The sequence below is a fragment of the Pseudomonas sp. URIL14HWK12:I6 genome (genome assembly GCF_000514195.1).
GTDB lineage: Bacteria > Pseudomonadota > Gammaproteobacteria > Pseudomonadales > Pseudomonadaceae > Aquipseudomonas > Aquipseudomonas putida_A.
In genome coordinates this window covers 27,501-142,843 of record NZ_KI911360.1, presented here as the reverse complement: position 1 = coordinate 142,843, position 115,343 = coordinate 27,501, and the positions used below count along the sequence as shown (strand labels likewise).

Sequence of the window (115,343 nt, the reverse complement as noted above, 5' to 3'; positions counted from 1 at the left end):
GGCATCGCGACGGCACAGCTCAAGAATCGCCGGAGCGACCAAGCGGTCGTACAGCACCACGTCGGCTTGCTGCATCAGGCGCAAGGCACGGAAGGTCAGCAGATCCGGATCACCCGGCCCTGCCCCCACCAGATACACCTCGCCGGTGGTAACGGTCGCTTCACCATCGATCTTGGCCTGCAACAGACGTTCGGCCTCAGTGCCCTGCCCGGCCAGTTGCCGATCGGCAATCGGGCCCTGAAACACGTCTTCCCAGAAACCACGGCGCTGCTGCACATCCGGAAACAGGTTTTTCACCTGATTGCGAAAACGCGCGGCAAGACCGGCCAACTGGCCGTAGGTCGAAGGAATCCAGGTTTCGATCTTGGCGCGAATCAGCCGCGCCAGCACTGGCGCATCGCCGCCGCTGGACACCGCGATGATCAGCGGCGAGCGGTCAACGATTGCCGGGAAGATCACGCTGCATAGCTGCGGCGCATCGACCACGTTGACCGGCACGCAACGCCGATGGGCATCGCTGGAGACCTGCGCATTCAGCGTTTCATCGTCGGTGGCGGCAATGATCAGCCCGCAACCGTCCAGATCCGCTTCCACGTAACCACGCAGCAGACATTCGCCACCGCTGGCGCTGACCAGTTCGCGCAGTTGCGCTTCGATTTCAGGTGCGACCACCCGCAGCAGCGCACCGGCATCGGCCAGCAGGCGGGATTTGCGCAAGGCAATTTCCCCCCCACCGACCACCAACACACGACTGCCGCGCAGGTTGTGAAACAGCGGCAGATATTTCATTTAACCGATGACCTCAAGGCCACCCATGTACGGCTTCAGTACGTCCGGCACACGGATCGAACCGTCGGCCTGCTGGTAGTTTTCCAGCACCGCCACCAACGTACGACCGACCGCCAGGCCGGAACCATTCAGGGTGTGTACCAGCTCAGGCTTGCCGGTTTCCGGGTTGCGGAAACGCGCTTGCATGCGGCGGGCCTGGAAGTCGCCGCAGTTGGAGCACGACGAAATTTCGCGGTACTTGTCCTGGCTCGGAATCCACACTTCGAGATCGTAGGTTTTCACGGCGCTGAAGCCCATGTCGCCGGTGCACAGCGCCAGGGTGCGGTAAGGCAGACCCAGCAGTTGCAGGACTTTTTCGGCGTTGGCGGTCAGGCCTTCCAGCGCTTCCATCGAAGTCGACGGCTCGACGATCTGGACCATTTCAACCTTGTCGAACTGGTGCTGACGGATCATCCCGCGAGTGTCACGGCCCGACGCACCGGCCTCGCTGCGGAAGCATGGGGTGTGCGCGACGAACTTGATCGGCAGCAGTTTCGAGTCGACGATTTCACCGGCCACAATGTTGGTCAGGGACACTTCGGCGGTCGGGATCAGGTACAGATCGGCTTCGCCTTCGCGAGCGATCTTGAACAGGTCTTCTTCGAACTTCGGCAGCTGACCGGTGCCTTGCAGCGCCGGGGCCTGGACCAGATAAGGCGTGTAGGCCTCTTCGTAGCCGTGCTCGTTGACGTGCAGGTTGATCATGAACTGCGCCAGGGCACGGTGCAGACGGGCGATCGGGCCGCGCAGCAGAGCGAAACGGGCGCCGGACAGCTTGGCCGCGGTTTCAAAGTCCAGCCAGCCGAACTTCTCGCCCAGTGCAACGTGGTCTTTCACTTCGAAATCGAACTGCGTCGGCGTGCCCCAGCGGCGCACTTCAACGTTATCGTCTTCGTCTTTGCCAACCGGTACCGATTCGTGCGGCAGGTTGGGGATACCCAGCAGAATCGAGTCCAGCTCGGTCTGGATCGCGTCCAGCTCGACTTTACCGGCACTCAGCTCGCCCGCCATGCGCTCGACGTCCGCCATCAGCGGCGCGATGTCTTCGCCGCGCTGCTTGGCCTGACCGATGGATTTGGAACGCGCGTTACGCTCAGCCTGCAGTGCTTCGGTGCGGGTCTGGACGGTCTTGCGCTGTTCTTCCAGCGCTTCGATGCGCGCGGTATCCAGGGCAAAGCCACGGGAAGCCAGGCGGTCCGCTACGTCCTGAAGGTTGCTACGTAACAGTTTGGAATCGAGCATGTCGGTTTCTCGTTATCAAAGTTTGGTCAGGGACAGGCCGGCCCACGTCGCGAGCAGCCCGCCGAATACGCTGATCGCCGCATAGCCCAGGGCCAGCGGCACTTGCCCGCTTTCCAGCAGGCGCACCGTATCCAGTGAAAAGGATGAAAAAGTCGTCAGCCCCCCGAGGAAGCCGACCATCAACCCGGCACGCACCTCGATCGGCACCTCCGGGCGTATCAAAAACAGGCCGTACAACACGCCAATCAGCAGACAGCCCACGATATTAACGGCCAGCGTCGCGGTATAGAAGTGCCGCGGCCAATTGGCGTTGACCCAATTGCCGGTGGCGAAGCGCAACAGGGTGCCGGCAATCCCGCCGACGGAGACTGCAACGATCAATGGAAGCACTATTTTCTCCGCTGTCTTGGGCTTAAACGGTCGAGTTGGGCAAGGTGGTTGAGCTTCTCGCCGATCTTCAATTCCAGGCCACGGGGCACCGGTTGATAGAACGGGATCGGTTCGAGCTCTTCCGGGAAATAATCTTCGCCGGCGGCATAGGCGTCCGGTTCGTCGTGGGCGTAGCGGTATTCGTCACCATAGCCCAATTGCTTCATCAGCTTGGTCGGTGCATTGCGCAAGTGCAGCGGCACTTCCAGCGAACCGTATTCGGCAGCGGCGCGCAGTGCAGTCTTGAAACCCATGTACACCGCGTTGCTTTTCGGCGCGCAGGCCAGATAGGTGATGGCCTGAGCCACCGCCAATTCGCCTTCCGGGCTGCCGAGGCGCTCCTGCACCTCCCACGCCGCCAGGCACAGGCTCAGAGCACGCGGGTCGGCGTTGCCGATATCTTCGCTGGCCATGCGCACCACGCGCCGGGCCAGGTACAGCGGATCGCAGCCGCCGTCGATCATCCGCGCGAACCAGTACAGCGCGCCATCGGGGTTGGAGCCGCGTACCGATTTGTGCAGCGCGGAGATCTGGTCGTAGAACGCTTCGCCGCCCTTGTCGAAGCGCCGTCGGGTATCGCCGAGCAGGCTTTGCAGCAGCTCGGTGCCCATCTCGCTGTTGTCTTCAGCCAGATCCGAGGCGTTCTCCAGCAGATTGAGCAGGCGCCGGCCATCACCATCGGCGGCCGACAGCAGCATCTGGAAGCCTTCATCGCTGAGGGTCAGGTTGCGTTTGCCCAGCCCGCGCTCTTCGGTGAGCGCGCGATGTACCAGTTTGCGCAGCGCGGTCTCGTCGAGGCTTTTCAGCACATAGACGCGGGCCCGCGACAACAGCGCGTTGTTCAATTCAAACGAAGGGTTTTCGGTAGTGGCGCCGATGAAAATCAGCGTGCCGTCTTCGACGTACGGCAGGAACGCATCCTGCTGCGATTTGTTGAAGCGGTGCACTTCATCGACGAACAGGATCGTGCGCTTGCCGTACTGCCCGGCCTGCTGTTTAGCGATTTCAACGGCCTGACGGATCTCCTTGACCCCGGCAAGCACCGCCGAGACCGTTTCGAAGTGCGCATCCGAGACTTCCGCGAGCAATCGCGCCAGGGTGGTCTTACCCACGCCCGGCGGCCCCCAGAAGATCATCGAATGCAGGGCACCCTGCTCCAGCGCCTCACGCAGAGGCTTGCCGCGAGCGAGCACGTGCTCCTGACCGACATACTCATCCAGATTGGTCGCACGCAAACGCGCGGCCAGTGGCTGGGCAATCGGTGCACTGCGAAACAGATCCATCACGTAGCGTTGAAACCTCTATCAGATCTTGAGACCGATCATTTACCCCTGTGGGAGCGGGCTTGCTCGCGAAAGCGGTGTGCCATTCGACATCGATGGCGACTGATCCACCGCCTTCGGGAGCAAGCCCCCTCCCACAAGGTTATGCGTTTATTCCTGAATTACATCGGCACCCTTCGGGATGTCGAACTTGAACTTCGACGCCGACACCGCTTCGTTGGCCTTGACCCCGGTGAACAGGATGTTGGTGCGCTGACCAACGCTGTCGATCAGTTGCATGTCATTGACCAGGCCGTTGCGGAACGACAGGCGCAGGCTGTCAAACAGGGTGTCCTTGGTCTTCGGCTTGAGGGTGAAGTCGATCACGCCGCCCGCCTCTTTCGCGCTGATCTCGAAGCTCTGGCTGATCTTCGACACGTCACCGGACAGCAGCAGCGCCGGGGTCTGGGTCAGGCGCTCGTCGAGCTTCTTGATGGTGGCTTGTTCCAGGTCCGGGTCCCACAGGGTGACCTTCTTGCCGTCGGAGACCATGGTCTGCTCGTTTGGCGCTTCGGTGTGCCAGTAGAACAGGCCCGGACGCTGCAGAACCATATCACCGCGAGTTTCCTGCAACTGCGTGCCGCTGCCGTCGAGGGTCAGCTGCGAGAAGTTCGCGGTCAGGGTTTTCGATGTTTCCAGCAATTGGGTCAGACGCGCCACGTCCTTGTCGTCGGCGTGGGCCGTGAACGTGGTCAGCGCCAGTACTGGCAACAGCATGCGGATAAGACGCATGGGAGTCCTCTTGAATACTCGTTGGGAGAGCGGCGGCACATCATTGTCCCGCCTTTTGCTTTTGCAGTCAGTCGCGAACCGGGCCCGGGGCCAGAACTTCACGCGAACCGTTGGTGTTCATTGAGGTGACGACCCCGGCCATTTCCATGGCTTCGATCATGCGCGCAGCGCGGTTGTAACCGATCTTCAGCTTGCGCTGTACCGCGGAAATCGACGCCCGGCGGCTTTCCAGGACGAACTGTACGGCTTCGTCATACAGCGCGTCGGCTTCCGGATCATCACCGTCACCACCACCGCTGCTGCCTTCGAAACCGCTGCCCGCCTCTTCAACACCGTTGAGGATGTCATCGTTGTATTCCGGTGCGCCACGTAGTTTCCAGGCTTCGACCACGCGGTGCACTTCATCGTCGGAAACGAACGCGCCGTGCACCCGGATCGGCAGGCTGGTGCCCGGTGGCATGTAGAGCATGTCACCGTGACCGAGTAGTTGTTCGGCGCCACCCTGGTCGATGATGGTCCGCGAGTCGATCTTGCTCGACACCTGGAACGCCATACGCGTCGGAATGTTGGCCTTGATCAGACCGGTGATCACGTCCACCGAAGGTCGCTGGGTCGCGAGGATCAGGTGAATACCGGCGGCACGCGCTTTCTGTGCGATACGCGCAATCAGTTCTTCAACCTTCTTGCCGACGATCATCATCATGTCGGCGAATTCGTCGACCACCACGACGATGGTCGGCAGTTTCTGCAGTAGCGGCGCTTCGTCGTGAATGCTTTCGCGCTTGTACAGCGGATCGCTCAACGGCTCGCCAGCGTCCTGGGCTTCCTTGACCTTGGCGTTGAAGCCGGACAGGTTACGTACACCCATCTTCGCCATCAGCTTGTAGCGACGTTCCATCTCGGCAACGCTCCAGCGCAGGGCGTTGGCGGCGTCCTTCATGTCGGTCACGACCGGGCACAGCAGGTGCGGAATGCCTTCGTAGATCGACAGTTCAAGCATTTTCGGGTCGATCATGATCAGTTTGGCGTCGTCCGGGCCGGATTTGAACAGGATCGACAGGATCATCGCGTTCACGCCCACCGACTTACCGGAACCAGTGGTACCGGCGACCAGCAGGTGCGGCATCTTCGCCAGGTCGGTGATGACCGGTTTGCCGCCGATGTCGTGGCCCAGGGCCAGGGTGACCGGCGATTTGAAGTTGTCGTACTCGGGAGTCGACAGCACTTCGGAGAAACGCACGATCTGCCGGTCTTCGTTGGGGATCTCGATACCGACCGTGGTCTTGCCCGGAATCACCTCGACCACCCGCACACTGGTCACGGCCAGCGAACGTGCAAGGTCTTTCGCCAGGTTGGCGATGCGGCTGACTTTGACGCCGGCTGCTGGCTGGATTTCGTAACGGGTAATCACCGGGCCCGGGTGGATCGAGTCCACGGTGACTTCGACACCGAATTCCTTGAGCTTGATCTCCAGCAAGTGGCCGACCGCTGCCAGGGATTCCGGCGAATAATTGAGTTGTTTCTTTTCCGCAGGATCGAGGATCGAGATCGGCGGCAAGGTGCCTTCCACGGCGCTGTCGACGAACAACGGCACCTGTTTCTCTTTCTGCACACGCTTGCTTGGCTCCGGCGCCTTGGCCGGGGCCGGGGCGATGACCGGCGGTACCTGCTTCTCGCGATCGGACATGTGCTTGCTCAGGGCCTGCTCGCGCTCGATCAGACGTTCCTTGACCTTGGCCTGTTCACGCTTGTCGGTGACAGTCGGGGCGACCACATCGTGAACGCGATCATCGACTTCACGCAGTTGCGCAACCAGTTGCTTACGCTCGGTTCGGGCCGACCACCAGCGGTTGACCGCGCCCTGAAACAGTTCGAACAGGTCGAGAGTGATCTTGCCGGTGACGTCCATCACCTTGAACCACGACAGGTCGGTGAACACCGTGAGGCCAAACAGGAACAGCGCAATGAACAACAGCGTGCTGCCCTGAATATTCAGGGCATTGCGCGCCAGATCACCGAGACTTTCGCCCAGCGCCCCGCCCGCGCCCGCCGGCAGGCCGGTGGCCGCATGAAAATGGATATGCGCCAGCGCGGCGCCGGACAGCACCAGAAACACCAGACCGATCAGGCGCCAGGAGAACAGCCAGCCGCTCCACTGCCACGGCTCGTGACGTTGACGGAAGATCTGATACGCCTTGACCGCCAGCAGCAGCGGGAAGATGTACGCGAAGTAACCCAGCACCATGAACAGGATGTCGGCGCTGTAAGAACCGGCGGGGCCGCCGAAATTCTGCACGTCGTCAATCTTGCTGTTGTGGCTCCAGCCCGGATCATCCTTGCCGTAGGTCAGCAAGGCCATCATCAGGAACAGGCACAAGGCACCGATGGCGATCAATGCACCTTCCTTGAGCCGGTAGTGCAATTGCTGGCGCCAGAGCGGAACGACTGTTTTTGGTGCTGCGGTGGATTTCTTCAAAACGCTTCTTTTCCTGCGCCTGGGGCGCGTCCATCTATTGAATGTCGATAAAAAACTGCCCAATCCAGGCAGGTAAAAAAGTGAACCGGCGCATCTGAGACTACTTTTAACACTGTGCCGCAGCTTTTATAAACACAGCCATAAACACAGCGCTCTACAAATATTCTGTAACAGCCCGGCATTGTACGGGTTTGTGCGGCTGATGCCATGCTTCAAACCCCATAGCTGAGCATAGCCAAGCGCACAAATCCTGCGGTTCAATTTGAGCATGCATTGCCTTTTGTGACAAAGGCTTATGAGGTGTATTTGATGAACGCAGCGAAGCATTCACGCCTGATCATTCTCGGTTCCGGCCCCGCCGGTTACAGCGCCGCCGTGTACGCCGCCCGCGCCAACCTCAAACCGGTGGTAATTACCGGGCTGCAGGCCGGTGGTCAGCTCACCACCACCGTCGAAGTCGACAACTGGCCTGGCGACGTCGAAGGACTGACCGGTCCGGCGCTGATGGAGCGCATGCAAAAACACGCCGAGCGCTTTGCCACAGAGATCGTTTACGACCACATCCACACCGCCAAGTTGCAGCAGCGCCCGTTCGAGCTCATCGGCGACAGTGGCACTTACACCTGCGACGCCCTGATCATCGCCACCGGCGCTTCGGCGCAGTATCTGGGCCTGCCTTCGGAAGAAGCCTTCGCCGGCAAAGGGGTTTCGGCTTGCGCGACCTGTGACGGCTTCTTCTATCGCAATCAGGTGGTCGCCGTGGTGGGCGGTGGCAACACCGCTGTCGAGGAGGCGCTGTATCTGTCGAACATCGCCAAAGAGGTGCACTTGATCCACCGCCGCGACAAATTGCGCTCGGAGAAAATCCTCCAGGACAAACTGTTCGAAAAAGCCGCCAATGGCAACGTTCGCCTGCACTGGAACCAGAATCTGGACGAAGTGCTGGGCGATGCCAGCGGTGTGACCGGCGCGCGCCTGCGTGACAGCCATACCGGGCAGACCCACGAACTGACACTGGCCGGCGTGTTCATCGCCATCGGCCACAAACCCAACACCGACCTGTTTCAGGGCCAATTACCAATGCGCGACGGCTACCTGCTGGTCAAGGGCGGCAGCGACGGCGACGCCACCTCCACGGAGATCCCCGGCGTCTTCGCTGCCGGCGATGTGGCCGACCACGTCTACCGCCAGGCCGTGACCTCGGCCGGCGCCGGCTGCATGGCGGCACTGGACGCGGAGAAGTATCTGGACGACATTCCTGTCATTTAACGGCACACTTTATCGCGGGCCTGATGCCCGCACTGCCCTCCCCTTCTGCAAGCCTGGACGCCATGCTGACTTGGTTACAACGCAATTCCCTGACCTTCCCGCCCCTGGAAAAGGCCATGCGCGATCCCAATGGATTGCTGGCTGCCGGTGGCGATCTGTCCGCCGATCGGCTGGTGCAGGCTTACCGGCACGGCTGTTTTCCGTGGTTCTCCGAAGGCCAGCCGATCCTCTGGTGGTCGCCGGACCCACGCACCGTGCTGTTTCCCGACGAACTGCATGTCTCGCGCAGCCTCGGCAAATTGCTGCGCAAGCAACGCTACCAGGTGACTTTCGATCAGGATTTCGACGCCGTGATCCGTGCCTGCGCCGCCCCCAGGGATTACGCCGACGGCACCTGGATCACCGAAGCCATGCAGGACGCCTACCTCGAACTGCACCGCCGCGGCTTCGCCCACTCGGTAGAGGTCTGGGATCATGGCCAACTGGTCGGCGGCCTGTATGGCCTGGCGATGGGTCAGCTGTTTTTCGGCGAATCGATGTTCAGCCGCGCCGACAACGCCTCCAAATTCGGCTTTGCCACGCTGGTGCAGCATCTGAAGGAAGCGGGATTCGTTCTGATTGACTGCCAGATGCCGACCGATCATCTGCACAGCCTCGGCGCCCGCGCGATCCCCCGCCAGGAATTCGCCGACTATCTGGCTCGCCATCTGGATCAACCCAGTCGTGCCACTTGGGTTTGCTGAGCGACTTTTGCGCGCGTGGCTTACACTTAATTCACCAGCTTATCCCGAGGGTTGATCATGACCGAGTTGGCGCGCTTGAAGTTCTATGCCACTCAGCCTCATTCCTGCAGTTATCTGCCCGAGGAGCAGGCGACGACGCTGTTTCTCGACCCGAGTCAGCCCATGGATGTGCATGTCTACGCAGACCTGTCGGAAATGGGTTTTCGTCGCAGCGGCGATCATCTGTATCGGCCCCATTGCCAGAATTGCAATGCGTGCGTGCCTGCACGCATCCCGGTGGCGCAGTTCCTGCCCAACCGCCAGCAGAAACGCATTTTCAAACGCAATGCCGATCTGCAGGTACGCCCGGTAAAACCGCACTTCAGCGAAGAATATTTCGATCTGTACCAGCGCTACATCGAGCAGCGCCATGCCGACGGCGACATGTACCCGCCAAGTCGTGACCAGTTCTCGACCTTTCTGGTGCGCGATCTGCCCTTCTCGCGCTTTTATGAATTTCGTCTCGACGGACGGTTACTCGCCGTCGCGGTGACCGATCTGCTGCCCAATGGCTTGTCAGCGGTCTATACCTTCTACGAACCTGACGAAGAGCGCCGCAGCCTGGGTCGTTTCGCAATCCTGTGGCAAATCACCGAAAGCCAGCGCCTGGGGCTAGAGGCGGTGTATCTCGGTTACTGGATCAAGAACTGCAAAAAGATGAACTACAAGACCCAGTATCGCCCCATCGAATTGCTGATTAATCAGCGCTGGGTGATCCTGAACTAATCGCAAGCCGTAAACCCCTTGGCTTGAACCCCCTTTTTCGGGCACAATGCACGCCGCTTTTGCCTGGCGCAGTTGCACCGGGCCATTCATTGGACACCGAGGGCTTTACTGCATGTCGAAAGAAGACAGCTTCGAAATGGAAGGCACTGTCGTCGACACCCTGCCCAACACCATGTTTCGTGTGGAGTTGGAAAATGGGCACGTCGTAACCGCGCATATTTCCGGCAAGATGCGCAAGAACTACATTCGTATTCTTACCGGTGACAAAGTGCGCGTCGAGCTGACGCCCTATGACTTGAGCAAAGGGCGCATTACTTACCGCGCTCGCTAATCAAGTCAATACAAGACGCCCGGCTTTGCCGGGCGTTTTTGTTTGTCTGCGATTTGGGTTTGGGTTTGGGTTTGTGAGCATATCCGTTGCTGCGGGGGTTGCTGATTACGGTTCCGCCCTTACGGCGGGTCACTTTTTCCAAACGCCGAAAAAGTAACCAAAAAGGCTTCCCCCGGCGTACGGCACTTCGCTGAGGCTCAGTGTTCCCTCGCTACGGTGCCCATCAGGGGGCATCGCCTCCGGTTTGCTTCGCTGCACCTCCTCTCGATGGATGCGGCTTCGCCGCATGGCGCTGCGCGCCTACCCCCTGATGGACACCTTCGCTCGGCCTGCCGAAGGGGCTGAAGATCAAAAGCTACATCAAAAGCCAAAGCCAAAGCAGATCAAAAAATCACAGCCTTCGGCAGTTCCTGCATGGCACTGGATGCATTCAGTTAGAAATTGGTCGGCTGGCAGGCCGCCTTCGCGAGCAAGCCCGCTCCCACAGTGGATTGGGGGCATCAGCAAGAGATTGGTCGGCTGTCAGGCCGCCATCGCCAGCAGGCTGGCTCCTACAATTCAGAGAGCGTGCAACCCTGCGGCGAAGCCGCCCCACTCAACACAATGAGCGTTAGCTCGAGTACCGCTTTTGATCTGAGGGCCCGTCGGCAGGCTGAGTGGAGGGATTTATCCGGGGGTGGGAGCGCAGCGACCGTTTGGCGCAGCCAAACACAGCGAGAGGAGGTGCAGCGAAGCAAACCGTAGGCGCTGCCCCCGGATGAATTCCGCAGCGAAGGAACCCGAGCCTAAGCGAGGGCCGAACGTCAGGGCACAGACCTTTTGGTTACTTTTGGGGCGTTTGCCAAAAGTGACCCGCCGTAAGGGCGGAACCCTAAGTGGCCGTTACCGCAGCAACGGATATACACCCAAAAACATCCGCCAACAAAAAGGCGCCCGAAGGCGCCCTCTAAACCAACAACCAAGCAGTCAGGCCATCTCCGCCGTAGTCTCAAAGTCAAACGTCAACTCACCATCCTTGATGTCGATGTGCACCACACCGCCATGCTCGGCCAGCTCGCCAAACAGAATCTCCTCCGCCAGCGGACGCTTGATCTTGTCCTGGATCAGACGCGCCATCGGACGTGCGCCCATCGCCGAATCGTAACCACCGGCCGCCAGCCAACTGCGCGCCGCATCGGTAACCTCCAGCAACACACGCTTGTCTTCCAGCTGCGCCTGCAGTTCGGTAAGGAACTTGTCCACCACACTTTTGATGACCTCATGGCTGAGGCGACCAAACTGGATAATGGTGTCCAGACGGTTACGGAACTCCGGCGTGAAGCTCTTCTTGATCACTTCCATCGCATCAGACGAGTGGTCCTGATGGGTGAAACCGATCGAAGCACGCGCCGCGGTTTCGGCGCCGGCGTTGGTGGTCATGATCACGATCACGTTGCGGAAATCCGCCTTGCGCCCGTTGTTGTCGGTGAGCGTGCCGTGGTCCATCACCTGCAGCAGCAGGTTGAAGACTTCCGGATGCGCCTTCTCGATTTCATCGAGCAGCAATACACAGTGCGGCTGCTTGGTGATCGCTTCGGTCAACAGACCGCCCTGATCAAAGCCGACATAGCCCGGAGGCGCACCGATCAGACGCGATACGGTGTGGCGCTCCATGTACTCGGACATGTCGAAGCGCACCAGTTCGATACCCAACGCCTTGGCCAGTTGCCGCGCGGCCTCGGTTTTACCGACACCGGTAGGACCTGCGAACAGGAACGAACCGACTGGCTTGTCAGGCGACTTGAGGCCGGCACGGGACAGTTTGATCGCGGTCGACAGCGAATCGATCGCCGCATCCTGACCAAACACCGTCAGCTTCAGGTCGCGCTCCAGGTTACGCAGCAATTCCTTGTCGGAGCTGGTGACGTGTTTTGGTGGAATCCGCGCGATCTTCGCCACAATGTCTTCAACCTGCGGCACTTCGATGCGCTTGACGCGCATCTCGACCGGCTGCAGGCGCTGATAGGCACCCGCCTCGTCGATCACGTCGATGGCCTTGTCCGGCATATGCCGGTCATTGATGTAGCGCGATGCCAGCTCGGCAGCGGCGCGCAACGACTCATCGCTGTATTCGATGTTGTGGTGCTGTTCGAAACGCCCTTTCAGGCCGCGCAGGATACCAATGGTGTCTTCCACCGACGGTTCGACGACATCGACCTTCTGGAAGCGTCGTGCCAGCGCACGATCCTTCTCGAAGATGCCGCGAAATTCCTGGAACGTGGTCGAGCCGATGCAGCGAATGTCGCCAGACGACAGCAGCGGCTTGAGCAGGTTCGAGGCATCCATTACGCCACCGGACGCAGCGCCCGCACCGATGATGGTGTGGATCTCGTCGATGAACAGGATCGCCTGCGGACGTTTTTTCAGTTCATTGAGCAGCGCCTTGAAGCGCTTCTCGAAATCACCGCGATACTTGGTGCCTGCGAGCAGAGCGCCGAGGTCGAGCGAATAGACGACGCTATTGGCCAGCAGATCCGGCACCTGGTTGTCGACAATCCGCTTGGCCAGGCCTTCGGCAATCGCGGTTTTACCCACGCCTGCCTCGCCGACCAGCAACGGGTTGTTCTTGCGCCGACGCGCGAGAATCTGCGCGACACGCTCGACTTCCGATTCGCGGCCGACCAGCGGATCGATCCGACCCTGGCGCGCGAGTTCGTTGAGATTGCTGGCATAAGCATCCAGCGGATTGCCTGAAGAAGAAGACTCACCGCCCTCGTCGTCCTGCATATCTTGTTCACCTTCAGAGTGATCGCCGTGCCCTGGCACTTTGGAAATGCCGTGAGCGATGTAATTGACGACATCAATGCGCGCAACGCTCTGCTGTTTCAGCAGGAATACGGCCTGACTCTCTTGCTCACTGAAGATTGCAACCAGCACGTTGGCGCCGGTTACTTCGCGTTTGCCCGAGCTCTGCACATGGAAGACAGCACGTTGCAGTACACGCTGGAAGCCCAGGGTTGGCTGGGTTTCGCGATCTTCGTCATGGACGGGGATCAGTGGCGTGGTGGAGTCGATGAACTCCTGCAGGTCGTGCTTGAGTTTGTCGAGGTTTGCGCCGCAGGCACGCAATACGGTGGCGGCAGCCTCATTGTCCAATAGGGCCAGCAGCAGGTGTTCGACGGTCATGAATTCATGACGCTTCGAACGAGCCTCCTTGAAGGCAAGATTGAGGGTGACTTCGAGCTCGCGGTTTAACATAGCTTCACCTCATACCCAAGTGGTCGGCGATTAACCGTCCTTCTCGATTTCACAGAGTAGCGGATGCTGGCTTTCCCTGGCGTACTGGTTGACCTGCATGGCCTTTGTCTCGGCGATGTCGCGGGTAAACACTCCACATACTGCCCGTCCTTCTGTGTGAACGGCCAGCATGACCTTGGTCGCCAGCTCGCGATTCAGGTTAAAAAACACCTCGAGCACTTCGACGACGAAATCCATCGGTGTGTAGTCATCATTGAACAAAACCACCTTGTACATCGGCGGCGCCTGTAACGCAGGCTTTGCTTCCTGAACAGCAACGCCTGCCGAATCGTCGTCGTGCTCCTCTGGATGATCCTTTTGGAGAAGCGGGCGATCCTGATTGAATGTTAGTCGAATCTGGCTGATTGCATGCATGGAAAGAAAGGTTCGTCAGTTGTGCAAATACAGTGGTGGGGGCGGCTGTACACCTTTTCAACTCCGACTGCCCGGTCACCTTGACTATCGGGAAAACGGTGTTACAACCAATAGAGCCCACAGTGGGTAAAAAAGATCCGCGGAGTCAATCCTTTTAACGGATTAGATTGCGGATGTCCTGGATGATACTCCAGCGATGGAGTCTGTTGCAGAGGGATTTGAGCATGGCTGTCGGCAAGGTCAAGTGGTTCAACAATGCCAAGGGATTCGGCTTCATCAATACCGATGCCCGCGAGGGGAAGGACGAGGATGGCAAGGACATCGATTTCTTTGCTCACTACTCCGCCATTGAAATGGACGGGTACAAAACCCTCAAAGCAGGGCAAATAGTTAAATTCGAGATCGTGCAAGGGCCAAAAGGCCTGCACGCGACAAAAATTCAGAATGTCGAGACCGCAAAAGATAGTGCCTCGACAGCCGCTCAGCACCAATCAGTGACCAGCTGAAGCAACCCGAACACCTGCCAGAAAACAAACCGCCCGGCTCGATCACTCGAGCCGGGCGGTTTCGTTGCGACTGCCACTCTTACATGTGCTTGATGATCGCCTCACCGAAGCCCGAAGAAGACACAAGCGTGGCACCTTCCATCAGACGTTCGAAGTCATAGGTCACGGTCTTGGCCTTGATGGCGCCGTTGGTGCCCTTGATGATCAGGTCAGCCGCTTCGGTCCAGCCCAGGTGACGCAACATCATCTCGGCCGACAGAATTACCGAACCCGGGTTGACCTGGTCTTTGCCGGCGTACTTCGGCGCGGTACCGTGGGTCGCCTCGAACATGGCCACGGTGTCGGACAGATTGGCGCCCGGCGCGATACCGATACCGCCCACTTCCGCCGCCAGGGCGTCGGAGAGGTAGTCACCGTTGAGGTTCAGCGTGGCGATCACGTCGTACTCGGCCGGACGCAGCAGGATCTGCTGGAGCATGGCGTCGGCGATGGCATCCTTGACGATGACTTCACGGCCGGTTTTCGGGTTCTTGAATTTCATCCATGGGCCGCCATCGAGCAGCTCGGCGCCGAATTCTTCCTTCGCCACCTCGTAACCCCAGTCCTTGAAGGCACCTTCGGTGAATTTCATGATGTTGCCCTTGTGCACGATGGTCAGCGACTTGCGGTCGTTGTCCACCACGTATTGCAGGGCCTTGCGCACCAGACGTTTGGTGCCTTCCTTGGAAACAGGCTTGATGCCGATACCGCAATCTTGGTCGAAACGGATCTTGGTGACGCCCATTTCTTCTTTCAGAAACTTGATGACCTTGGTGGCCTCAGGGGAGCCGGCCTTCCATTCGATACCGGCATAAATGTCTTCGGAGTTCTCGCGGAAAATCACCATGTCGACGTCGCCAGGCTTTTTCACCGGGCTTGGCACACCTTCGAACCACACCACGGGACGCAGGCACACATACAGATCGAGTTGCTGGCGCAGGGCTACGTTGAGGGAGCGGATGCCACCACCGACCGGGGTGGTCAGCGGGCCCTTGATGGAGACCACGTAATCCTTGACGGCGTCCAGGGTTTCCTGGGGCAGCCAAGTGTCCTGGTCGTAGACCTGGGTCGCTTTTTCGCCAGCATAAACCTCCATCCAGGAAATCTTGCGCTTGCCCCCATAGGCCTTGGCCACGGCAGCATCAACCACTTTGATCATCACCGGGCTGACGTCGACGCCAATGCCGTCACCTTCAATGAAGGGGATGATCGGGTTATCAGGAACATTGAGAGAATGGTCTGCATTGACGGTGATTTTGTCGCCGACGGCTGGAACCTGAATCTTCTTGTAACCCATGCTGAACTCCATTGTTTGGATTGAACATCTGGCTTGGTTCGAGCGTAACCCAGTTAAATCAACACGCAAACCCTCTGTTCACGGCGCGGCCACATCTGGTCTCGTACAAGCCTGAAAGCAAAGGGAAAAGCGCCAAACTCAAGCATTCGCAGCGACTCTACGCCCCACCCGCCCCTGCGACCTTTAGACCAATGGACGAGAATCGTTGCATATGAACCATCGGCAGATTGCCAGCTACCTATGTATAATGCCGCCCGCTGACCAAAGGGTCACGACGGCTGGCCTCTCTAGCACGAGACTTTCCGCCTGATTGGTCGGGTTGTTACCGCAGTCCGACTGCTTGACGCTCTACTGATGCACCCAACATCACCGCGAAGAATCTCGACATTCGGTTCATGGATGACTTTGAACGAACGCGCTTACCCGGCGCCCCTCGAGTTTCTGCGCACGCTTTAGCAAAGAAGAGAGAGTTAATCCGAATATGCCCACCCGCTCGAAGATCATCTATACCTTCACCGACGAAGCTCCAGCCCTCGCCACCTATTCCCTGCTGCCGATCATCGAGGCTTACACCGCCTCGGCCGATATCGCCGTGGAAACCCGCGATATCTCTCTTGCAGCACGCATCCTGGCCAGCTTCCCCGAGCAACTGGGCGACAAAGCCGTAGCCGACCACCTCGCCGAACTGGGCGACCTGGCCGTTACGCCTGAAGCCAACATCATCAAGCTGCCGAACATCAGTGCTTCGGTGCCTCAGCTGCAAGCGGCGATCAAAGAGCTGCAAGCCCAGGGTTACAACCTGCCGGACTACCCGGAAACCGTGACCAACGACGCCGAAAAAGAAGCCAAGGCGCGTTACGACAAGGTCAAGGGCAGCGCCGTGAACCCGGTTCTGCGTGAAGGCAACTCCGACCGCCGCGCTCCGCTGTCGGTAAAAAACTACGCTCGCAAGCACCCGCACAAAATGGGCGCCTGGGCCAAAGACTCCAAGTCCCACGTCGCTCACATGAGCACCGGCGATTTCTACGGCAGCGAAAAAGCTGCCCTGATCGACGCCGCTGACGCTGTGAAAATCGAGCTGATCGCCAAAGACGGCACCGCGACCGTCCTGAAAGAAAAAACCAGCGTTCAGGCTGGCGAGATCCTCGACTGCGCCGTGATGAGCAAAAACGCCCTGCGCGCGTTCATCGCCGCTGAAATCGAAAGCGCCAAGGCCCAGGGCGTGCTGCTCTCGGTTCACCTGAAAGCGACCATGATGAAGGTCTCCGACCCGATCATGTTCGGCCAGATCGTTGCCGAGTTCTATAAAGACGCCCTAACCAAGCACGCTGACGTGCTGGCCCAGATCGGCTTCAACCTGAACAACGGCATTGGCGATCTGTACGCGCGCATCAAGGCCCTGCCGGCCGAGCAGCAAGCACAGATCGAAGCTGACATCGCAGCGGTCTACGCTGCTCGCCCATCGCTGGCGATGGTCAACTCCGACAAGGGCATCACCAACCTGCACGTGCCGAGCGACGTCATCGTCGACGCCTCGATGCCAGCGATGATCCGTGACTCCGGCAAGATGTGGGGCACCGATGGTCAGCTGCACGACACCAAGGCTGTGATCCCGGATCGTTGCTACGCAACCATCTACCAGGCTGTGATCGAAGATTGCAAAGCCAATGGCGCGTTCGATCCGACCACCATGGGCAGCGTGCCAAACGTTGGCCTGATGGCGAAGAAAGCCGAAGAGTACGGCTCGCACGACAAGACCTTCCAGATCAAGGCTGACGGCGTGGTTCGCGTTACCGACAGCAAGGGCAAGCTGCTGATGGAGCAGGCTGTTGAAGCCGGCGACATCTTCCGCATGTGCCAGACCAAAGATGCGCCGATCCAGGACTGGGTCAAACTGGCCGTCAACCGTGCTCGCGCCAGCAGCACCCCGGCGATCTTCTGGCTGGACCCGATGCGCGCCCACGACGGCGTAGTGATCGAGAAGGTTCAGGCTTACCTGAAGGATCACGACACCAGCGGTCTGGACATCCAGATCATGGCGCCGGTCGATGCCATGAAGTACACCCTGCAGCGCACCCGCGAAGGCAAGGACACCATTTCGGTGACCGGCAACGTACTGCGCGACTACCTGACCGACCTGTTCCCGATCATGGAACTGGGCACCAGCGCCAAGATGCTGTCGATCGTGCCGCTGATGAACGGCGGTGGCCTGTTCGAAACCGGCGCCGGTGGTTCGGCGCCGAAGCACGTGCAGCAATTGGTTGAAGAGAACTTCCTGCGCTGGGATTCGCTGGGCGAATTCCTGGCTCTGGCAGCCTCCCTCGAGCATTTGGGTGTGAACTACAACAACCCGAAAGCGCTGGTTCTGTCGAAAACCCTGGATCAGGCCACCGGCCAGTTCCTCGACAACAACAAGTCGCCATCGCGCAAGGTCGGCAACATCGACAACCGCGGCAGCCACTTCTACCTGGCGCTGTACTGGGCTCAGGCCCTGGCCGCCCAGACCGAAGACGCTGCACTGCAAGCGCAGTTCGCGGCCCTGGCCAAAACCCTGACCGAGAACGAGGCGACCATCGTTGCCGAGCTCAACGCCGTGCAGGGCAAGCCAGTGGACATCGGCGGTTACTACCACGCCGACGCCGAACTGATCAGCAAGGCCATGCGCCCAAGCGCAACCTTCAACGCGGCGATTGCTGCGCTGGTTTAAGGTTGTAAAGGGAACATCACAAACCCCGGCCGTGTGCCGGGGTTTGTGTTTTCAGAATTCACAAAAATCCCTGTGGGAGCGAGCCTGCTCGCGAATGCGGTTTATCATTCACCACCTTCGTTGACTGACCCAACGCTTTCGCGAGCAGGCTCGCTCCCACAGTTGACCGCGCTACCATCGAGGAAACCCTATGGAATGGCTCCCCCACATCACCGTTGCCACCATCGTCGAAGACAACGGCCGCTTCCTGATGGTCGAAGAGCACAAGGCCGGGCGTAATGTGCTCAACCAGCCGGCCGGTCATCTGGACCCGAACGAGACCCTGATCGACGCCGCCATCCGCGAAACCCTTGAGGAAACCGGCTGGGACGTCGAACCCACCGGCGTGATCGGCATTTATCTGTATACCGCGCCGAGCAACGGCGTGACGTATCAACGCGTGTGCTTCAGCGCCAAAGCGGTGAAACACCACCCGGACTATCAACTCGACGACGGCATCGTCGGCGCCAAGTGGTTGACCCGTAGCGAATTAATCGCTCAACGCGACAACTGGCGCAGCGAGCTGATCATCCGCTGCATCGACGACTATCTGGCCGGTCATCACTTCAGTCTCGAACTGATCCGCCCTTCTCTTTAGCCTTGAGGCCGTGAGCCTGCTAGAATCGCGTCCTTTTTCAAGACACTCATTGAATCCCTATGCGTGATCCAGCCCCTTCTGACACATCCAAGAAGCGCGTCATTGTCGGCATGTCCGGCGGCGTGGACTCTTCCGTTTCCGCTCTCCTGCTGATCGAGCAGGGTTACGAGGTGGAAGGCCTGTTCATGAAGAACTGGGAAGAAGACGACGGAACGGAATACTGCACCGCCATGGACGACCTGGCGGATGCCCAGGCCGTGTGCGACAAGATCGGCATCAAGCTGCACACCGCCAACTTCGCCGCCGAGTACTGGGACAACGTGTTCGAGCACTTCCTCGCCGAATACAAGGCCGGCCGCACGCCGAACCCGGACATCCTGTGCAACCGCGAGATCAAGTTCAAGGCGTTCCTCGACTACGCCATGATGCTTGGCGCCGACCTGATCGCCACCGGTCACTATGTGCGCCGTCGTGACATCGATGGCCGCACTGAACTGCTCAAGGGCCTCGATCCGAACAAGGACCAGAGCTACTTCCTGCACGCTGTCGGCGGCGAACAGATCGCCAAGACCCTGTTCCCGGTCGGTGAACTGGAAAAGCCCGAAGTTCGCGCCATTGCCGAGAAATACGAGCTGGCGACCGCCAAGAAGAAGGATTCCACCGGGATCTGCTTCATCGGCGAGCGACGTTTCAGCGACTTCCTCAAGCAATACCTGCCAGCGCAACCGGGCGAGATCAAGACCACCGAAGGCGAAGTCATCGGCCGTCACCACGGCTTGATGTACCACACCATCGGTCAGCGTCAGGGCCTGGGTATCGGCGGCCTGAAAGATGCCGGCGACGAGCCGTGGTACGTGTTGCGCAAGGATCTGGACACCAACGAGCTGATCGTCGGTCAGGGCAACAACCATCCGTGGCTGTTCTCCAGCGCCCTGCTCGCTTCGGAAATCTACTGGGTCAATCCGATCGACCTGAGCCAGCCACTGCGCCTGACCGCCAAAGTGCGTTATCGCCAGAGCGATCAGGCTTGCACCCTGGAAAAAACCGAAAACGGCTACCGCGCCGTGTTCGACGAACCGCAACGCGCGGTAACCCCGGGTCAGTCCGTGGTGTTCTATGACGGTGAAATCTGCCTCGGTGGCGGCGTGATCGAAGTGGCCGAGCCGTGGAGCGGCCAGGCATGAGCCCGACTCAGGAGCAACTGACGGCGCTGGGCGGGGTGTTTCTCGCCGCGGTGCTGGTCGACCGCATCGCCAAGACCGGCCAGACCAGCGAGGCCGGCCTGAGCTGCATGCTCGGCAGCCTGCTGGTACGCGACCCGAAGGACACACTGGACGTGTACGGCGGCGACGACCTCAATCTGCGCGAGGGTTATCGGGCATTGATCGGCGCCCTCGAGCGCGACCCGAGCACCCTGCAGCGCGAACCGCTGCGCTACGCCCTGTCGATGCTCGGCCTCGAACGCCAACTGGCCAAACGTGACGACATGCTCGACACCATTGGCAAGCGCTTGCCGCAGATCCAGTCACAGGTCGAACATTTCGGCCCGGCCCACGAAAACGTGATCGCCGCTTGCGGTGCGCTGTATCAGGACACCTTGAGCACCCTGCGCCAGCGGATTCAGGTGCATGGCGACATGCGCAACCTGCAACAACCGAGCAATGCCTCGAAGATCCGCGCCCTGCTGCTGGCCGGCATCCGTTCGGCACGCCTGTGGCGACAGCTCGGCGGCCACCGCTGGCAGTTGGTGATCAGCCGGCGCAAGCTGCTCAAAGAGCTGTATCCGTTGATGCGCAGCGAGTAAATCGTCGCGCAATAAAAGTTTTGTAGTCTGTAGCGCGTAATACGCCGGTCAGTTGGCAACGGACCGGCGGATTTTTTCATGTATGATACGCGCCCCATTTCGTTGCCCGACTGTCCGAGAACACCCCATGCAGCTCTCTTCGCTCACTGCGGTTTCCCCTGTTGACGGCCGCTACGCCGGCAAAACCCAGGCCCTGCGCCCGATTTTCAGCGAGTACGGCCTGATCCGTGCCCGCGTCCTGGTTGAAGTGCGCTGGCTCCAGCGCCTGGCCGCCCACGCCGGTATCCCGGAAGTGCCAGCCTTCTCCGCCGAGGCCAACGCCGTTCTCAATGAACTGGCTGAAAACTTCTCGCTGGAGCACGCTGAGCGCGTCAAAGAGATCGAGCGCACCACCAACCACGACGTCAAGGCGATCGAATACCTGCTCAAGGAGCAGGCGGCCAAGCTGCCGGAGCTGGCCAAGGTCAGCGAGTTCATCCACTTTGCCTGCACCAGTGAAGACATCAACAACCTGTCCCACGCCCTGATGCTGCGCGAAGGCCGTGACGACGTGATGCTGCCGCTGATGCGCCAGACTGCCAACGCCATCCGCGAACTGGCGATCCGTTTCGCCGACGTGCCGATGCTGTCGCGCACCCACGGCCAACCGGCCTCCCCGACTACTCTGGGTAAAGAGCTGGCGAACGTGGTTTACCGTCTCGAGCGTCAGATCGCTCAAGTCGCTGCCGTGCCGCTGCTGGGCAAGATCAATGGCGCCGTAGGCAACTACAACGCGCACCTGTCGGCCTACCCGCAGATCGACTGGGAAGCCAACGCCCGCGCCTTCATCGAAGACGAACTGGGCCTGGGCTTCAACCCGTACACCACGCAGATCGAACCGCATGACTACATCGCCGAGCTGTTCGACGCGATCGCGCGCTTCAACACCATCCTGATCGACTTCGACCGTGACATCTGGGGCTACATTTCCCTGGGTTATTTCAAGCAGCGCACCATCGCTGGCGAAATCGGTTCGTCGACCATGCCGCACAAGGTCAACCCGATCGACTTCGAAAACTCCGAAGGCAACCTGGGCATCGCCAATGCACTGTTCCAGCACCTGGCGAGCAAACTGCCGATCTCCCGCTGGCAGCGCGACCTGACCGACTCCACCGTACTGCGCAACCTCGGTGTGGGCTTTGCTCACAGCGTGATCGCCTACGAAGCCAGCCTCAAAGGCATCAGCAAGCTTGAGCTGAACGCTGACAAGATCGCTGCCGATCTGGACGCTTGCTGGGAAGTATTGGCCGAGCCGATCCAGACCGTGATGCGCCGCTACAACATCGAAAACCCTTACGAAAAGCTCAAAGAACTGACCCGCGGTAAGGGCATCAGCCCGGAAGCGCTGCAGACTTTCATCGACGGCCTGGACATGCCAGCCGAAGCGAAAGCCGAGCTGAAACAGCTGACCCCGGCCAACTACATCGGCAACGCTGTGGCGCAAGCCAAACGCATCTGATTCACCGCTTGACCCGTTTGAGACGCCCGGCCGCGCCGGGCGTTTTTATTCCCGTCTGAAAAATGCTTTTTTTCAATAGGTTACACATGAATCCTGATACTCCTCTTCAACTTCTGGGCGGTCTCACGGCGCGCGAATTCATGCGCGATTACTGGCAGAAAAAGCCGCTGCTGATCCGTCAGGCCATCCCTGACTTCGAAAGCCCGATCGACGCCGACGAGCTGGCCGGCCTGGCCCTGGAAGAAGAGGTCGAGTCGCGCCTGGTGATCGAGCACGGCGAGCGCCCGTGGGAGCTGCGTCGCGGCCCGTTCGCCGAAGACGAATTCAGCAAGCTGCCGGAAAAAGAGTGGACCCTGCTCGTTCAGGCCGTTGATCAATTCGTCCCGGAAGTCAGCGAGCTGCTGGAAAACTTCCGCTTCCTGCCGAGCTGGCGCGTCGATGACGTGATGATCAGCTTCGCCGCCCCGGGTGGCAGCGTTGGCCCGCACTTCGACAACTACGACGTGTTCCTGCTGCAAGGTCATGGCCAGCGCAACTGGAAGATCGGCCAGATGTGCGACTCCGAAAGCCCGCTGCTACAACACGCGGATCTGCGCATCCTCGCCGAATTCCACGAGACCGAAGAGTGGGTGCTGGAACCGGGCGACATGCTCTACCTGCCGCCGCGCCTGGCCCACTGCGGTGTCGCCGTGGACAACTGCATGACCTACTCGGTTGGCTTCCGCGCCCCGAGCGCCTCGGAGGTACTGACCCACTTCACCGACTTCCTCAGCCAGTTCCTGACTGACGAAGAACGCTACACCGACGCCGATGCGAAACCGGTCAGCGATGATCCGCATCAAATCCAGCACGACGCACTCGGCCGCCTGAAAAGCCTGCTCGCCGAGCACATGAGCGACGAGCGCCTGCTGCTGACCTGGTTCGGCCAGTACATGACCGAGCCGCGCTACCCGGAACTGGTGGTTGGCCCGGAAGACGTTGAAGAAGATGACTTTCTCAACGCGCTGCAGGACGGCGCCGTGCTGATCCGCAACCCGAGTGCGCGCCTGGCCTGGTCGGAAGTCGATGACGACCTGCTGCTGTTCGCCAGCGGCCAGAGCCGTTACCTGCCGGGCAAGCTGCGCGAGCTGCTGAAGATGATCTGCGCCGCCGATGCGCTGCATGTCGACAACCTCGGCGAGTGGCTCAACGACGAAGACGGTCGCGGCCTGCTGTGCGAACTGGTCAAACAAGGCAGCCTGGGATTTGCCGATGAATAAGATTCGCGTACGTGTCGCAGACTGGCAAAAGGACAACGCCGAGATCCGGCGCATTCGTGAAACGGTGTTCATCGCCGAACAATCGGTGCCACCCGAGCTGGAATGGGACGCCGATGACGCGACCGCCGTGCATTTTCTGGCGTTCGAAGGCGACTTTCCGATCGGCACCGCCCGCCTGCTGCCCGACGGGCACATTGGTCGGGTTTCGGTACTGAAGGACTGGCGCGGGATGAAGGTGGGCGATGCGCTGATGCAAGCGGTCATCGCCGAAGCCGAAGCCCGCGGCCTGAAAGAGCAGATGCTAAGTGCGCAGGTACAGGCCACGGCATTCTATGAGCGCCTGGGCTTCAGCCTGGTCAGCGAGGAATTTCTCGAAGCCGGGATTCCGCATGTCGATATGGTTCGCCATTCGGCCTGACCTGAAGTGATCCTGTAATTTCTGGAGATTTTGTGATCTCTGGAGATCCTGTGGTGAGGGGATTTATCCCCGATGGGTCGCGGAGCGGCCCCAAAATTTCAGGTCTGCTTCGCAGCCCATCGGGGATAAATCCCCTCACCACAAAGGCTCTTGAGCCCCCCTCAAAACGCCCCGCCATTTTCCGATGCCGGGGCGTTTTGCTGTCTACGATTCAACTTGCCCCATCCCGGGCCGACAAACTGGCAATATCAAGCCTTTCGAAGCGGAGATAACGGACATGTCCCTACGCACCCTGCTCACCACCCTGCTGCTCGGTTGCAGTTTTTCGGTGATGGCAGCCACAGAAATCGTGCCCCTCAACTACCGCACCAGCGCCGACATGCTGCCGATGGCGCAAGACTTTATCGGCAAGGACGGTCAGGTCAGCGCCTATGGCAACCAACTGATCATCAAGGCCGAGCCGGACAAGATTCAGGAACTCAAAGCGCTGATTACCCAGCTCGATACTGCGCCCAAACGCCTGTTGATCACGGTTGATACCAATGAAAACAACGGTCGCGGCGATGAAGGCTACTCGGTCAACGGCGCGCAGCCGAATCAGACCCGCATTATCAGCCGCAGCACCTCCAGCCGTGACGGCGGCGTGCAGCAAGTACAGGCCACCGACGGCATGCCGGCGCTGATCCAGGTTGGCCAGAGCGTGCCGATCACCAGCAGTCAGACCAACTCCTACGGCGACTACAGTAGCCAGACCCAATACCGCAACGTCACTCAAGGCTTCTACGTCACCGCCAGCGTCACCGGCGACATCGTTCACCTGGCAATCAGTACCAACCGTGACCGCATGAGCCAGGAACGTCCCGATGTAGTGAACGTGCAAAGTACCGACACAACAGTCAGCGGACGCCTGGGCGAATGGATCACCCTCGCCGGCGTAAATCGCCAGACTCAGGCCGACAAACAGGGCCTGACCCGCAGCTACTCGACTCAAGGCCGGGATGACATGACCTTACGGGTCAAAGTCGACGCCCTGGACTAAAGCACCGAAAACTGACTGATTAGTCGTATTAGACGAAAGATGTAGTGCTTGAAAAAAAGCACTACAAAACGTTTGACGAGCCAAAAAAGCGAAGGCATGATGGCCTCGCTCCCGCTAATCAGAGGCCCTGGCAAGGGCCTTCGAAGCGACGTTCGCACCTACCCCGCGAACCGCTTCGTGTCTGTACCGCCCACAAGGTGTGTTTGACGAGGTTGCCGACTGGAACGAAGTTGTCCCGAGGGACGGAAGCGTAATTAGGTAACCCGGCTTCACGCTGTAGTCCGTATAAAGGCCCACGACGCCCGAATGCGCCCGCAGTCCGCCACTACCTGCTCACTTCCCCTCGAGCCCATCGTTCATCCCGTCGCCTACCCCGCCGAACCCGACTTGACCACCTAAGCTTCTGGTCAGCGAGCGCAGGAATTTTCCACCGCAGAACAACTTTTCATAAAGACGCGACGAGGTTTATCTCCATGGCACTGACACGCGAACAGCAAATTGCAGCCCTTGAAAAAGACTGGGCTGAAAACCCGCGCTGGAAAGGCGTGACTCGCACTTACTCCGCTGCTGACGTCGTCCGTCTGCGTGGCTCGGTTCAGCCTGAGCACACCTTTGCGAAAATGGGCGCCGAGAAGCTGTGGAACCTGGTGACCCAGGGTGCCAAGCCGTCCTTCCGCCCAGAGAAAGATTTCGTCAACTGCATGGGCGCCCTGACCGGTGGCCAGGCTGTTCAGCAGGTCAAGGCCGGTATCCAGGCGATCTACCTGTCGGGCTGGCAAGTGGCTGCGGACAACAACTCCGCAGAATCCATGTACCCGGACCAGTCGCTGTACCCGGTGGACTCGGTGCCAACCGTGGTCAAGCGCATCAACAACTCGTTCCGTCGTGCTGACCAGATCCAGTGGAAAGCCGGCAAGAACCCGGGCGACGAAGGCTACATCGACTACTTCGCGCCAATCGTGGCTGACGCTGAAGCCGGTTTCGGCGGCGTACTGAACGCCTACGAACTGATGAAGAGCATGATCGAAGCAGGCGCCGCCGGCGTTCACTTCGAAGACCAACTGGCTTCCGTGAAGAAATGCGGTCACATGGGCGGCAAGGTACTGGTTCCGACTCAGGAAGCGGTACAGAAGCTGACCGCTGCACGTCTGGCGGCTGACGTTGCCGGTACGCCGACCATCATCCTGGCGCGTACCGACGCCAACGCGGCTGACCTGCTGACTTCGGACTGCGATCCGTACGACCAGCCGTTCGTGACTGGCGAGCGTACTCAGGAAGGTTTCTACAAGGTTCGTGCCGGCCTGGATCAAGCCATCGCCCGTGGCCTGGCCTACGCACCGTACGCCGACCTGATCTGGTGCGAAACCGCCAAACCGGATCTGGAAGAAGCCCGTCGCTTCGCTGAAGCGATCAAGAAGGAATACCCGGACCAACTGCTGTCGTACAACTGCTCGCCTTCCTTCAACTGGAAGAAAAACCTGGACGACGCTACCATCGCCAAGTTCCAGCGCGAACTGTCCGCCATGGGTTACAAGCACCAGTTCATCACCCTGGCCGGCATTCACAACATGTGGCACAGCATGTTCAACCTGGCGCACGACTACGCCCGCAACGACATGACTGCCTACGTGAAGCTGCAGGAGCAGGAATTCGCTGACGCCGCCAAGGGTTACACCTTCGTGGCTCACCAGCAGGAAGTGGGCACCGGCTACTTCGACGACATGACCACCGTGATTCAGGGCGGCTCGTCCTCGGTGACCGCGCTGACCGGTTCGACCGAAGAAGAACAGTTCCACTGATTCGACTTCGCTGAGCAAACGGCCTTTGCGGATCGTATAGAAAACTAACCGCAAAGCCGCAAAACTGACGCCCCGACTGGTTCGGGGCGTTTTTTTTTGCGCGCCGATTCCCTAAACACCACCCCCCCCCTGTGGGAGCGGGCTTGCTCGCGAAAGCGTAGTGTCAGCTTGCACATGCGCGACTGACCCACCGCCTTCGCGAGCAAGCCCGCTCCCACAGGTTTAGCGCCCGCCGCGCGACAAAACATTGATCCAGACCAGTACTCAGGTCAGAAAAATCAGCTAAAACGGGCGCCACCGCTACTTGCAGTAACGGGCATATAAGACAACTTTCTGTTTACTGCACCGCTAAACAGTTACAAAACCACTCCAAACGATATCAATTATCATTTAGCTGCAACTATGTTCGTTACATTCCCTACAAAACATTATTTGCATAAACCCGGCTAATGCCCGCAACGCATGGGCTGCAGGGCATTGGAGGTACGCTATGTCCTTATTCCAATAAATAATTTCGCTATAGGAATTTTACTTGCCGGGTGTTTAGCCATAAAATCAGCGCGATTGATTGCTGCGACATATCGTCACTGCCTATTTCTTTATCAAGCTCAGAGACCTTTGCTCTCTGTTAAGGATTACCAGCATGCCCGAAGCGACAGGACTCATGGCCCACAACTGGGGCTTTGCCATTTTCCTTCTGGGTGTCGTCGGCCTGTGTGCCTTCATGCTTGGCGTCTCCAGCCTCCTCGGGTCAAAAGCCTGGGGCCGCAGCAAAAACGAACCGTTCGAGTCCGGCATGCTACCTACAGGTGGCGCCCGCTTGCGGCTCTCAGCCAAATTCTATCTGGTCGCGATGCTGTTCGTGATCTTCGATATCGAAGCCCTCTTTCTCTTTGCATGGTCTGTGTCCGTCCGCGAAAGCGGCTGGACCGGATTCGTCGAAGCTCTCGTTTTCATAGCAATTCTGTTGGCAGGTCTTGTCTACCTGTTCCGAGTGGGCGCCCTTGACTGGGCTCCGGAAGCTCGTCGCAAGCGGCAGGCGAAGCTGAAACAATGAGGCTTTGGCAATGCAATACAATCTCACCAGAATCGACCCCGATGCTCCTAACGAGCAATATCCGATCGGCGAACGGGAAACCGTTTCCGATCCGTTAGAGGATCAAGTCCACAAAAACATTTTCATGGGCAAGCTCGAAGACGTGCTGAGTGGCGCGGTCAACTGGGGGCGTAAAAACTCCCTGTGGCCGTACAACTTCGGCCTTTCGTGCTGCTACGTGGAAATGACCACCGCCTTCACGGCGCCCCACGACATCGCGCGCTTTGGCGCCGAAGTTATCCGGGCATCACCGCGTCAGGCCGACTTCATGGTTATCGCCGGTACCTGCTTCATCAAGATGGCGCCGATCATTCAGCGTCTCTACGAGCAGATGCTCGAGCCTAAGTGGGTTATCTCCATGGGTTCGTGCGCCAACTCCGGTGGCATGTACGACATCTACTCCGTGGTTCAAGGGGTGGACAAGTTCCTGCCCGTGGACGTCTACGTACCTGGCTGCCCGCCTCGTCCAGAAGCATTCCTGCAAGGCTTGATGCTGTTGCAGGAATCGATTGGACAGGAGCGTCGTCCGCTTTCCTGGGTCGTTGGCGACCAAGGCGTTTATCGCGCCGACATGCCTTCGCAAAAGGAACAGCGCCGCGAACAGCGAATCGCAGTCACCAATCTGCGCAGCCCTGACGAAGTCTGATCCAGTCTGTTTCAAAGAAACGAGAAGCTGGCTTCATTCTTTACGTTGACCGAAAGCGAAAAAATAACCATGACTACAGGCAGCGCTCTGTACATCCCGCCTTATAAGGCAGACGACCAGGATGTGGTCGTCGAATTGAACAACCGTTTTGGCGCCGAAGCGTTCACCGCTCAGTCGACCCGCACCGGCATGCCGGTGCTGTGGGTGGCGCGCGCCAGACTCGTCGAAGTCCTGACCTTCCTGCGTAACCTGCCCAAGCCGTACGTCATGCTCTATGACCTGCACGGCGTGGACGAGCGCCTGCGCACCAAGCGTCAAGGGCTGCCATCGGGCGCCGACTTCACCGTGTTCTATCACCTCATGTCGCTTGAGCGTAATAGTGACGTGATGATCAAAGTCGCCTTGTCCGAAAGCGACCTGAGCTTGCCGACCGTCACCAGCATCTGGCCGAACGCCAACTGGTACGAGCGTGAAGTCTGGGACATGTACGGCATCGACTTCAAAGGCCACCCGCACCTGTCGCGCATCATGATGCCGCCGACCTGGGAAGGTCACCCGCTGCGCAAGGACTTCCCGGCGCGCGCCACCGAATTCGATCCGTTCAGCCTCAACCTCGCCAAGCAGCAGCTTGAGGAAGAAGCTGCGCGCTTCCGTCCTGAAGACTGGGGCATGAAGCGTTCCGGGGCCAACGAGGACTACATGTTCCTCAACCTGGGCCCGAACCACCCTTCGGCTCACGGTGCGTTCCGCATCATTCTGCAACTCGATGGCGAAGAGATCGTCGACTGCGTACCAGACATCGGTTACCACCACCGTGGTGCCGAGAAGATGGCCGAGCGTCAGTCCTGGCACAGTTTCATCCCGTACACCGACCGTATCGACTACCTCGGCGGCGTGATGAACAACCTGCCGTACGTGCTCTCGGTCGAGAAGCTGGCCGGCATCAAGGTGCCGGAGAAGGTCGACGTCATCCGCATCATGATGGCCGAGTTCTTCCGGATCACCAGCCACCTGCTGTTCCTGGGCACCTACATCCAGGACGTCGGCGCCATGACCCCGGTGTTCTTCACCTTCACCGACCGCCAGAAGGCGTACACGGTGATCGAAGCCATTACCGGTTTCCGTCTGCACCCGGCCTGGTACCGCATCGGTGGCGTCGCCCACGACCTGCCGCGCGGCTGGGACAAACTGGTGAAAGACTTCGTTGAGTGGCTGCCAAAGCGCCTCGACGAGTACACCAAGGCGGCCCTGCAGAACAGCATCCTCAAGGGCCGGACCATCGGCGTCGCCCAGTACAACACCAAAGAGGCCCTGGAATGGGGTGTCACCGGTGCCGGCCTGCGTTCGACCGGTTGCGACTTCGACCTGCGTAAAGCGCGCCCATACTCCGGCTACGAGAACTTCGAGTTCGAAGTACCGCTGGCCGCCAATGGCGATGCCTACGATCGCTGCATGGTCCGCGTCGAAGAGATGCGCCAGAGCATCAAGATCATCGACCAGTGCATGCGCAACATGCCGGAAGGCCCGTACAAGGCGGATCACCCGCTGACCACGCCGCCGCCGAAAGAGCGCACGCTGCAGCACATCGAAACCCTGATCACGCACTTCCTGCAAGTTTCGTGGGGTCCGGTCATGCCGGCCAACGAATCCTTCCAGATGATCGAAGCGACCAAGGGCATCAACAGTTATTACCTGACGAGCGACGGCGGCACCATGAGCTACCGTACCCGGATCCGTACTCCGAGCTTCCCGCACCTGCAACAGATCCCTTCGGTGATCAAAGGCAGCATGGTCGCGGACTTGATTGCGTACCTGGGTAGTATCGACTTCGTTATGGCCGACGTGGACCGCTAAGCATGAACAGCACGCTTATCCAGACAGACCGTTTCACCTTGAGTGAAACAGAGCGCTCGGCCATCGAGCACGAGCTGCATCACTACGAAGACCCGCGCGCGGCGTCGATCGAAGCCCTGAAGATCGTTCAGAAAGAACGCGGCTGGGTGCCGGATGGCGCCCTGTACGCGATCGGCGAGATCCTCGGCATCCCGGCCAGCGACGTTGAAGGCGTGGCGACGTTCTACAGCCAGATCTTCCGTCAGCCGGTCGGCCGTCACATCATTCGCGTCTGCGACAGCATGGTCTGCTACATCGGCGGCCACGAGTCGGTGGTCAGCGAAATCCAGAACAATCTGGGCATCGGCCTGGGTCAGACCACCGCCGACGGTCGTTTCACCCTGCTGCCTGTCTGCTGCCTCGGCAACTGCGACAAGGCACCGGCACTGATGATCGACGACGACACCTTTGGCGACGTGCAGCCTGCCGGCGTGGCCAAACTGCTCGAGGGCTACGTATGACCCTGACATCTTTCGGTCCTGCCAACCGCATCAAGCGTTCGGCCGAGACTCACCCGCTGACCTGGCGTCTGCGTGACGACGGCGAAGCCGTGTGGCTCGACGAATACCAGGCCAAGAACGGTTACGCCGCTGCGCGCAAGGCCTTCGCCGACATGGCTCAGGACGACATCGTCCAGACCGTGAAAGACGCCGGTCTGAAAGGTCGCGGCGGTGCAGGCTTCCCCACTGGCGTGAAGTGGGGCCTGATGCCCAAGGACGAATCCATCAACATCCGCTACCTGCTGTGCAACGCGGACGAGATGGAGCCGAACACCTGGAAAGACCGCATGCTGATGGAGCAACTGCCCCATCTGCTGATCGAAGGCATGTTGATCAGTGCCCGCGCACTGAAAACCTACCGTGGCTACATCTTCCTGCGTGGCGAGTACACCACCGCCGCCAAGCACCTCAACCGTGCCGTGGAAGAAGCCAAGGCTGCAGGCCTGCTGGGTAAAAACATTCTGGGCAGCGGTTTCGATTTCGAACTGTTCGTCCACACCGGCGCCGGGCGTTACATCTGCGGTGAAGAAACCGCACTGATCAACTCCCTCGAAGGCCGCCGCGCCAACCCGCGCTCCAAGCCGCCCTTCCCTGCCGCCGTCGGCGTGTGGGGCAAGCCGACCTGCGTGAACAACGTGGAAACCCTGTGCAACGTGCCGGCGATCATTGCCGACGGCGTTGACTGGTACAAATCGTTGGCCCGCGAAGGCAGCGAAGACATGGGCACCAAGCTCATGGGCTTCTCCGGCAAGGTCAAGAACCCTGGCCTGTGGGAACTGCCATTCGGCGTCACCGGCCGTGAGCTGTTCGAAGACTACGCCGGCGGCATGCGCGACGGTTACAAGCTCAAGGCCTGGCAGCCAGGTGGCGCCGGTACCGGTTTCCTGTTGCCGGAACACCTCGACGCACAGATGTACGCCGGCGGCATCGCCAAAGTGGGCACCCGGATGGGTACCGGCCTGGCGATGGCGGTGGACGACAGCGTCAACATGGTTTCCCTGCTGCGCAACATGGAGCAGTTCTTCGCTCGCGAATCCTGCGGTTTCTGCACCCCGTGCCGTGATGGCCTGCCATGGAGCGTCAAGCTCTTGATGGCCATCGAAGAAGGCCGCGGTCAGCCAGGCGACATCGAGACCCTGCTGGGTCTGGTCGGCTTCCTCGGCCCAGGCAAGACCTTCTGTGCTCACGCACCGGGTGCCGTGGAGCCGTTGGGCAGTGCCATCAAATACTTCCGTCCAGAGTTCGAAGCCGGTATCGCGCCCGCAAGCGCCGCCGTCCCGCCTCTGGCAAGGCCGATCGTAGTCGGCGCGTAAACGCTTAAAAAGGCGAAGGGTCCGTGCCCTTCGCCTTTCGTCCGATGACGCCTTTCGGGGCTGACTGGATTCGGACGGATAACAAGATTCCATTAGCCACGCCCGCTGACACCGGGCCAACGAAGACCTTTGAACCATGGCCACTATCCACGTAGACGGCAAAGCGCTCGAAGTCGACGGGGCAGACAACCTGTTACAGGCATGTCTGTCGCTGGGCCTCGACATCCCTTATTTCTGCTGGCACCCCGCGCTTGGTAGCGTCGGGGCCTGCCGCCAGTGCGCGGTCAAGCAGTACACCGACGAGAACGACACCCGTGGTCGCATCGTCATGTCCTGCATGACCCCTGCCACCGACAACACCTGGATCTCCATCGACGATGAAGAATCCAAGGCGTTCCGCGCCAGTGTTGTCGAATGGCTGATGACCAACCACCCGCACGACTGCCCCGTGTGCGAAGAAGGCGGTCACTGCCACCTGCAAGACATGACGGTGATGACCGGCCACAACGAGCGCCGTTATCGCTTCACCAAACGCACCCACCAGAACCAGCAACTGGGCCCGTTCATTTCCCACGAAATGAACCGCTGCATCGCCTGCTATCGCTGCGTGCGTTTCTACAAGGACTACGCCGGCGGCACCGACCTCGGTGTGTTCGGCGCCCACGACAACGTGTACTTCGGTCGCGTTGAAGACGGCACCCTCGAAAGCGAGTTCTCCGGCAACCTCACCGAGGTCTGCCCGACCGGTGTGTTCACCGACAAGACTCACTCCGAGCGCTACAACCGCAAGTGGGACATGCAGTTCTCGCCGAGCATCTGCCATGGCTGCTCCAGCGGTTGCAACATCTCCCCGGGCGAGCGTTACGGCGAACTGCGTCGCATCGAAAACCGTTTCAACGGTTCGGTGAACCAGTACTTCCTGTGCGACCGTGGCCGTTTCGGTTATGGCTACGTCAACCGCACCGACCGTCCACGTCAGCCAATGCTGGCCGACGGCACCAAGCTGGGCCTGGATCAGGCGCTGGACAAGGCGGCCGATCTGCTGCGCGGTCGCAACATCGTCGGTATCGGTTCGCCGCGTGCCAGCCTCGAAAGCAACTACGCGTTGCGTGAACTGGTCGGCGCCGAGCACTTCTACTCCGGTATCGAGGCCTCCGAACTGGAGCGCATCCGTCTGGTTCTGCAAGTGCTCAAAGACAGCCCGCTGCCCGTGCCGAACATGCGCGACATCGAAGACCACGACGCCGTGTTCGTCCTCGGTGAAGACCTGACCCAGACTGCTGCGCGTATGGCTTTGTCCCTGCGTCAGTCGGTCAAGGGCAAAGCTGAAGACATGGCCGAAGCCATGCGTGTTCAGCCGTGGCTCGACGCCGCGGTGAAGAACATCGGTCAGCACGAACTGAACCCGCTGTTCATCGCCAGCCTGGCGGAAACCAAGCTCGACGACATCGCCGAAGAATGCGTTCACGCCGCTCCGGATGATCTGGCGCGCATCGGTTTCGCCGTGGCTCACGCGCTGGATGCCAGCGCACCGGCCGTTGAAGGTCTGGACGCCGAAGCACTGGAACTGGCTCAGCGTATCGCTGACGCCCTGCTCGCGGCCAAACGTCCGCTGATCATCGCCGGTACTTCGCTGGGTTCCAAAGCCTTGATCGAAGCCGCTGCGAACATCGCCAAGGCCCTGAAGCTGCGCGAGAAGAACGGTTCGATCAGCCTGATCGTGCCGGAAGCCAACAGCCTTGGCCTGGCCATGCTCGGTGGCGAATCGGTCGACGCGGCGCTGCAAGCCGTGATCGACGGCAAGGCCGACGCCATCGTCGTGCTGGAAAACGATCTGTACACCCGCACCTCGAAAGCCAAGGTCGATGCCGCACTGAGCGCTGCGAAAGTAGTGATCGTTGCCGACCACCAGAAAACCGCCACCACCGACCGCGCGCAACTGGTGCTGCCAGCGGCGAGCTTCGCTGAAGGCGACGGTACGCTGGTCAGCCAGGAAGGCCGCGCCCAGCGCTTCTTCCAGGTTTTCGATCCGCAATACATGGATGCGAGCATCCTGGTTCATGAAGGCTGGCGCTGGCTGCACGCCCTGCGCTCGACCCTGCTGAACCAGCCGATCGACTGGACGCAACTCGACCACGTCACCGCTGCCGTGGCGTCGAGCACCGAGCAACTGGCGCGCATCGTCGATGCCGCTCCATCCGCCGCGTTCCGCATCAAGGGTCTGAAACTGGCACGTGAACCGCTGCGTTATTCCGGTCGCACCGCGATGCGCGCCGACATCAGCGTTCACGAACCGCGCACCCCGCAAGACAAAGACACCGCGTTCGCCTTCTCCATGGAAGGTTACTCGGGCTCGGCCGAACCGCGTCAGCAAGTGCCGTTCGCCTGGTCGCCGGGCTGGAACTCGCCGCAAGCCTGGAACAAGTTCCAGGACGAAGTCGGTGGTCACCTGCGTGCTGGCGACCCGGGCACCCGCCTGATCGAAAGCTCCGGTGATTCGCTGAACTGGTTCGCTGCTGCTCCGCGCGCATTCAACCCGGCGCCGGGCACCTGGCAGGCCGTGCCGTTCTACCACCTGTTCGGCAGCGACGAAAACTCGTCGAAAGCCGCACCGGTACAGGAACGCATCCCGGCTCCGTACGTGGCGCTGGCCAAATCCGAAGCGGATCGCCTGGGCGTCAACGACGGTGCTCTGCTGAGCCTGAATGTGGCCGGCCAGACCCTGCGTCTGCCGCTGCGCATCAATGAAGAACTGGGCGCTGGTCTGGTGGCCTTGCCTGCGGGCATCGCCGGCATTCCACCGGCATTCGCCGGCCTGTCCGTCGACGGTCTGCAGGAGGCAGCGCAATGACCTGGTTCACCCCTGAAGTGATCGATGTGATCCTGACGGTCATCAAAGCCATCGTGATTCTGCTGGCCGTTGTGGTCGCGGGCGCGTTGCTCAGCTTTGTCGAACGTCGCCTGCTGGGCTGGTGGCAGGACCGTTACGGTCCGAACCGCGTTGGCCCGTTCGGCATGTTCCAGATCGCCGCCGACATGCTGAAGATGTTCTTCAAGGAAGACTGGACCCCGCCGTTTGCCGACAAGGTGATCTTCACCCTGGCACCGGTGGTCGCCATGTCCGCCCTGCTGATCGCGTTTGCGATCATCCCGATCACCCCGACCTGGGGCGTCGCGGATCTGAACATCGGCCTGCTGTTCTTCTTCGCCATGGCTGGTCTGTCGGTCTACGCGGTGCTGTTCGCCGGCTGGTCGAGTAACAACAAGTTCGCCCTGCTCGGCAGCTTGCGTGCCTCGGCGCAGACCGTGTCCTACGAAGTGTTCATGGGCCTGGCCCTGATGGGCATCGTGGTGCAGGTCGGCTCGTTCAACATGCGCGACATCGTCGAGTACCAGGCGCAGAACCTGTGGTTCATCATTCCGCAGTTCTTCGGCTTCTGTACCTTCTTCATCGCTGGCGTCGCCGTGACTCACCGTCACCCGTTCGACCAGCCGGAAGCGGAACAGGAACTGGCAGACGGTTACCATATTGAATACGCCGGTATGAAATGGGGCATGTTCTTCGTCGGTGAATACATCGGCATCATCCTGATCTCGGCGCTGCTGGTCACCCTGTTCTTCGGTGGCTGGCACGGTCCGTTCGGCATCCTGCCGCAACTGTCCTTCGTCTGGTTCGCACTGAAGACCGCGTTCTTCATCATGCTGTTCATCCTGCTGCGCGCTTCCATCCCGCGTCCGCGTTATGACCAGGTGATGGATTTCAGCTGGAAATTCTGCCTGCCACTGACCCTGATCAATTTGCTGATAACCGCTGCGGTTGTGTTGTGGAACACACCTGCGGTTGCGGTTCAGTGAGGATTTGACCCATGTTCAAATATATTGGCGACATCGTTAAGGGTACCGGTACCCAGTTGCGCAGCCTGGTCATGGTCTTCGGCCATGGCTTCCGCAAGCGCGACACCCTGCAATACCCGGAAGAGCCGGTCTACCTGCCACCACGCTACCGTGGTCGCATCGTCCTGACCCGTGACCCCGATGGCGAAGAGCGTTGCGTAGCCTGCAACCTGTGCGCCGTGGCTTGCCCGGTAGGTTGCATCTCGCTGCAGAAAGCTGAAACCGAAGACGGTCGCTGGTACCCGGACTTCTTCCGTATCAACTTCTCGCGCTGCATTTTCTGCGGTCTCTGCGAGGAAGCCTGTCCGACCACCGCAATCCAGCTAACTCCGGATTTCGAGATGGCCGAGTTCAAACGTCAGGACCTGGTGTACGAGAAAGAAGATCTTTTGATCTCCGGCCCCGGCAAAAACCCTGATTACAACTTCTATCGTGTTGCAGGTATGGCAATCGCTGGCAAGCCGAAAGGCTCTGCGCAGAACGAAGCCGAACCGATCAACGTGAAGAGCTTGCTGCCTTAAGGAAGAACGATGGAATTCGCTTTCTATTTCGCATCGGGTATCGCGGTTGTGTCCACGCTTCGTGTGGTCACCAACACCAACCCTGTGCACGCCCTGCTCTACCTGATCATCTCGTTGATCGCCGTGGCCATGACCTTCTTCGCACTCGGCGCACCGTTCGCCGGCGTGCTGGAAGTGATCGCCTACGCCGGCGCCATCATGGTGCTGTTCGTGTTCGTGGTGATGATGCTGAACCTGGGCCCGGCCTCGGTTCAGCAGGAACGCACCTGGCTCAAGCCCGGTATCTGGGCAGGCCCGGTGATTCTCGCCGCCCTGCTGCTGGCCGAACTGCTGTATGTGCTGTTCGCTCACCAGAGCGGTCAGGCCATCGGCCACACCACCGTAGACGCGAAAGCCGTGGGCATCAGCCTGTTCGGCCCGTATCTGCTGGTGGTCGAACTCGCCTCGATGCTGCTGCTCGCCGCAGCCGTCACGGCGTTCCATTTGGGCCGTAACGAGGCGAAGGAGTAAGACATGCCTGCTATCCCTCTCGAACATGGTCTGGCCGTTGCCGGCATCCTGTTCTGCCTTGGTCTGGTCGGCCTGATGGTCCGCCGCAACATTTTGTTCGTGTTGATGAGTCTGGAAGTAATGATGAACGCCTCTGCCTTGGCCTTCATCGTTGCAGGCGCCCGTTGGGGCCAACCGGATGGACAGATCATGTTCATCCTGGTGATCAGTCTGGCAGCCGCCGAGGCCAGTATTGGTCTGGCGATCCTGCTGCAACTGTATCGCCGCTTCCACACGCTCGATATCGACGCTGCCAGTGAGATGCGCGGATGAACCTAATCTTTCTGACTTTTGTATTCCCTCTGATCGGTTTCCTGCTGCTGTCGTTCTCCCGTGGACGCTGGTCGGAAAACCTCTCGGCGCTGATCGGCGTGGGTTCCATTGGCTTGTCGGCGATTGTCGCCGCCTACGTCATCTGGCAATTCAACGTCGCGCCGCCCGAAGGCGGTCACTACACCCTGGTGCTGTGGAAGTGGATGGCGGTCGAAGGCTTCAAGCCTGACTTCGCCCTCTACATCGATGGCCTGTCGATCACCATGCTCGGCGTGGTGGTGGGCGTAGGCTTCTTGATCCACCTGTTCGCGTCCTGGTACATGCGCGGCGAAGCGGGTTACTCGCGCTTCTTCTCGTACACCAACCTGTTTATCGCCAGCATGCTGTTCCTGGTACTCGGCGATAACCTGTTATTCCTGTACTTCGGCTGGGAAGGCGTGGGCCTGTGCTCGTACCTGTTGATCGGTTTCTACTACAGCAACCGCAACAACGGTAACGCCGCACTCAAGGCCTTCATCGTGACCCGGATCGGCGACGTGTTCATGGCCATCGGCCTGTTCATCCTGTTCCAGCAAGTGGGCACGCTGAACATCCAGGAACTGCTGGTGCTGGCACCGCAGAAATTCCAGGTCGGCGACTTCTGGATCACCCTGGCGACCCTGATGCTGCTGGGTGGTGCGGTCGGTAAATCGGCGCAACTGCCACTGCAAACCTGGCTCGCGGACGCGATGGCGGGCCCGACCCCGGTGTCGGCACTGATCCACGCTGCAACCATGGTAACTGCCGGTGTCTACCTGATCGCCCGTACCCACGGTCTGTTCACCCTGGCGCCGGAAATCCTCCACCTGGTCGGCATCGTTGGCGGTGTGACGCTGGTTCTCGCAGGTTTCGCCGCACTGGTACAAACCGACATCAAACGTATCCTCGCCTACTCGACCATGAGCCAGATCGGCTACATGTTCCTGGCGCTGGGCGTGGGTGCCTGGGATGGCGCGATTTTCCACCTGATGACCCACGCCTTCTTCAAGGCCCTGCTGTTCCTTGCTTCCGGTGCGGTGATCGTTGCCTGCCACCACGAGCAGAACATCTTCAAGATGGGCGGTCTGTGGAAAAAACTGCCACTGGCCTACGCCAGCTTCATCGTCGGTGGTGCTGCACTGGCCGCCCTGCCACTGGTCACCGCAGGCTTCTACTCCAAGGACGAAATCCTTTGGGAAGCGTTCGCCAGCGGCAACCACGGTCTGCTTTACGCAGGTCTGGTCGGCGCGTTCATGACTTCGCTGTACACCTTCCGCCTGATCTTCATCACGTTCCACGGTGAAGCCAAGACTGAAGCCCACGCCGGTCACGGCATCTCGCACTGGCTGCCACTGTCGGTGCTGATCGTGCTGTCGACTTTCGTCGGCGCCATGATCGTCCCACCGCTGCACGGCGTACTGCCGGAAAGCGTTGGCCATGCCGGTGGCGAAGCCAAGCACAGTCTGGAAATCGCCTCGGGCGCCATCGCCCTGGCCGGTATCCTGCTGGCGGCCCTGCTGTTCCTCGGCAAGCGTCGCTTCGTGACCGCGATCGCCAACAGCGGCATCGGCCGTTTCCTTTCGGCCTGGTGGTTCGCTGCCTGGGGCTTCGACTGGATCTACGACAAACTGTTCGTCAAGCCGTACCTTGCGATCAGCCATGTACTGCGCAGAGACCCGCTCGACCAGACCATCGGTCTGATCCCGCGTATGGCCAAAGGCGGTCACACCGCCCTGAGCCGCACCGAGACCGGTCAACTGCGTTGGTATGCCGCCTCGATGGCTGCTGGTGCCGTGCTGGTAATCGGCGCCATCGTGCTGGTAGCGGTCTGATATGAACCTTGCGAATTTGCGAAAGGAAACGAGCCCGTCATGATTCTGCCTTGGCTAATCCTGATCCCCTTCATCGGCGGCCTGCTGTGCTGGATGGGTGAGCGCTTCGGCGCTACCCTCCCCCGCTGGATTGCGCTGTTGACCATGACCCTGGAACTCGCCCTCGGCCTCTGGCTGTGGGCCCACGGTGACTATTCATTTGCTCCGGCGCCTGGCGCCGATCCGACCTGGGCGCTTGAGTTCAAGCACGTCTGGATCCAGCGCTTCGGCATCAACGTGCATCTGGCCCTCGACGGCCTGTCGCTGTTGATGATCCTGCTGACCGGTCTGCTGGGTATCCTCTCGGTACTCTGCTCGTGGAAAGAGATTCAACGTCACGTTGGCTTCTTCCACCTGAACCTGATGTGGATCCTGGGCGGCGTTGTCGGCGTGTTCCTCGCCCTCGACCTGTTCATGTTCTTCTTCTTCTGGGAAATGATGCTGGTGCCGATGTACTTCCTCATCGCGCTCTGGGGTCACAGTTCTTCGGACGGCAAGAAAACCCGGATCTACGCGGCGACCAAGTTCTTCATCTTCACTCAGGCTTCCGGCCTGATCATGCTGGTGGCGATCCTCGGTCTGGTGCTGGTCAACTTCAACAACACCGGCGTGATTACCTTCAACTACGCCGACCTGTTGAAGACCAAGATGTCGATGACCACCGAGTACATCCTGATGCTCGGCTTCTTCATCGCCTTCGCGGTCAAGCTGCCAGTCGTACCGTTTCACTCCTGGCTGCCTGATGCCCACGCCCAGGCGCCGACTGCCGGTTCCGTCGACCTCGCGGGTATCCTGCTGAAAACCGCCGCCTACGGTCTGCTGCGTTTCGCCCTGCCGCTGTTCCCGAACGCCTCGGCCGAGTTCGCGCCGATCGCCATGACCCTCGGTCTGATCGGGATCTTCTACGGTGCGTTCCTGGCGTTCGCGCAAACCGACATCAAGCGTCTGATCGCCTTCTCGTCCGTTTCCCACATGGGCTTCGTACTGATCGGCATCTACTCCGGCAGCCAACTGGCGCTGCAGGGTGCCGTGATCCAGATGCTGGCGCACGGTCTGTCGGCCGCGGCACTGTTTATCCTCAGCGGTCAGCTGTACGAGCGTCTGCACACTCGTGACATGCGTGAGATGGGCGGTCTGTGGTCGCGTATCGCGTACCTGCCGGCGATCAGCCTGTTCTTCGCCGCCGCCTCGCTGGGTCTGCCGGGTACCGGTAACTTCGTCGGCGAGTTCCTGATCCTGATCGGTACGTTCGCCAGTGCGCCATGGATCACCGCGATTGCCACCTCCGGTCTGGTGTTCGGTTCGGTCTATTCGCTGATCATGATCCACCGTGCCTACTTCGGTCCGTCGAAATCGGATTCGATCCTGCACGGCATGGACGGTCGCGAACTGACCATGGTGCTGGGCCTTGCGGCGCTGCTGATTTACCTCGGCGTCTACCCGCAACCGTTCCTCGACACTTCCGCCGCCACGATGCACGGCGTGCAGCAGTGGCTCGGCACCGCCTTCACTCAACTCGCTTCGGCCCGGTAAGAGCGCTATGGAATTCACGATTCAACACTTTATTGCGCTAGCGCCACTGTTGATCACCAGCCTCACCATTATCGTGGTGATGCTGGCAATCGCCTGGCGCCGCAACCACTCGCAGACCTTCCTGATCTCGGTCGCCGGTCTGAACCTGGCCCTGCTGTCGATCCTGCCAGCCCTGAAAGTCGCGCCTCTGGCCGTGACCCCGTTGCTGCAGATCGACACCTTCGCCTGCCTGTACATGGCGCTGATCCTGGTCGCCACCCTCGCTTGTGTAACCCTCGCCCACGCCTACCTCGGCGATGGCGGTTCGGGTTACCCGGGCAACCGTGAAGAACTGTACCTGCTGATCCTGATGGCCGCCGCCGGTGGTCTGGTTCTGGTCAGCGCGCAGCACCTGGCCGGTTTGTTCATCGGTCTGGAACTGCTGTCGGTGCCGGTCTACGGTCTGGTGGCTTACGCCTTCTTCAACAAGCGTTCGCTGGAAGCCGGCATCAAGTACATGGTGCTGTCGGCGGCCGGTTCCGCGTTCCTGTTGTTCGGTATGGCCCTGCTCTATGCTGACGCCGGCACCCTGAGCTTCAACGGTATCGGTCAGGCCCTGGCCACCACCAACCTGCCGAGCTCGCTGGCTCAGTTGGGTCTGGGCATGATGCTGATCGGTCTGGCGTTCAAGCTGTCGCTGGTACCGTTCCACCTGTGGACGCCGGACGTGTACGAAGGTGCTCCGGCGCCGGTCGCCGCGTTCCTCGCCACGGCGTCGAAGGTTGCCGTGTTTGCGGTGATGGTGCGTCTGTTCCAGATCTCCCCTGCCGCGAGCAGTGGCGTGCTGAGCGACGTACTGAGCGTGATCGCCGTCGCCTCGATCCTGTTCGGTAACCTGCTGGCTCTGACCCAGAGCAACCTCAAGCGTCTGCTCGGTTACTCGTCCATTGCGCACTTCGGCTACCTGCTGATTGCCCTGGTGGCGAGCAAGGGTCTGGCGGTGGAAGCCATCGGCGTGTATCTGGTCACCTACGTGATCACCAGCCTTGGCGCCTTCGGCGTGATCACCCTGATGTCCTCGCCGTACAATGGCCGTGACGCCGACGCGCTGTACGAGTACCGCGGCCTGTTCTGGCGCCGTCCGTACCTGACCGCGGTACTGACCGTGATGATGCTGTCGCTGGCCGGTATCCCGCTGACTGCCGGCTTCATCGGCAAGTTCTACATCATCGCCACCGGTGTCGAGTCGCATCAATGGTGGCTGGTCGGTTCGCTGGTACTGGGCAGCGCCATCGGCGTGTTCTACTACCTGCGTGTGATGGTCACCCTGTACCTGATCGAACCGAACCTGCGCCGCCACGACGCCCAGCTGCACTGGGAACAGAAGGCAGGCGGCGTAATGCTGCTGGCCATCGCCGTGGTCGCGTTCTTCCTCGGTGTGTACCCGCAGCCATTGCTGACTCTGGTTCAGCAGGCGGGTCTGGCGGGCTGATATTCGGCTGGCTGGAAACGGAAACGGCACCTTCGGGTGCCGTTTTTGTTTTAAGGATTCTATGTAGCAACAAATAACCTGTGGCGAGGGAGCTTGCTCCCGCCAGGACGCGAAGCGGCCCCGCTGTTCAGCTGAGAAGCGGGGCCTGCTACGCAGTCCAGCGGGAGCAAGCTCCCTCGCCACAATGGCATCACAGTTTCTTCACCATCGGTACACACGCCAGTTGCAGACCCGAAGGTGATTGGTAGATCGCACTCCCCTCCCCGACGTAACCGCAGCGCCGGTAAAAATCGGCAGCGTTCAACGTTGCGTCCAGACACACCTCGGTCAGCCCGAGATCCCGCGCCAAATCCTCCAGAAACAACAGAACACGCTTGCCCAGCCCACGCTGCATGAAATCCGGGCGAATGAAGATCGCGCCGATCTCCCGATGCTCCAGATCGAGCATGCCGGTTGCCACGGGTTCACCCTCAATGCAGCCCAGATAGAAATGCTTTTGCATCAGCGTGTCGTAACCGTCTTCAGCCGAGCCCTTGGTCCAGTCGTGCATTTGCTGCTCGGTGTAGGCACCGATGCATTGATGCCTGATCGCCAAGCGTCGTATGTCGAATGCGGTTTGGGCGTCATTCGCGGTGGCTCTTCTGATGTCGAACATTTCTCTCTCCTTGAGCCATGTGCGGACGGGGCATGAAAAAGCCCCGTCCATGGCTGGCGGGGCTTTGGGTAACACGTCAAATGACAAACACGTATGACCTCATGGCCCGCCGGAAGCGGTCATGGAGGAGCACATCATGTTCATTCGAAGTTGGACAGTCATGGGGCGATAGTGCTGCGGATTGTTCCGACACGTCAATTGCTAAGCCTCCTCTCTACTCAATCGAACGTTCTCACCACACTCGTCGATTCGTCCTACAGGTGTTTTTACGACCGGAGTCTACCGTTCAAAAAGGGACGAAAAGGACGGCCTGGAGGCCTTGACCGATTCGATTATCGAGACAAGACTATACGTAGGTAACGTACAGAACATGGATGCTCTATTTATCGAATTGCCTGTGTTTCAGAAGCACCGAGACGACTATCTGGATGACGATCTGTTTCGCAGCTTTCAATTGGAATTGCTGAAAAATCCGGAAGCGGGCGATCTCATCGAGGACACAGGCGGGCTTCGTAAAATTCGCTTCAGCGACCAACGAAGAGGGAAAGGCAAGCGCAGCGGATTACGAGTGATTTATTACTGGTGGTCAGGCTTCGATCAGTTCTGGCTCTTTACCGTCTTCAACAAAAACGAGCAGGACGATTTGACGCCTGCCCAGAAAAAGCTTTTCAGAAAAACACTGGATAGAGAACTCAACGCGAGAAGCCACTATGAAACGTGACATTTTTTCCGAACTGATGGATGGACTGGAAGCACTGGCCGATGAACGCCAAGGCAAAATCACCTTGCGTACCCATAAGGTTCAGCTGCCAAAACTGATGCCGATCACTGCTGAGGAAGTGATAGCCATCCGTCAGCAACTTAATCTTTCCCGGTCAGTATTCGCGATGTATCTACGCACCAACACGCGCACGCTCGAAAACTGGGAGCAAGGACGAGCTACGCCCAATGCTCAGGCCACAACCCTGATCCGTCTGGTCGAGCGTTTTCCACAGACAATCGAACAACTCGCAGCCCTGACCTGACACGGGGTTTTGATTCCAGCCACATGACGAAATTGTAATTCCCCCATCACCTTGGCGTTATCCGCAGCTTGCAACGATGTGACCCGGCGACCAATGCCGGCGGGCCCTGCCCCGCCGAACAATAAAACCACGCCGACGCACGTTCCCGTTCTGCCGAACCCAAGGAGTGTTTGATGGTTAACAATACAAAAATGTCGATGGCCGCTTTAGCGGTGGTGGTCGGCTCCGGGCCGTCCATGGTGTTTGCAGAAGACAAGCCCGAAGGCTTTGTCGAAGGCAGCCGCCTGACGGTGCTCAACCGCAACTTCTACTTCAATCGTGATCATCGCAACGGCCAGTCCAGCCCTACCGGCAACGGTTATTCCGAAGCCTGGGCGCATGCGGTGATCAGCAAGTTCGAATCCGGTTTCACCCAAGGCACCGTTGGGGTCGGTGTCGATGCATTTGCCATGCTCGGCTTGAAACTCGACACCGGTGACGGCCGCAACGGCGGGCGCAGTTCGTTCGATGTGCTGCCGGTCAACCGTGACGGCCAGGCGCGGGATGAATACACCAAGGTCGGTGGCGCCGCCAAAGTGCGGGCCTTCGATACCGTGGTCAAGGTCGGTGATGTGTTCCCGGCCAACCCGGTGGTGGCCGCAGGTGATTCGCGCCTGCTGCCGGAAAGCTTTCGCGGGGTGACGGCGAGCAACACCAGCATCGACGGTCTGTCGATTCAGGGCGGTCGTTTGCATGCGATGAGCCAACCGGTGTCCAGCGACATGCGCGAAAATTTCGCCACGTTCTACGCCGGCCCGGTCAACTCGCCGTGGATCGCTTACGGCGGCGGCGACTATGTGCTGAACAAGAACCTCAGTTTCAGCCTGTATTCCAGTCGCCTCAAGGACACCTGGAACCAGTATTACGCCGGCACCGCATGGACCTATCCACTGTCGGACGAGTTGTCGTTGTTCGGTGGTCTGAACTATTACAAGGCAGTCGATGAAGGCAAACAACTGCTCGGCGAATTCGACAACAACATCTGGAGCGGCCGCGTAGGCGTAAAACTCGGCGCGCATTCCGTCGCCCTCTCCCACCAGCGCAACAACGGCAACGACGACTTCGATTACCTGCGCCAGTCGGACTCGATCTTCCTCGACAACTCGATCCAGTACAGCGACTTCAACTCGCCGAAAGAACGTTCGTGGATGGTGCGTTATGACCTCGACATGAGCGCTTATGGCGTGCCGGGTCTGTCGTTCATGACCCGTTACGCGCGCGGCACCGACGCCGACTATTCCAACGCCAACGCCGTGTACATGCGCCGCGATGCCGAAGGCAATCCGCTGACCGACCAGAAGCGCTGGGAGCGCGACATCGAAGTCAAATACGTGGTGCAGAGCGGTTCGATGAAAGACCTGTCACTGCGTTTGCGCCAGGCCACCACCCGTGCCACGGCGTTCGAGTCGGATCTGGATGAAGTGCGGGTGATCGTCGAGTATCCGTTGGCGATTCTCTGAGTTTCCCCGAGCAATACCATTCACCTTTAGAAGCTCCTTGCTCCTTTGGTCAGAGGTGAATTTTTTGGCGCCCTTCGGGGCGCCTTTTTTATGCCTTTCCGAAATCACGCCGCAGAAAACTGTGGGAGCGGGCTTGCTCGCGAAGGGGCCATGTCAGTCAACATCAGTGCTGAATGACACACCGCTTTCGCGAGCAAGCCCGCTCCCACAGGGTTATGCGCTGGCTTCGACGTTATCCAGTGCCTTGCTCACCGCCAATTCGCCAAGCATGACCACCTGCGCAATCCTCAGCAGCGCATTGCGACCCGGGTTTGAAATACAAAACGTCTGGCTCATCAGCCACCGCTATTGCGGCACACGCCTGCCACGCTGTACTTGAGCGTATTGAGCTGCCCTTGCGAGTCTTCGTAGGTCATGGCAGTAGGAACCACCGAGCAGGCAGGTTGCGGCTTCACCACGCTGACGATTTTCACCACGTCGAGCTTCATCCCGTATTCGTATTCCTTGACCACCGGCGCCGCTTTGCCGCGCTCGGCGGCGTATTGCTCCATGGCTTTGGCGTTGGCGCTGAAAGCACGTTCGAAAGTGCGATCGCCGCCGCCTTCAGCCAGTGCATTTACCGACATCGCCATGACGCTGGCGAAGGTCATCCATTTGATCAACTGCATGTTTACTCCTCCGTAAAAAAGCCCGGCATCGGCACACGACAACGGGCTTGTTCCAGTGCGCCGGGCTTACAGGTCTTTGGTGCTGGCGTCTTTCTTCTCGTTGACGACGACCGGGTCGCGGGCCTGTTCCTTGGCCACGAACAGCTCAACGGCGCGATCATTGGCGGTCATCATGCGGTCGAAGGTGCGGTCACCACCGCCTTCGGCCATGGCCAGTGACGACAGCATCAGGGCGGTTGCGAAGGTGCTGAGTTGGGCGAATTTCATGGTTGATTCCTCGTTTAAGTAACTGACGGGATCAAAGTAACAAGGCGCACCTTTCGTGACGGTGGCGGGGGAATTACATATCCGTTATCTGCCGGATCAGTGCACGGAACCCATGTGGGAGCGGGCTTGCTCGCGAAAGCGGTGTGTCATCCAACATTGATGTCGACTGACACGGCCTCTTCGCGAGCAAGCCCGCTCCCACAAGGGATCACCTATTCAGACGGTACGGTGTCCTCATCCCGGCGATGGGCGATCTGGTACAGCGCGGGCAAGATCAGCAACGTGAGGATCGTCGAGGACAGAATCCCGCCGATCACCACCGTCGCCAGTGGCCGCTGCACTTCGGCACCGGTGCCGGTTGCCAGCGCCATCGGAATAAACCCCAGCGACGCCACCAGCGCGGTCATCAACACTGGCCGCAAACGCGTCAGCGCACCTTCGTGGATCGCATCGGATAGAGAACGCCCTTCCTCGCGCAAATTGCGAATAAACGCGATCATCACCAAACCGTTGAGCACCGCCACCCCGGACAACGCGATAAACCCCACGCCAGCGGAAATCGACAACGGAATATCCCTCAGCCACAGCGCCATCACCCCGCCGGTCAAGGCAAACGGAATCCCGGTAAACACCAGCAAGCCGTCCTTCAGATTGTTGAACATCATGAACAGCAAGCCGAACACCAGCAGCAACGCCACCGGCACCACGATCTGCAAGCGCTTGGCCGCCGATTGCAGTTGTTCGAACTGCCCGCCCCAACTGGTCCAGTAACCGGCCGGCACCTGCACCTCGCGCTCGATCAGCGCACCGGCCTCGCTGACGAACGAGCCGATATCCCGCCCGCGCACGTTGGCGCTGACGATCACCAGACGCTTGCCGTTTTCGCGGCTGACCTGGTTCGGCCCGAGCACCAGATCGAGGCTGGCGACGTCCTTCAGCGCGATAAACCCGATCTGATTCGCCGCACCGCTCAGCGCCGGCACCGGAATCAGCAACGCCGACAAGCCGTCGATGTCCTTGCGCATGGCATCGGACAAACGCACCACCATGTCGAAGCGCCGATCGCCTTCGTACAAGGTGCCGGCCTGACGCCCGCCCACTGCCACAGCGATGGTGTCCTGCACATCGCCAACGTTGAGGCCATAACGCGCCGCCTTGTCGCGGTCGATGTTGATGGTCAGCACCGGCAAACCGGTGGTCTGCTCGACTTTCACTTCAGAGGCGCCGTTGACCTTTTGCATCGCCGCCGCGATCTTCGCTGCCGTGGCGTTGAGCACGTCCATGTCATCGCCGAACACCTTCACCGCGACATCGCTGCGCACACCGGAGATCAGTTCGTTGAAGCGCAACTGGATTGGCTGCGACAGTTCATAGTTGCTGCCCGGCAACGTCGCGGCGGCTTGTTGCAACTCGGCCATCAGGGTTTCGCGGGACTTGTTCGGGTCTGGCCATTGATCCTTCGGTTTGAGCATCACGTAGCTGTCGGAGATGTTCGGCGGCATCGGATCGGAGGCGATTTCCGCCGTACCGGTGCGGGCGAACACCCGTTCAACCTCCGGCACTTTGGCCAGGATCAGCGTCTCCAAACGCTGCTGCATGCCCACCGATTGCGTCAGGCTGGTGCCCGGTACGCGCAACGCTTGCAGGGCGAAATCGCCTTCACTGAGGCTCGGCACAAACTCGCTGCCCATGCGGCTGGTGAGCACGCCGCTGAGCACGATCACCCCCAACGCCGCGCCCACGGCCACCGTGCGATGGGCCATGACCCAGGCCAGCGCCGGCGCATACACCCGACGTGCACCGCGCATCACCACGCCCTCTTCTTCCTTGACCTTGCCGGTGACGAACATCGCAATCGCTGCCGGCACGAAGGTCACCGACAACAACATGGCACCGAGCAACGCGATGACCACGGTGAACGCCATCGGGTGGAACATTTTCCCTTCGACGCCGCTCAACGCGAAGATCGGCAGGTACACCACCATGATGATCAACTGGCCGAAAATCAGCGGTCGGCGCGCCTCTTTCGCCGCCGCGAACACTTCCTTGAAACGCTCGGCACGAGTCAGCAAACGGCCGTGATGCTGCTGTGCGTGAGCCAACCGGCGCAGGGTGTTTTCGACGATCACCACCGCACCGTCGACGATGATGCCGAAGTCCAGCGCGCCGAGGCTCATCAGGTTGGCGCTGACTTTGTTGCTGAACATGCCAGTGAAGGTGAACAGCATCGACAGCGGAATCACCATCGCCGTAATCAGCGCGGCGCGGATGTTGCCGAGGAACAGGAACAGAATCGCGATCACCAGAATCGCGCCTTCGATCAGGTTCTTTTTCACTGTGGCGATGGCTTTGTCGACCAGGTGCGTGCGGTCATAGACCGGCACGGCGATCACGCCTTGCGGCAGGGATTTATTGATCTGTTCCAGCTTGCTGGCCACCGCTTGCGAAACGGTGCGGCTGTTTTCGCCGATCAGCATGAACACCGTACCCAGCACCACTTCGCGACCGTTTTCGGTGGCCGCACCGCTGCGCAGTTCGCGGCCGATTTCCACCGTGGCGACGTTCTTCACCCGGATCGGCGTGCCGTCGACATTGGCCATGACGATGTTGGCGATGTCCTCGGTGCTCGCCACTTGCCCCGGCGCGCGGATCAGCAACTGCTCGCCGCTGCGCTCGATGTAGCCGGCGCCAACGTTGGCGTTGTTGCGCTCCAGCGCCGTGACCAGATCGGTGAGGGTGAGCTTGTACGCGGCAAGGCGTTTCGGGTCCGGCGCGATCTGATATTCCTTGGCAAAACCACCGATGGTGTTGATCTCGGCGACGCCCGGCACGTTGCGCAATTGCGGCTTGATGATCCAGTCCTGAATCACCCGCAGATCGGTCGGCGTGTAGGCGCTGCCGTCGTCCTTCAGCGCGCCCTCCTGGGCTTCCACCGTCCACAGAAAGATCTCGCCGAGGCCGGTGGAAATCGGCCCCATCACCGCCTCCGCGCCTTCGGGCAATTGCTCCTTGGCGATCTGCAGACGCTCGTTGACCAGTTGGCGGGCGAAGAACAGGTCGGTGCCGTCCTTGAAGATCACCGTGACCTGCGACAGCCCCGAACGCGACAGCGAGCGGGTCTGCTCCAGCGCCGGCAAACCGGCCATCGCGGTTTCAATCGGGAAAGTGATGCGCTGCTCGGTTTCCAGCGGTGAGAACCCGGCGGCGCCGGTGTTGATCTGCACCTGGACGTTGGTGATGTCGGGCACGGCGTCGATCGGCAGTTTCTGATAACTGGCGATGCCGAGGCCGGCCATGAGCAGAACGGCAAGCAGCACGATGATGCGCTGCTCGATGGCAAACTGGATCAGGCGTTCGAACATGGGAACCTTCCAGAATTAATGACTGTGCTCGGCTGAGGCTTTGCCCAGCTCCGACTTGAGGACGAAGCTGCCGGCGCTGGCGACTTGCACGCCCGGTTCCAGCCCTTGGGTGACTTCCACGTGGCCTGCGGCACGGCTGCCCAGTTCCACCGCCTGCGCCTTGAAGCCGTCGTCGGTACGCACGAACACCGTGGGTTTGTCCTCGACGGTCTGGATCGCGGTTTCCGGCACGGCGACTTTGGCCTGGCGGCTGTCGGTGGCGACCCGCGCGGTGACGAACAGCCCCGGACGCCATGAGCCCTGCGGGTTTTCCAGCGTCACGCGCACGGTCGCGGTGCGCGTTTGTTCGCCGAGCAGGCTGCCGACGTACGCCACGCTGCCGGTCACTTCGGCCTTCAGTTCAGGCGCGCTGACGGTGACGGGTTTGCCCACCTGCACCTGGGTCAGATCCTTGGGCGAGACACCGAACGTGACCCACACCCGCGACAGATCCGAGAGGGTGAATGCGGCAGTGGTTTCATCAACCACCTCGCCCGGCGTCAGGTGTTTTTCCACCACTACGCCGTCGAATGGCGCGCGCAGTTCGTAGCGATTGCCACCGGTGGCGACCACGCTGCCGCTGAGCACACTGATTTTCTGCCGGGCGTTGTTCATGGCGATTTCCGCCTCTTCCAGCGCCTGCTTCGCTTGGAGGAAATCCTGCTCGGCGGAGATCTTGTCCTGCCACAGTTTTTTCTCGCGCTCGTAGGTGGTGCGCGCCAACGCCAGGCGACGTTGCGCGGCCGCCTGTTCGCTGCGCTGATCGGAGATCTGCTGACTGGCGATCACCGCCAGCAACTGGCCCTTCTTCACGGTTTGCCCGAGGTTGACCGCCACCGACTCGACCACCCCCGGCACGCGCGGCACGACGTGTGCCGTGCGGTCCTCGTCGAAGCGCACTTCGCCGGGAAACGACAAGCCGAGACTGATGCTTTGCGCCCGGGCCTCGGCCAGTTGAATGCCTGCGGCGGCGATCTGCTCGGCGCTCAATTCGATGTGGCCTTCTTCGGCATGTTCGCCTTCGGCGGCAGCGCCCTCCTCGGCGTGATCGGCATGTTCGGAAGCCTCATCGGCATGCGCGTCGATATTTGAATTGGCCGGCCACAGCGAACCGAGGCCAATGCCTAGCGCCAGGGTCGCCACCGCGACCACCATCAGTTTTTTATCCATGGAAACTCCTCTGCGCCGTGCCATCGCGCAGTTGTCTGAAAAGTGAAATTCAAGGGCTGACGCTGAGGTCGCCGAAGATCCGTTCGAGGCGCACGCGGGCCTCGGTCGCCTCGCTGACGGCCTGGATGTATTGGCTGCGCGCGGCAATCAGGGTGCGTTGGGCATCGAGCACATCGAGGAAGCCGAACTTGCCCATTTCGAAACCGCGTGTGGCGCTGTCCACTGCGCTTTGTGCGGCAGGCAGGATGGTCTGGTTGAACGCGTTGACTTCGCCGTTGGCGGTCTGCCATTGCTCAAGGCTGGTCTGGACTTCGGTGCGCAAACGCAGCTCGGTGGCGTTGCGCAGATCCCGCGCCTGATCGCTGCGCCGTGCGGCGGCGAGCACGTTGCCCTGATTGCGGTTGAACAGCGGAATCGGCATCGACAGCCCAACCACGTTGACCCGTTCGCGCTCGGTTTCGCTGTACTGGCTGCCGATGCTCACGGTCAGATCAGGAATGCGCTGGGACTTTTCCAGGCCCAACGAGGCTTCGCGCTGATCGATCTGCAGTTTCGCCAGACGCAGCTCGGCAGTCTGGTTCAGACGCTCGAGCAAACGGCCGGGTGGTGGCAGCGTGGCGAGGGTTTGCGTGGCGGCCTGGACGTTGGTCGAGGTCGGCAACGGTGCGCCCATGACTTGCGCCAGTTGCTGATAGGCGTTGGCCTGATCGCGCTCGGCGCGGCTCACCTCCAGGCGCACTTCCGAGAGCTGCACCTGTGCTCGCGTACCTTCGACCGGCGACGATTTACCGGCCTCGATCCGCCCCTGAGCAACGCGCACACCGTGCTCGGCCAGTTGCAGCGACTGGCGCGCCAGCTGCAAGCGTTGCTGCGCGGTTTGCGCGCTGTTGAACGCCTGGAACACATCGGCGCGCAAGGCATTGCGCTTGCGCTCCAGCTCGATGCCGGCGGCGTCCTGCGCACGGCTGGCGACATCGATGCGCGCACCGCGTTTACCGCCCAGCTCAATCGGCTGGCTGAGCATCACCGTGGTGGTGCGCGAGTTGCGCCGGGTGTCTTCGGCCTCCCACGACACCTCGGGATTGGGGATCAGGCCGGCCTGCTGGCGATCGCCCTCGGCAATACCGATTTCCCATTGCGCGGCAGCGAGATCGGGGTTGCCGGCGAAAGCACTTTGCAGCGCCTGATCCAGTGTCAGGGTCGATGCGCTGGCCAGGCTGCTGCTCGCCAGCAACAAGAGGCCGCTGGCGGTTTTGTTCAGGCGTGATCGCGCCGTCAGTTCGATTAAACCGGGCAATGGAGGACTTCCTTTAATTCAGGATTTTTCGATGCCGCCACGTTAGGGTTTTGAACTTATCGACAAGGTGACTGGAACATTACAAATCCGTTATCCACGGTTCAGCAAAGTTGTTTTGTTCTAGGATGCGAAGTGCAAAAGGCTTTGCCGCAATACATGGAAACAAATACTCAGTAGTTATCTGCCGAACAGCACTTGCCTGAATGAAATACATGTCTGCTGGCGCATTCAGGCTGCGACAGGCTGTCGCGGATGGCCGTTTTAAAGGCCTCCAAGATTGACCCTGTAGCCACTACAGCCTTTACCGTATTCGTCATTCAGTTATTGAACAGCGTCCGGAAGACCTTACAAAAACCATAACTTTCCCGGCCACCTTAATTAAATGTCCCTTAAATAAAAGTGGTGATAGATCATGCGAATCCTTGTCGTTGAGGACGAGCTTAAAGCTGCCGAATACTTGCATCAGGGTTTGACCGAAAGTGGTTATATCGTTGATCACGCCGCCACCGGTGCCGATGGATTGCATCTGGCGCAACAGCAGGCTTATGACCTGATTATTCTCGACGTGAACCTGCCGGAACTGGACGGCTGGGGTGTGCTGGAGCAACTGCGCCGCACCCACTCGACGCGGGTGATGATGCTCACCGCGCGCGGGCGGCTGGCGGACAAGATTCGCGGTCTGGACCTGGGCGCCGACGACTACCTGGTCAAGCCGTTCGAGTTTCCCGAACTGCTGGCGCGGGTCCGCACCCTGATGCGCCGCAGCGAAAACATACCAGTGCCGCAGGTGTTGAAAGTCGCTGATCTGGAACTGGATCCGGGCCGGCATCGGGCGTTTCGGGGTGCGCAGCGCATCGACCTGACCACCAAGGAATTCGCCCTGCTGCACTTGTTGATGCGCCAGTCCGGCGAGGTGCTGACCCGTACGCAGATCATCTCGCTGGTGTGGGACATGAATTTCGACTGCGACACCAACGTAGTCGAAGTGTCGATCCGGCGCTTGCGGGCGAAAATCGATGACCCGTTCGACAACAAGCTGATCCACACCCTGCGCGGTGTCGGCTACGTGCTGGAGGCGCGCGAATGAAGCCGGCCAGCCTGTCGATGCGCCTTGGTTTGACGGTGAGTATTCTCGGCGCGCTGTTGGTGGTGTTCCTGGCGATCCTCGCCTATTTCGCCCTGACCCATGAGCTGAATGCGCTGTCTCGCGACAGCCTGCAAAAGAAGATGGCGCAGGTCGAGCACAGCCTGTCGCTGTACGTCGACACCAACGAAGTCAGTGGCAAGCCGCACATTCTGCTCGATCAGGTCATGGGCCATGACAACCTGACGCTGACGATTTACGAGCGCTCGAATCTGCGTTCGCCGCTGCTCAAATCCGGCACGGGTCTGACCGATCCACGGGTGGAACTCAGAGCTGTTCGCGGGACCACCGATCAACTGACCTACAGCGACAGCAGCGATGCCGAAGGCGCGAAGTTCCTCACCGCGTCGAAGCTGATTCGCCTCAAGGACGGCAGCAGCGTGCCGGTGCTGCTGTCGATGGACAACGCGCATGACCAGGCGCTGCTCAGCGCCTATCTGCGCTCGACGCTGATTGCCTTGCCGCTGTTGCTGGTGTTCATCGGCCTGACGGCGTGGGGCGCGGTGCAGCGTGGATTGGCGCCGCTGCGCGAGTTTCGCAAAGTGGCGGCGAGGGTCTCGACGCAGGATCTGGAGCATCGGCTGTCGGTGGTGAACATGCCGCAGGAGTTGAGCGAACTGGCGCAGGGCATCAACTTCATGCTGCATCGACTGGATGCCGGGGTGCAGCAGTTGTCACAGTTCTCCGATGACCTGGCGCATGAGTTGCGTACGCCGATCAACAATTTGATGGGCAAGGCGCAGGTGACCTTGTCCCGCGAACGCACGACCGAGGAATACAAGGATGTGCTGGTGTCCTGCACCGAGGAACTGGAGCGGGTAGCGCGGATTGTTTCGGACATGTTGTTTCTCGCGCAGGTAAGTCATCCGTCGGCGCTGGCGCCGTTTGAAGCGGTGGCGCTGGAGGCGGAAGCGGCGAAGGTCGCGGAGATGTTTTCGCTGGCGGCGCAGGACAAGCAGATTCATTTGAACGTTGTTGGCAGCGCATCAGTGTTGGGCGATCGGCTGATGATCCAGCGGGCGATTTCCAATCTGCTGTCGAATGCGCTGCGTCATTGCCCGAACGGCAAAACCATCACCTTGCTGATCGAGCAAGGCGCGACGCAGGCTTCACTGCTGGTCAGCAATCCCGGCACCGGCATCGAGGCGCAACACCTGCCGCACCTGTTCGACCGCTTCTACCGCGTCGACAGCGCCCGCTCGCGCTCACAGGGCAGCACCGGGCTGGGACTGGCAATCGTGCGCTCGATCATGAGCCTGCATCAGGGGGTGGCGGAGGTGAAGAGCTTGCCAGGTGTCATGACCGTATTCCGCCTCGGTTTTCCCGCGGCGACCCCCATGGCCCCATCGCTTGCAGGCAAGCTCCCACAGGGACAGTAGTCATTCACAAAATATGTGGACGCCGCCAAAACCTGTGGGAGCGAGCTTGCTCGCGAAAGCGGTAGATCAGGCAACAAAAAAACGGCACCTTACGGTGCCGTTTGCCTTTCACACATCAACCATCACTTACGCGCATCCGCCCACGATTTCAGCAGTTCGTTGTAGCTCACGGTCTCGCCCTTCGGCTTCTCGTTGGCCAGTTTCGGTTTCGGTGCGCCTGGCTGGTCGAACCAGTACTGTGCGTCGCGCTCCGGGTTCATTTTCGGGGCGCATACTGCTTGCGCCTTGGAGCGTTCGAGGCGCGACATGATCGCGTCCTGATCCTTGGCCAGGCCGTCCAGCGCCTGTTGCGGAGTCTTCTCGCCGCTGGCCGCTTCGGCGATGTGGCTCCACCACAATTGCGCCAAGCGCGGATAGTCCGGCACGTTGGTGCCGGTCGGGGTCCATTGCACGCGGGCCGGGCTGCGGTAGAACTCGACCAGGCCACCGAGTTTCGGCGCCAGATCAGTCATCGCCTGCGAGTTGATGTCCGACTCGCGGATCGGCGTCAGGCCGACAATGGTTTTCTTCAGCGACACGGTTTTCGAGGTGACGAATTGCGCGTACAGCCACGCCGCGAGCTTCTGCTTCTCAGGCGTGGATTTCATGAACGTCCACGAACCCACGTCCTGATAGCCGAGCTTCATGCCCTCTTCCCAATACGGCCCGCGCGGCGACGGTGCCATGCGCCATTTCGGCGTGCCGTCGGCGTTGACCACCGGCAGGCCCGGTTTGGTCATGTCGGCGGTGAACGCGGTGTACCAGAAAATCTGCTGAGCGATGTTGCCTTGGGACGGCACCGGGCCGGACTCGGAGAAGGTCATGCCCGCCGCTTCCGGTGGCGCGTAGGCCTTGAGCCAGTCGACGTATTTCTGCGTGGCGAACACCGCCGCCGGGCCGTTGGTGTCGCCGCCGCGGGTCACACTGGAACCAACCGGATGGCAGTCCTCGACGCGAATCCCCCACTCGTCCACCGGCAAGCCGTTGGGCAGGCCCTTGTCGCCGCCACCGGCCATGGAGAACCAGGCATCGGTGAAGCGCCAGCCGAGCGACGGGTCTTTCTTGCCGTAGTCCATGTGGCCGTAGACGCGTTTGCCGTCGATTTCCTTGACGTCTTCGCTGAAGAATTTGGCGATGTCTTCATAGGCCGACCAGTTCACCGGCACGCCCAATTCGTAGCCGTACTTTTCCTTGAATTTGGCTTTCAAGTCCGCGCGTTCGAACCAGTCGGCGCGGAACCAGTACAGGTTGGCGAACTGCTGGTCGGGCAGTTGATAGATCTTGCCATCCGGCGCGGTGGTGAACGAGATGCCGATGAAGTCCTTGATGTCGAGGGTCGGCGAGGTGAAGTTCTTGCCTTCGTTGGCCATCAGGTCAGTGATCGATTCGGTTTTGCCGTAGCGAAAGTGCGTGCCGATCAAGTCCGAGTCGTTGACCCAGCCGTCGTAGATATTCTTGTCCGACTGCATCACCGTCTGCATTTTTTCCACCACGTCGCCTTCTTGCAGCAGGTCGTGGGTGAGCTTGATCCCGGTGATTTCGGTGAAGGCCTTGGCCAGCACCTTGGACTCGTATTCGTGGGTGGTCAAGGTCTCGGAAACCACTTTGATTTCCATGCCGCGAAACGGCTCGGCGGCCTTGATGAACCACTTCAATTCTTCGAGCTGCTGATCGGCCGTCAGGGTCGACGGCTTGAACTCGCTGCCGATCCATTTTTTCGCAGCGTCTTCATAGGCATCGGCCCAGGCAGATGCGCTCAAACCGCTGAGTGCCAGCAAGGCTGCCAATGAAATGCTATGTCGCAGCTTATTGTTTTTGTCGAACATAGAGACCTCCAGTTTGAGTTACGGAGCACGATTGCCGAGCGACTCGACTAGCCCCAGCGCATCACAACCAACAGCCACACCAGAGACAGCGCGGACGCTACCCAGATGCTCCAGTCGGTGACGCCGATTACCAGCAGATGCAGGTAGGCGCTGCCGAGAAGACCGATGAACAAGCGATCGCCACGGGTGGTGGCAATCGGCAGAAAACCGCGTCGCAGGATGCTCGGCGAGCGCAATTCCCAGGTGGTCATGCCCACCAGCAACAGGCCGATGGCGATAAAGAACCCCGCCGTGGGGGTGGTCCAGCTCATCCATTCCATCATGCGTTCCTCAGACCCGACCCAGGGCAAAGCCCTTGGCCACGTGGTTGCGAACAAACCAGATCACCAGCATGCCCGGCAGGATGGTCAGCACCCCCGCCGCCGCCAGCACGCCCCAGTCGATGCCCGAGGCCGACACCGTGCGTGTCATCACCGCGGCAATAGGTTTGGCGTTGACCGAGGTCAGCGTGCGCGCCAGCAGCAGTTCGACCCAGGAAAACATGAAGCAGAAGAACGCCGTGACGCCGATGCCCGAGCCGATCAGCGGGATGAAAATCTTCACGAAGAACTTGGGGAAACTGTAGCCGTCGATGTAAGCGGTTTCGTCGATTTCCTTGGGCACGCCAGACATGAAGCCCTCCAGAATCCACACCGCCAGCGGCACGTTGAACAGGCAATGCGCCAAGGCCACAGCGATGTGCGTATCGAACAGGCCAATCGACGAATACAACTGAAAGAACGGCAACAGAAACACCGCCGGTGGCGCCATGCGGTTGGTCAGCAGCCAGAAGAACAGGTGCTTGTCGCCAAGGAAGCGATAGCGCGAAAACGCATAGGCCGCCGGCAACGCCACACTCAGCGAGATCACCGTGTTCAGGCTGACGTAATACAGCGAATTGAGATAACCGGTGTACCAGCTCGGGTCGGTGAAAATCACCTTGTAGTTGTGCCAGGTGAAATCCTGGGGGAACAGGGTCAACCCGCCGAGAATTTCGGTGTTGCTCTTGAACGACATGTTCAGCAACCAGTAGATCGGCACCAGCAGGAACAGGATGTACACCAGCAACGGAATAAGCTTTCTTTTGCTCATGGCCGGGCCCTCAGCGGTTGGCGTCGGAATGGGTCATGGCGGTGTAGAACAGCCACGAAACCAGCAGGATGATCAGGAAGTACACCAGCGAAAACGCCGCTGCCGGCCCCAGATCGAATTGGCCGACCGCCATCTGCGTCAGCGTCTGACTGAGGAACGTCGTGGCATTGCCCGGCCCGCCGCCGGTGAGCACGAACGGCTCGGTGTAAATCATGAAACTGTCCATGAAGCGCAGCATCACCGCGATCAGTAGTACGCTTTTCAGCTTGGGCAACTGGATGTGCCTGAACACTGCCCACGCCGAGGCGCGGTCGATCCGCGCCGCCTGGTAATACACGTCGGGAATCGCCCGCAGCCCGGAAAAACACAGCAGCGCCACCAGCGAAGTCCAGTGCCAGACGTCCATCACCAGCACCGTGACCCAGGCGTCCATGGTGTTGGCCGCGTAGTTGTAGCTGATGCCCAGCGCATTCAGGCCCGAACCGAGCAGTCCAATGTCGGCACGACCGAAGATCTGCCAGATGGTGCCGACCACATTCCACGGGATCAGCAGCGGAATCGCCAGGATGATCAGCACCACTGACGACCAGCGGCCCTTGGTCGGCATGGTCAGGGCGACGGCGATACCCAACGGGATTTCGATCAGCAGCACGCAGGCCGAGTAGATGAACTGGCGTAGCAGCGAGTCATGCAGACGCGGATCGAGCAGCACCTGTTTGTACCAGTCGGCGCCGACGAAGTAGCGGCTGGACTGGTCGAAAATGTCCTGCACCGAATAGTTGACCACGGTCATCATCGGGATCACCGCACTGAACGCCACCAGCAGAAATACCGGCAACACCAGCCACCAGGCCTTGTTGTTCTGCACCTTGTTCATGGCTGCACCTCGTCGTCGGCTTCGAGCAGAAACTCATCGGCATAAACCATCAGCCACTGCGCCGGAAAACTGATGTACGCCTTGCCCTGCGGTACCGGTTTGTCTTCGGCCAGACGCACCTTCAGCGGCGCGCCATCGAGGTCGAGGGTGAGGATCTTGTAGGTGCCGAGGTCTTCGACGTGGACCACCCGCGCCTGCATCGCCTCGTCAAACGGCTCGTCCCAGACATGGATGAACTCCGGGCGGATGCCGACCTTCAGATTTTTCCACTGACCGTGTTCGATATGCCGTTGCAAGGCGTCGGACAGTGGCAAGTGCGTCGAAGCGAAACCGACCCCACCCGGCTGCGGCTGCACCTCGATCAGGTTCATCCCCGGGCTGCCGATGAAGTAGCCGACAAAGGTGTGAGTCGGCCGCTCGAACAATTCCCGTGGCGTGCCGAACTGCACGATCTGTCCGCCGTACATCACGGCGATCTTGTCGGCGAAGGTCGAAGCTTCGAGCTGATCGTGGGTGACGTAGACCATGGTGATGTTGAACTGCTCGTGGATCTGCTTGAGCTTGCGTCGCAGCTTCCATTTCAGATGCGGGTCGATCACCGTCAGCGGCTCGTCAAAGAGGATCGCCGAGACATCGTCGCGCACCAGGCCACGGCCCATGGAGACTTTCTGTTTTTCGTCGGCGGTGAGGTTGCGCGCCTTCTTGCTCAGCAAGTTTTGCAGGTCGAGGACTTCGGCGATTTCCTGCACCTTACTGTGCACTTTCGCCTCGGCCATGCCCTGATTGCGCAGGGGGAATGCCAGGTTATCGAACACGGTCATGGTGTCGTAGACCACCGGGAACTGGAACACCTGAGCGATGTTGCGCTTCTCCGGGGTCAGGTCGTTGACCGCTTTGCCATCGAACAACACATGCCCTTGCGAGGGGCTGAGCAGGCCGGAAATGATGTTGAGCAAGGTCGACTTGCCGCAACCCGAAGGGCCGAGCAAGGCATACGCGCCGCCCTGCTCCCAAATGTGGTCCATCTCGCGGATCGCGTAATCGTCAGGCCCACTCGGCTGCTTGCTGTAACTGTGGGCGAGGTGCTGCAAACGGATTTCGGCCATCAGGCAACCCTCGCGACACGTTGGCCCGGTGCCTGCACCAGACGGCCCTGCGCATCGAACACGAACAGTTTGTGGGTCGGGATGTAGATGCGGATCGGCGCATCAACGTCGTATTCGTGAACCCCCGGCAGGTGCAGCACCAGCAGGAAATGCTCGTTGCGCACATGCAGGAAGGTTTCCGAGCCGCTGATCTCCGCCACTTCGACGGTAACCGCCAGCTCCAGATCATCATCGTTGCTCGGCACCAGCGAGATATGGCTGGGGCGCACGCCAAAGCGAAACTCGCCCTCGCCTACAGGACGCAGGTCGACGTTCAGCGGAAAGTGCACGAAATTGGCGAAGCTGACTTCGTTGCCGGCAATGCGCCCGGGCATCAGGTTGATCGGCGGTTCGGAGAACAGCTCGGCGGCCAGCACCGTTTGCGGCTGGTGGTAGACGGAAGTCGAGGCGCCGCTCTGGATCACCCGGCCCTCGTGCAGAATCGTCGTGGTGCCGCCCAGCGCCAACGCTTCGTTCGGTTCGGTGGTGGCGTAGATCGCAATGGTGTGGCGCAGCTTGAACAGCTCGCGCATTTCCTGGCGCAGTTCTTCGCGCAGCTTGTAGTCGAGGTTGACCAGTGGCTCGTCGAACAGGATCAGCTCGGCGTCCTTGACCAGCGCCCGGGCCATCGCCGTGCGCTGCTGCTGACCGCCGGACAGCTCCAGCGGATAGCGCTGCAGGAACTTCTCGATGCGCAGCATCTTCGCGGTTTCCAGCACTTTGCTATGAATGATTTCTTTGGAAACACCGGCCTGACGCAGCGGCGAGGCGATGTTCTCGAACACGGTCATGGTCGGGTAATTGATGAACTGCTGATAAACCATCGACACGTTGCGCAGGCGCACCGGGCGCTGGGTGACGTCGACGCCGTTCATCAGGATCCGGCCACTGTCGGGCTTGTCCAGGCCTGCCATCAGGCGCATCAGGCTGGTCTTGCCGGACAGCGTGCGGCCGAGCAGAACGTTGAAAGATCCGGGTTCGAATGTCAGGCAGGCATCGTCGATCCAGTTCTGGCCCTCGACGGTGCGGCTGACGTGCTCCAGGGTGAGTGACATGGCTCGGCCTTTTTATTATTGGAGTCAAGCGACCTGTGCAGCAGAGCGACATTCGTGCCAGAAATGGCAAGTGGTTGATTTGTCGTGAAAAGGGCTGAAAACGCGGGGATCGGGCGTTCATTGCTGAACACATTTGAACAGTTGGGCGATTGACAATGAACAATAGTGAACAACACTCTATGAACGCTTTTTGCGCAAATTCTGTGAACGATGAAAATCCAATGTGGGAGCGGGCTTGCTCGCGGAGGCGGTGTGTCAGTCGATGTAAATGTGTCTGATATACCGCTTTCGCGAGCAAGCCCGCTCCCACAGTTTTGATCTGTGTTGGTTTTGAAAGCAGTGCCATAACAACAATAAAATGCCCTTCAGAGGCCCACCACCATGGCCGCACCTGCCCCGCCGCTGTCCCACGACGCGATCGTCCAGACCTCCTGGCAACGTTGCCGCGCCTTCGGCCTTGACCACCAGAGCGCCCCGGCCTTCGATCAATTGCCCGCCGCCGGCATCGCGCAGCTGCTCGACCGTCACCACGCGCTGGTGCAGACCACCCATCAGGAAGTGCTGCCGTACTACGAGAACATCCTCAGCAACTCCAATTGCCTGATCATGCTCGCCGACCATCAAGGCCAAGTGCTGACATCCTGGGGCACCCAGCGCTTTATCGAGCCGAATCTGGCTCGGGGTTTTCGCGCCGGGGCGAGCTGGATGGAGCGCTGCAGCGGCACCAATGCGATCGGTACCGCGCTGGCCTGCGAGCAAGCGGTGCACATCGAGCACGATGAACACTTTCTGAAAGCCAACCGTTTCATGACCGGTTCCGCCGCGCCGATTTTCGATGCCGAGCGCAAGGTTATCGCCGTGCTCGACGTGTCCAGCGACAGTTACCTGCCGCCCTCGCACACGCTGGGCATGGTCAAGATGATGAGCCAGACCGTGGAGAACCGGCTGATCCTCAACCTGTTCCACGGCCAGCACTTTCAACTGACGTTCAACACCGGGTTGAACAACCTCGACAGTCAGTGGGCTGGTTTGTTGATTTTCGACGAGAGCGGTCAAGTGCTGTCGGCCAATCGTCGCGCCGACAATCTGCTCGGCGTGCGCCTGTCGCGGGTCAGTGTCGAGAGCCTGTTCAACGTGTCGCTGCTGGAGTTGATCAATCAGCCGGATGGATTGCCGTTCGCCCTGCAGACCTCCGGGCGCAACCGTTTTCAGTGTTTGCTGAAGCGCCCGCAACAGGCAGCGGTTCAGCCTCGGGTATTTGCTGAACCGAAGAGCGCCGAAAAGTCGCTCAAACCCGCGGGCGCCATCAGCCTCAGCACCCTGCACTTCGGTGACAGCCGGGTGGAAAAAGCCGTGCGTCAGGCCGAACGCCTGCTGGAGAAAGACATTCCGCTGCTGATCCACGGCGAAACCGGAGTCGGCAAGGAAGTCTTCGTCAAAGCCCTGCACCAGGCCAGTTCGAGAAGCAAACAGGCATTTATCGCCGTCAACTGCGCGGCGATCCCCGCCGAACTGGTGGAATCAGAACTGTTCGGCTATGAAAAAGGCGCGTTCACCGGCGCCAACCAGAAAGGCAGCATCGGCCTGATCCGCAAAGCCGACAAAGGCACCCTCTTCCTCGACGAAATCGGTGACATGCCGTTGCCGACTCAGGCCCGGCTGCTGCGGGTGTTGCAGGAGCGCTGCGTGCAACCGGTGGGCAGCAGTGAGCTGTTCCCGGTGGATCTGCGGATCATCTCGGCGACCAACCGCTCTTTGCGCGAACAAGTGCAACTGGGGCGGTTTCGTGAGGACCTGTATTACCGCATCGGCGGTCTGACCCTGGAGTTGCCACCGCTCAGAGAGCGCAGTGATAAAGAGGCGCTGTTCAAACGCCTGTGGGAGCAGCATCGTGAACCGACGCAATGGGCCGGACTCAGCCGCGAAGTGCTGGAGCTGTTCGAGCGGCACCCGTGGCCGGGCAATCTGCGTCAGGTCAGCAGCGTGATGCAGGTGGCGCTGGCAATGGCCGAGGAACAGCCGGTGCGGCCGGAGCATTTGCCGGATGACTTTTTTGTCGATCTGGAGATGGAGCCGGTGGAGAGCGTGCAGCCGCTGGGGCTGGATCTGAATGATGTGGAGGCGTTGAACCGCGAGTTGAAAGCAGCCGGGGGGAATATTTCGCATCTGGCACGCAGGCTTGGGGTGAGCCGTAATACCCTCTACAAGCGTTTGCGGCAGGCGGAGAGCTGACTGCTACGCAGTCAATCGCGAGCAGGCTCGCTCCCACAGGGGATGTGTGTCGCGCAAAGATCCACTGTGGGAGCGAGCCTGCTCGCGAAGGCATCAGCCCTGGCACTGCAGTAATTAAGCCATGCGCATAAACAAAAACCCGCACAAGGCGGGTTTTGTTTTATAGCGGATCAGGCAATCAGTCAGCCAGACGCCAGGTCGTACCACCCTTGCCGTCTTCCAGCACCACGCCCATGGCGGTGAGCTGGTCGCGGATGCGGTCGGATTCGGCCCAGTCTTTGCCGGCGCGTGCCGCCAGACGCGCAGCGATCAGCGCCTCGACTTCAGCTGCATCGACACGCCCTTCAGCGCCCGCCTGCAAAAAGTCATCGGCTTCCAGCTGCAACACGCCCAGCACGCTCGCCAGTTCTTTCAGACGTGCCGCCAGACCGGCCGCCGCGTCGAGATCGCTGTCGCGCAGACGGTTGATCTCACGCACCATCTCGAACAGCACCGCGCAGGCTTCCGGCGTGCCGAAGTCGTCGTTCATCACCGTGGTGAAACGCTCGACGAAGGCTTCGCCGCCGGCCGGAGCAACGCTCGGCAGGCCTTTCAACGCGTGGTAGAAACGCTCGAGTGCGCCCTTGGCGTCCTTGAGGTTGTCTTCCGAGTAGTTGATCGCGCTGCGGTAGTGGCTCGACACCAGCAGGTAACGCACGACTTCCGGGTGGTACTTGTCGAGCACGTCACGAATGGTGAAGAAGTTGTTCAAGGACTTGGACATCTTCTCGCCATTGATACGGATCATGCCGCAATGCATCCACGCGTTGGCGTAGGTCTTGCCGGTGGCCGCTTCGCTCTGGGCGATTTCGTTTTCGTGGTGCGGGAACTCGAGGTCGCTGCCGCCGCCATGAATGTCGAAGGTTTCACCGAGGCAGCAGGTGGACATCACCGAGCACTCGATGTGCCAGCCCGGACGCCCGGCGCCCCACGGCGATTCCCAGCTCGGCTCGCCCGGTTTGGCGGCTTTCCACAGGACGAAGTCCAACGGATCTTCTTTCGACTCGTCGACTTCGATGCGTGCACCGATGCGCAGGTCTTCGATCTTCTTGCGCGACAGCTTGCCGTAGCCCATGAACTTGGCGACGCGGTAGTACACGTCGCCATTGCCCGGGGCGTAGGCGAAGCCCTTGTCGATCAGGGTCTGGATCATCGCGTGCATGCCCGGAATGTGATCCGTGGCGCGCGGCTCCATGTCCGGCTTCTTGATGTTCAGGCGCGCTTCGTCTTCGTGCATCGCGGCGATCATGCGCTCGGTCAGCGCGTCGAACGACTCACCGTTCTCGCGGGCACGATTGATGATCTTGTCGTCGATGTCGGTGATGTTGCGCACGTAGGTCAGGTCGTAACCGCTGAACCGCAACCAGCGGGTCACCAGGTCGAACGCGACCATGCTGCGGCCGTGGCCGAGGTGGCAGTAGTCGTACACGGTCATGCCGCACACGTACATGCGCACCTTGTTGCCATCCAGCGGCTTGAAGACTTCTTTGCTCTTGGTGAGCGTGTTGTAGATCGTCAGCACTTTATATTTCCTTGACGCTAAATCACTGGCCCCACGAATCACGCAGGGTCACGGTACGGTTGAATACCGGCTGACCTGGTTTCGAGTCCTTGATGTCGGCGACGAAGTAGCCTTCGCGCTCGAACTGGAAACGGTCTTCCGGCTGTGCATTGCCAAGCGATGGCTCAGCACGACAACCGGTCAGCACTTGCAGTGAGTCAGGGTTGATGTTGTCGAGGAAACTCGCGCTGTCTTCGGCCTTCTCCGGGTTCGGAGAACGGAACAGGCGATCGTACAGACGCACTTCGCACTCGATGCTGGCAGCCGCCGGCACCCAGTGGATCACGCCTTTGACCTTGCGGCCTTCAGGGTTCTTGCCGAGGGTGTCCGGGTCGTACGAGCAACGCAGCTCGACGATGTTGCCGTCGGCGTCCTTGATCGCTTCGTCGGCACGGATCACGTAGCTGCCACGCAAACGCACTTCGCCGTTCGGCTCCAGGCGCTTGTAGCCCTTTGGCGGTTCTTCCATGAAGTCATCGCGGTCGATGTAGATTTCACGGGCGAACGGCAGCTGGCGCACGCCGAGTTCTTCTTTCTGCGGATGACGCGGCAATTCGAGGTTCTCGACCTGACCTTCCGGGTAGTTGGTGATCACGACTTTCAGCGGGCGCAGCACGCACATGGCGCGCGGCGCGTTCGCGTCCAGGTCCTGACGGATGCTGAACTCGAGCATGCCGAAGTCGACCACGCCGTCGGAACGGTTGGTGCCGATCATGTCGCAAAAGTTGCGGATCGACGCCGGCGTGTAGCCACGGCGACGGAAGCCGGACAGCGTCGACATGCGCGGGTCGTCCCAGCCATTGACGTGCTTTTCATCGACCAGTTGCTTGAGCTTGCGCTTGCTGGTGATGGTGTAGTTCAGGTTCAGGCGGCTGAACTCGTACTGGCGCGGGTTGGCCGGCACCGGCAGGTTTTCCAGGAACCACTCGTACAGCGGACGATGGCTTTCGAATTCCAGGGTGCAGATCGAGTGGGTGATGCCTTCGATGGCGTCCGACTGACCGTGGGTGAAGTCATAGTTCGGGTAGATGCACCACTTGTCACCAGTCTGATGGTGATGAGCGTGGCGGATGCGATACATGATCGGGTCGCGCAGGTTCATGTTCGGCGAGGCCATGTCGATCTTCGCGCGCAGCACGCGGGCGCCGTCCGGGAACTCACCGGCACGCATGCGCGCGAACCAGTCGAGGTTCTCTTCCACCGAACGGTCGCGGAACGGGCTGTTCTTGCCCGGCTCGGTCAGGCTGCCACGGTATTCCTTGGCCTGCTCAGGGGTCAGGTCGTCAACGTAGGCCTTGCCGGCCTTGATCAGCTCGATGGCCCAATCGTGCAACTGGTCAAAATACTGCGAGGCGTAGCGCACTTCGCCGGACCACTCGAAGCCCAGCCATTTGACGTCGGATTCGATCGCGTCGATGTATTCCTGGTCTTCCTTGGCCGGATTGGTGTCGTCGAAACGCAGGTGCGTGACGCCGCCGAACTCCTGGGCCAGGCCGAAGTTCACGCAGATCGACTTGGCGTGGCCGATGTGCAGGTAGCCGTTGGGCTCAGGCGGAAAACGGGTGACGATCTGGGTGTGCTTGCCCGAGTCCAGGTCTGCCTGGATGATCGGCCGCAGGAAATTGACCGGCACGGCAGGGCCGGACTTGGCATTCGAGGTAGGGTCGACAGTGGGCTTGCTCATAGGATCCTTGACTTACATGTGCGCGGCCGCAAAGGGGGCCAGACAAAACAAAGCCGCTATCATAGCCGATGCTGTCAAGGGGCTGACAGAGCGCGGCCTATAAAGGCGTGCATTTAATCGACGGGTTTTGGAAAAACAGCCTCGAAATTCGCGCCTGTCACGCTAAACTGCGCTCCTTGGCCGAAGCAGGCTGAACCGGTTGTGGGGCTGAATGTCCCAGAACCACGAATTCCTTATAAAGAGTAGCGATCATGACTCAAGTCAAACTGACCACCAACTACGGCGACATCGTCATCGAACTGGACGCGGAAAAAGCGCCAATCACCGCTGCCAATTTCATCGAATACGTCAAGAAAGGTCACTACGAGAACGTAGTGTTCCACCGCGTGATCAAGGGCTTCATGATCCAGGGCGGCGGTTTCGAGCCTGGCATGCAGGAAAAGAAAGACAAGAGCCCAAGCATTCAGAACGAAGCTGACAACGGTCTGAAGAACGAGAAGTACACCGTTGCCATGGCCCGCACCATGGACCCGCATTCGGCCTCGGCGCAGTTCTTCATCAACGCCACCAACAACAGCTTCCTCAACCACACCGCCAAGACCGCTCAGGGCTGGGGTTATGCCGTGTTCGGTAAAGTGGTTGCCGGTACCGACGTCGTCGACAAGATCGAAGGCGTGGCCACCACTTCCAAGGCCGGTCACCAGGACGTGCCGAAAGACGACGTGATCATCGAGAAAGCCGAGATCATCGAAGCGTGATATTGCTGATTTCAGATTTGCATCTGGAAGAGGAGCGCCCGGACATCACCCGGGCGTTTCTGGATTTGCTCGCCGGACGCGCCCGCTCGGCGAGTGCGTTGTACATCCTCGGCGACTTCTTCGAGGCGTGGATTGGCGACGACGCCATGACGCCCTTCCAGCGTTCCATCTGCCAGGCCCTGCGCCAATTGAGCGACAGCGGCACGGCAATCTTTCTGATGCACGGCAATCGCGACTTCCTGCTCGGCAAGGCTTTCTGCAAAGCAGCCGGCTGTACGCTGTTGAAGGATCCGAGTGTCGTGCAGTTCTACGGCGAACCGGTGTTATTGATGCACGGCGACAGCCTGTGCACCCGCGACGAAGCCTACATGAAGCTGCGGCGCTACCTGCGCAACCCGATCACCTTGTTCATCCTGCGCCACCTGCCGCTGAGCACCCGCCACAAACTGGCGCGCAAGCTGCGCAGCGAAAGCCGCGCGCAGACGCGGATGAAGGCCAATGACATTGTTGATGTCACGCCTGAGGAAATTCCGCGGATCATGCAGCAATACGCGGTGAAAACCCTGATTCACGGCCACACCCATCGTCCGGCGATCCACAAGCTGCAGCTCGGCGAGCAGGCAGCTAAGCGGATTGTGCTGGGTGACTGGGATCGTCAGGGTTGGGCGTTGCAGGTGGATGAGAACGGGTATGCCCTGGCACCGTTCGACTTTGCTCCGCCGCCAGCCCTGCCGGCCCCCACCATCTAAAGACCAAACAAAAAACCAATGTGGGAGCGAGCCTGCTCGCGAAAGCGGTGTATCAGACACCTCAGTGCTGAATGACACACTGCATTCGCGAGCAGGCTCGCTCCCACATTGAATCGCGTTGCAGATCAGTGACCGCTAGCGGCCGGCCCGGCCTTCGCCGCAAACGGCGGCTTCGCCAGCCACACAATCAGAATCAGCCCCATAAAGCCCCAGCCCAACAGCGTGAAGTAATCCACGGTGGAGAGCATGTACGCCTGGCTGGTGAGGATCTGATCCATCTGCGCATAAGCCGATTGGCTCGCGCCGCCTAAATGGTTCAAGGTCTCGCGAGTCGCCGGTTCGAAGGTACTGATACTTTCGCTCATGTACGCATGGTGCTGATCAGCGCGGCGGATCCAGATCCACGTGGTCAGCGATGCGGCAAAGCTGCCGCCCAAGGTGCGCAGGAAGGTCGCAAGGCCTGCGCCGTCGGCGATCTGGCTCGGTGGCAGGTCGGACATCAGGATGCTCAGGGTCGGCATGAAAAACAGCGCCACGCCGATACCCATGAACAGCTGCACCAGGGCGATGTGCTGGAAGTCCACCTCGTTGGTGAACTCGGCGCGCATGAAGCAGCTCAGGCCAATCGCGAGGAACGCCAGACCGGCCAGCAGGCGCAGGTCGAACTTGTTCGCGTACTTGCCGACAAATGGCGACAACAGCACCGGCAGAATGCCGATCGGCGCCACCGCCAGACCGGCCCAGGTCGCGGTGTAACCCATCTGGGTTTGCAGCCACTGCGGCAGGATCAGGTTGATGCCGAAGAACCCGGCGTAACCCAACACCAGCACCAGCGTGCCGATGCGGAAGTTGCGATGCGCGAACAGGCGCAGGTTGACCACCGGATGCTGGTCGGTCATTTCCCAGATGACGAACACTGCCAGCGCGATCACCGAAATTGCCGCGCCGATGATGATGAAGTTCGATTCGAACCAGTCCAGGTCATTGCCCTTGTCGAGGATCACCTGCAACGCGCCGACGCCGATGATCAGCGTGATCAGACCGACGTAGTCCATCGGCTGCCGACTGGTTTCCACCGGGCGCTTGGCCAGTTGCGAGCGCACCACCATCACCGCAAAGATGCCGATCGGTACGTTGATGAAGAAGATCCACGGCCAGCTGTAGCTGTCCGTGATCCAGCCACCCAGAATAGGCCCGGCAATCGGCGCGACCACCGTGACCATCGCCAGCAACGCCAGGGCCATGCCGCGCCTCGCGGGGGGATAGACCGCAATCAACAGGGTTTGCGTCATCGGGTACAGCGGCCCGGCCACCAGGCCTTGCAGCACGCGAAAGCCGATCAGTTCCGGCATCGAGGTGGAGATACCGCAGAGGAACGAGGCCAGCACGAACAGAATGGTGGCCCACAAAAATAGCTTCACCTCACCGAAACGGCGGCTGAGCCAACCGGTCAGCGGCAGCGCAATCGCGTTGCTCACGGCAAACGAGGTGATCACCCAGGTGCCCTGCTCCGAACTCACCCCGAGGTTGCCGGAAATGGTCGGCAGCGCCACGTTGGCGATGGTGGTGTCGAGCACTTGCATGAACGTCGCCAGCGACAGGCCGATGGTGCTGAGCAACAGGCTGGGCGGCGTGAAAGAGGCGTTATTGCTCATTGTGAATCCTTTGGAACCGGGTTGACACTGCGTCCCTTCAGACGCAGCCGCCCTTGTGGGAGCGAGCCTGCTCGCGAAAGCGGCTGTTCAGCCAACAAAGATGTTGAATTGAAAACCGCCTTCGCGAGCAGGCTCGCTCCCACAGGGGGAAAGGGGTCAGCGTTGCGCGGTCTTGCTCACCGCAGCGCTGTTGTCGTGGATCAGTTGCGCAATCATCGCGTCGGCTTCGGCCAGTTGGCGGTCGTAGACGTTGGTGCTGAACGAGGCCTTTTGCGGCGGTTGCTGGGCCAGCACCGGGCCGCTCTGGTCGTGCAGGTTCACTTCAACGTTGGTCGACAGCCCGACCCGCAGCGGGTGCTTGGCCAGTTCTTCGGCGTTGATGTGAATCCGCACCGGCACACGCTGCACGATTTTGATCCAGTTACCGGTGGCGTTCTGCGCCGGCAACAAGGCGAACGCGCTGCCGGTACCGGCGCCGAGGCTGTCGACGGTGCCGCTGTATTTCACGCTGCTGCCGTAGATGTCGGACTCGATGTCCACCGGTTGACCAATGCGCATGTCACGCAGTTGGGTTTCCTTGAAGTTGGCGTCGATCCACAGTTGATCCAGCGGAATCACCGCCATCAGCGCGGTGCCCGGCTGCACACGCTGACCGAGTTGCACGGTGCGTTTGGCGACGTAACCAGTGACTGGCGCGATCAGCGTGCTGCGGGCGTTGGTCAGGTACGCCTGACGCAGATCGGCAGCGGCGGACATCACGTCCGGGTGCGACGAAACCACGGTGTCATCGACCAGCGCGCTGGTGGTTTTCAGTTGCTGCCTGGCGTTGGCCAGGGCGTTTTGCGCCGAGGTCAGGTCGTCGCGGGCGTGGGACAGTTCTTCCTGGGAAATCGCCCCGCCAGCGGCGAGGTTTTTCCGGCGGTTGTAGTTGTCCTGAGCCTTCTGCACTTCAGCCTGTTGCGCGTTGACCTGGGCTTTCATGCCATCGACGTTGCTGTACAGGCCGCGCACCTGACGCACGGTACGCGCCAGTTTTGCCTGAGCACTTTGCAGGCCGACTTCGGCGTCGTTGGGGTCGAAGTTGACCAGCACCTGACCTTCGTGAACCAGATCGCCGTCGTCGGCGCCGATGCTGACCACGGTGCCGGTGACCAGCGGCGTGATCTCGACGACGTTGCCGTTGACGTAGGCGTCGTCGGTGCTTTCGTTGAAGCGCCCGATGAATTCGTGATACGCCCACACGCCGGCCCCGGCGAGCAGGACCACGACGGCCAGCACCAGCAGCATGAATTTGCGCTTGCGCGGATTGCCGGTGTCGGGGGTGTTGGCTTGAGTTTGGGTGTTTTCGGCAGTGGCCATGACAAATACCTGAATTAGTTGTGCGACGTGGCTGGGGTGGCGTTGGCTGCGGTCAGGGTTTCACCCTGAAAGCCGCCGCCCAGCGCTTGCATCAGTTGAATCGACAGGTCGATCTGCTCGGCATTGAGGTTGGCCAGCTGACGCTGGGCCTGCAGCAATTGCTGCTCGATGCTGAGCACGTCCAGGTAGTTGCCGATGCCGGAACCGTAACGCTGGACGACGGTGTTGTAAGAATCCTGAGCAATCTCGGTGGCGTGCTGCTGCGCGCCGATCTGCCGGCCGATGTCACGCAACTGGTTGATCGTGTCGCTGACATCACCGAGGGCTTTCACCAGACTTTTGTTGTACTGCGCCACCGCCAGATCGTAATCGGCGTCGCGCGCATCGAGGTTGGCGCGCAGGCGTCCACCGTCGAAGATCGGCACCGAAATGGTCGGGGCGATGCTGAAGAAACGACTGGCCGACCCGAACATCGCGTCACCCAACAAGGATTCGGCACCGGCCGAGGCCGTGAGGTTCAAGTTGGGATAGAAGCGGGTTTTCGCCGAGTCGATGTCTTTGCTCGCCGCTTCTACGCGCCAGCGCGCAGCGACCAGATCCGGACGCCGACCGAGCAGCTCCGCCGGCAGCACCGACGGCACCGCCACGGCGCTGGCTTGCAGGACTTTCGGCCGGGCGATTTCGTTGCCGCGATCCGGGCCTTTGCCGAGCAGCACGGCCAGGGCGATCTTGGCGCTGTTCAGACGTTTTTCAGCGTCGATCAGGCTGGCTTCGGAACTGGCCTCAAGGCTTTGGGTTTGCTGGAACTGGTACTGGCTGTCGATCCCGGCACTCAAGCGGCGCTGGCTCAGATCGAGCATCTGTTTGGTGCGTTTCAGATCGTCGTTGGCCAGGTCGTAAACGATATGCGCCTGACCCAGATCGCTGTAGGCGCGGGCCACGTCGGCGGCGAGGGTCAATTGCGCGGCCTGACGGTCGACTTCGGCAGCGCGAGCCTGACCGAGTGCAGCTTCCCAGGCATCACGCTGGCCGCCCCACAGGTCGAAGTTGTAATTGAAACCGGCGCTGACGTTACGCACGGTGGCGTAGGCATCGCCCTGCCCTCGCGGGTCCTGATCCTTGGCCAGGCGCGAACGGCTGATGCCGGCGCTGGCGTCGAGGGTCGGATAGCGTTCGGCATCGGCGGCATACGCGGCGGCGCTGGCCTGATGCGCGCGTGCTTCGGCGATCTGCATGTCCGGGTTGTCGTGCAGCGCTTCGCGGATCAGCCCGTCGAGTTGCGGATCGCCGAGGCTGGACCACCAGTCGCTCTTCGGCCATGCCGCCGGCGACAGAGTCACGCCGTTGAGCGACTGGCCGACTTTCAGGCTTTTCGCGTCGAGGTTTTTGCCCTGTGTGTCGAGGCCGCTGTAATTGGCGCAGCCGGCGAGGATCATCGCCGACAGCACCAGGGTCAGGCTGCTGCGCAAGGTTTTACCGCTCATTGTGTTCACCTAACCGCTGGATAGTGATCGGGTCACCGGCTGCCAGCAGGATTTTCTTGAGGATGTATTCCAGGGTTTTCAGCTCTTCGCGGGAGATGGCGCCGGCCAGTTCATTCATCGCATCGGCACCGATGTAGGGCAGGCGATCGGCCAGTTGCTGGCCCTGCTCGGTGAGCTTGAGTTGCACCTGACGGCGATCGCCTTCGCTGCGTTGGCGAGCCAGGAAACCTTTCTGCTCCAGACGATCGAGCATGCGTGTCATCGAACCGCTGTCCAGCGACAAATGCCGGCACAGCTCGGCCGGGGTGTCGACGCCGAACTGGGCCATGATGATCAACACCTTGAACTGCGCGGCGGTGATGCCGTGGGGTTCCATGTGGGTGTCGATGATCCGGTCCTTGAGCAGCGCGGCGCGGCCGAGCAACAGCCCGAGATGGCAATGTTTGAATTCGTCCGGGGTGAAATGCTTCATGTGCTCACCTAATAACTGCCTAGGCAGTGAATGTATGTCGAGATGTTACTGCCTAGGCAGCGAATGTCAACGTAATAGTTAGGTTGCTTTGTAATTAGTTGACCAGTGGAGTGGGTTTTTGTGTTGCCCGCACTGACGCTTTCGCGAGCAGGCTCGCTCCCACAGGGATCTCATGCATACATGGATCAATGTGGGAGCGAGCCTGCTCGCGAAGGCAGCGACTCGGTGTAACGTCGGTCAGGATTTGTCGGAAGGATGCACAGCCGGCGGCTGGAGGGGATGCACTTCACGCCCGCGCAAAGCAGTCACTGCATAACCGCAGGCGCGTTTGATCACCGCATACATGCTGTGCCAGCCCGGCGGTGCCGGCTCGATGGCGGCATGCAGCGCCCGTGCGTAATCGAGCACCAGACCGGGCGTCCAGGCCATCACTTCAGCGCGTTTACGCACCTGCGCCGCCACCCAGAACTCGGGGCTGAGGACCACTCTGGCGAAATCGAGCATGCTCGAATGCCCGCGATTCATCGCCCCTTCAAGGGCTGCTTCGAGGCTGTGAGCGACGGCACTCGAGCAGTTGCGGCTGGTGAGGTTGTATGTGCTGTTCTGCCGATATTCGCTCCAGAACGCCTGCAACCGCCGGGCGTCGTAGTGAGCAAAACTGACCCGAACCGAAGACGGGCACCAGTCCGCCACCTCCCCCGCATAGTCAGGCAGAAACCGCCCGGCGACATCGTTGTTCGGCGTCGCCCGCAGTAACCGCACGAAATCCCCCGCCGAACGATCGATGTCGTCCAGCGGGTAATGGCTGATGTAAATCTCCGGGCCACATTCCAGTGCCGCGTGGCCAGCCGAGATCACGCCGTTGATATCGACTGCGGCGATATAGCGATTGAGCAGACGGTTGCGCACCAGAGTGTCATCAACGGTGCCGCTGGGGGTCCAGACATGAATGACCAATGCGTCGCTGCTGGCCGGCGCACTGGGCGCAACAGGGTTTTTCAGCGGCGGCAGGTGCCTGAAGCGCACGGCTTGGCGCAACAACGCGCAGCCCGAGAGAAACAGGCTCATGCCGATGCAGAACGGCACCGTGCCCTTGTATAGCGTCGGATACGGCTCAAGGATAAACACGCCAAAGCCGAGTTCGAACAACCCCGCCAGCAGCGACACCTGCCAGCCGACAAAGCGCACCACCACCGCAGCCGCCAGCCTGAAGACCCCATCGACGATGAAAGCCCCGCCAAACAGCACCGCCAGAATCAGCCCGGCAGCATGTTGCCGGTCAACGATCAGCAGCCCCAGCAAGAGAAACGCCAGACCTCGCGCTTTACGCAGGGCCGCAGCGGTCCCGGTCTGCGGTGCAGGCACCAGCAGCAGGATCAGCGCTTCGAGCAACAACAGATAGCCGAAGAGATGCAGCGGGAAATACAAAACGCCATCCAGCGCATCGATGAAGATCGCCACCCCGGCCGCGCCCCAGACAATGCCGGTCAGCGCCAGTGCTGACCAACGCTTGCGGACAAAGTCATTACCGAGCAAGACCATACTCAAGCGGACCATAGGCGCAACCGGCAAGGTTTTGAGGGTTCGGTGAGTCTAATACATCCTGGAAAAACCGGATCGCAGCGTCACGACCCGGCTATTGGCCACGTTCTCAGAAATCGCGCTTGTAGAAGATATCCAGCGAACTGGCGACACCGCTGGCGGCTTCGACATATACCTTCTTGCTCAGCTTGTAACGCAGCGCGATGGTGTTGGCTGGCTCGAACACGCCGACGCCATAACGCAGGCTGAGTTTCTCGGAGATGTTACCGCTGGCGACCACGCTGGTGGTGTTGCCGCTGCCCTGGGTGTCGAGCTGGAAGTCCTGAATCCCCAGGTCTTTGGCCAGGCCGCTGGTGACCCCGGAACTGCCCATCAAGCCCAGACCCAATGCTGCTTGCGCGAGCATGTTGTTGTCTTCGCCGTTGGTGCTCAGCGGACGTCCCAGTACCAGGTAGGACAACGCCTGCTCCTGACTCATCGCCGGTTCGGAGAAGATTTGCGTGGTCGGTTGCTCGGCGCTGCCGCTCAGGCGGATACCGGCGATCACGTCGTCGGTCTGGCGGATCGCTTCGATGTCCAGATACGGCTGATCGATCGGGCCGGCAAATAGCAGCCGCGCACGACGCACGTTCAGGCGCTGGCCATAGGCGCGGTAACGGCCGTCGTTGAGCCACAGCTCGCCACGGGTGTCCATGTTGTCGCCGATGTGCACGTGACCTTGCAGGTTGGCGGTCAGGCCGAACCCGGCGAAGCTCAGTTTGTCTTCGCCGACCACCACGTCGATGTCCATTTTCATCGCCAGCGGTGGTTTGCCCTCTTCGGTCTGCGCGCCAACGATGATCGTGTCGTCGGACACTTTCACCGTCGATGGCGGCAGTTCACGCACGGTGATTTCGCCTCGCGGCACCTGTACCTTGCCGGCGATTTTCAGCTCATCGCCGGCCATGGAAATCTTCAGGTCCGGCGCCACTTCCAGCTTGGCGTACGGCTCGACGGTGACCGGCAATTGCGTGCCCTTGAGCGCCAGATCGACCACCAGCGCCTGGCCCCAGGCGACGTTACCGTTCAGGCTGCCCTGCCCACTCTTGCCGCTGTTCCAGCCACCGTCGAGGCGCACCGATTCGCCGGCAATCACCGCGGTGAGTCGCAGATTCTGCAACTCCATCGGCAACTCGGCGCCAGACACTTCGCCGTCGCTGAGTTGCACGGTGCCGTTGACCAGCGGCGCCAGCAGCCCGCCGGAAATCGTGCCGCTGCCATTCAGGCGCCCGGTCAGTTTCTCGACCATCGGCACAAACGGCCGCGCCACCGACAGGTCCAGCCCGCTGAGACGGAAAGAACCACTCAGCGGTTTGTTTTTCGGCAACGGATTGAGCTGCGCCTGCACCATCAACTCGCCGAGTTTGCCGCCGACGAAGTTGAGTTCGGTATCGACGCGCTTCGGCGTGAGTTTGCTGGTGAGCTTCAGGGTCTGGTACGGGAAGTCCAGCCACTGATCCTTTTCCTTCATGCGCAAGGTGCCGCCGCTGGCGTCGACGCTGACCACGCCGTTCGGGCCGCTGGCTGGCAGGTCCAGTTGCAGATCGGCGTTGAGCTTGCCCTGCCAGGCGAAGTCTTTCGGCAACCATTGCGCCAGACTTTCGATCGGGAACTGCTTGAGGTGGTAACGCAGTTTCGGCTCGGGCAGCAGGCGCTGGTCTTCACCGCACAGACTGGCATTGCCGGACATCCAGCAATGCGCGCCGAAGTTGATCTTGCCGTCGGCCAGACGTTCGAGTTTGGCCGGGCTCTGCAGTTTCCAGTCCTGGCCGCCGGCCTGAATATCGCCGCTGGCCAAACGACCGCGCCAGTTGCCCTTGTCCAGATTGCCGTCCAGGCCAAGGGCCAGTTTCAGCTTCGGCCCGAGCAGGTCGAGGTTGAGTTTCTGGCTCTTGATGTCGCCCTGCGCGCTGGCGGTCAACACGCCGAGGTTGGTGTCGCCGGCCTGAATGCCGCTGCCCTTGAGGTCGATCTTCGCCCGTTGCGCGCTGTCGAGCGTGGCGTCGAGGTTGAGGCTTTGCAGGCGATTGTCCTGGAACGCCAGTTGCGAACCTTGCAGATCAAGTTTGCCTTGCGGAACTTTCAGCGTACCGGCAACGTTGACCTGACCCGTGACCTGCCCCCGCAGCTGCGGCCAGAGCTGGGCCAGACGCGTCAGTTTGATGTCGATCTGGCCGGTGAGTTTCTGTTGCAGGCTGCCCTTGCCGCTGATGCTGTTATCGCCGAGGCGGATTTGCAGGGCGTTGAGGTTCCATTGCTCACCGGCACCGTCGGCCTTGGCCTGGAGGATTGCCGGTTGCCCGCGCAATTTGCCTTTGAGGTCGAGGTCGGCGCTGAGGCTCAGGCGATCGTTCTTCATTTCGCCTTTGCTGCGCAGCGGCCCGGCCAGGGTGCCCGGCAACTCCGCAACCCAGTACGCCGGGTTCAGCGCAGAGAGATCCAGCGCCGTGTCCCAGGCGATGCCGTCGGCGAACTGCACATTGACATGACCTTCGGCCTTGCCCTGCCCGGCTTCCATTTTCAATTGCGGCAAGGCGATCTGTTTCAGGCTGCCGCTGAACGGACTGCTCAGGCTGAACGCCCCCGCCGGGCCATCGAGGTCGGCGGCGAAGTTACCGAGGTACTGACCGTCGGTGTAGGAGACTTCGCCGGTGAAGGTACGCAAGGCAACTTGCGGCTCGTCGATTTCGTTATACAGCCGATGCCACGGGAAATCCTGCCAGTTGATGTTGGCCTGAGCCGTGAGGCCCTTGCTCCAGTCAACGCTGCCGGTGAGCTTGAGGCTTTGTTTGTCGTTAGCCGTCAGGTCGAGGCCGGCGATCTGCGCACCGCTGGCATCGACCTTGCCTTTGAGCAGCAGCGCCACCGGGCCTTTATCGGCGGGCAGCGTGGCGTTGCCGTTGAGCTGATAACCGTTTTTCAGGTCACCGTCGCCGGTCAGTACCAATTGATTGAGTTGCAGGGTGTCCGGCAAATCGGCGCTGGGTTTGAACGCCTCGGAGGTGATGCGCACCTTGGCCGGCAGATTTTCCGCCAGCGGTTGCAGTTCGCCGCTCAACTGGCCGTCGAGGTAGCCACGGCTGTCTGCATGCAGGTTGAGGGTTTTCAGCAGATCGCCGTCGACTTTCAACGCCAGCGTCCAGGGGCCTGTGCCTGGGGACGGCAGGCTCAGGTCACCGGCGATGTTCAGCGGCCAATTGCCGGTCGGTTGCAGCAGGCCGGAGAGATTCAGGCTGAGGTCGTCGCGCTGCAGTTTCACGCTGTCGATCTGCAGGCCCTGGGCCGTCCAGTGCGCCGCCAGTTGCAGGCCCTTGAGCTGCTCGCTGCCGTTGAACAACAGGCTGCCGACTTGTACGTCACCGAGTTCGATGGCCACCGGCAGTTGCAGATCCGGCAGTTTGATCGGGCCGCTTTCAGTGGTTTCTTCACTCGGCGGGAATTGCAGAATGACCTGATCGGCCTTGAGCTGTTCGATGCACAAAGTCATGCGGGTCAGGCACAGCGGTGACCAGGCGAAGATTGCCTTGTTCAGCTCGACGCGACTGCTGTCCTGCTGCCACAGCAGATGATCGGCGCTCCATTGGCCACCGAGACGGCCCTGGAAATTCTCCACGCTCAAACCCGGCACCAGGCTCAGCGCCCAACGGCTGCCGGCCTGCGTCCCGAGTACCGCGCTGATGCTCAATACAATTAACAACAGCAACGCCAGCAGTGTCAGTGCCGCTATTTTCAAACCACGCTTCACAGCTCAGGCCCCATGGAAAAGTGCAGCCGGATGCCGCCGTCGTCGTCCAGCGCGTGGGCCAGGTCGAGGCGAATCGGCCCCACCGGCGAGACCCAGCGCACACCGATACCGACCCCGGTCTTGAGGTTCGGCAGTTCGAGTTTGTTGAAGGAGTTGCCCTGGTCGACGAAGGTCGCGACCCGCCATTTCTCGGCAATCGAGTACTGATACTCGACGCTGCCGGCCACCATGTAGCGGCCGCCGATGCGGTCGCCCTTGGAGTTTTCCGGGGACAGGCTCTGGTAGTCGTAACCGCGCACGCTTTGATCGCCGCCGGCGAAGAAACGCAGCGACGGCGGTACCGAGTTGTAACCGTTGGTGGCGCTGCCGCCGACCTGCACCCGACCGAGGAAGCGGTGGTTGTCGAACACCGTGGTCAGGCCCTTGATGAGCGCCGTGCCATATAAAAGGTTGTTGTCCGAGCCAAGGCCTTCTTTCGCCACTTTGCTTTCGAAGGTCAGGCGATAGCCGTTGTGCGGGTCGATGCGGTTGTCGCTTTTCAGGTACGAGTAACTGATGCCGGGCATCAACAAGGTACTCAGGCCGGAGTCGTCGCCAAGTTCATATTCTTCACGCTGCCATTTCAGCGAGATCACTCGCTGCCAGCCGCTGGGCAACTTGCTGTGCCATTCCGGGCCGAAGGTCAGCAGCTTGCTCAGGGTGTCCGAGCCGTCGATGTTTTCAAATTGATAACCACCGGCCCAACGCAGTTTGTCGGTCAGCGGTGGGTCGAGCGGGATGTCATAGAACAACCCGACGTTCTGCCGTGGCGCCGACAACTCGGCTTCCCAGCCGTAACTGTCGCCCTGCGGGTTGACCCAGTGGCGCGTCCAGTTGGCCTTGATCCGTGGGCCGACGTCGGTCGAATAACCGAGGCCCAGGCCCATGGTGCGTGGTTTGCGGGTGTCGAGTTTGACGTCGACCGGGATCACATCGTTTTTCGCCGCCGTCGGCGCCGCATCGACGCGCACGCCTTCGAAATAGCCACTCGATTGCAGGTCGCGGTTGAGTTCGGCGATCAGCTCGGAGTCATACGGATCGCCAGCCTTGAACGGCACCATGCGTTGCAGCAGGTCTTCGTCGAACGGCGTATCGCCCTCGAAACTGACTTTGCCCAGCGCATAACGCGGGCCGCTGTCGTAGATCAATTCAACGTCGGCCACCCCGGCACGCGGGTCGACCAAAAGTTTCTGGCTGGTGAAATGGCCACTGAAAAAGCCGAAGCGCGAGGCCTGGTTCTGGATCAGGCGTTTGGCGTCTTCATAACGCCCATGGTTGAGCACGGCGCCGGACTTGAGCGTGTCACTGCTCGGCACACGAAAGGATTTGAGGGAGGCGGCAGGCCCGTCGACGCGGATGGTGACGTTGCGCAGACGAATCGGCTCGCCAGGATCGATGTTCAGCACCAAGCGCGGTTTTTCGCCGCCCTTCACGTCACTGTCGATCTGCGGCTGGTAATAACCCAAGGCCTGCGCCGCTTTGCGCGCCTGCTCCTCGGCCCCGCGACTGAAGCGCAGCAAGGCTTGTTCGTCACGGTCGCCGAGGCTGCCGATATAACCTTCTATATTGGCCTTGAGTTCGTCGTTGGACGGTTTGATCCGCACGTCCAATTCACTTTGCGCCAGCGCCGCGCAGCTGGTTAACAGCATGAGCACGCCACTGGTAAATCTTCCTGGAAACTTCATAGGCGCGGATGCTATCACGGGCTTGGGAGCGTGATAGAACAGGAAATTTCCGAAAAAGTTCTATGGCTAAGCCGTTGCAGTTTGTAACACCTGCGGATTGGCGTGGAAAAACACGTGCTCGCGCACCGGGCCGACGGCCACTTCGCCGATCTCTTCGTAGCCCTGGCGTTTATAGAATTCCAGGTAGCGCGGGTTGCCGGTGTCGAGCACCACGCCTTGCGAGGTTTCGTCCACTGCGCACCAGTTATGCACGGCGGTCAGCAACTGCTCGCCGAAGTGTTTGCCCTGAAACTGCGGATGAATCCCCAGCAGCGGCAGCATGTGCACGGAGGCGCTGGGCACGCAGGCGGCCACCGCATCGTGATATTCCAGATAGCGCCGGGTGCAGCGGAATCCGGTGCTGAGCACCATGCGCAAGCGCCACGCCCAACTTTCGGTGATGCCCAGACGACGCTGCGGCGGCGCAATCAGGGCGATGCCGATCAGACGGTCATTGACCAACAGGCCGATGGCCGGCTGATCCTGCAGAAAATGCTGTTTGACCAGTTCGCGCACCGTGGCCCGCACGCGCTGCTCGTAGCCCGGCCGCTCGGCCTCGAACAGGTAACCGAAGGTCGGCTCGTGGCGATAGGCCTGATACAGCAGTGATCGGGCTTCGCGCGAGTAACCGCGGTCGAGCATGTGGATGTCGGCGATGGCGGTCTGGGTTTCAGGCATGACGGTGATTCTCCCCGGGGCGCGGCTCAAATGACTGCGCTCTTGATGGTACGAACCTTTTGCGGGTGGCGCAGTTCCCCACAGGTATAGACCAACTCGGGATCTTCATCGACTGGGCGGCCGCCATCGCGAGCAGGCTCACTCCTACAGGGGGTACGCATTCCAATTGTAGGAGCGAGCCTGCTCGCGATGGCGTCAGCTCGGGCAACCCACATCCCACAGATGAAAATGATTTCTCCCATCCCACACTGGCCCCCATCCCACATGTCAGCTAGCATCGCCCTTTTGCCAGGACTGCCGACCATGAAGATTGTTTCCTTCAACATCAACGGACTGCGCGCCCGTCCGCATCAGCTGGCAGCGCTGATCGAAAAGCATCAGCCGGACGTGATCGGCCTGCAGGAAACCAAGGTTCACGACGACCAGTTCCCACTGGAAGAAGTGCGTGCGCTGGGCTACCACGTTTATTTCCACGGCCAGAAAGGCCATTACGGCGTCGCTCTGCTTTCGCGCAAAGAACCGATTGCGATCCACAAAGGCTTCGCCAGCGATGAAGAAGACGCGCAGCGCCGCTTTATCTGGGGCACCTTCGCCGACGCCAATGGCGTGCCGGTGACCATCATGAACGGCTACTTCCCGCAGGGCGAAAGCCGCGACCACCCGACCAAATTCCCGGCCAAGCAACGCTTCTACAGCGACCTGCAAACCCTGCTGGAAAGCCAGTTCCACAACGAGCAGCCGCTGGTGGTGATGGGCGATGTGAACATTTCCCCGGAAGACTGCGACATCGGCATCGGCCCGGACAACATGAAGCGCTGGTTGAAAACCGGCAAATGCAGCTTCCTGCCGGAAGAGCGCGAGTGGATGGCCCGCCTGAAAAACTGGGGCCTGACCGACAGCTATCGCCACTTGAACCCGGACGTGACCGACATGTTCAGCTGGTTCGACTATCGCAGCCGTGGTTTTGAAGACGAACCGAAACGTGGCCTGCGCATCGACGTGATCCTCGCCTCCCACGGCTTGCTGCCGCGGGTCAAGGATGCGGGCGTGGACTATGAACTGCGCGGCATGGAAAAACCGTCGGATCATGCGCCGATCTGGCTTGAACTGAGCTGATTCACAACGCTTCTCCCTGTACGAGTGAGCCTGTGGTGAGGGGATTTATCCCCGATGGGCTGCGAAGCGGCCCCAGTCGTCTCTAGTAGATCGAAATGAAGATTTTGGGTCGGCTTCGCCAACCATCGGGGATAAATCCCCTCACCACGGACTCACTCCTACATTGGATCCCTGTCATGTTTTGGTCATGCGCCTGACTTAATCTCCCCGGCAATCCCCTTGGCTTGATTCGGTGCCGGCATGACCCTGCGTGTTCTGTTCGCTTTTATGTCGAGTGCATGGCTGACGGTCAGTGCCGCCACCCTGCCCATCCCTGAAAACGGCCCGGCATTGCGCATTCAGGGTTCCAACACCATTGGCGCCGACCTTGGCCCGGCGTTGGTTGAAGGCTTTCTGCAGGACCAGGGCCTGCTGAAAATTCACCGAGAGAACCCCGACGCCGCCAACGAACAACACATCGTCGGCCAGACTGCCCAAGGCAAACGGGTGGTGATTGAAGTCGCCGCCCACGGTTCCAGCACCGGTTTCACTGCGCTGAAAAGCGCCAGTGCCGACCTCGCCGCCTCCTCCCGACCGATCAAGGACAGCGAACTGCTCAGCCTGCAAGCGCTCGGCGATCTGAAAAGCGCCGCCGCCGAGCAGGTGATTGCCATCGACGGCCTGGCGATCATCCTTCACCCCGGCAACCCACTGCAGCAACTGGACACCGAGCAACTGGCGCGGATCTTCAGCGGTGAGGTGAAAACCTGGGAAGACCTCGGCGGTCGCGGCGGCGCGATTCATTTATATGCGCGGGATGATCAGTCCGGCACTTACGACACGTTCAAGGAACTGGTGCTGGGTCGGCGTGGGAAAAGTCTGAGTTCCAGTGCGAAACGCTTCGAATCCAGCGAGCAATTGTCCGACGCGGTGAGCAGTGATCCGCAGGGTATCGGTTTCATCGGTCTGCCGTATGTGCGTCAGGCCAAAGCCGTGGCGATTGCCGACGGCGCATCGCAATCGATGTTGCCGCTCAACAGCCTGATTGCCACTGAGGACTATCCGCTGTCGCGGCGCCTGTTCTTTTATCTGCCGCCGGGCAACCAGAATCCGTGGGCATCGGCACTGGTGGCGTTTGCGCAAAGCCCACAGGGCCAGAAGATTGTCGCGGCCAACGGCTTCATCAGCCAGACCGTGCACGCGATGACCGTGACACCGAATGCGCTGATGCCCGAGGGTTATCAATCCCTCAGCCGCCATGCCCAGCGTCTGACGGTGAATTTCCGTTTCGAGGAAGGCAGCGCCAGCCTCGACAACAAGGCGCGGCAGGATCTGGCGCGGGTGCTCGACTATATACAGCGCCACGACAAGACCGAGCGCGCGGTGACGCTGGTGGGGTTTGGCGACGAGAAAGACGATCCGGCCCGCGCCGACCTGCTGTCAAAGCTGCGGGCGATGGCGGTGCGCCGTGAATTGGTGAAGAACGGCGTGGTGATGCGCGAAGTGCGCGGGTTTGGCGCGTTGATGCCGGTGGCGGCGAACAGTGCGGATGAAGGCAGGATCAAGAATCGGCGGGTTGAGGTTTGGGTGTATTGAGCCTGATGTTGATGGACTGAATGGGCTGGCCCCTTCGCGAGCAGGCTCGCTCCCGCAGTGATCGCATTCTTCCATTTGGTATGCGGTCTAATGTGGGAGCGAGCCTGCTCGCGAAGCCGGCGACGCGGTCTTAATGACCGCTGCGCAGCATTTCCTTCGGCACATACTTGCCGATCTCGAACTTGCCGATTGCCGCGCGGTGCACTTCGTCCGGGCCGTCGGCCAGGCGCAGGGTGCGCTGCATGGCGTACATATAGGCCAGCGGGAAATCGTTGGAAACCCCGGCCCCGCCGTGGATCTGGATCGCCCGGTCGATCACCCGCAGGGCCACGTTCGGTGCGACGACCTTGATCTGCGCGATCTCGCTCTTCGCCACTTTGTTGCCGACGGTGTCCATCATGTACGCCGCTTTCAGGGTCAGCAGGCGCGCCATGTCGATTTCCATCCGCGAGTCAGCGATCTTGTCGACGTTACCGCCCAGACGCGCCAATGGCTTGCCGAACGCGGTGCGGCTCACCGAGCGTTTGCACATCAATTCCAGCGCACGTTCAGCCATGCCGATCGAGCGCATACAGTGGTGAATCCGCCCTGGACCTAGGCGACCCTGAGCTATTTCGAAGCCGCGACCTTCGCCGAGCAGGACGTTTTCGTAAGGCACGCGCACGTTGTCGAACAGCACTTCGGCGTGGCCGTGCGGTGCATCGTCGTAGCCGAATACCGGCAGCGGGCGGACGATTTTCACCCCGGGGGTGTCGACCGGCACGAGGATCATCGAGTGCTGCGCATGGCGCGGTGCGTCAGGGTTGCTCAGGCCCATGAAGATCAGAATCTTGCAGCGCGGATCGCAGGCGCCGGAGGTCCACCATTTCTTGCCGTTGATCACCCATTCATCGCCATCACGCACGGCGCGGGCGGCCATGTTGGTGGCGTCGGACGAGGCCACGTCCGGCTCGGTCATGGCGAACGCCGAGCGGATCTCGCCGCGCAGCAACGGTTCGAGCCAGCGCTGTTTCTGCTCTTCGTTGGCGTAGCGCACCAGCACTTCCATGTTGCCGGTGTCCGGCGCCGAGCAGTTGAACGGTTCCGGCCCCAGCAGCGAGCGGCCCATGATTTCTGCCAGCGGTGCGTATTCAAGGTTGGTCAGGCCAGCGCCGAGTTCCGACTCAGGCAGGAACAGATTCCACAGCCCTTCAGCCTTGGCCTTGGCTTTGAGCTCTTCCATGATCGCGGTCGGCTGCCAGCGATCACCCTCGGCAACCTGGCGTTCGAACACGGCTTCGGCCGGGTAAACGTAAGTGTCCATGAACGCGGTCACGCGCTCACGCAGTTCTTGCACCTTGGGCGAATAAGCGAAATCCATGAGCAATTACCTTCTTTAGGCAGAGGTTGTTCAGATCATGCAATCGATGCTAGAACAGCGCGGATAATTTACCTAGCCTATTCTCGGCGTGTATAAACATTCATCACCGATATATGATCCGCTGATCGTCAGCCCACAGAACAAGAGAAGCCGCGTTATGAATCTGAGTAAGGTCGACCTCAACCTTTTCATCGTCTTCGACGCGATTTACACCGAAGCCAACCTGACCCGCGCCGGGCAGATTGTCGGGATTACCCAGCCGGCGGTGTCCAACGCGCTGGCGCGGTTGCGCGAGACCTTCAACGATCCACTGTTCGTGCGCACCGCCCAGGGCATGGTGCCGACGCCGATGGCGCAGAACATCATCGGCCCGGTGCGCAACGCGCTGTCGCTGCTGCGGGTGTCAGTGCAGGAGAGCCGGATTTTCAACCCGGCGCAGGCGGTGAAGACTTACCGCATCAGCATGACCGACCTCACTGAGGCGGTGATTCTGCCGCCGCTGTTCCAGCGTTTGCGGCGTCTGGCGCCGACGGTGATCATTGAAAGTTTCCTGTCCAAACGCCGCGAAACCACCAAGGAACTGGCGGCCGGACGCCTGGATTTTGCCGTCGATGCCCCGCTCAACACCGACCCGCAGGTGCGCCACGTCAAGCTGATGGAAGACCGTTACGTCTGTGCGATGCGCAAGGGGCATCCGCTGGCGGGCAAGGAGAAACTGTCGCTGGATGACTATCTGTCGCTGACCCACATCCATATCTCCAGTCGCCGTAGCGGGCTGGGCTATGTGGATCTGGCGCTGGGCAAAATGGGCATTCAACGCAAGATCGCCCTGCGCTCGCAGCATTATCTGATGGCGTCGCAGGTCATGCAGCAGACCGACATGGTGATGACGGTGCCCGAGCGCTTTGCCCGGCGTAATGACTTGCACGCGTTCAACCTGCCGGTCAACGACGTGCCGCCGCTGGAGACTCACCTGTATTGGCATGAAAGCACCGACCAGGACCCGGCCAATCGCTGGATGCGCGAGCAGATCATCGAGTTGTGCCAGCAGGTGGCGGCGCAGGAGAAGAAGCTGGACAAAGTGTAAGGCTGGCAACCGCGTTATCGTTCTTCGCGAGCAGGCTCGCTCCCACATTCGATCGGGCTTCTTCAGATGAAATGCAATCAACTGTGGGAGCGAGCCTGCTCGCGAAGAGGCCATCCCTCACACCATACATCTTGAACCTTGACGTAAACGTCAACTCGCCATTAGCTTAGCGCCAAGACCTTTTTCCGAGCGCTTTCATGAGCAGCCAGACCTACAGCATTTCCGACCTCGCCCGCGAGCTGGACATCACCACCCGGGCGATCCGCTTTTATGAAGAACAAGGCCTGCTCAGCCCCGAGCGTCGTGGCCAGGAACGCATCTACTCGCCGCGCGACAAGGTCAGCCTGAAGCTGATCCTGCGCGGCAAGCGCATCGGTTTCTCCCTGGCCGAATGCCGTGAGCTGATCGAGCTCTATGACCCGTCCAGCGGTAACACCAAACAGCTCAACAGCATGCTGGCAAAAATCGGCGAGCGCCGCGAACAGCTCGAGCAGCAGTTGCTCGACATCGAACAGATGAAGCTGGAACTCGATACCGCTGAAGAACGCTGCGTGCAGGCTTTGGAGCAGACGCTGAAGAGCCAGCAGATAGCGCAGTAATCAGCCACAACTCATTCCCTGTGGGAGCGGGCTTGCTCGCGAAGGCGGAGTGTCAGGCGACAAATTTTGTATCTGATACACCGCCTTCGCGAGCAAGCCCGCTCCCACAGGGACCTCATGTAATTCCGAAAATGAGCAGGTCAACCCCATGTCCCTCCCCTCCCAAGTACGCCTGATCGAAGTCGGCCCGCGCGATGGCCTGCAGAACGAAGCCCAACCGATCAGCGTGGCTGACAAGGTGCAACTGGTCGACGCCCTGAGCGCCGCCGGCCTTGGTTATATCGAAGTCGGCAGTTTTGTCTCGCCGAAATGGGTGCCGCAGATGGCCGGATCCGCCGAAGTGTTTGCGCAGATCCAGCGCAAACCCGGCGTGACCTACGGCGCACTGGCGCCGAACCTGCGCGGTTTTGAAGATGCACTGGCGGCCGGTGTGAAAGAGGTCGCGGTGTTCGCTGCGGCGTCCGAGGCGTTCTCGCAGCGCAACATCAATTGCTCGATCAGCGAAAGTCTGGCGCGCTTCGCACCGATCATGGAGGCCGCGAAACAGCACGGCGTTACCGTGCGCGGTTACGTGTCCTGCGTGCTCGGTTGCCCTTATGAAGGCGAGGTCGCACCGGAACAAGTGGCGATGGTCGCCCGCGAGTTGTATGCGATGGGCTGCTACGAAGTGTCCCTTGGCGACACCATCGGCACCGGCACCGCCGGCGCGACCCGGCGGTTGTTCGAAGTGGTGTCGGCGCAGGTGCCACGGGAGAAACTCGCCGGGCACTTCCACGACACCTACGGCCAGGCGATGGCCAACATCTATGCCAGCCTGCTGGAAGGCATCGCGGTGTTCGACAGCTCTATCGCCGGCCTCGGCGGCTGCCCGTACGCCAAAGGCGCGAGCGGTAACGTCGCCACCGAAGACGTGGTGTACCTGCTCAACGGCCTGGGCATCGAGACCGGTATCGACCTGGACGCCTTGATTGCGGCGGGTCAGCAGATCAGCGCGGTGCTCGGTCGCCCGAGCGGTTCGCGTGTGGCCAAGGCCCGTAACGCCCAGTGAGGGCGAAGGTGTTACCGCTGCGTCGGAAACGTGGGCGTAGACGAGTAACACGGAAACAAATTGTCTGGTTTGCCCTGAAGGAAAAATCCTTCAAAAATATCAACTCATTGATTTACAAGGGATTTAAAAAGTTGGCACGGCTTCTGCTATCTCTATGGCATAACAAGAATAAAAAGCAGCAAACCAATAAAAATAAGACGTACCGACTCTGACATAACAAAAACAACACGGCAGAGACGCAGCTAACAGATTTTTTTGGAGAAGGTGTGCTTTTCAGGGTGCTCTCAGGAGTGACCCGCAACCGGGCAGAGAACAATAAAACTACCTTCAGGTAGCTCCCGAATCGGTTGGATCGTTTAACGAGAAAGCAGATCAGCGCTCAAAAAAATACGTTTGCTCTTGACCCCGGATGGGGGTCGCCAAAAACAGCGGTAAAGGGCCACGGTTGCCAAAAACAACAACAGACCGCCCCTCAATAATAAAAAAAGAGCACGCGACGACAAAATTAAAGGGGAGCTTCGGCTCCCCTTTGTGCTTTCTGTGATTCCTGTTTTCACTGCGCATCCCTTGTGGGAGCGAGCCTGCTCGCGAAAGCGGTGTATCAGACTCATCTGCGCTGAATGACACACTGCATTCGCGAGCAGGCTCGCTCCCACATTTGATCTTCGTCAGGCCTGCTTTTCGCGGAGCTCCTCGATACTGATTTCACGCATCCTGAATTTCTGGATCTTGCCCGTCACAGTCATCGGAAACTCCTCCACAAACTTGAAGTAACGCGGCGTCTTGAAGTGCGCGATGCGCTCCTTGCACCAGGTTTGCAATTCCAGTTCGGAGGCGCTGTGGCCGGGATGGAATTTGATCCAGGCGACAATCTCCTCGCCGTAACGCGAGCACGGAATGCCGATCACCTGTACGTCCGCCACCGCCGGGTGGGTGAAGAAAAACTCTTCGAGCTCACGCGGATAAACGTTCTCGCCGCCGCGAATGATCATGTCCTTGTTACGCCCGGCGATGTTCACGTAACCCTCATCGTTCATGCTCGCCAGATCGCCGGTGTGCATCCATCCGGCCTCGTCGATGGCTTCGGCCGTGGCTTGCGGGTTGTTCCAGTAACCGAGCATCACGCTGTACCCCCGGGTGCACAGCTCACCGATGGTGCCGCGCGGCACCAGGTTGCCCGCCTCGTCGATGATCTTGCTTTCCAGTTGCGGCTGGGTGCGGCCGACGGTGGTGACGCGCAGTTCAAGTTCATCGTTGGGTCCGGTCTGCAGCGACACCGGACTGGTCTCGGTCATGCCGTAGGCAATCTGCACTTCGCTCATGTGCATCTCGCTGATGACCCGGCGCATGACTTCGATCGGGCAAGTGGCGCCGGCCATGATCCCGGTGCGCAGGGTCGACAGGTCGAACTCGGCCCGCTGCGGCTGATCGAGCATGGCGATGAACATGGTTGGCACGCCATAGAGGCCGGTGGCTTGTTCTTCGGCGACGGTTTGCAGGGTCAGTAACGGGTCGAACGCGTCGTTGGGATAAATCATGGTGCTGGCGTGGGTGATGCAGCCGAGGTTGCCCATGACCATGCCGAAGCAGTGATACAGCGGCACGGGGATCACCAGGCGGTCGCTCGGGGTCAGGCCGATGCTTTCGCCGACCATGTAACCGTTGTTGAGGATGTTGTAGTGACTGAGGGTCGCGCCCTTGGGGAAACCGGTGGTGCCGGAGGTGTACTGGATGTTCACCGGTTGATCGAAGTGCAGGCTGTCGCTGCGTTCACGCAGTTGTTCGGGCGAAACACTGCTCGCCAGATCGGCCAGTTGCAACCACGGCAGGAAGCCCGACGGTGGCTGTGCGTCGAGGCTGATCACCCCGCGCAAATCCGCCAGACGTTCGCTGCACAAATGGCCGATGGATTGCTCGGCGAGTTCCGGTACCAGCCCTTGCAGCATGGCGTGGTAGTTGGAGGACTTGAAAGCGCCGGCGCACACCAGCCACTGGCAACCGGACTGCTTGAGCACGTATTCCAGTTCGGAGCTGCGGTAGGCCGGGTTGATGTTGACCAGGATCACGCCGATCTTCGCCGTGGCGATTTGCGTGATGCACCACTGCGCGCAGTTCGGCGCCCAGATGCCGAGCCGATCTCCCGCCTGCAAACCCAGCGCCAGCAAGGCTCTGGCGTGCAGGTCGACGCTATCGGCCAGTTGCTGCCAGGTATAACGCAACTGCTGATGCCTTACGACCAGCGCCTCGCCGTGCGGGTGTTGCGCAACCGTCTGATCAAACTTCTGCCCGATGGTCATCGCCAGCAAGGCTTTGTCCTGTGAGCCACGGGTGTAGCTGCGCTGCGGGTTTGCACTGGGTTGATCCATGATGACCCCTATTGTCTTTATTAGTGGGTTTACCGGGATTTTGCTCTTGGCGGGAGTCAACTGTGGCGAGGGGATTCATCCCCGATGGTGTGCGAAGCGCACCCTCAGTTTTTCCTGTTGAACCGCATTCACAGGTTTTGGGTCGGCTTCGCCAACCATCGGGGATAAATCCCCTCACCACACAAGCCCGCTCCCACCAAAAGCACTCCGTTTTCAATCCTGAACTGCCCCTACTCTCGCTCAAGTTGACGTTAACGTAAAGGGTGATTGACAGCCAACCATCGCAGGCTTACGTTAACGTAAAGGTGAGAGCCATTGACCGCCCTCCCCACCCTACAAAAAAGCCAAAAGGTGACCCATGAGCTACCCATCCCTGAACTTCGCCCTCGGTGAAACCATCGACATGCTGCGCGATCAGGTTCAGTCCTTCGTCGCCGATCAGATCGCCCCACGCGCCGCGCAGATCGACCGCGACAACCTGTTCCCGGCCGACATGTGGCGCAAATTCGGTGACATGGGCCTGCTCGGCATCACCGTGCCGGAAGAGTACGGCGGTGCGGGTCTGGGTTACCTGGCGCACGTGGTGGCGATGGAAGAAATCAGCCGCGGCTCGGCTTCCGTGGCGCTGTCCTACGGCGCGCACTCCAATCTCTGCGTCAACCAGATCAACCGCAACGGTAACCACCAACAGAAATCCAAATACCTGCCGAAGCTGATCAGCGGCGAACACGTCGGCGCACTCGCCATGAGCGAGCCGAACGCCGGCTCCGACGTGGTTTCGATGAAACTGCGCGCCGACAAACGCGGCGACCGCTTCGTGCTCAATGGCAGCAAGACCTGGATCACCAACGGCCCTGACGCCAACACCTACGTGATCTACGCCAAGACCGACCTGGAAAAAGGCCCGCACGGCATCACCGCGTTCATCGTCGAGCGCGACTGGAAAGGCTTCAGCCGCAGCAACAAGTTCGACAAGCTCGGCATGCGCGGTTCCAACACCTGCGAGCTGTTCTTCGATGACGTCGAAGTGCCAGAAGAAAATATCCTCGGCGTGCTCAATGGCGGCGTGAAAGTGCTGATGAGTGGCCTCGATTATGAACGCGTGGTGCTGTCCGGCGGCCCGACCGGGATCATGCAGTCGTGCATGGACCTGATCGTGCCGTACATCCACGATCGCAAGCAGTTCGGCCAGAGCATCGGCGAATTCCAGCTGATCCAGGGCAAAGTCGCCGACATGTACACCCAGCTCAACGCCAGCCGCGCTTACCTGTACGCAGTGGCCCAGGCCTGCGAGCGTGGCGAAACCACGCGCAAAGACGCCGCCGGGGTGATCCTCTACACCGCCGAACGCGCCACGCAAATGGCCCTCGACGCCATCCAGATTCTTGGCGGTAACGGCTACATCAACGAATTCCCTGCGGGCCGCTTGCTGCGTGACGCCAAGCTCTACGAGATCGGCGCGGGTACCAGTGAGATCCGGCGCATGCTGATCGGTCGCGAACTGTTCAACGAAACCCGCTAAACGGAGCTGCACATGGCTATCCTGCATACTCAGCTCAATCCCCGTTCAGCGGAGTTCGCCGCCAACAGCGCGGCGATGCTTGAACAGGTCGACGCCCTGCACACCCTGCTTGCCCACGTGGCTCAGGGTGGCGGCGCGAAAGCCCAGGAACGTCACACCTCGCGGGGCAAGTTGCTCCCGCGCGAACGCATCAACCGTCTGCTCGATCCGGGCTCGCCGTTTCTCGAGATCAGCCAGCTCGCCGCACACGCCGTGTATGGCGAAGACGTACCGGCCGCCGGGGTGATTGCCGGGATCGGCCGGGTCGAAGGCGTCGAGTGCATGATCGTCGCCAACGACGCGACAGTGAAAGGTGGCTCGTACTACCCGCTGACCGTGAAAAAACACCTGCGCGCGCAGACCATCGCCCAGCAGAACCGCCTGCCGTGCATCTATCTGGTGGACTCGGGCGGCGCCAACCTGCCGCGTCAGGACGAAGTGTTCCCGGATCGCGAACACTTTGGCCGGATCTTCTTCAACCAGGCCAACATGAGCGCCATGGGCATTCCGCAGATCGCCGTGGTCATGGGTTCGTGCACCGCGGGCGGCGCTTATGTGCCGGCGATGGCTGACGAAGCAATCATGGTGCGCAATCAGGCAACGATTTTCCTCGCCGGCCCACCGCTGGTGAAAGCCGCGACCGGTGAAGTGGTCAGCGCCGAGGACTTGGGCGGTGCGGATATGCACTGCAAGATTTCCGGCGTGGCCGACCATTACGCCGAGAGCGACGAGCACGCCCTCGCCCTCGCCCGCCGCAGCGTCGCCAACCTCAACTGGCGCAAGCTCGGCGAAGTGCAGCAGCGCACGCCGATTGCGCCGCTGTACGCCAGCGACGAGTTATATGGCGTGGTTTCGGCCGACGCCAAACAGCCATTCGACGTGCGCGAAGTGATTGCGCGGCTGGTCGACGGTTCGGTGTTCGATGAATTCAAGGCGCTGTTCGGCACCACGCTGGTCTGCGGTTTTGCGCACCTGCATGGCTACCCGATCGCGATCCTCGCCAACAACGGCATCCTCTTCGCCGAAGCCGCGCAAAAAGGCGCGCATTTTATCGAACTGGCCTGCCAGCGCGGCATTCCGCTGCTGTTCCTGCAGAACATCACCGGGTTCATGGTCGGCCAGAAGTACGAGGCCGGAGGCATCGCCAAGCACGGCGCGAAACTGGTGACGGCGGTGGCCTGCGCCAAGGTGCCGAAATTCACCGTAATCATCGGCGGCAGTTTCGGCGCCGGTAACTACGGCATGTGCGGGCGCGCTTACGATCCGCGCTTCCTGTGGATGTGGCCGAATGCGCGCATCGGCGTGATGGGTGCCGAGCAGGCGGCGGGCGTGCTGGTGCAGGTCAAGCGCGAGCAGGCCGAACGCAGCGGCCAAGCCTTCAGCGCCGCGCAGGAAGCCGAGATCAAACAGCCGATCCTCGACCAGTACGAAGAGCAGGGTCACCCCTACTACTCCAGCGCACGCCTATGGGACGACGGCGTCATCGACCCGGCGCAGACCCGCGATGTGCTGGCCTTGGCCTTGTCCGCGTCGTTGAACGCGCCTATCGAACCGAGCCGCTTCGGCGTGTTCCGGATGTGATGCTTTTTTTGTGGGAGTGAGCTTGCTCGCGAAAGCGGTGTATCAGTCAACGTATCCGCAACTGACAGACCGTCTTCGCGAGCAAGCCCGCTCCCACAGAAACCGTGGAGACGGATGAATATGAGCGATTTCAACACCCTTGAACTGCAGAACGATCCACGGGGTTTCGCCACCCTGTGGCTCAACCGTGCGGAAAAGAACAACGCGTTCAACGCCGAGATGATCCGCGAGCTGATTCTGGCATTGGACAAGGTTGCCAGCGACGCCAGCCTGCGTTTCCTGTTGGTGCGCGGGCGTGGCAGGCATTTCAGCGCCGGCGCCGATCTGGCGTGGATGCAGCAATCGGCCGAACTCGATTACCACACCAACCTGGACGATGCCCGCGAACTGGCGGAGCTGATGTACAACCTCGCCAAGCTGAAAATCCCGACCGTGGCCGTGGTGCAGGGCGCGGCGTTCGGCGGCGCGCTGGGGCTGATCAGTTGCTGCGACATGGCAATCGGCGCCGATGACGCGCAATTCTGTCTGTCGGAAGTGCGCATCGGCCTGGCGCCGGCGGTGATCAGTCCGTTCGTGGTGCAGGCCATCGGCGAACGTGCGGCACGTCGCTATGCGCTGACCGCCGAGCGCTTCGGCGGGCAGCGTGCGCGGGAAATCGGTTTGTTGTCCGAGAGCTACCCGGCCGCCGAGCTTGATCAAGCCGTCGAACAATGGATCGATAACCTGCTGCTCAACAGTCCGGCCGCGATGCGCGCCAGCAAGGATCTGCTGCGCGAAGTCGGCAACGGCGCGCTGACCCCGGCCCTGCGCCGTTACACCGAAAACGCCATCGCGCGCATCCGCGTCAGCCCCGAAGGCCAGGAAGGCCTGCGCGCCTTCCTGCAAAAACGTGCACCGAGCTGGCAAGCCGCAACCACCCCCAAGGAGCCGCGTTGATGAGCGCACCTGTTCTCACCACCCTGCTGGTGGCCAACCGCGGCGAGATCGCTTGCCGGGTCATGCGTACCGCCAAGGCGCTGGGCCTGACCACCGTCGCCGTGCACAGCGCCACCGACCGCGAAGCGCGGCACAGCCGCGAAGCGGATATCCGCGTTGATCTCGGGGGCAGCAAAGCCGCCGACAGTTATCTGCAAATCGACAAGCTGATCGCGGCGGCCAAGGCCAGCGGCGCGCAGGCGATTCACCCGGGGTACGGTTTCCTGTCGGAGAATGCCGGCTTCGCCCGTGCCATTGAACAGGCCGGGCTGATTTTCCTCGGCCCGCCCGCTTCGGCCATCGACGCGATGGGCAGCAAATCCGCAGCCAAGGCGCTGATGGAAACCGCCGGTGTGCCGCTGGTGCCGGGCTATCACGGCGAGGCGCAGGATCTCGAAACCTTCCGCGATGCCTGCGCACGCATTGGCTATCCGGTGCTGCTCAAGGCTACGGCCGGTGGCGGCGGCAAAGGTATGAAAGTGGTTGAGGACGTCAGCCAACTGGCCGAAGCGCTGGCCTCGGCGCAGCGTGAGGCGCAGTCGTCGTTCGGCGATTCGCGGATGCTGGTGGAGAAATACCTGCTCAAACCACGCCATGTGGAAATTCAGGTGTTCGCCGATCAGCATGGCAACTGCCTGTACCTCAACGAGCGTGATTGCTCGATCCAGCGCCGGCACCAGAAGGTCGTCGAAGAAGCCCCGGCCCCGGGCCTGACCCCGGAACTGCGCCGCGCCATGGGCGAAGCGGCCGTGCGTTCGGCGCAGGCGATCGGTTACGTCGGTGCCGGCACCGTCGAGTTTCTGCTCGATGCGCGTGGCGAATTCTTCTTCATGGAGATGAACACGCGCTTGCAGGTCGAGCACCCGGTCACCGAAGCGATCACTGGCCTAGATCTGGTGGCGTGGCAGATTCGTGTGGCGCGCGGTGAAGCGCTGCCGATCACCCAGGATCAGGTGCCGCTCAATGGCCATGCGATTGAAGTGCGCCTGTATGCCGAAGATCCGTCGAATGATTTCCTGCCCGCCACCGGACGTCTGGAGCTTTACCGTGAATCGGCCGCCGGACCGGGGCGTCGGGTGGATAGCGGGGTTGCAGAAGACGATGAAATTTCGCCGTTCTACGACCCGATGCTCGGCAAGCTGATTGCCTGGGGCGAAGATCGCGAACAGGCGCGCCTGCGGCTGTTGAGCATGCTCGATGAGTTCGCGATTGGCGGCTTGAAGACCAACATCAACTTCCTGCGGCGGATCATCGCGCATCCCGCGTTTGCTGCGGCGGAGCTGGATACCGGGTTTATTCCGCGTTATCAGGAAACGCTGCTGCCCGCTCCGGGTGAGCTGAGCGATGAGTTCTGGCAGACCGCAGCGCAGGCTTTCGCGCAGAGTCTGCCGGGCGCTGTTCGGGCGGATGACCTGGGTTCGCCGTGGGCGTTGAACAGCGGGTTGCGCGCAGGGTTGCCGGCGGAAGTCACCTTGCACTTGAGCTGCGAAGGTCAGGATCGGGCGTTGACCTTGGGCAGCACCGACAACGCCAAACTGTCGGATGAAGCATTGGTCGTCGAGCACGATGGCGTACGTCGCAACTTGCGTGCCATTCGTCAGGGCGATTCGCTGTACCTGCAATGGGAAGGCGAGTTGCGGCGTATTCAGATGTTCGACCCAATCAGCGCCGTCGACGCCAGCCACAGCCATCAGGGCGGTCTGACTGCGCCTATGAACGGCAGCATCGTGCGGGTGTTGGTGGAGGCCGGGCAATCGGTCGAGGCCGGTGCGCAACTGGTGGTGCTGGAGGCGATGAAGATGGAGCACAGCATTCGCGCGCCCCATGCGGGAGTGATCAAAGCGCTGTATTGCCAGGAAGGCGAAATGGTCGGCGAAGGCAGCGCTTTGGTGGAACTGGAAGCCGAGTAAATGGGAGATCGATCCTACGCCGAGCGAGGATCGATCTGACTAGAAACGCGCCGTGGCCTGAACCACCACGCCGATGATTCGACACTCATCGGTGAACAGGGCTTTGGGCCAGGTCGGATTGAGCGGTACCAGATAACGCTGGCCGCCCTCTTCGTCGAGCTTGCGGAAGATCGCTTCGTCGCAGCCCTGCCACTGGGCGATCACCAGTTTGCCGGGCAGCGCCTCCACCTCCGGGTCCACCAGGATCAGCATGCCTTCGGCGATGCTCTGACCTGAAGGTGCGGTCATCGAATTTCCCGTCACGGTTAGCCAGAACGCTGCGCCACGGGCGTGATAGTCCGTCAGTTCGAAGCGCTGCTTGTCATGTGACGGGGCGTAAGCGGCGGTTGCACTCTCACGCGATTCGCACGGCGTGTGCCAATCGCTGACCGGATAGCGGAAATACGGGTTGTACTTCTGCGCCAGCGGCATCTCGTCATCGTCGGTCTCCTGCGGCTCGCGAATCACCAGCACCACTTCAAGGAAGTCCATCCCCAGCGCCTGCAATACGCGGTTCATTTCCGTAATACCCGGCTCGCGACGTTTGTTCAGCCAATGGCCGATCCCGCCCTGGGACATGCCGACGCGCTCTCCGAGCTCTGTTTGAGTGATTTTGAGTTCACTCATCTTGGCCTTGACCAACTCAATCCATTTATCCATGTGCGGCACCTTACTTGCCCCGCCTTCGGCCGGCAAAACACATATTGTAGTATTTAAATCCTCGTCACAACTACGCATCGTACTATGCTGGAAGCACGGACTTTCAATCGAACAAGGAGTGCCCCTTCACCATGAATATCAGCAGCAAAGACTTGCCCGATCTGCAAATGGACACCACGTTCACCTCCCCTCAAGGCAACGCGGCAGCGCAGCGAGCACTGGACTATTACTTGAAACCAGCTGTTTCAGAACCCGAGGTCGAGGAGCGATTTTTCAATGTAAAACGCCATCTCAGCGGCGAAGAGGCCCTCGTGCACGCGTCGGATCTGTTGCGCTGTGCAGCGGCCACGGCCTTCAAGGCAGCAGAAAACCTGCAGGGCGCGAGCCGCGACCTGGCATTTTCGGTGGTGCATATGGTGGATATGGCGCGGGCGATGGTCGACCATTCAATTGATGGCGAACAGCTCTGACGGACACGGGAAGCGGACGGACAGAAAAGAATTTTCCGATCGCGCAGATAAAAACATTTGACTTGCAAATGATAATGATTATTATTGCAAGCAGCTGGTCGCGAGATCAGTCGATGGACCAGAGACCTTAGGTCGGTCTTCTGGACTATCTCCTCATCAGGCTAATCACGGTTTTTGACCCGGCTTTTTGCCGGGTCTTTTTTTGCCCGTTTTTCGGGCTTATGGCTTCAGGCTAATGAAGTCTTTGGGTGCTGCAAATTCGATGGCGCGGATAATATCAAAAGAATATCGCTTGGCAAGCAAAGCCCGGCCCGATTGGGGCAAACTAATGACAATTAGCACTTGAGAATCAATCGCACAGTCTCTAAGCTGCTTGCGCGTCACGGAAGACGCCCCCCACCGCAACCCGCAATTTCCCTCGGTTTCAGCCCTGTCTTGCGTGTAAAGTAGCCGCCATAAAAATCATATTCAGGAACCGATTATGACCGTGGCCAAATCTTCGTTCGACATCAGCGCCAACTTCGACAGCGGCAACATTCAAGTCATCGACATCTCCAATCCGCTCAACCCGGTTCTGGCCATTCGCCCGGATACCCGGAGCGCGCATTTTCAGTGGTTCCACTTCAAGGCCAGCGGCCTGCACGTTGGCCAAGAGCATTGGTTTCGTCTGAATAACGCCAGCCAATCCTCGTACAACAAAGCCTGGACCGGTTATCAAGCCGTGGCGTCCTACGACCATGTCAACTGGTTCCGCGTACCAACGATTTTCGAAGGCGACTGTCTGCGCTTCTCCCTCGAAGCCACGCAGACCCACGCCTGGTTCGCCTACTTCGAACCCTACAGCCGAGGTCGTCACGACTGGCTGATCGAGCAAGCGCTGACCAAGGCCGGCACCGAACTGCTGGCCACCGGCAAAAGCGTCGAGGGTCGTGACATTCAGTTGCTGCGCAAGGGCAGCGGCGCCGAAGGCCAGCGCAAAGTCTGGATCATCGCGCAACAGCACCCGGGCGAACACATGGCCGAATGGTTCATGGAAGGCGTGATCGAACGCCTGGAGCGCCACGACGACCCGGTGCTGAACAAGCTGCTGGCCAGCGCCGATCTGTATCTGGTACCGAACATGAACCCGGACGGCGCCTTCCACGGGCATTTGCGTACCAACGCCATGGGCCAGGACCTGAACCGCGCCTGGCAGAGCGCCAGTCAGGACATCAGCCCAGAGGTACTTTTCGTACAACAGCAGATGGAAAAGTACGGCGTCGATCTATTCCTCGACGTACACGGTGATGAAGAAATTCCCCACGTGTTCACCGCCGGTTGCGAAGGCAACCCGGGTTACACGCCGCGCATCGAGAAGCTCGAAGAGCATTTCCGCACGCACCTCAAGCACACCACGAAAGACTTCCAGACCAAATATGGCTACACCCGCGACGAACCGGGTCAGGCCAACATGACCCTGGCCTGCAACGCGGTCGGCCAGAAATACGACTGCCTGTCGCTAACCCTGGAAATGCCGTTCAAGGATCACGACGACCATCCGAACAAAGAAACGGGCTGGTCGGGCAAGCGCTCGAAACAGTTGGGCAAGGACGTGCTGACCACCATCGCCGACATGGTCGATACCCTGCGCTGATCCCTCCCCCGCTCCCCCCAAAGATCGCAGCTGTGTCTGCGATCTTTTTTTTGCGCAATCAAACGCCATGACCAACAAGGTTGCAAATTAAAACCAGAATGCTTACCGTGATTCTGGTTTTAATTTGAAACCCAAAAAGGAAACAGGGCATGCAACCTCAACCTCTCAAAAGCAGCGTGGTGCTGCTGTTTGCCGTCGCCTGTGGACTGGCGGTGGGCAACGTGTATTACGCGCAGCCGCTGCTGGACGCCATGGCCGATGCCTTCGCCATGTCACCGGCAACCATCGGCATCGTCATTACCCTGACGCAAATCGGCTATGGCATCGGTCTGGTATTGCTGGTGCCACTCGGCGACCTGCTCAACCGACGGCGACTGATCGTCACCCAGACCCTGCTCTCGGCCGCCGCGCTGTTGATGATCGCGCTGGCACCCAGCAGTGTGTGGTTGCTGCTCGGCATGACCCTGACCGGTTTGCTCGCGGTGGTGACGCAAGTGCTGGTGGCCTACGCCGCGACCCTGGCGATCCCGGCGCAACGCGGCCGGGTGGTCGGCGTGGTCACCAGCGGCATCGTCGTCGGCATTCTGCTCGCGCGCACCATTGCCGGGGCCATGGCTGATCTGGCGGGTTGGCGGGCGATCTATCTGCTGTCGGCGGGGCTGACGCTGCTGATGGCACTGCTGCTGTTGCGCGTCTTGCCCAAGAATGAAGCCGCGCAGCCCGCAAGCCGTTACGGCGCGCTGATCGCTTCGGTATTCAGCCTGTTCAGGCAAGAGCCGGTGCTGCGCCAACGGGCGATTCTCGCGCTGCTGACCTTTGCCAGCGCCATGGTGCTGTGGACGCCGATGGTGCTGCCGCTGGCCGCCCCGCCGCTGTCGTTATCCCATAGCGAAATTGGCCTGTTCGGCTTGGCCGGCGCCGCCGGTGCACTCGCCGCCGCGCGCGCCGGACATCTGGCTGATCGCGGTCTGGGCCAATGGGTCAGCGGTCTGTCGCTGCTGCTGATGCTCGCCTCGTGGCTGCCGATCGCCCTCACCCAGTCCTCGCTGTGGGCGCTGTTGCTCGGCGTGATCACCCTCGATCTGGGCTTGCAGGCCGTGCACGTCACCAGCCAGAGCATGATCTACAGCGTACGCCCTGAAGCGCAAAGCCGCCTCACCGCCGGCTACATGCTGTTCTATTCGATCGGCAGTGCATTGGGTTCGATTACCTCGACGGCGATGTACGCCTGGGCCGGCTGGACCGGCGTGTGTCTGCTTGGCGCCGTTATCAACGCAGTGGCGCTGAGTTATTGGTGGCTGACTCTGAAAAGTGGCGCACCGCAGCGGTGCGCCACACAGACGGGTTAATCGCGATCGCGACCGCGCAACATGCTGTCGAGCACCTCGTCGCGGCGCACCCAACCATGGAACAGCGCCGCTGCCAGGTGCAACAGCACGGTCAGGAACAACAGGTACGCCAGATAACCATGCGCCTTGCGCAGCAGGGCAAACACTTGCGCATCGGCCGGCAGGATCGACGGCAACTGCAGGGTATTGCTGAGCATCACCGGCTCCCCCGACGCACTGATCATCGCCCAACCGAGCAGCGGCAGCACCAGCATCAAGGCGTACAACAACACATGCGAAGCCTTGGCCGCCATCACTTGCCAGCCCGGCAGATCCGCCGGCAGCGGCGGCTGTCGAGTGGAAAACCGCACCAACAGGCGCACGACCACCAGCAACAGAATCGCGATCCCCAATGGTTTGTGCAGATGAATCAGCCATTCATGCCGCTGTGAAACCGAAGTGACCATGCCGGCGCCAATGAACAACATGGCGATGATCATCAGCGCCATCAGCCAATGCAGCAGCCGCGCCAACAGCGCGAAATGAGTCGGTTGCGTGCTCATGGGCGAGCCTCCTGTCTGGCGGCGGGCAATTGGCTGACTTCACTGGTGCGCCGTAGATAGGAATCGGCGTAACCGGCGGAACGCGCGGCGAGCAGCGGGTCGTCGGAACCTTCGATACCGGCCGGCAACACCAGCGGATCGTAGTTGATGTCGCGGCATTCGCCGCTGAGCTGCGGCTGGGTCTTCTCCAGCACCAGCGTGCCGGCGTTGATCACCTTGCGGCCCTCGGGCCAGGTTTTACTGGCATCGTTCACCGGATCACCGGGGTTGGCCAGGGTGATATTCAGCTGCCAGCGCAACGGCCCTTCGGCCAGACGCTGCACCAGATCCTTCTCGAGAAAATCCGCCCCCTCCGGCGCCAAGGCTCCGGCGGCATCGCGCGCCAGTGGCGTGACACTCCAGCGCACCGCCTGCTTCTGCCCACTGGCGTTGACCAGATAGAACGCATTCACGCTGTTGTAGGTTTCAGTGGCATAGCTGGCCGACGGTTTGGCGCTCTTCACCCACGTCAAAAACGGCACGGCTTCCGGGTGCGCGGCAAAGAATGCCGGCACTTTCGACGGATCCGGTTTGCCCGTGGCCGGATCCGGTGACTGCGCCTGCTGCAACTGATAGAACGCCTCGGGAGTGCCGACCGGGAACACCGGCATGCTGTTCATCCCGGTTCGCCATTGCTGACCGTTGGCCTGGGTGAAACGCAGCGCCAGACTGCGGATCGGCACACTGCTATCCGGGGCGTAGGGATTCCCTGCCGGCAATGCGAAGCGCCCGACCACCGGAGTCTGCGCCTCGTTGAACACCTGTGCGGAAGAAAACGCCCGCGCCTCGCCACTGCTCTCGAAATGCCCGATCACACACACGCCCTTGGCGTGGTTGCGCCGGAACCCGGGATGCACACCGTTGTTTTTCTCCAGCACATCGACCAGCGCCTTGGGCGTCAGACGTTGTGGGTCAAGATTACCGTGCACGTAGGCAAACGCCCCGGCGACAGCGGCAACCACCACGGCAATCGCCGTCAGGCGCAACACTGTGCTCGCGGCACTCAAGGGCGGGCGCGACGGCCTGCCCGGCGGTGAAGTGCGATCAACCATGAATAACTCCAGGGCCATCGGCCACAAGTAGGAAGAATCAGCAAGACGCGCCCCAGCGGGATTTATTCCATGGCCCGGTATTTATTTTTCCGAACGTGGAATAACCTCGAACGGCAGACGTCTCCCTAGTCCACAGCGTAGTGACTAGCAGAAATTCATGAGCGAATTCGACGAACAGTTGAGAGAAATCATTCCCAGATTGCGCCGCTTTGCCGTGTCGTTGACCCGCAACAGCAGCAGCGCCGACGATCTGGTGCAGGCCAGCCTCGAGCGGGCCCTGTCCGGCTGGAGCGCGAAACGCGCCGAGGGTGATGTGCGCGCGTGGCTGTTCGCGATTCTCTATCGGCAATTTCTCGACGCCCATCGGCGCTCGCGCCGTTATGCGCGGATGCTCGAATTTTTCACCGGGCGCGATGACGCCGAACCCTCGACCGAGCGCACCGTGATTGCCCAATCGACCCTGCAAGCCTTCGATCGCCTGCCCACCGAACAACGCGCGCTGTTGCTGATGGTCTCGGTCGAAGGCCTGAGCTACAAGGAAGTCGCGGACATCCTCGACGTCCCCACAGGCACGGTGATGTCGCGCCTGTCCCGCGCCCGCCAGGCCTTGCGCCAGCTCAGCGACGGCGAAATCAGCAGCCCTTCTTTGCGGATACTCAAATGATCAGCATGCCCCCCAGCGAGCGCGACCTGCACGCGTACGTCGATCACCAACTCAACGAAGCCGACCGGCGTCTGGTCGACACCTGGCTGACCACTCACCCGGAAGCCGCCGCGCAGGTGCGCGCCTGGCAGCACGACGCCCAGTTGTTGCGCGCAGCCCTGGGCGGTGCCTTGCAGCAACCGGCCAATCCGGAACTCGATCCGACGCTGATTCGCCAGCGCCTCAAGCGTCAGTCGCGTCGTCACCTGGCCAGCGCGGCGGTGTTGCTGATCGCGGTCGGCATCGGCGGTTTCAGTGGCTGGCAGGCGCGGGAAATGACCCTCGTGCGCTCTTCCATGCTGCCGATGACCGATGCCTTGCAGGCCTATCGTTTGATCGCCCAGCAAGGGATTTTGCCGGCGGACTACAAAGTCGACAGTGACGGCGACATGCAGCATTGGCTCGACCGCTATTTCACCCGGGCCAGTCGCTTGCCGGATCTGAAATCCGCGGGTTTCGAACCGGTCAGTGGCCGCCTGCTCAGCACCGATGAAGGCCCGGCGGCGATGGTGGTGTATGAGGATCGCAGCGGCCACAAGGTCAGTTTCTATGTGCGGCCACCGGGGCCGAAGAACACCTTCCTGCCACGCGGCAGTCGCAGCGACGGCGATCTGCAGGCCGATTACTGGTCCGGTGGCGGGTACAACTATGCGATGGTCAGCCCGACGGATTCGCCGGCGGTGCAGCAATTGAGGCAGTCACTGCCATTGTGAAAACTGCGCCAATCCCCCCTGTGGGAGCGGGCTTGCTCGCGAATACGGTGTGTCATTCAACAATGATGGTGACTGATCTATCGCTTTCGCGAGCAAGCCCGCTCCCACAGGGGTCATCGTATGAGTCAGAACCCTACGTCGAGCACCACATTGTCCAGGTAAGTGCCCGCCGGCGGTGTGGTCTGATCGGTGTAGATCTTCGCGTTGTAGTTGAAGATCTGACTTCCGGTGCCCAGCCCATTCCCCGGATTCACCTCGGCATCGGTGCTCGACCGGCGTGCGCTGCCGACACTGCCCCAACGAGTGGTGCCAGCGCTTTTGAAGATGTCGTAGGCCAGATAGTTGCTCCCGGAAATCATCCGCCGCCGGCCGCCGACACTAGCCGGGTTCTGTCCGTCGCTCAAACCGACGGTGTAAGCACTGCCCTTGGTGCAGGCCAGATTGATGGTCTGCCCGATCACCGGGGTAAAGGCACTGATTACCGGCGCACTGCCAAAGGCAATGTTCGGCGCAGTAATCGTGCAGTCGTTGGACACGGTCAGGTTCACCGTCAACGTCGCGGTACCGCTATTGATGTCGCGCCCCAGACAAACACTGCCGATACCGATCCCGGAGCAGTAATTCCAGTTCCAGAAAATGCTCAGGGTTTCCGTATAAACCCCGGCGGCGACGTTACTGCCAATGGTCGTGCCCAGATACAGCGGCACGGTTTTCGGGGTGGTGCCGTTGAGCAATCCCAAGGCATCGATAATGCCGTTACGGGCGAAGTCGAAGGCGCTGCCACGGGTGACCGGGTAGCTGGTGCTGTTGTTGGCGTAGATCGTGTAGCCGATGACGTCGCCGGTCGGCCCGAGCAAACCACTCTGGGTCGAGGTGATGGTGGCGTAGAAATGGTCGTTGCTGGTCAGCAATGACAACAGCGAACCGGTACAACTCAACCCGGCATTGAGCGTGGAACTGGGCTGCGTCGTGGTGCGCACGGCAATCGAACTGATCGAACCGAACGCCGCCGGCGTGGTGCTGACCACCGAACACAAGGCCTGCGCCATCCCCGGCAACAGTAACGCCAGACACAGGCAAATCCGCGCCGCGTTCATTGGCACACCAACGGGCCGATCAGCGGCACCTGGCTTTGCTGCATGTCGACAGCGAATTGCGTCTTACAGGTTTTGCCGTCGGCCAGCGTCACCTGCAACGAGTTCTGCGCCTGGAGGTTTTCCAGATAGACCAAGCCGTCCCAACCGACCACCGTGCGCGCGCCACTCTGCTCGTGCAGCACGCCCGCGCCCAATGGCAATTCACGCTGCTGCGCATCCACCAGCACGATACTCGCAGCGATCACCCGGGTCAGTGGAAACTCCAGCAAATAACCGCTGCCACGGCGTACGGCGATGCGCTGTTCGACGTTGGGGCTGCGCACGTTGGCCGGCAGATTCAGCGGATCGATTTCGTATTTGCCGCGGTAGTACGCGCTGCTCCACGGCACCAGCAAGTGGCCGTTTTTATCGGTTTGACCGACCTGCTGGTTTTCGTAGCGCACCGGAATGTCGGCGAAACCCTCGGTGCTGACCACCACAAACGCGTCGTCGATGCGATTGGCGGCGAACACTTGGCGGTCCATCCACACCAGCGAGCCACTGGCATCGGCCCAACGGGTCTCGGCGTCGGACGTGCCGTAGACTCCGGCCTGCAACTGCACCGATTGCAGACGCCAGGTCACGTCGGCCTGGCGATAGTCTGGACCGTCACCCTTGGCATACCCCAGATTGAAACCGACACCGCCCTCGGTCGGCACCGAACGACTGTAATTGACCCGCTGCTGACTCTGCCCGGTCTTGCTGCGCTCGCTGCTGATCGCCAGGCTGCCGCGCAGATCGAACGGGATCACCAGTTGCGCCTGCACTGCCCAGTTGCTGTCGCCAATCTCGCGGTTGGCCGACAGATAGAAGCTGCTGTTGCGCCACAGCGGTTTGCTCCAGCTCAGGTTGAGCAGACGCGTGCGCGAATCGTCCGCCGCGCGCACATCGAAATAACCGGCACCGAGGCTGCCCCAGCGCTCGAGGTTGACGCTCAGGGTCGCTTGCTCGCTGCGCCGGCTGAGGCTGATGTAAGGGCTGTCGATCACGCTGAGGTCGGCGTACTGATCGCGGCGTTGCAGGCGCTGCCAGGAAAAACTGTAGCGCTGGCTGCTGTACTGATAACCGAGACTCAACTGCTCGCCGCCGTCGCCGTCGAATCGGCTCTGACTGATGGCGCTGTTGAGTACGCCGAAATTGCCCAGACGCCAATTGCCGCCGATCCCGCCGAGGGTCAACGAGTCAGCCGCTTCGGCGTGGCTTTCCAGGGTGAAGCTGTCGCTGACACCGTAGCGCAGGCTGCCGGAAGTCACGCCGGGGCCATAGCTGAAGTCCTTCAAGCCGTAATCGCGGCGCAACGTACCGGCCGCCACCGAGAAATCACTCAGGCCTTTTTGCAGCAGACTGCTGGTGACATAGAACGGCACCGTGGTCGACACCTGCCGCCCCAACGCATCGGTGGTCACCACCACCGCCTCCCCGGCGCCGTTGATGAAGGGAATGTTGGTCAGGGTATACGGCCCCGGTTGCAGGTCGGTGCTGCTCGACTTGTAGCCGTTGATGAACAGATCCACCGACGACGGCACCGCGGCCTCGCCGGCGAACTGCGGCAACGGATAAGTCACCAGATCCGGGCGCACGGCAAAGTCCCGCGAGAACTGCACACCGCCCAGACGCACCGAGTTGCTCCACGGCAACGCGCCGCTGATCACGTCACCGCCCTCGTAGGTGAGCATTCGCTCGTCGTCGGAGTAACGCCAGGTGGTGTCGTAGCGCAGGTAGCCGTTGTCCAGTGTGCTGACCGAATCGCCGGACAAGGTGCGCCGGTACTGCCCGGTGTTGGACAACGTGCCCCAGCTATCGAACAGCCGCACCTCGTTCCACGCCGCCAGATAAGTGCCGGCATCGTCGGTGTCGTTGAGGTACAGGTCATAGTTGAACAACGCGCCGAAACTGCTCAGCGCCGGGGTGCGCGGATAGTTCTCGCGATTACCGATGAACTGATCCGGCAGCCACTGCGGCGGCACATCCAGAAGCAGGCGCTGGCCGACACTGTCGTAATCGCTGTGCAGTCCAGGCAGGCCGTCGAGATCAACTTCGGCACCAGGATTGCCCGGCAATTTCATCCCGGTTTCAGCCAATACGCTGGCCGGCAAAAACAGATGCCCGTCACGTTGCTGCACCGCCACCACCCGCCCGGTGTTCATCTGATTGACCACCAACTCCAGAAACAACTGTGCATCACTCACGGCCTCCATGCCGCTGGGCGGTGGCGGCAGTTCGCCGGCCTCGGATGGTTGCACGAACATCAGGCAACACGCGCCGGTCATGAGCCACAACGGACGCTGAATACGACGAGCCCATCCCGGGCTCATACACGCTTTACGTCCGTCAATGGACTCGATCCTCCTGATGCCACTCTTGCCAAAGCCAGTTATCTTTCTCTGGAATTTTGACGACACGATGCATTCATTGTGGCGAGGGAGCTTGCTCCCGCTCGGCGGCGCAGCCGTCGTCAGAACTGTTTGAGCGGACTACCTGACACGGCTTGGGGCTGCTTCGCAACCCAGCGGGAGCAAGCTCCCTCGCCACAAAAGTCCACTCGGCATGGCTCCCTTTTCAGCGTCCCGGCGCAATGCTCTGCACCTGGACCCCGCCATTGACTCGCACTTGCAACGCCGACTCACTCGCCAACGCCCCAGGTGCCGGCCAGCGCATCACCGCGCCCGGCAGCACATAACCCAACAACCCCTCGGCTAATGGCTTGCTCTGTCCACCCTGTTTGATCGCCACGTCGGTCAGCCGCGCATGCACCGCGCCCTGATTGCGCACTTCGATATACGGTCGACCGTCCACCGCCACCGTGCGCCAGCTCAGCTGCGGCACACCGATACCTTTGGGGTCACGCGGGCGGGTGCTGTCTTCCTTGCTCCACAGCCCCGCGCCGTAGGCAAACAAGGGCACCGAATAGCGCATCTGAAAGCGGATCGCGGCTGCGGTTTTGCCGCCCTCGGCGGCCGGCGGCTGGGCGGAAGGGATTTCGTCGATGATGATCCGGTAAGCCAGTTCCTGCCCCGGCGGCACATCCTTGGTCCGGGTCAGGCGCACCAGTTGTTTTTGCCCCGGCTCGATCTTCGCCACTGGCGGGCTGCCGATCACGTCGCGCTGGTTCTGGTATTGCTCTGCAAAGCCGCTCTGGCTCCAGCCGAACACGCGGATCTGCAGGTTGGCGGTTTCCGTGCCACGGTTTTCCAGCCATAGCGCACTGGCCTGTTGATCGGCCTCCAGCACCGGATCGATCGGCCAGATCAGCACCGAACTGGCGGCCTGCGCATGGCCGGCCCCGAGCATGACCAGCGCCAGCAACGCGCCCTGCAACAACGAATGCCCAGACGTAACTGCCCCCATGAACCTGCTCCTTGTCGGCCATTCAAATGTCGCTTTACCACGACAGCTGCACCTGCAACACGTCGCTGTACGTGCCCCCGGGCTGATTGCCCGGCAATTGCACCTGACCGTAAATCGGCAGGCTGATGTTGTTTGCATCGCTATAGGCCACCGCCACGCTCTGGCCGACGCCCAGGCTCTGGCTGTAAGCCGCATCGCGGAACAGCGCATACGCCACCCGCGCACTGCCGCTGTTGATCTGCATGTGGCGACCGCTGCTGTTGTACTGGCCGCCATCGACCGTCATGTTCAGTGCCACCCCCGGCGTGCATTGCAACTGCACGCCGCCGGTCAATGCCACTTGCACCGTGCCGGTCGCGAGGGCCGAACTCGAACCGAAATTCAGTCCGCCGTAATTCGACACCCCGCCCACCACCAGGCATCCCGGCGTGATGGTCGCGCTGACCTGAAAGCTCTGGCTGGTCGCCGCCCCCAGCGGCAGCGGCACACTGCCCGCACAGAGCAGGAGCAGCGCGGCACAGCCTTGGCGGCGCATGGCATCAGAACGTCAGTTCAACAGCGACGGTGTCGGTGTACGTCCCCGCCGGCAGTCCAGCCTTGCCCACCGCCTGACCGTAGATATTCACCGTCTGCGCCACGCCAGTGCTGGTCGCCAGGTTGATCGTGCCGTCGATCGGCAGCAGTTGCGAATGCCCGGCATCGGTGTAGAAGTCGTACGGCACGTAGTTGGCGACACCGTCATACAACGCGCGAGCGCCACCCGGCGATTGCCCGTCGTGAGCACCGGCACGCACCTTGACCACCGGGGTCGTGCCGCTGGAACAGAGAATCGACAGCGCCCCGCCGCCACCGCCCAGAACCTGCCCGCTGGCGGTGGTGAACAGGCTGTTGGCGGTGCCGAAGTTCAGCGCACCGAAGTTCAGGCCGGTGGAGCCGCCGGCGCCATTGACCTGACAGCTGCTGATCAGGGTCAGGCTGGCGGTGATCTGGCCGGTGACCGTGGTGGCGGCGTGGGCACTGGAAACCAGCGTCAGGCCGAGCAACGACAAACCTATCCTTGATGCAAACTTGCGCATGGTGTCCGTCCTCTACGGGGTTACCAGTCGAGCGTCACCGTCAGCGTGTCGGTGTAGACACCTGCCGGAACCGCGCGGGTATTCGCCACCACCGTGCCAAACACCGGAATCGGTATCTGCGCACCGCTGGTGACAGCGAAATTGTGTTGTTGGCCAATGCTGTAGCGCTGGCTACCGGAAGCATCCAGAAAGAGTTGATAAGGCAGGGTCTGGCGCCCGTTGCTCAGGCGGCGGGTGGTGCCGTCACCGTGGCTGCCGCCGTCGATGGTGACGGTGAAACCGGTGACCGAGGGATTGCAGGCGACGTTCAGCTTGCCGCTGCTGTCGCCGTCGAGACTGGCCTTGATCGGCGCGTTCCAGGTCGGCCCCTGCTGACCGAAATCGAGGATGCCCAGATTGCTCACCGGGATCGCCGGGGTGGCGCTGTTGGTGACTTCGCACCCGGCGATCAGGATCAGCCGCGCATTGATCTGCCCACTGATCGCCGCCTGTGCGTCGTCAGCGAGCAACAGCAACGTACCCGTGGCGATAACCATCCAGTGCTTGCCTGTCATAGCGTCCCTCCTACTCCTTCAGGATGCCTGCGTACCTTGCGTTCAGCATTGAACGCCCCTTCCCTGCGCAATCCGCCTCCAGCGAATTGCCTGAAATTCTGCACTCACCAGGTCACCGTGACCTTGACCAGATCCGAATAGCGGCTGACCTGCGGCACCTGCGCCAGACGCTCGATCCGTGCATACAGCGGCAGCTCCACTGTGCCGGTGTCCGGCACCCGGCCGCTGACCGGCACGTTCACCACCAGCGGCACCCGGCGCGCCGCGTCCTGATACAGCCGATAAGGAATCGGCTGGCTCCCCGCCGCCCCCGCCATGTAGCGAACCTCGCCAACGCCACCATGCAGGCCACCGTCGACCCGCAGTTGATACGGCGTGTCAGGGTTGCATTCCAGACGTGGCAACCGTTGGTTGGTCAGCGCCGCACCCAGTGGCCCGGCCGGGTCGTCGAGACGCGCAATACTGCCGAAATCCAGCACGCCCAATTGTTCGATACCCGCCTCGCGCTGCTCGCCGATCAACTGGCAGCCACGCTGCACGTCAACGCGGACTTCGACCTGAAGATCCGCCGCATGCACCGAGGCCCCAAGCACCCCGAGCAGGCCCATCACCACACGTACAATCACTGTCCCATTCCTTGTGAGGGAACATCCTGGATGACGTTACTGTGTTTCAGGGTAGCAACGGACAACGAATCCGCCAGTCGATTGGATCCATGGATCTGCCGGGATATGTTTCGAAAGTTTGGCAACACGGCGAATTACATCGCTGAAAATAGCTGTACGTCCCGCACAAATCTGTTCAGTGATCGCCCACAGTCGACGAGCCGCGATGGAAGCCGGGCGCAGCCTCTGGTTACACTACGGCGCCGCGCTCCCGGGCGCCGGTCTGATGAACACGGAGTGACTGCACTGTGCCCTCTCGAGCGCCCAAACGATCGCCACTGACCCTACGCTGGTCGGCGCTGCGCCGCTGGTTCGCCAAGGGCCGGCCCGCGAATGCCGGGCATGACGCGAATGCCCAGTCGATCCGCGAATATTTCCGGCACAAGGCTCACGGTCAGGGTTACACCCTCAGCCACAGCCAACAGCGGGTGATCGATTGCATGGCGCAGCAGGCCAGCCTGTTGTTCGGCGCCAAGCCGCAAATGCCGCCGAGCCTGTACCTGCATGGCGCGGTCGGACGCGGCAAGAGCTGGCTGCTCGACGGTTTTTTCCAGGCACTGCCGACCGCGCAGAAACAGCGCGTGCATTTCCATGAATTCTTTGCCCGGTTGCATCAGGGCATGTTCAACCATCGCGAACAAGACGACGCTCTCGGCGTCACCCTCGACGAGCTGTTAGCCGATTGCCAGGTACTGTGTTTCGACGAATTTCATGTGCATGACATCGGCGATGCGATGCTCATCACCCGCCTGTTCAAGGCCTTGTTCCAGCGCGGGATTCTGCTGCTGGTGACTTCCAACTATCCGCCGGAAGGCTTGCTGCCCAACCCGCTCTATCACGCGCGCTTCAAACCGGTGATCGAATTGATCAACGCCCGAATGCAAGTGATGGAGGTCGGCGGCCCGCACGATTACCGCAGCCAGGCGAGCAACCATGCGCATCAGGTTTTCACGCAGGGCCACTATGTGTGGCCAGCCACCGCAACCCAGCGCCAGGCGCTGAACCTGCCGCCCGAAGGTGCCCCGGCCATTGCGTTGCCGGTGGGCAGCCGACACGTTCAGGCGCGCCTGTGCGATGGCAGCCGGGTCGCTTTCGCCTTCAGCGACGTGTGCGAGCAACCGACAGCGGTGATGGATTATCTGGAGCTGTGTCGGCGTTTCGACCAGTGGATCATCGACGACCTGCCGGAACTCGGTGAGTGCTCGATCGCCGCACAACAGCGCTTCATCAACCTGATCGACGTGCTCTACGACCAGGACAAGCACCTGACCCTGCTCAGCCGCTTGCCACTGCGCGAGGCCCTTGGCGGGAATGCCATCGATCTGGCGCGCACCCGCAGTCGCCTGGGGCAGTTGCAGGAAACCCACTGATCCACTCAAGTCCCTTGTGGGAGCGAGCCTGCTCGCGAAAGCGTCCTGTCAGCCAATATTTCGCCAACTGACACTCCGCCTTCGCGAGCAGGCTCGCTCCCACAGGAATTAAAGGGGCCTCCAGTTCAGATCAATGCAAATCCCGGCTTTGCCGTTATCATGTCGCCCATTCCGAGCGCCCGGCGCTTCTTTCCTTTGATAGTGAACATCCCCATGCACACCCTTGCTCAATTGCGCGCCGGCGAGTTGTCGGGCATTACCCGGCTGGATCTGTCTTGCGGCCTGACCGAGTTCCCCCGGGAGATTTTCGAGCTGGCCGATACGCTGGAGGTGCTCAACCTCAGCGGCAACGCCTTGAGCAGCTTGCCCGACGACCTGCACCGCCTGACCAGGATGCGCATTCTGTTTTGCTCGGACAACCACTTCACCGAGGTGCCGGAATGCGTCGGAAAATGCGCGGCGCTGACGATGATCGGCTTCAAGGCCAACCGCATCAGCCACGTGCCGGGCCCAGCATTGCCGCCGCTGCTGCGCTGGTTGATCCTGACCGACAACTGCATCGAAAGCCTGCCCACCGAACTGGGTGAGCGCCCGTATCTGCAAAAACTGTTGCTGGCCGGCAATCGCCTGCAAGCGCTGCCCGCCTCAATGAGCCAGTGCCATCGCCTGGAGCTGATCCGCATCGCCGCCAACCAGATGCGTGAACTGCCGCAGTGGCTGCTGACCCTGCCGAGCCTGACCTGGCTGGCGTATGCCGGCAATCCGCTGGAAACCGAAGCCGATGCCGCCGCGCTGGAAGCCACGCCGCTGATCGACTGGTCGGCGCTGCGTCTGGAACAGCGCCTGGGCGAAGGCGCCTCGGGGGTGATTTCCCGGGCGCAGTGGCAGCGCGCCGACGGCTCGCAGGTGCCGGTCGCGGTGAAGCTCTATAAAGGTGAAATGACCAGCGACGGTTCGCCGCTGCACGAGATGAACGCCTGCATCACCGCCGGCCTGCACCCGAACCTGATCCGCGTGGAAGGCCGTATTCACGGGCATCCTGATGGCCAACAGGGGCTGGTGATGCAACTGATCGACCCAAGCTTTCGCAACCTCGCGGCATTGCCGAGCCTGGCGAGCTGCTCGCGGGATGTGTATGCCGAGGACTGCCGCTTCAGTGCCGAAGTGGCGCTGAACATTGCCAAGGGCATCGCTTCGGCGGCTGAACACTTGCATCAACAGGGCATCACCCACGGCGACCTCTACGGCCACAACATTCTGTTGAACGATCAGGGCGATTGCTTGCTCGGGGATTTCGGCGCGGCGTCGTTCCATGCCACCACCGACAACCTGGAAACCCGGGCACTGCAACGCATCGAAGTGCGGGCGTTCGGGGTTCTGCTCGGGGAATTGCTGGCGCGCGTCGACTCGGGGTTGAGCGATGAACAACGCGAGGTGCTGGAGGCGCTGGAACAGCGTTGCTGTCAGCCGGACGTGCTGGCGCGGCCGGGGTTCAGCGAAGTGATCGAGGTCCTGGAAACGCTTTAACTGACGCAAATCCTGTGGCGAGGGAGCTTGCTCCCGCTGGACGGCAAAGCCGTCCCAAAAACAACGACTGCCGCGCAGCCGAGCGGGAGCAAGCTCCCTCGCCACAGTTATCTTTGCAACAGATCAGCCCGCCAGACCGACAAACATGTCCTGCACGTCATCGTGGTTGTCGAGGCCTTCGAGGAACGCCTCGACTTCAGCCATCTGCTCGGCGCTCAGGCCGCTGACCGGGTTCTTCGGCTGGTAGCCGAGTTTGGCCGACAGCACGGTAAAACCTTGCTCAGGCAGGGCTTTCTGCACGGCATCGAGGTCGGTCGGATCGGTCAGGAACAGGGTCGCGCCCTCTTCGCCCGGCTCGAAGTCCTGGGCACCGGCCTCGATCGCGGCCATTTCCGGATCGGCGTCCGGGGTGTCCGGCGACGCTTCGATCATGCCGACGTGGTTGAAGTCCCAGGCCACCGAACCGGAAGCGCCCAGTTGACCCTTGCGGAACGCCACGCGGATTTCCGCGACGGTGCGGTTGATGTTGTCGGTGACGCACTCGACGATCAACGGAACCTGATGCGGCGCGAAACCTTCGTACGTCACGCGGTGGTACTGCACGGTTTCGCCCAGCAGGCCGGCGCCTTTCTTGATGGCGCGGTCCAGGGTTTCCTTGGGCATCGAGGCTTTCTTGGCCTGCTCGACCACCAGACGCAGGTGTGCGTTGGTGGCGGTATCGGCACCGTTGCGGGCAGCGATGGTGATTTCTTTCACCAGTTTGCCGAAGATCTTGCCCTTGGCGTTGGCTGCCGCTTCTTTGTGTTTAACCTTCCACTGTGCGCCCATTACTCACTCTCTTGATCTGTGGCGCCGAGACATCTATTGGCCGACGCGTGGCGCCAAGTTTATACGGCCTAAAGTCGGCAATCGACCAAAAAAATCATTGTTGAATCGACATCGTCACCACGACTTGTAGGGCGATTCTGAAAAGCCCACCAGCCATGACCATTCGTGCTCGCGTTTTCGTACCCTCTGCCGTCCGTATTGCCCACAGAGCCCGTACGAATGCTCAATGATAAGGAAAGCCCGTTCACCCTGACCCTGACCGACGGCCCGCTGTGCCTGCCGGTCTTGCGTTTCAGTGGCAAGGAAGCACTCAATCAGCCGTTTCGCTTCGAAATTGAAATGATCGGTCTGGCACCGGCGTTGCCCCCAGGCAGTCTGCTGCGCCAACCGGCGTTCCTGCGCCTGGGCGCCGATCACGGGATCCACGGTCTGATCCACAGCGTCAGTTGCGAGCATCGCGCCAGCCACCGCATCGGCTACCGGCTGATCCTCGTCCCGCTGCTGCTGAGCCTGGACCAGCCGCCCCGGCGCCGGGTCTTCGTGCAAACGAGCGTGCCGACGATCCTCGCGCAATTGCTCGGCGAGCATGAGTTGCCGGCGGACAGTTACCGGATCGAAATGAGCGTCGGCCAATACCCGCCGCGGCCCTTTTGCATCCAGTACGAAGAAAGTGACCTGGCCTTCGTGCAACGGCTGTGTGAGGAGGAAGGCATCCACTATCACTTCGAACATCACCCGAACGGGCATGTGCTGGTGTTTGCCGATGACAACCTCAGCCTGCCGCAGGAACCGTTGCCGGTGCCGTTTGGCATCACCGACGACACACCATCACCGCGCGTCAGCACGCTGTTTCAGCGCCATGACGCGCCACCGGTGATGGCTGCGCACGGCATTCGCAACCGCGGGCAGGAGGCCATCGCCACCGACGCGGCCAACCATCCCGTGCCCGCACTCGCACCGCAGAACCTGTCCGGCGAACAGCGTCACGCCGAACAACGCAGCCGTCGCCATCTGCAGCGCCAGCGCTGTCAGTCGCGCTCGATCCGGGGCACCTGCGATTGCAGCGCGTTGCGCAGCGGGCATCTGTTACAGATCAGCGAGCATCCGATCAATACCTTCAATGAACAATGGCTGATCACCGAACTGCACCACCAGGGCCAGCACCCCTCGATCCTCGACCCGACCACTGATGTGCATCGCTATCGAAACGACTTCACAGCCCTGCCCTGGTCAAGCGATTTTCGCCCGCCATTGGCACAGCCGCGCCCGAACATCGGCGGCTACCATCTGGCACAAGTGCTGGGATCGCCCGGCCAGCCCGCGCAACTGGATGATCGCGGGCGCATCGGCGTCAACCTCTGGCCGGCGCAGACAACTGAGTCTGCATGCCTGTGGCTTCCAATCGCACTGACCGGCGCCGGCCGTCTCGCCACCCACCAGTTGCCCCGCGCCGGCAGTGAGGTGTGGGTCAGCTTCCTCGACAGCGACCCGGATCGACCGATTCTGTGCCTCGCCAACCCACGCCCTGCGCCACCGAGTGAAACACCACCACCGCGCGACAGCAGCCTGTTGCTCGATTGGCTGCTGCACGGTGCCGATCCGTAAGCGCCGCAGACATTGGCATTGAGTACACCTGGAAGAAACTGGGTGGTTGTGAGGTCGCTATCGCTGGCAAGCCAGCTCCCACAGTTGGATTGGGTGTGGGCTGTTGGAGATTGGTCGGCTGGGAGATTGCTATCGCTGGCAAGCCAGCT

The 115,343-nt window shown here is 60.7% G+C and carries 97 protein-coding genes and 2 pseudogenes (1 of these 99 only partly in view); 53 read left to right on the top strand and 46 right to left on the bottom strand.

Annotation, left to right across the window (positions count from 1 at the left end):
* The 6 genes from cysG to H043_RS0128640 form a co-directional block, all read right to left on the bottom strand.
* On the bottom strand, nucleotides 1-789 hold the 5' portion of the coding sequence (gene cysG, locus H043_RS0128665; protein ID WP_027614676.1) for a siroheme synthase CysG. The gene continues 606 nt to the left of window position 1, outside the view; 789 of the gene's 1,395 nt are visible here — the first part of the coding sequence; it begins with the start codon at nucleotides 787-789; its stop codon lies beyond the left edge, outside the window.
* Nucleotides 790-2,070, bottom strand: a complete 1,281-nt coding sequence (gene serS, locus H043_RS0128660) for a serine--tRNA ligase (RefSeq protein WP_003223852.1) — start codon at nucleotides 2,068-2,070, stop codon at nucleotides 790-792.
* A gap of 15 nt (nucleotides 2,071-2,085) precedes the next feature.
* Entirely contained in the window at nucleotides 2,086-2,460 is a 375-nt protein-coding gene (crcB, locus tag H043_RS0128655) for a fluoride efflux transporter CrcB (protein ID WP_027614675.1), read from the bottom strand.
* Nucleotides 2,460-3,782: a replication-associated recombination protein A gene (locus tag H043_RS0128650; RefSeq protein WP_003223849.1), complete on the bottom strand. Its 1,323-nt coding sequence runs from the start codon at nucleotides 3,780-3,782 to the stop codon at nucleotides 2,460-2,462. The genes crcB and H043_RS0128650 overlap by 1 nt, the downstream gene beginning before the upstream one ends.
* 150 nt (nucleotides 3,783-3,932) lie before the next feature.
* Nucleotides 3,933-4,553, bottom strand: coding sequence for an outer membrane lipoprotein chaperone LolA (gene lolA, locus H043_RS0128645; protein WP_007966612.1), 621 nt, complete (start codon nucleotides 4,551-4,553; stop codon nucleotides 3,933-3,935).
* A 67-nt stretch (nucleotides 4,554-4,620) separates the two neighbouring features.
* A complete protein-coding gene (locus tag H043_RS0128640) occupies nucleotides 4,621-7,029 on the bottom strand; it encodes a DNA translocase FtsK (RefSeq protein ID WP_027614674.1) in 2,409 nt (802 codons plus the stop codon).
* A 309-nt stretch (nucleotides 7,030-7,338) separates the two neighbouring features.
* On the opposite strand from H043_RS0128640, the gene trxB reads away from it, so the two are divergent.
* The 4 genes from trxB (at nucleotide 7,339) to infA (ending at nucleotide 10,137) form a co-directional block, all read left to right on the top strand.
* Nucleotides 7,339-8,298 carry a thioredoxin-disulfide reductase gene (gene trxB, locus H043_RS0128635; protein ID WP_027614673.1) on the top strand — a complete coding sequence of 320 codons (960 nt, stop codon included), beginning with the start codon at nucleotides 7,339-7,341 and terminating at the stop codon, nucleotides 8,296-8,298.
* A gap of 62 nt (nucleotides 8,299-8,360) precedes the next feature.
* Nucleotides 8,361-9,041: a leucyl/phenylalanyl-tRNA--protein transferase gene (gene aat / locus H043_RS0128630; protein WP_027614672.1), complete on the top strand. Its 681-nt coding sequence runs from the start codon at nucleotides 8,361-8,363 to the stop codon at nucleotides 9,039-9,041.
* 57 nt (nucleotides 9,042-9,098) lie between these two features.
* Entirely contained in the window at nucleotides 9,099-9,806 is a 708-nt protein-coding gene (locus H043_RS0128625; protein WP_027614671.1) for an arginyltransferase, read from the top strand.
* Nucleotides 9,807-9,918: 112 nt separating this feature from the next.
* Complete coding sequence (gene infA / locus H043_RS0128620) at nucleotides 9,919-10,137, top strand: translation initiation factor IF-1 (RefSeq protein WP_002553999.1); 219 nt, start codon at nucleotides 9,919-9,921, stop codon at nucleotides 10,135-10,137.
* A gap of 966 nt (nucleotides 10,138-11,103) precedes the next feature.
* On the opposite strand, the gene clpA is transcribed toward infA, so the two are convergent.
* Nucleotides 11,104-13,374 carry an ATP-dependent Clp protease ATP-binding subunit ClpA gene (clpA, locus tag H043_RS0128615; protein ID WP_007964841.1) on the bottom strand — a complete coding sequence of 757 codons (2,271 nt, stop codon included), beginning with the start codon at nucleotides 13,372-13,374 and terminating at the stop codon, nucleotides 11,104-11,106.
* A gap of 30 nt (nucleotides 13,375-13,404) precedes the next feature.
* Nucleotides 13,405-13,788 (bottom strand): ATP-dependent Clp protease adapter ClpS, encoded by a 384-nt coding sequence (gene clpS / locus H043_RS0128610; RefSeq protein WP_027614670.1) that lies wholly within the window; start codon nucleotides 13,786-13,788, stop codon nucleotides 13,405-13,407.
* Between the two features lie 224 nt (nucleotides 13,789-14,012).
* Here clpS and H043_RS0128605 point away from each other — a divergent pair, with 224 nt between their 5' ends.
* On the top strand, nucleotides 14,013-14,294 hold the full coding sequence (locus H043_RS0128605) for a cold shock domain-containing protein (RefSeq protein WP_027614669.1): 282 nt from the start codon (nucleotides 14,013-14,015) through the stop codon (nucleotides 14,292-14,294).
* A gap of 79 nt (nucleotides 14,295-14,373) precedes the next feature.
* Here H043_RS0128605 and icd read toward each other — a convergent pair whose 3' ends face one another.
* A complete protein-coding gene (gene icd / locus H043_RS0128600) occupies nucleotides 14,374-15,630 on the bottom strand; it encodes an NADP-dependent isocitrate dehydrogenase (RefSeq protein WP_003223831.1) in 1,257 nt (418 codons plus the stop codon).
* Nucleotides 15,631-16,111: 481 nt separating this feature from the next.
* On the opposite strand from icd, the gene H043_RS0128595 reads away from it, so the two are divergent.
* The 22 genes from H043_RS0128595 to nuoN all read left to right on the top strand — a co-directional run bounded on the left by H043_RS0128595 (nucleotide 16,112) and on the right by nuoN (nucleotide 42,369).
* Nucleotides 16,112-18,337 (top strand): NADP-dependent isocitrate dehydrogenase, encoded by a 2,226-nt coding sequence (locus tag H043_RS0128595; protein WP_027614668.1) that lies wholly within the window; start codon nucleotides 16,112-16,114, stop codon nucleotides 18,335-18,337.
* Between the two features lie 190 nt (nucleotides 18,338-18,527).
* On the top strand, nucleotides 18,528-18,974 hold the full coding sequence (locus tag H043_RS0128590; RefSeq protein ID WP_007964846.1) for an NUDIX hydrolase: 447 nt from the start codon (nucleotides 18,528-18,530) through the stop codon (nucleotides 18,972-18,974).
* 59 nt (nucleotides 18,975-19,033) lie between these two features.
* The gene (gene mnmA / locus H043_RS0128585; RefSeq protein ID WP_027614667.1) at nucleotides 19,034-20,158 is read left to right on the top strand and encodes a tRNA 2-thiouridine(34) synthase MnmA; all 1,125 of its coding nucleotides are present in this window, start codon (nucleotides 19,034-19,036) and stop codon (nucleotides 20,156-20,158) included.
* Nucleotides 20,155-20,778: a high frequency lysogenization protein HflD gene (gene hflD / locus H043_RS0128580; RefSeq protein WP_003223824.1), complete on the top strand. Its 624-nt coding sequence runs from the start codon at nucleotides 20,155-20,157 to the stop codon at nucleotides 20,776-20,778. Before mnmA ends, hflD begins: the two co-directional genes overlap by 4 nt.
* A 127-nt stretch (nucleotides 20,779-20,905) precedes the next feature.
* Entirely contained in the window at nucleotides 20,906-22,276 is a 1,371-nt protein-coding gene (gene purB / locus H043_RS0128575; protein WP_027614666.1) for an adenylosuccinate lyase, read from the top strand.
* An 86-nt stretch (nucleotides 22,277-22,362) separates the two neighbouring features.
* Nucleotides 22,363-23,535, top strand: coding sequence for a cupin domain-containing protein (locus tag H043_RS0128570; RefSeq protein ID WP_003223820.1), 1,173 nt, complete (start codon nucleotides 22,363-22,365; stop codon nucleotides 23,533-23,535).
* On the top strand, nucleotides 23,528-23,953 hold the full coding sequence (locus tag H043_RS0128565) for a GNAT family N-acetyltransferase (protein ID WP_007964849.1): 426 nt from the start codon (nucleotides 23,528-23,530) through the stop codon (nucleotides 23,951-23,953). The genes H043_RS0128570 and H043_RS0128565 overlap by 8 nt, the downstream gene beginning before the upstream one ends.
* Before the next feature lie 277 nt (nucleotides 23,954-24,230).
* Nucleotides 24,231-24,992: a secretin N-terminal domain-containing protein gene (locus H043_RS0128560; RefSeq protein WP_027614665.1), complete on the top strand. Its 762-nt coding sequence runs from the start codon at nucleotides 24,231-24,233 to the stop codon at nucleotides 24,990-24,992.
* Between the two features lie 473 nt (nucleotides 24,993-25,465).
* Nucleotides 25,466-26,791 carry an isocitrate lyase gene (gene aceA, locus H043_RS0128555; RefSeq protein WP_003223815.1) on the top strand — a complete coding sequence of 442 codons (1,326 nt, stop codon included), beginning with the start codon at nucleotides 25,466-25,468 and terminating at the stop codon, nucleotides 26,789-26,791.
* Between the two features lie 643 nt (nucleotides 26,792-27,434).
* Nucleotides 27,435-27,848 (top strand): NADH-quinone oxidoreductase subunit A, encoded by a 414-nt coding sequence (locus tag H043_RS0128550; protein WP_003223812.1) that lies wholly within the window; start codon nucleotides 27,435-27,437, stop codon nucleotides 27,846-27,848.
* 10 nt (nucleotides 27,849-27,858) lie between these two features.
* Nucleotides 27,859-28,533, top strand: coding sequence for an NADH-quinone oxidoreductase subunit B family protein (locus tag H043_RS0128545; protein WP_003223809.1), 675 nt, complete (start codon nucleotides 27,859-27,861; stop codon nucleotides 28,531-28,533).
* Nucleotides 28,534-28,602: 69 nt separating this feature from the next.
* Nucleotides 28,603-30,387, top strand: coding sequence for an NADH-quinone oxidoreductase subunit C/D (nuoC, locus tag H043_RS0128540; RefSeq protein WP_027614664.1), 1,785 nt, complete (start codon nucleotides 28,603-28,605; stop codon nucleotides 30,385-30,387).
* 2 nt (nucleotides 30,388-30,389) lie between these two features.
* Entirely contained in the window at nucleotides 30,390-30,887 is a 498-nt protein-coding gene (gene nuoE, locus H043_RS0128535) for an NADH-quinone oxidoreductase subunit NuoE (protein ID WP_003223804.1), read from the top strand.
* Entirely contained in the window at nucleotides 30,884-32,239 is a 1,356-nt protein-coding gene (nuoF, locus tag H043_RS0128530; protein ID WP_027614663.1) for an NADH-quinone oxidoreductase subunit NuoF, read from the top strand. Before nuoE ends, nuoF begins: the two co-directional genes overlap by 4 nt.
* Before the next feature lie 136 nt (nucleotides 32,240-32,375).
* Entirely contained in the window at nucleotides 32,376-35,090 is a 2,715-nt protein-coding gene (gene nuoG, locus H043_RS0128525; protein WP_027614662.1) for an NADH-quinone oxidoreductase subunit NuoG, read from the top strand.
* Entirely contained in the window at nucleotides 35,087-36,094 is a 1,008-nt protein-coding gene (nuoH, locus tag H043_RS0128520; RefSeq protein ID WP_007964859.1) for an NADH-quinone oxidoreductase subunit NuoH, read from the top strand. The genes nuoG and nuoH overlap by 4 nt, the downstream gene beginning before the upstream one ends.
* A gap of 11 nt (nucleotides 36,095-36,105) precedes the next feature.
* Entirely contained in the window at nucleotides 36,106-36,654 is a 549-nt protein-coding gene (gene nuoI / locus H043_RS0128515) for an NADH-quinone oxidoreductase subunit NuoI (protein WP_003223795.1), read from the top strand.
* A gap of 9 nt (nucleotides 36,655-36,663) precedes the next feature.
* The gene (gene nuoJ, locus H043_RS0128510; protein ID WP_007951462.1) at nucleotides 36,664-37,164 is read left to right on the top strand and encodes an NADH-quinone oxidoreductase subunit J; all 501 of its coding nucleotides are present in this window, start codon (nucleotides 36,664-36,666) and stop codon (nucleotides 37,162-37,164) included.
* A gap of 3 nt (nucleotides 37,165-37,167) precedes the next feature.
* Nucleotides 37,168-37,476, top strand: coding sequence for an NADH-quinone oxidoreductase subunit NuoK (gene nuoK, locus H043_RS0128505; RefSeq protein ID WP_003223790.1), 309 nt, complete (start codon nucleotides 37,168-37,170; stop codon nucleotides 37,474-37,476).
* On the top strand, nucleotides 37,473-39,326 hold the full coding sequence (gene nuoL, locus H043_RS0128500; RefSeq protein WP_007964862.1) for an NADH-quinone oxidoreductase subunit L: 1,854 nt from the start codon (nucleotides 37,473-37,475) through the stop codon (nucleotides 39,324-39,326). Before nuoK ends, nuoL begins: the two co-directional genes overlap by 4 nt.
* Before the next feature lie 39 nt (nucleotides 39,327-39,365).
* On the top strand, nucleotides 39,366-40,898 hold the full coding sequence (gene nuoM / locus H043_RS0128495) for an NADH-quinone oxidoreductase subunit M (RefSeq protein ID WP_027614661.1): 1,533 nt from the start codon (nucleotides 39,366-39,368) through the stop codon (nucleotides 40,896-40,898).
* 7 nt (nucleotides 40,899-40,905) lie between these two features.
* On the top strand, nucleotides 40,906-42,369 hold the full coding sequence (gene nuoN / locus H043_RS0128490; RefSeq protein ID WP_027614660.1) for an NADH-quinone oxidoreductase subunit NuoN: 1,464 nt from the start codon (nucleotides 40,906-40,908) through the stop codon (nucleotides 42,367-42,369).
* Between the two features lie 190 nt (nucleotides 42,370-42,559).
* On the opposite strand, the gene H043_RS0128485 is transcribed toward nuoN, so the two are convergent.
* Nucleotides 42,560-43,024, bottom strand: a complete 465-nt coding sequence (locus H043_RS0128485; protein WP_027614659.1) for a GNAT family N-acetyltransferase — start codon at nucleotides 43,022-43,024, stop codon at nucleotides 42,560-42,562.
* A gap of 370 nt (nucleotides 43,025-43,394) precedes the next feature.
* Between H043_RS0128485 and H043_RS0128480 the strand changes: the two genes are divergently transcribed.
* The 4 genes and pseudogenes from H043_RS0128480 to H043_RS30925 form a co-directional block, all read left to right on the top strand.
* On the top strand, nucleotides 43,395-43,745 hold the full coding sequence (locus H043_RS0128480) for a toxin (protein WP_027614658.1): 351 nt from the start codon (nucleotides 43,395-43,397) through the stop codon (nucleotides 43,743-43,745).
* Complete coding sequence (locus H043_RS0128475) at nucleotides 43,735-44,049, top strand: DNA-binding transcriptional regulator (RefSeq protein WP_027614657.1); 315 nt, start codon at nucleotides 43,735-43,737, stop codon at nucleotides 44,047-44,049. Before H043_RS0128480 ends, H043_RS0128475 begins: the two co-directional genes overlap by 11 nt.
* A 173-nt stretch (nucleotides 44,050-44,222) precedes the next feature.
* On the top strand, nucleotides 44,223-45,548 hold the full coding sequence (locus H043_RS0128470) for an OprD family porin (protein WP_027614656.1): 1,326 nt from the start codon (nucleotides 44,223-44,225) through the stop codon (nucleotides 45,546-45,548).
* Nucleotides 45,549-45,651: 103 nt separating this feature from the next.
* Nucleotides 45,652-45,759 (top strand): annotated as a pseudogene (locus H043_RS30925) (metal ABC transporter ATP-binding protein); the annotation flags it as partial.
* Between the two features lie 2 nt (nucleotides 45,760-45,761).
* Here H043_RS30925 and H043_RS30920 read toward each other — a convergent pair.
* The 6 genes from H043_RS30920 to H043_RS0128440 all read right to left on the bottom strand — a co-directional run bounded on the left by H043_RS30920 (nucleotide 45,762) and on the right by H043_RS0128440 (nucleotide 52,351).
* Nucleotides 45,762-45,884, bottom strand: a complete 123-nt coding sequence (locus H043_RS30920; RefSeq protein WP_256214519.1) for a hypothetical protein — start codon at nucleotides 45,882-45,884, stop codon at nucleotides 45,762-45,764.
* Entirely contained in the window at nucleotides 45,884-46,216 is a 333-nt protein-coding gene (locus tag H043_RS0128460) for a DUF2790 domain-containing protein (RefSeq protein ID WP_027614655.1), read from the bottom strand. The genes H043_RS30920 and H043_RS0128460 overlap by 1 nt, the downstream gene beginning before the upstream one ends.
* A 66-nt stretch (nucleotides 46,217-46,282) precedes the next feature.
* Nucleotides 46,283-46,483 carry a co-regulatory protein PtrA N-terminal domain-containing protein gene (locus H043_RS0128455; protein ID WP_027614654.1) on the bottom strand — a complete coding sequence of 67 codons (201 nt, stop codon included), beginning with the start codon at nucleotides 46,481-46,483 and terminating at the stop codon, nucleotides 46,283-46,285.
* 212 nt (nucleotides 46,484-46,695) lie between these two features.
* Nucleotides 46,696-49,845, bottom strand: coding sequence for a CusA/CzcA family heavy metal efflux RND transporter (locus tag H043_RS0128450; protein WP_027614653.1), 3,150 nt, complete (start codon nucleotides 49,843-49,845; stop codon nucleotides 46,696-46,698).
* A 15-nt stretch (nucleotides 49,846-49,860) separates the two neighbouring features.
* Nucleotides 49,861-51,054 (bottom strand): efflux RND transporter periplasmic adaptor subunit, encoded by a 1,194-nt coding sequence (locus H043_RS0128445; protein ID WP_027614652.1) that lies wholly within the window; start codon nucleotides 51,052-51,054, stop codon nucleotides 49,861-49,863.
* 49 nt (nucleotides 51,055-51,103) lie between these two features.
* Nucleotides 51,104-52,351: a TolC family protein gene (locus H043_RS0128440; RefSeq protein WP_027614651.1), complete on the bottom strand. Its 1,248-nt coding sequence runs from the start codon at nucleotides 52,349-52,351 to the stop codon at nucleotides 51,104-51,106.
* A 412-nt stretch (nucleotides 52,352-52,763) separates the two neighbouring features.
* Between H043_RS0128440 and H043_RS0128435 the strand changes: the two genes are divergently transcribed.
* The gene (locus H043_RS0128435) at nucleotides 52,764-53,438 is read left to right on the top strand and encodes a heavy metal response regulator transcription factor (RefSeq protein ID WP_027614650.1); all 675 of its coding nucleotides are present in this window, start codon (nucleotides 52,764-52,766) and stop codon (nucleotides 53,436-53,438) included.
* The gene (locus tag H043_RS0128430; protein WP_027614649.1) at nucleotides 53,435-54,874 is read left to right on the top strand and encodes a heavy metal sensor histidine kinase; all 1,440 of its coding nucleotides are present in this window, start codon (nucleotides 53,435-53,437) and stop codon (nucleotides 54,872-54,874) included. The genes H043_RS0128435 and H043_RS0128430 overlap by 4 nt, the downstream gene beginning before the upstream one ends.
* 122 nt (nucleotides 54,875-54,996) lie before the next feature.
* Here H043_RS0128430 and H043_RS0128425 read toward each other — a convergent pair whose 3' ends face one another.
* The 6 genes from H043_RS0128425 to H043_RS0128400 are packed head-to-tail and all read right to left on the bottom strand — an operon-like array spanning nucleotide 54,997 to nucleotide 60,947.
* Complete coding sequence (locus H043_RS0128425) at nucleotides 54,997-56,739, bottom strand: ABC transporter substrate-binding protein (protein WP_027614648.1); 1,743 nt, start codon at nucleotides 56,737-56,739, stop codon at nucleotides 54,997-54,999.
* 47 nt (nucleotides 56,740-56,786) lie between these two features.
* The gene (locus tag H043_RS0128420) at nucleotides 56,787-57,059 is read right to left on the bottom strand and encodes a DUF2160 domain-containing protein (protein ID WP_027614647.1); all 273 of its coding nucleotides are present in this window, start codon (nucleotides 57,057-57,059) and stop codon (nucleotides 56,787-56,789) included.
* Between the two features lie 10 nt (nucleotides 57,060-57,069).
* On the bottom strand, nucleotides 57,070-57,870 hold the full coding sequence (locus H043_RS0128415) for a carbohydrate ABC transporter permease (protein WP_027614646.1): 801 nt from the start codon (nucleotides 57,868-57,870) through the stop codon (nucleotides 57,070-57,072).
* Nucleotides 57,871-57,880: 10 nt separating this feature from the next.
* The gene (locus H043_RS0128410) at nucleotides 57,881-58,747 is read right to left on the bottom strand and encodes a carbohydrate ABC transporter permease (RefSeq protein ID WP_027614645.1); all 867 of its coding nucleotides are present in this window, start codon (nucleotides 58,745-58,747) and stop codon (nucleotides 57,881-57,883) included.
* On the bottom strand, nucleotides 58,744-59,853 hold the full coding sequence (locus H043_RS0128405; RefSeq protein WP_027614644.1) for an ABC transporter ATP-binding protein: 1,110 nt from the start codon (nucleotides 59,851-59,853) through the stop codon (nucleotides 58,744-58,746). Before H043_RS0128405 ends, H043_RS0128410 begins: the two co-directional genes overlap by 4 nt.
* Nucleotides 59,853-60,947 (bottom strand): ABC transporter ATP-binding protein, encoded by a 1,095-nt coding sequence (locus tag H043_RS0128400; protein WP_027614643.1) that lies wholly within the window; start codon nucleotides 60,945-60,947, stop codon nucleotides 59,853-59,855. The genes H043_RS0128405 and H043_RS0128400 overlap by 1 nt, the downstream gene beginning before the upstream one ends.
* A 381-nt stretch (nucleotides 60,948-61,328) precedes the next feature.
* Here H043_RS0128400 and H043_RS0128395 point away from each other — a divergent pair, with 381 nt between their 5' ends.
* The gene (locus H043_RS0128395; protein WP_027614642.1) at nucleotides 61,329-63,179 is read left to right on the top strand and encodes a sigma-54-dependent Fis family transcriptional regulator; all 1,851 of its coding nucleotides are present in this window, start codon (nucleotides 61,329-61,331) and stop codon (nucleotides 63,177-63,179) included.
* Nucleotides 63,180-63,357: 178 nt separating this feature from the next.
* On the opposite strand, the gene cysS is transcribed toward H043_RS0128395, so the two are convergent.
* The gene (cysS, locus tag H043_RS0128390; RefSeq protein WP_027614641.1) at nucleotides 63,358-64,740 is read right to left on the bottom strand and encodes a cysteine--tRNA ligase; all 1,383 of its coding nucleotides are present in this window, start codon (nucleotides 64,738-64,740) and stop codon (nucleotides 63,358-63,360) included.
* A 22-nt stretch (nucleotides 64,741-64,762) separates the two neighbouring features.
* Nucleotides 64,763-66,463, bottom strand: coding sequence for a glutamine--tRNA ligase/YqeY domain fusion protein (locus tag H043_RS0128385; protein ID WP_027614640.1), 1,701 nt, complete (start codon nucleotides 66,461-66,463; stop codon nucleotides 64,763-64,765).
* A 251-nt stretch (nucleotides 66,464-66,714) separates the two neighbouring features.
* Here H043_RS0128385 and H043_RS0128380 point away from each other — a divergent pair, with 251 nt between their 5' ends.
* Both H043_RS0128380 and lpxH read left to right on the top strand, forming a co-directional pair.
* A complete protein-coding gene (locus H043_RS0128380; protein ID WP_027614639.1) occupies nucleotides 66,715-67,221 on the top strand; it encodes a peptidylprolyl isomerase in 507 nt (168 codons plus the stop codon).
* A complete protein-coding gene (gene lpxH, locus H043_RS0128375) occupies nucleotides 67,218-67,970 on the top strand; it encodes a UDP-2,3-diacylglucosamine diphosphatase (protein WP_027614638.1) in 753 nt (250 codons plus the stop codon). Before H043_RS0128380 ends, lpxH begins: the two co-directional genes overlap by 4 nt.
* Before the next feature lie 125 nt (nucleotides 67,971-68,095).
* Here the strand turns inward: lpxH and H043_RS0128370 are convergent, their stop codons facing one another.
* The 8 genes from H043_RS0128370 to H043_RS0128335 all read right to left on the bottom strand — a co-directional run bounded on the left by H043_RS0128370 (nucleotide 68,096) and on the right by H043_RS0128335 (nucleotide 80,707).
* Entirely contained in the window at nucleotides 68,096-69,625 is a 1,530-nt protein-coding gene (locus H043_RS0128370) for a DHA2 family efflux MFS transporter permease subunit (RefSeq protein ID WP_027614637.1), read from the bottom strand.
* Nucleotides 69,626-69,781: 156 nt separating this feature from the next.
* A complete protein-coding gene (locus H043_RS0128365) occupies nucleotides 69,782-70,984 on the bottom strand; it encodes an HlyD family efflux transporter periplasmic adaptor subunit (protein ID WP_027614636.1) in 1,203 nt (400 codons plus the stop codon).
* Nucleotides 70,985-70,998: 14 nt separating this feature from the next.
* The gene (locus H043_RS0128360; RefSeq protein WP_027614635.1) at nucleotides 70,999-72,468 is read right to left on the bottom strand and encodes an efflux transporter outer membrane subunit; all 1,470 of its coding nucleotides are present in this window, start codon (nucleotides 72,466-72,468) and stop codon (nucleotides 70,999-71,001) included.
* Nucleotides 72,458-72,940: a MarR family winged helix-turn-helix transcriptional regulator gene (locus tag H043_RS0128355; RefSeq protein WP_027614634.1), complete on the bottom strand. Its 483-nt coding sequence runs from the start codon at nucleotides 72,938-72,940 to the stop codon at nucleotides 72,458-72,460. Before H043_RS0128355 ends, H043_RS0128360 begins: the two co-directional genes overlap by 11 nt.
* Before the next feature lie 237 nt (nucleotides 72,941-73,177).
* Nucleotides 73,178-74,497, bottom strand: a complete 1,320-nt coding sequence (locus tag H043_RS0128350) for an HdeD family acid-resistance protein (RefSeq protein WP_027614633.1) — start codon at nucleotides 74,495-74,497, stop codon at nucleotides 73,178-73,180.
* A gap of 94 nt (nucleotides 74,498-74,591) precedes the next feature.
* Nucleotides 74,592-78,266 (bottom strand): translocation/assembly module TamB domain-containing protein, encoded by a 3,675-nt coding sequence (locus tag H043_RS0128345; protein WP_027614632.1) that lies wholly within the window; start codon nucleotides 78,264-78,266, stop codon nucleotides 74,592-74,594.
* Nucleotides 78,263-79,990 carry an autotransporter assembly complex family protein gene (locus H043_RS0128340; RefSeq protein WP_027614631.1) on the bottom strand — a complete coding sequence of 576 codons (1,728 nt, stop codon included), beginning with the start codon at nucleotides 79,988-79,990 and terminating at the stop codon, nucleotides 78,263-78,265. Before H043_RS0128340 ends, H043_RS0128345 begins: the two co-directional genes overlap by 4 nt.
* 66 nt (nucleotides 79,991-80,056) lie before the next feature.
* Nucleotides 80,057-80,707, bottom strand: coding sequence for an N-acetyltransferase (locus H043_RS0128335; RefSeq protein WP_027614630.1), 651 nt, complete (start codon nucleotides 80,705-80,707; stop codon nucleotides 80,057-80,059).
* 303 nt (nucleotides 80,708-81,010) lie between these two features.
* Between H043_RS0128335 and xthA the strand changes: the two genes are divergently transcribed.
* Entirely contained in the window at nucleotides 81,011-81,823 is an 813-nt protein-coding gene (gene xthA, locus H043_RS0128325) for an exodeoxyribonuclease III (RefSeq protein ID WP_027614628.1), read from the top strand.
* A gap of 240 nt (nucleotides 81,824-82,063) precedes the next feature.
* Nucleotides 82,064-83,398, top strand: a complete 1,335-nt coding sequence (locus tag H043_RS0128320) for a substrate-binding domain-containing protein (protein ID WP_027614627.1) — start codon at nucleotides 82,064-82,066, stop codon at nucleotides 83,396-83,398.
* A 130-nt stretch (nucleotides 83,399-83,528) separates the two neighbouring features.
* Here H043_RS0128320 and H043_RS0128315 read toward each other — a convergent pair whose 3' ends face one another.
* Entirely contained in the window at nucleotides 83,529-84,758 is a 1,230-nt protein-coding gene (locus H043_RS0128315) for an acyl-CoA dehydrogenase (protein WP_003223710.1), read from the bottom strand.
* Between the two features lie 157 nt (nucleotides 84,759-84,915).
* Between H043_RS0128315 and H043_RS0128310 the strand changes: the two genes are divergently transcribed.
* From H043_RS0128310 to H043_RS0128300, 3 genes are all read left to right on the top strand, one after another.
* Nucleotides 84,916-85,845, top strand: a complete 930-nt coding sequence (locus tag H043_RS0128310; protein ID WP_027614626.1) for a LysR family transcriptional regulator — start codon at nucleotides 84,916-84,918, stop codon at nucleotides 85,843-85,845.
* Between the two features lie 197 nt (nucleotides 85,846-86,042).
* Nucleotides 86,043-86,444, top strand: coding sequence for a MerR family DNA-binding transcriptional regulator (locus H043_RS0128305; RefSeq protein WP_027614625.1), 402 nt, complete (start codon nucleotides 86,043-86,045; stop codon nucleotides 86,442-86,444).
* 148 nt (nucleotides 86,445-86,592) lie between these two features.
* Nucleotides 86,593-87,492, top strand: coding sequence for a hydroxymethylglutaryl-CoA lyase (locus H043_RS0128300; RefSeq protein ID WP_027614624.1), 900 nt, complete (start codon nucleotides 86,593-86,595; stop codon nucleotides 87,490-87,492).
* A gap of 668 nt (nucleotides 87,493-88,160) precedes the next feature.
* Here the strand turns inward: H043_RS0128300 and H043_RS0128295 are convergent.
* A complete protein-coding gene (locus H043_RS0128295; protein WP_027614623.1) occupies nucleotides 88,161-89,858 on the bottom strand; it encodes an AMP-binding protein in 1,698 nt (565 codons plus the stop codon).
* 358 nt (nucleotides 89,859-90,216) lie between these two features.
* On the opposite strand from H043_RS0128295, the gene H043_RS0128290 reads away from it, so the two are divergent.
* From H043_RS0128290 to H043_RS0128275, 4 genes are all read left to right on the top strand, one after another.
* Nucleotides 90,217-91,380 carry an isovaleryl-CoA dehydrogenase gene (locus tag H043_RS0128290; RefSeq protein ID WP_027614622.1) on the top strand — a complete coding sequence of 388 codons (1,164 nt, stop codon included), beginning with the start codon at nucleotides 90,217-90,219 and terminating at the stop codon, nucleotides 91,378-91,380.
* 12 nt (nucleotides 91,381-91,392) lie between these two features.
* Nucleotides 91,393-93,000 carry a carboxyl transferase domain-containing protein gene (locus H043_RS0128285; RefSeq protein ID WP_027614621.1) on the top strand — a complete coding sequence of 536 codons (1,608 nt, stop codon included), beginning with the start codon at nucleotides 91,393-91,395 and terminating at the stop codon, nucleotides 92,998-93,000.
* Nucleotides 93,001-93,120: 120 nt separating this feature from the next.
* Complete coding sequence (locus H043_RS0128280) at nucleotides 93,121-93,936, top strand: gamma-carboxygeranoyl-CoA hydratase (protein WP_027614620.1); 816 nt, start codon at nucleotides 93,121-93,123, stop codon at nucleotides 93,934-93,936.
* Complete coding sequence (locus H043_RS0128275; protein WP_027614619.1) at nucleotides 93,936-95,885, top strand: acetyl/propionyl/methylcrotonyl-CoA carboxylase subunit alpha; 1,950 nt, start codon at nucleotides 93,936-93,938, stop codon at nucleotides 95,883-95,885. The genes H043_RS0128280 and H043_RS0128275 overlap by 1 nt, the downstream gene beginning before the upstream one ends.
* A gap of 39 nt (nucleotides 95,886-95,924) precedes the next feature.
* Here the strand turns inward: H043_RS0128275 and H043_RS0128270 are convergent, their stop codons facing one another.
* Nucleotides 95,925-96,584 (bottom strand): LexA family transcriptional regulator, encoded by a 660-nt coding sequence (locus H043_RS0128270; protein WP_027614618.1) that lies wholly within the window; start codon nucleotides 96,582-96,584, stop codon nucleotides 95,925-95,927.
* A gap of 131 nt (nucleotides 96,585-96,715) precedes the next feature.
* Here H043_RS0128270 and H043_RS0128265 point away from each other — a divergent pair, with 131 nt between their 5' ends.
* The 3 genes from H043_RS0128265 (at nucleotide 96,716) to H043_RS0128255 (ending at nucleotide 100,036) form a co-directional block, all read left to right on the top strand.
* Complete coding sequence (locus tag H043_RS0128265) at nucleotides 96,716-97,054, top strand: DUF3077 domain-containing protein (protein ID WP_027614617.1); 339 nt, start codon at nucleotides 96,716-96,718, stop codon at nucleotides 97,052-97,054.
* Between the two features lie 481 nt (nucleotides 97,055-97,535).
* Complete coding sequence (locus H043_RS0128260) at nucleotides 97,536-98,687, top strand: M14-type cytosolic carboxypeptidase (RefSeq protein ID WP_027614616.1); 1,152 nt, start codon at nucleotides 97,536-97,538, stop codon at nucleotides 98,685-98,687.
* Between the two features lie 149 nt (nucleotides 98,688-98,836).
* The gene (locus tag H043_RS0128255) at nucleotides 98,837-100,036 is read left to right on the top strand and encodes an MFS transporter (RefSeq protein WP_027614615.1); all 1,200 of its coding nucleotides are present in this window, start codon (nucleotides 98,837-98,839) and stop codon (nucleotides 100,034-100,036) included.
* Here H043_RS0128255 and H043_RS0128250 read toward each other — a convergent pair.
* Complete coding sequence (locus H043_RS0128250; RefSeq protein ID WP_027614614.1) at nucleotides 100,033-100,578, bottom strand: cytochrome b; 546 nt, start codon at nucleotides 100,576-100,578, stop codon at nucleotides 100,033-100,035. The two genes, H043_RS0128255 and H043_RS0128250, sit on opposite strands and share 4 nt — an antisense overlap.
* A complete protein-coding gene (locus tag H043_RS0128245; protein WP_027614613.1) occupies nucleotides 100,575-101,669 on the bottom strand; it encodes a catalase family peroxidase in 1,095 nt (364 codons plus the stop codon). Before H043_RS0128245 ends, H043_RS0128250 begins: the two co-directional genes overlap by 4 nt.
* Nucleotides 101,670-101,826: 157 nt before the next feature.
* Between H043_RS0128245 and H043_RS0128240 the strand changes: the two genes are divergently transcribed.
* Both H043_RS0128240 and H043_RS0128235 read left to right on the top strand, forming a co-directional pair.
* Complete coding sequence (locus tag H043_RS0128240) at nucleotides 101,827-102,333, top strand: RNA polymerase sigma factor (protein ID WP_027614612.1); 507 nt, start codon at nucleotides 101,827-101,829, stop codon at nucleotides 102,331-102,333.
* Complete coding sequence (locus tag H043_RS0128235; RefSeq protein WP_027614611.1) at nucleotides 102,330-103,085, top strand: anti-sigma factor; 756 nt, start codon at nucleotides 102,330-102,332, stop codon at nucleotides 103,083-103,085. Before H043_RS0128240 ends, H043_RS0128235 begins: the two co-directional genes overlap by 4 nt.
* 18 nt (nucleotides 103,086-103,103) lie before the next feature.
* Here H043_RS0128235 and H043_RS30910 read toward each other — a convergent pair.
* From H043_RS30910 to H043_RS0128200, 8 genes and pseudogenes are all read right to left on the bottom strand, one after another.
* A pseudogene (locus H043_RS30910) lies at nucleotides 103,104-103,202 on the bottom strand (metal ABC transporter ATP-binding protein); the annotation flags it as partial.
* An 8-nt stretch (nucleotides 103,203-103,210) separates the two neighbouring features.
* The gene (locus H043_RS0128230; RefSeq protein ID WP_027614610.1) at nucleotides 103,211-104,182 is read right to left on the bottom strand and encodes a spore coat U domain-containing protein; all 972 of its coding nucleotides are present in this window, start codon (nucleotides 104,180-104,182) and stop codon (nucleotides 103,211-103,213) included.
* The gene (locus H043_RS0128225; protein ID WP_027614609.1) at nucleotides 104,179-106,536 is read right to left on the bottom strand and encodes a fimbria/pilus outer membrane usher protein; all 2,358 of its coding nucleotides are present in this window, start codon (nucleotides 106,534-106,536) and stop codon (nucleotides 104,179-104,181) included. The genes H043_RS0128230 and H043_RS0128225 overlap by 4 nt, the downstream gene beginning before the upstream one ends.
* Before the next feature lie 244 nt (nucleotides 106,537-106,780).
* The gene (locus H043_RS0128220; protein ID WP_027614608.1) at nucleotides 106,781-107,569 is read right to left on the bottom strand and encodes a molecular chaperone; all 789 of its coding nucleotides are present in this window, start codon (nucleotides 107,567-107,569) and stop codon (nucleotides 106,781-106,783) included.
* 34 nt (nucleotides 107,570-107,603) lie between these two features.
* Nucleotides 107,604-108,104: a spore coat U domain-containing protein gene (locus H043_RS0128215; RefSeq protein ID WP_027614607.1), complete on the bottom strand. Its 501-nt coding sequence runs from the start codon at nucleotides 108,102-108,104 to the stop codon at nucleotides 107,604-107,606.
* Between the two features lie 4 nt (nucleotides 108,105-108,108).
* Nucleotides 108,109-108,645, bottom strand: a complete 537-nt coding sequence (locus H043_RS0128210) for a spore coat U domain-containing protein (protein WP_027614606.1) — start codon at nucleotides 108,643-108,645, stop codon at nucleotides 108,109-108,111.
* A 20-nt stretch (nucleotides 108,646-108,665) separates the two neighbouring features.
* Nucleotides 108,666-109,199: a spore coat U domain-containing protein gene (locus H043_RS0128205; RefSeq protein WP_027614605.1), complete on the bottom strand. Its 534-nt coding sequence runs from the start codon at nucleotides 109,197-109,199 to the stop codon at nucleotides 108,666-108,668.
* 104 nt (nucleotides 109,200-109,303) lie between these two features.
* Nucleotides 109,304-109,825: a spore coat U domain-containing protein gene (locus H043_RS0128200; protein ID WP_027614604.1), complete on the bottom strand. Its 522-nt coding sequence runs from the start codon at nucleotides 109,823-109,825 to the stop codon at nucleotides 109,304-109,306.
* A 287-nt stretch (nucleotides 109,826-110,112) separates the two neighbouring features.
* Here H043_RS0128200 and zapE point away from each other — a divergent pair, with 287 nt between their 5' ends.
* Nucleotides 110,113-111,234, top strand: a complete 1,122-nt coding sequence (zapE, locus tag H043_RS0128195) for a cell division protein ZapE (RefSeq protein ID WP_027614603.1) — start codon at nucleotides 110,113-110,115, stop codon at nucleotides 111,232-111,234.
* A 213-nt stretch (nucleotides 111,235-111,447) separates the two neighbouring features.
* Entirely contained in the window at nucleotides 111,448-112,761 is a 1,314-nt protein-coding gene (locus H043_RS0128185) for a protein kinase (RefSeq protein WP_027614602.1), read from the top strand.
* Between the two features lie 123 nt (nucleotides 112,762-112,884).
* Here the strand turns inward: H043_RS0128185 and H043_RS0128180 are convergent, their stop codons facing one another.
* Nucleotides 112,885-113,589 (bottom strand): YebC/PmpR family DNA-binding transcriptional regulator, encoded by a 705-nt coding sequence (locus H043_RS0128180; protein ID WP_027614601.1) that lies wholly within the window; start codon nucleotides 113,587-113,589, stop codon nucleotides 112,885-112,887.
* A gap of 219 nt (nucleotides 113,590-113,808) precedes the next feature.
* On the opposite strand from H043_RS0128180, the gene H043_RS0128175 reads away from it, so the two are divergent.
* A complete protein-coding gene (locus H043_RS0128175; protein WP_027614600.1) occupies nucleotides 113,809-115,194 on the top strand; it encodes a type VI secretion system Vgr family protein in 1,386 nt (461 codons plus the stop codon).
* Nucleotides 115,195-115,343 lie beyond the last annotated feature (149 nt).

What these genes read in the sequence shown, in the direction of transcription:
- H043_RS0128560 (WP_027614665.1), top strand. Translation starts at nt 24,231, where the DNA reads ATGTCCCTACGCACCCTGCTCACCACCCTGCTGCTCGGTTGCAGTTTT.
- H043_RS0128550 (WP_003223812.1), top strand. Translation starts at nt 27,435, where the DNA reads ATGCCCGAAGCGACAGGACTCATGGCCCACAACTGGGGCTTTGCCATT.
- nuoM (WP_027614661.1), top strand. Translation starts at nt 39,366, where the DNA reads ATGATTCTGCCTTGGCTAATCCTGATCCCCTTCATCGGCGGCCTGCTG.
- H043_RS0128625 (WP_027614671.1), top strand. Translation starts at nt 9,099, where the DNA reads ATGACCGAGTTGGCGCGCTTGAAGTTCTATGCCACTCAGCCTCATTCC.
- H043_RS0128260 (WP_027614616.1), top strand. Translation starts at nt 97,536, where the DNA reads ATGACCGTGGCCAAATCTTCGTTCGACATCAGCGCCAACTTCGACAGC.
- H043_RS0128385 (WP_027614640.1), bottom strand. Translation starts at nt 66,463, where the DNA reads ATGAGCAAGCCCACTGTCGACCCTACCTCGAATGCCAAGTCCGGCCCT.
- H043_RS0128395 (WP_027614642.1), top strand. Translation starts at nt 61,329, where the DNA reads ATGGCCGCACCTGCCCCGCCGCTGTCCCACGACGCGATCGTCCAGACC.
- H043_RS30920 (WP_256214519.1), bottom strand. Translation starts at nt 45,884, where the DNA reads ATGAGCCAGACGTTTTGTATTTCAAACCCGGGTCGCAATGCGCTGCTG.
- H043_RS0128280 (WP_027614620.1), top strand. Translation starts at nt 93,121, where the DNA reads ATGAGCGATTTCAACACCCTTGAACTGCAGAACGATCCACGGGGTTTC.
- H043_RS0128275 (WP_027614619.1), top strand. Translation starts at nt 93,936, where the DNA reads ATGAGCGCACCTGTTCTCACCACCCTGCTGGTGGCCAACCGCGGCGAG.
- mnmA (WP_027614667.1), top strand. Translation starts at nt 19,034, where the DNA reads ATGCGTGATCCAGCCCCTTCTGACACATCCAAGAAGCGCGTCATTGTC.
- H043_RS0128460 (WP_027614655.1), bottom strand. Translation starts at nt 46,216, where the DNA reads ATGCAGTTGATCAAATGGATGACCTTCGCCAGCGTCATGGCGATGTCG.
- H043_RS0128295 (WP_027614623.1), bottom strand. Translation starts at nt 89,858, where the DNA reads ATGGATCAACCCAGTGCAAACCCGCAGCGCAGCTACACCCGTGGCTCA.
- H043_RS0128545 (WP_003223809.1), top strand. Translation starts at nt 27,859, where the DNA reads ATGCAATACAATCTCACCAGAATCGACCCCGATGCTCCTAACGAGCAA.
- H043_RS0128290 (WP_027614622.1), top strand. Translation starts at nt 90,217, where the DNA reads ATGAGCTACCCATCCCTGAACTTCGCCCTCGGTGAAACCATCGACATG.
- H043_RS0128320 (WP_027614627.1), top strand. Translation starts at nt 82,064, where the DNA reads ATGACCCTGCGTGTTCTGTTCGCTTTTATGTCGAGTGCATGGCTGACG.
- H043_RS0128590 (WP_007964846.1), top strand. Translation starts at nt 18,528, where the DNA reads ATGGAATGGCTCCCCCACATCACCGTTGCCACCATCGTCGAAGACAAC.
- nuoF (WP_027614663.1), top strand. Translation starts at nt 30,884, where the DNA reads ATGACCCTGACATCTTTCGGTCCTGCCAACCGCATCAAGCGTTCGGCC.
- H043_RS0128230 (WP_027614610.1), bottom strand. Translation starts at nt 104,182, where the DNA reads ATGAACGCGGCGCGGATTTGCCTGTGTCTGGCGTTACTGTTGCCGGGG.
- H043_RS0128370 (WP_027614637.1), bottom strand. Translation starts at nt 69,625, where the DNA reads ATGAGCAATAACGCCTCTTTCACGCCGCCCAGCCTGTTGCTCAGCACC.
- H043_RS0128335 (WP_027614630.1), bottom strand. Translation starts at nt 80,707, where the DNA reads ATGCCTGAAACCCAGACCGCCATCGCCGACATCCACATGCTCGACCGC.
- xthA (WP_027614628.1), top strand. Translation starts at nt 81,011, where the DNA reads ATGAAGATTGTTTCCTTCAACATCAACGGACTGCGCGCCCGTCCGCAT.
- H043_RS0128420 (WP_027614647.1), bottom strand. Translation starts at nt 57,059, where the DNA reads ATGGAATGGATGAGCTGGACCACCCCCACGGCGGGGTTCTTTATCGCC.
- H043_RS0128355 (WP_027614634.1), bottom strand. Translation starts at nt 72,940, where the DNA reads ATGAAGCATTTCACCCCGGACGAATTCAAACATTGCCATCTCGGGCTG.
- nuoH (WP_007964859.1), top strand. Translation starts at nt 35,087, where the DNA reads ATGACCTGGTTCACCCCTGAAGTGATCGATGTGATCCTGACGGTCATC.
- H043_RS0128270 (WP_027614618.1), bottom strand. Translation starts at nt 96,584, where the DNA reads ATGGATAAATGGATTGAGTTGGTCAAGGCCAAGATGAGTGAACTCAAA.
- H043_RS0128450 (WP_027614653.1), bottom strand. Translation starts at nt 49,845, where the DNA reads ATGTTCGAACGCCTGATCCAGTTTGCCATCGAGCAGCGCATCATCGTG.
- H043_RS0128215 (WP_027614607.1), bottom strand. Translation starts at nt 108,104, where the DNA reads ATGCGCCGCCAAGGCTGTGCCGCGCTGCTCCTGCTCTGTGCGGGCAGT.
- aceA (WP_003223815.1), top strand. Translation starts at nt 25,466, where the DNA reads ATGGCACTGACACGCGAACAGCAAATTGCAGCCCTTGAAAAAGACTGG.
- H043_RS0128340 (WP_027614631.1), bottom strand. Translation starts at nt 79,990, where the DNA reads ATGAAGTTTCCAGGAAGATTTACCAGTGGCGTGCTCATGCTGTTAACC.
- nuoK (WP_003223790.1), top strand. Translation starts at nt 37,168, where the DNA reads ATGCCTGCTATCCCTCTCGAACATGGTCTGGCCGTTGCCGGCATCCTG.
- H043_RS0128175 (WP_027614600.1), top strand. Translation starts at nt 113,809, where the DNA reads ATGCTCAATGATAAGGAAAGCCCGTTCACCCTGACCCTGACCGACGGC.
- H043_RS0128255 (WP_027614615.1), top strand. Translation starts at nt 98,837, where the DNA reads ATGCAACCTCAACCTCTCAAAAGCAGCGTGGTGCTGCTGTTTGCCGTC.
- hflD (WP_003223824.1), top strand. Translation starts at nt 20,155, where the DNA reads ATGAGCCCGACTCAGGAGCAACTGACGGCGCTGGGCGGGGTGTTTCTC.
- H043_RS0128380 (WP_027614639.1), top strand. Translation starts at nt 66,715, where the DNA reads ATGACTCAAGTCAAACTGACCACCAACTACGGCGACATCGTCATCGAA.
- infA (WP_002553999.1), top strand. Translation starts at nt 9,919, where the DNA reads ATGTCGAAAGAAGACAGCTTCGAAATGGAAGGCACTGTCGTCGACACC.
- clpA (WP_007964841.1), bottom strand. Translation starts at nt 13,374, where the DNA reads ATGTTAAACCGCGAGCTCGAAGTCACCCTCAATCTTGCCTTCAAGGAG.
- H043_RS0128475 (WP_027614657.1), top strand. Translation starts at nt 43,735, where the DNA reads ATGAAACGTGACATTTTTTCCGAACTGATGGATGGACTGGAAGCACTG.
- H043_RS0128415 (WP_027614646.1), bottom strand. Translation starts at nt 57,870, where the DNA reads ATGAGCAAAAGAAAGCTTATTCCGTTGCTGGTGTACATCCTGTTCCTG.
- H043_RS0128285 (WP_027614621.1), top strand. Translation starts at nt 91,393, where the DNA reads ATGGCTATCCTGCATACTCAGCTCAATCCCCGTTCAGCGGAGTTCGCC.
- H043_RS0128405 (WP_027614644.1), bottom strand. Translation starts at nt 59,853, where the DNA reads ATGGCCGAAATCCGTTTGCAGCACCTCGCCCACAGTTACAGCAAGCAG.
- H043_RS0128180 (WP_027614601.1), bottom strand. Translation starts at nt 113,589, where the DNA reads ATGGGCGCACAGTGGAAGGTTAAACACAAAGAAGCGGCAGCCAACGCC.
- lolA (WP_007966612.1), bottom strand. Translation starts at nt 4,553, where the DNA reads ATGCGTCTTATCCGCATGCTGTTGCCAGTACTGGCGCTGACCACGTTC.
- H043_RS0128430 (WP_027614649.1), top strand. Translation starts at nt 53,435, where the DNA reads ATGAAGCCGGCCAGCCTGTCGATGCGCCTTGGTTTGACGGTGAGTATT.
- purB (WP_027614666.1), top strand. Translation starts at nt 20,906, where the DNA reads ATGCAGCTCTCTTCGCTCACTGCGGTTTCCCCTGTTGACGGCCGCTAC.
- H043_RS0128310 (WP_027614626.1), top strand. Translation starts at nt 84,916, where the DNA reads ATGAATCTGAGTAAGGTCGACCTCAACCTTTTCATCGTCTTCGACGCG.
- H043_RS0128650 (WP_003223849.1), bottom strand. Translation starts at nt 3,782, where the DNA reads ATGGATCTGTTTCGCAGTGCACCGATTGCCCAGCCACTGGCCGCGCGT.
- aat (WP_027614672.1), top strand. Translation starts at nt 8,361, where the DNA reads ATGCTGACTTGGTTACAACGCAATTCCCTGACCTTCCCGCCCCTGGAA.
- icd (WP_003223831.1), bottom strand. Translation starts at nt 15,630, where the DNA reads ATGGGTTACAAGAAGATTCAGGTTCCAGCCGTCGGCGACAAAATCACC.
- H043_RS0128205 (WP_027614605.1), bottom strand. Translation starts at nt 109,199, where the DNA reads ATGACAGGCAAGCACTGGATGGTTATCGCCACGGGTACGTTGCTGTTG.
- H043_RS0128565 (WP_007964849.1), top strand. Translation starts at nt 23,528, where the DNA reads ATGAATAAGATTCGCGTACGTGTCGCAGACTGGCAAAAGGACAACGCC.
- H043_RS0128210 (WP_027614606.1), bottom strand. Translation starts at nt 108,645, where the DNA reads ATGCGCAAGTTTGCATCAAGGATAGGTTTGTCGTTGCTCGGCCTGACG.
- H043_RS0128300 (WP_027614624.1), top strand. Translation starts at nt 86,593, where the DNA reads ATGTCCCTCCCCTCCCAAGTACGCCTGATCGAAGTCGGCCCGCGCGAT.
- H043_RS0128265 (WP_027614617.1), top strand. Translation starts at nt 96,716, where the DNA reads ATGAATATCAGCAGCAAAGACTTGCCCGATCTGCAAATGGACACCACG.
- H043_RS0128400 (WP_027614643.1), bottom strand. Translation starts at nt 60,947, where the DNA reads ATGTCACTCACCCTGGAGCACGTCAGCCGCACCGTCGAGGGCCAGAAC.
- H043_RS0128570 (WP_003223820.1), top strand. Translation starts at nt 22,363, where the DNA reads ATGAATCCTGATACTCCTCTTCAACTTCTGGGCGGTCTCACGGCGCGC.
- H043_RS0128235 (WP_027614611.1), top strand. Translation starts at nt 102,330, where the DNA reads ATGATCAGCATGCCCCCCAGCGAGCGCGACCTGCACGCGTACGTCGAT.
- H043_RS0128185 (WP_027614602.1), top strand. Translation starts at nt 111,448, where the DNA reads ATGCACACCCTTGCTCAATTGCGCGCCGGCGAGTTGTCGGGCATTACC.
- H043_RS0128605 (WP_027614669.1), top strand. Translation starts at nt 14,013, where the DNA reads ATGGCTGTCGGCAAGGTCAAGTGGTTCAACAATGCCAAGGGATTCGGC.
- nuoI (WP_003223795.1), top strand. Translation starts at nt 36,106, where the DNA reads ATGTTCAAATATATTGGCGACATCGTTAAGGGTACCGGTACCCAGTTG.
- H043_RS0128470 (WP_027614656.1), top strand. Translation starts at nt 44,223, where the DNA reads ATGGTTAACAATACAAAAATGTCGATGGCCGCTTTAGCGGTGGTGGTC.
- clpS (WP_027614670.1), bottom strand. Translation starts at nt 13,788, where the DNA reads ATGCATGCAATCAGCCAGATTCGACTAACATTCAATCAGGATCGCCCG.
- H043_RS0128225 (WP_027614609.1), bottom strand. Translation starts at nt 106,536, where the DNA reads ATGAGCCCGGGATGGGCTCGTCGTATTCAGCGTCCGTTGTGGCTCATG.
- H043_RS0128595 (WP_027614668.1), top strand. Translation starts at nt 16,112, where the DNA reads ATGCCCACCCGCTCGAAGATCATCTATACCTTCACCGACGAAGCTCCA.
- trxB (WP_027614673.1), top strand. Translation starts at nt 7,339, where the DNA reads ATGAACGCAGCGAAGCATTCACGCCTGATCATTCTCGGTTCCGGCCCC.
- H043_RS0128365 (WP_027614636.1), bottom strand. Translation starts at nt 70,984, where the DNA reads ATGGCCACTGCCGAAAACACCCAAACTCAAGCCAACACCCCCGACACC.
- nuoJ (WP_007951462.1), top strand. Translation starts at nt 36,664, where the DNA reads ATGGAATTCGCTTTCTATTTCGCATCGGGTATCGCGGTTGTGTCCACG.
- H043_RS0128360 (WP_027614635.1), bottom strand. Translation starts at nt 72,468, where the DNA reads ATGAGCGGTAAAACCTTGCGCAGCAGCCTGACCCTGGTGCTGTCGGCG.
- nuoC (WP_027614664.1), top strand. Translation starts at nt 28,603, where the DNA reads ATGACTACAGGCAGCGCTCTGTACATCCCGCCTTATAAGGCAGACGAC.
- H043_RS0128455 (WP_027614654.1), bottom strand. Translation starts at nt 46,483, where the DNA reads ATGAAATTCGCCCAACTCAGCACCTTCGCAACCGCCCTGATGCTGTCG.
- H043_RS0128250 (WP_027614614.1), bottom strand. Translation starts at nt 100,578, where the DNA reads ATGAGCACGCAACCGACTCATTTCGCGCTGTTGGCGCGGCTGCTGCAT.
- serS (WP_003223852.1), bottom strand. Translation starts at nt 2,070, where the DNA reads ATGCTCGATTCCAAACTGTTACGTAGCAACCTTCAGGACGTAGCGGAC.
- H043_RS0128240 (WP_027614612.1), top strand. Translation starts at nt 101,827, where the DNA reads ATGAGCGAATTCGACGAACAGTTGAGAGAAATCATTCCCAGATTGCGC.
- H043_RS0128305 (WP_027614625.1), top strand. Translation starts at nt 86,043, where the DNA reads ATGAGCAGCCAGACCTACAGCATTTCCGACCTCGCCCGCGAGCTGGAC.
- H043_RS0128425 (WP_027614648.1), bottom strand. Translation starts at nt 56,739, where the DNA reads ATGTTCGACAAAAACAATAAGCTGCGACATAGCATTTCATTGGCAGCC.
- H043_RS0128220 (WP_027614608.1), bottom strand. Translation starts at nt 107,569, where the DNA reads ATGGGGGCAGTTACGTCTGGGCATTCGTTGTTGCAGGGCGCGTTGCTG.
- H043_RS0128435 (WP_027614650.1), top strand. Translation starts at nt 52,764, where the DNA reads ATGCGAATCCTTGTCGTTGAGGACGAGCTTAAAGCTGCCGAATACTTG.
- nuoN (WP_027614660.1), top strand. Translation starts at nt 40,906, where the DNA reads ATGGAATTCACGATTCAACACTTTATTGCGCTAGCGCCACTGTTGATC.
- H043_RS0128245 (WP_027614613.1), bottom strand. Translation starts at nt 101,669, where the DNA reads ATGGTTGATCGCACTTCACCGCCGGGCAGGCCGTCGCGCCCGCCCTTG.
- H043_RS0128350 (WP_027614633.1), bottom strand. Translation starts at nt 74,497, where the DNA reads ATGGTCCGCTTGAGTATGGTCTTGCTCGGTAATGACTTTGTCCGCAAG.
- H043_RS0128445 (WP_027614652.1), bottom strand. Translation starts at nt 51,054, where the DNA reads ATGGATAAAAAACTGATGGTGGTCGCGGTGGCGACCCTGGCGCTAGGC.
- H043_RS0128480 (WP_027614658.1), top strand. Translation starts at nt 43,395, where the DNA reads ATGGATGCTCTATTTATCGAATTGCCTGTGTTTCAGAAGCACCGAGAC.
- nuoG (WP_027614662.1), top strand. Translation starts at nt 32,376, where the DNA reads ATGGCCACTATCCACGTAGACGGCAAAGCGCTCGAAGTCGACGGGGCA.
- H043_RS0128315 (WP_003223710.1), bottom strand. Translation starts at nt 84,758, where the DNA reads ATGGATTTCGCTTATTCGCCCAAGGTGCAAGAACTGCGTGAGCGCGTG.
- H043_RS0128485 (WP_027614659.1), bottom strand. Translation starts at nt 43,024, where the DNA reads ATGTTCGACATCAGAAGAGCCACCGCGAATGACGCCCAAACCGCATTC.
- nuoL (WP_007964862.1), top strand. Translation starts at nt 37,473, where the DNA reads ATGAACCTAATCTTTCTGACTTTTGTATTCCCTCTGATCGGTTTCCTG.
- H043_RS0128410 (WP_027614645.1), bottom strand. Translation starts at nt 58,747, where the DNA reads ATGAACAAGGTGCAGAACAACAAGGCCTGGTGGCTGGTGTTGCCGGTA.
- nuoE (WP_003223804.1), top strand. Translation starts at nt 30,390, where the DNA reads ATGAACAGCACGCTTATCCAGACAGACCGTTTCACCTTGAGTGAAACA.